Source organism: Actinoplanes sp. NPDC023714 (assembly GCF_040639855.1).
In the GTDB taxonomy this organism is placed as follows: Bacteria; Actinomycetota; Actinomycetes; order Mycobacteriales; family Micromonosporaceae; genus Actinoplanes.
In genome coordinates, this window is sequence record NZ_JBFAAR010000015.1 from 57,131 (window position 1) to 168,202 (window position 111,072).

Consider the following 111,072-nt stretch of genomic DNA (forward strand, 5'->3'; position numbering starts at 1 on the left):
TGACGAACACGCGGCGACCAGGGAGATCATGGCAAGAGCGGGGATGATGCGACGAGTCATCGACGACTCCTCCCGAGAGGAAGATATCGATGACCGTATTTGGAGAGCCGGTGAGATCGCCAGGGCCCGCGTACGGCATCTCGCGGCCTGGCTGATCGACGCCCTCGCGCATTCTTCCTGATTCGCGGCTTTTCCGGCGTTACGCTGCCGCCATGACTGCTGTCCGTGCCGTTCTCGCCTCGATCGCCGCGACCGCCCTGCTCCTCGCCGGTCTTCCCGCGCCCGCCTCGGCCGCCGTGGCGCTCACGCTGAGCAGGAGTTTCGGGGCAAGCGGCGCCGGCGGCACGATCGTCGGCTCGGTCCCGCAGAGCACCTCGGTCACGCCGTTCGCCGGCATCACCCCGGTCGTGCAGTTCCAGTTCGCGCCCACCACGACCAGCAGCACGGCCTGCAGCGAGAAGGCCAAGGCCCGGGCGCAGATCACCGCGAGCGGCACGACCACGACGGCGGGCGTGCTGACCGTCGACCCCGGCCAGGTCAAGCGGATCACCTCGTGGAAGATCGCCTTCCAGGTGCCGACCGCCGGGTACCCGGACAACACCGTGAACCCGAACGGCCTGGTGCTGGCCGGCACCCAGACGCAGTCCCGGTGGGTGGTCTGCGTCTACGACAGCGAGTCCACCACGTCGAGCACGCTGATCGCCTCGGCGTCGTACACGATCGCCGTCAAACCCGTCATCACCAAGATCAGCCCGGACAGCAGCCCGTCCGCCGGCGGCCAGACGATCAGCGTGACCGGCTCCGGCTTCACCCCGGTCACCAGCCAGATCACCGCGACGATCGGCGGCGCCCCGCTCAGCAACATCAAGGTCTCGGCGAACGGCACGAGCTTCACGGGCACGACCGGGACGCGGGCGCCGGGCGGCGGCCAGTACCTCACCGTGGTGGCGCCCGGCGGCACGGTGAGCAGCGAGGACCCGAACGGCGACGGCAGCACCGGCGACGCCATCCCGTTCACCTACAGCAACGCGATCACGGTCTCCCCGAACACCGCCGCCTCGAACACGGTCGCCACCCTCTCGGTCACCGGCGCCGGCTTCACCGGCATCACCTTCGACACGTCCGGCACCGACCCGACGAGCAACCTCGGACACGTCTTCCTGGTCGACGGCGCCTACGACGCGTCCGGCAACCGCGAGGTGGCCGAGTGCGACCTCGGCATGGTCATCAGCGACACCGAACTGGTCTGCGACCTCGACCTGCGCACCGGCCCGGTCCCCGACGGCGCCTACATCGTCACGGTCGTGGCCGACGGCTCCACCGGCGCCGGCCCGTCCGCCAACCCGTCCATCATCAGCAGCGGCGCCGGCTTCGTGGTCGCCCCCTACTGACCGATGCGGGCCGGCACCGAGAAGTCGGGCCGGTCGACCGGGCGGCCGAAGTGCCAGCCCTGCGCGAACTGGTAGCCCAGCTCGCGCAGGTAGGCGGCCTGCTCCTCGGTCTCGACCCCCTCGGCGACGGCGCGCAGGCCGAGGCCGTTGCTCACGTGGATGAGCGCGTCGACGATGACGGCCTGGCGGCCCGGCTCGGTGATCTCGTCGACGAACGACTTGTCGACCTTGAGGACGTCGACCGGGACGGTGCGGAGCAGGCCGAGCGACGAGTGGCCGGTGCCGAAGTCGTCGAGGGCGATCGGGATGCCGGCGGCGTGCAGGGTCTCGACCGCCTCGATGGCGACGCCGCCGCCGAAGATCGCCGTCTCGGTCACCTCGACGAGCAGCGCGCCCGGGTGGACGCCGGTGTCCATCAGGATGCCGGCCACCACGTCCGGGAAGCCGGGCTCGCTGAGCTGGCGGGCCGAGACGTTCACGCTGATGTACTGCGGGGCCGCCGCGCCGAACTCGCGCCGCCACTCGGCGAACCGGCCGCACGCGGTCCGCATGATCCACTCGCCGAGCTCGACGATGAGGCCGTTGTCCTCGGCCACCGGGATGAACGTCGCCGGGCTCACCGGGCCGCGCACCGGGTGGTCCCAGCGCACCAGGGCCTCGACCGCCGTGATCCGCCCGCTGTCCAGCGAGACGATCGGCTGGTAGACCACCCGGAAGTCGCCGTCGTCGAGGCTGTGCCGCAGGTCGGCGCCGAGTCTCTCGGCGGCCTCAGCGGTCCGGTCCAGCTCTTCCGTGTACGAGACCAGCGGCATCCCGCCGGACTTGGCCGCATACCGGGCGGTGTCGGCCCGGCGTACCAGCTCGGCGGCGGTCATCCCGGTCTCCCCCGCCGCGATGCCGAGCCGCGGGGTGAGCAGCAGCTCGTGCTCGCCGGCCTGGACGGGGTGGCGCAGCAGCTCGAGGATGCGGTTCGCGGCCGCCTCGCCGTCCCCGCGCACCAGCACCGCGAACTCGTCGGCACCCATCCGGGCAGCCGCGTCGCTGTTCGCGGTGCAGCATGAGCGCAGCAGGTCGCCGACCGCGACCAGGGCGGCGTCGCCGGCCGCGCGGCCGAGCCGGTCGTTGACGTGCCGGAAGCCGGCCAGGTCGATGACGATCACGTGGCAGCGCCCGGCCGCGAGCGCGCCGGTCACCCGCTGCTCCAGCTCGCGGCGGTTCGGCAGGCCGGTGAGGTCGTCGTGCATGGCCAGGTCGCGCAGCCGCCGCGCCTGGCTGTCGACCCGGCGGACGTACCCGGCCATCCGGGCCGTGATCAGGACGAACAGCACCATCGACCCGACCGCCACGACACCCCAGCGATGCCAGTCGCCCCGGATCAGCAGGACCGCCGGGACCAGCATCGTCGAGGCGGTGAGCACGCCGAGCCGGCTGCGGCCCAGGGCGTCGCCGGCGCCGGCGACCGGCAGGGCCATCGACGGGTGCGCCGCCGCGGCCGCGAAGAGGACGTACGCGACCAGGTAGGCGGTGTAGAGGATCCGGGTCGGGCCGGCCGGCACCAGCGTGTAGAGCACGTTGCCGACCAGCGTCAGCCCGCTCGCCGCCGTGAGCATCCAGAGGCTGGCGGTCCGGGGTCCGCGGCGCAGCAGGATCGGGATGATCACCGCGCAGAGCAGCACCCCGGCGGTCGGGTACCCGGCGATCACGGCCCGGGTGAGCGGCGGCGTGGACGGGTCGGTGACGATCGGCTCGATCAGGAACGTCCAGTACACGATGCCGACGCCGACCGCGATGATCGCCGAGTCGATCAGGGTGCCGGACCAGACCGGCCCGCGCTGTCGCGTGAGCCGGAACAGTGCCACCGTGAGCAGCGGGTACGCGCCCAGGTAGAAGACGTCCGCCCAGGACGGGAACGGCGGGTGGAACGCGTAGACGAGATCGCCGAGGACCCAGGAGCTCACGCCGGCCGCGAAGACGTACCAGGAGACCGCGGTGACCGGCCGGTGCCGCCGGGCGCTCGCCACCGTCACGACGATCGAGGCCATCGAAATGAGCAGGCCCAGGACGAGGGTGATCGGGCCCGGCGGCAGCAGGGCGTAGACCAGGCTCGCGCCCAGTCCGCAGACCACCCAGCCGCGCCAACCCGTCACGGTCTGTCATTTCGGCCGAAGATCTCGTTTCTTGAGCTCAAGTCGCCCGGACCGCTGCCGAAGCTCGATGCGTCATGACACGCATCTGTCTCGGCCTCTTCGCCGTGGCCGCGGCCTGGTTCGCGGTCAACCTGATCACCCCGGTGGGTCCGCCGGCGCTGCTCTGGGCCACCATGCCGCTCTACGGCCCGCTGGTCTCGGCGGTCTTCTGGCGGACCTCGCGCCAGCCCGCGCTGCCGGCCCCGACCCGGCGGTTCTGGCGGCATCTCACGCCGGTCCCGCTGCTGGTCAGCGCCGGCCAGACCGCGCAGGCCGCGGACGTGCTCACCAACCCGGCGGTCCGTACCTCGTACACCGGACCGGTCATGCTGCTGCTCGACGGCGGCGCGCTGCTCTGCCTCAGCTACGCGCTGATCCGGCTGCCGATGGGCCGGAGCCGGCCCGGCGCCGCCACCCGCACCGCCCTCGACGCCGGCGCCGTGGCGCTCGCGGCCGCCGTCTTCATCTGGCACTTCGGTACGCGGCAGGCCGTGCACGCCGGCGTGACCCCCGGCGTGGCCGCCTCCCTGGTCCTCGCGGTGCTCGCGATCCTGGCCGTCTTCGCCCTGGCCAAGGCGGTGCTCGCCGACTACGCCGCGATCGACGGGCGCGGCCTGCGGCTGCTCGCCTTCTGCGTGCTCTCCGGCGCGCTGCTCCCGATGCTCCAGCCGGTGATCGCCGGGGTCGACGGCCGGCTCTACGTGGCCCAGATCAGCCTGCCGATGATCTTCTGTGTCGGCGCGTACGCGGCGAGGTCGCAGTGGACGCCGGCCGCGGCGAAGGGCCGGGCGAAGCGGCGCCGGGCGTACAGCGTCCTGCCGTACGCCGCGGTCGCGGCCGTCGACGGGCTGCTGCTCTGGGAGGTCTGGCAGCACGGCGACGACCTGTTGGCCGTGGCGCTCTGCGCGGTGCAGCTCACCGCGCTCGTGGCGATCCGCCAGATCACCGCGCTGCGGGACAACGACCGGCTGCTCGCCCGGCTCGACCACGCGGCCAGCCACGACGGCCTGACCGGGCTCGGCAACCGGGCGCTGTTCCACCGGCGCCTCGACGCCGCCCTGGCCACCGGCGACGGCCACCCGGTGCAGGTGGCGCTCATCGACCTGGACGGGTTCAAGCAGGTCAACGACACACTCGGTCACGAGGCCGGCGACCTGCTGCTGGTCACCGTCGCCGCCGCGCTGCGATCCTGCGTACGGCCCGGCGACACCGCGGCCCGGCTGGGCGGCGACGAGTTCGTCCTGGTCCTCGACGGCGCCGACCGCGCCGAGGCGGACCGGATGGCCGCCCGCCTCACCGAGGCCCTGCACGAGCCGGTCGTCGCGGGCGGCCGCCGCCTCCAGGTCCGGGCCAGCATCGGCATAGCCGGCGGCCTCGCCGGCGACGACCCGGCCACCCTCCTGCGCCGGGCCGACGAGGCCATGTACGCCGCCAAGAAGCTGACCGGCACCGCCCACCTGCACGCCGCCTGACACCTATCGCGGGGTGGCGACCTTCAGGTCGGACTCGATGGCGGCCGCCGTCTCCAGCAGGGGTGGCAGCAGCCGCTCGCGGATGTCGTCGACGGTGGCCCGGGCCGCGTGGATGGAGACGTTGACGGCTCCGGCCGCCTGGCCGTTGCGGTCGCGGATGGGGGCGGCCAGGGCCCGCAGGCCCTCCTCCAGCTCCTGGTCGACGATGGAGTGGCCCTGGCTCCGGACCCGGGCGATCTCCTCGCGCAGCGCGCCCGGGGAGGTGATGGTGCGGTCGGTGAGGGGTTCCAGCTTGGCGCGGTTCAGGTACGCGTCGAGGTCGGCCTCGGGGAGCGCCGCCAGCAGCACCCGTCCCATCGAGGTGGCGTAGGCCGGGAAGCGGGTGCCGACGTTGATGGCGACCCGCATGATCCTGCTTGTTGGGACACGTGCGACATAGACCACATCGTCCCCGTCCAGCACGGACAACGACGACGACTCGTGGACCCGGGCGACGAGCCGCTCCAGGTGCGGTTCGGCCACCTCCGGCAGGGAGAGGCTGGAGAGGTACGCGTACCCCAGCTCGAGAACCCTCGGGGCCAGCGAGAACAGCCGGCCGTCGGTCCGCACATACCCCAGGTCGGTGAGGGTGAGCAAGAATCGCCGCGCCGCCGCTCGGGTGAGTCCGCATGCCCGGGCGACGTCGCTGAGGGTCAGTTCGCGATGTTGTGCGTCGAATGCACGGATCACCGCGAGCCCCCGCTCCAGCGACTGGACGTAGTACGGTTCCCGCGGCATCAGATGATCGACACCAATCGTTGACGTGACACGGGGCACATCATAGCGTTCTTGATGAGAACTCATGTTCGTGATGCGCACAGACTTCTAAGGAGTAAATATGCGGCGGCGACTCCTCGCGGGGATGGTGGCGGCAGCCCTTGCCGGTTCCCTCGCGGCGTGCGGCACCTCCAGCGACTCGGACTCGGACGGCGGCGGCAGCGGCGGCGTGGACAAGGTGAAGGTCGGCGTCATCCCGATCATCGACGTCGCGCCCATCTACCTCGGTCAGAAGCAGGGCTTCTTCTCGAAGCGCAACATCGAGCTGACCATGGAGGCCGCCGCGGGCGGCGCCGCCATCGTCCCCGGCGTGGTGAGCGGCCAGTTCCAGTTCGGCTTCAGCAACTGGACGTCGCTGATGATCGCCCAGACCAAGAACGTGCCGATCAAGGCCGTCGCCGCGGGTGTCGCCTCCACCGGCGAGCAGGGCAAGGACTTCGGCGCCGTGGTGGTCAAGGCGGACAGCCCGGTCAAGAACGCCGCCGACCTGGCCGGCAAGAAGATCTCGGTGAACACGCTCAAGAACATCGGTGACACCGTCACCCGCGAGTCGGTCCGCAAGGCCGGCGGCGACCCGTCGAAGATCGAGTTCGTCGAGATGCCGTTCCCGAACATGCCGGCCGCGCTCGACGGCGGCCAGGTCGACGCCGCGTGGGTGGTCGAGCCGACGCTCACCGCGATCAAGGCGGCCGGCGGCCGCGAGGTGGCCTCGACGTTCGTGGACGCCGCGCCGAACCTGTCGGTGGCCGCCTACTTCTCCTCGACCGAGCTGATCGGCAAGAACCCGGACCTGGTCAAGCGGTTCACCGAGGCGATCAACGAGTCGCTCGCGTACGCCGACGCGAACCCGGACGCGGTCCGCACCATCCTCGCCGACTACACCAAGATCGACGAGAAGAACCGCGCCGCGCTGGTCCTGCCGAAGTGGCCCGTCGAGATCAACACCGCGTCGGTCGAGACCCTCGCCAAGCTCGGCGAGCAGGACGGCATCTTCTCCGGCACGCCGGACCTGGAGAAGCTGCTCCCGTGACATCGGCTCGTCGCGGCAACCCGGCCTGGCTCGGCCACCCCGCCTTCCTGGGCGTGGCCGGCCTGGCCGGGTTGCTCCTCATCGTGCAACTGCTGCCGACGCTCGGTGTGGTGAACGAGCGGTACCTGCCACCGACCAGCGCGATCTTCTCGGCGCTCGCCGACGAGGCCGGCACCGAGCAGTTCTGGATCTCCCTGAAGGACACCCTGGTCGCGTGGGGCTGGGGACTGCTCATCGCGGTCGCCGCGGGCGTGCTGGCCGGCTTCCTGATCGGCTCGGTGCCGCTGCTGCGCGAGCTGACCGCGTCCACGGTGGAGTTCCTGCGGCCGATCCCGTCGGTCGCGCTCATCCCGCTGGCCGTGCTGCTCTACGGCACCGAGATCGGCTCGACCCTGCTGCTGGTCTGCTACGCGGCGTTCTGGCAGGTGCTCGTCCAGGTCCTGTACGGCGTCGCCGACGTCGACCCGGTCGCGTACGAGACGGCCCGCAGCTACCGGTTCTCGGCGGCCGCCCGGGTCCGGCACGTGCTGTGGCCGACCGCGCTGCCCTACGTCTTCACCGGCGTGCGGCTCGCCGCCTCGGTCGCGCTGATCCTGGCGATCACCGCGGAGCTCGTGATCGGCTCGCCCGGTCTCGGCAAGGACATCGCGGTGGCCCAGGCCTCCGAGGCGGTGCCGACGATGTACGCCCTGATCGTGGTGACCGGCCTGCTCGGCGTCCTGATCAACCTGCTGGCCCGCACAGGAGAGCGCCGCCTGCTCGCCTGGCACCAGTCGGTGCGCGCGGAGGTGCCGGCATGAAGCGTGTCGCGTACGCCCTCGCCTTGCCTCTTGTCCTTTTTGCCGCTTGGTGGGTTCTCAGCGCCGGCAGCGAGAGCTTCTATGCCCCTCCGCTCTCCGACATCCTCACCGCCTTCGCGAACACCTGGACCCTCGACACGCTGAAGGCCGACGTCCTGCCCAGCCTGCTGCGACTCTTCGCCGGCTACGCCCTGGCCGCCGTCCTCGGCATCGGGATCGGGCTCGCGATCGGCCTCAACCGCCGCCTGAGGTACGCCGTCGAGCCCGTCCTCGAATTCTTCCGGGCCATCCCGCCGCCGGTGCTGGTGCCGGTGATCATGCTGTTCGCCGGGATCGGCGACACCATGAAGGTCATCGTGATCGTCTTCGGCTGCGTCTGGCCGATCCTGCTGAACACCGTCGAGGGCGTCCGCGCGGTCGACAGCGTGGTGCTGGAGACGGCACGTTCGTACGGGGTGACCGGGCCGGCCCGGATCACCAAGGTGATCCTGCCGTCGGCGGGACCGCAGATCGCGGCGGGGCTGCGCCAGGCGCTCTCCATCGCGATCATCCTGATGGTGATCAGCGAGATGTTCGCGGCCAGCAACGGCCTCGGCTTCACCATCGTGCAGTTCCAGCGCAGCTTCGCGATCCCCGAGATGTGGAGCGGGATCATCCTGCTCGGCCTGCTCGGCTTCGCGCTGTCGCTGGTGTTCCGGCTCGCCGAGAAGCGGGCGCTGCGGTGGTACGAGGGGCTGCGCGCGGCGCAGCGCCGGGCCGGCTAGGAGGGCCGCGATGCTTGAGGTGAAGGGCCTGAAGAAGGTCTACCGGTCCGGGAACCGGGAGGTGGAGGCGCTCCGCGATCTCACGTTCACCGTGGAGAACGGCGATCTGGTCTGCCTGGTCGGACCGTCCGGCTGCGGGAAGACGACGCTGCTGCGCTGCATCTCCGGCCTGCTCGACCCGACCAGCGGGGACGTCAAGGTCAACGGGAAGGCGGTCGCCGGGCCGCCGCCGGGCATGGCGGTGGTCTTTCAGGAGTACGGGCGGAGCCTGTTCCCGTGGATGAGCGTGCGGGACAACGTCGAGCTGCCGCTGAAGCAGAAGAAGGTGGCCAAGGCGCGCCGCCGCGAGCTCGTCGAGGAGGCGCTCGACGCGGTTGGGCTCACCGGCACCGAGTCGGCGTACCCGTGGCAGCTCTCCGGCGGCATGCAGCAGCGGGTCGCCATCGCGCGGGCTGTCGCCTACGAGCCGGAGACGCTTCTCATGGACGAGCCGTTCGCGGCCGTCGACGCGCAGACCCGGGCCGACCTGGAGGACCTGGTCCGCGAGCTGTGGCAGCGGCTCGGGGTGACGGTGCTGTTCGTGACGCACGACATCGACGAGGCGGTCTATCTCGGTCGCCGGGTGGTGATGCTGTCGTCCTCGCCGACGGTCGTGCAGGACGAACTCAAAATCGATCTGCCGGCCGAGCGGGATCAGCTGCACACCCGGGCCGACCCGCGGTTCGTCGAGCTCCGCACCCATGTGTACGAGCAGATCCAGCTAGCCAAGAAGGCGGCCGCCAGATAGCCCGCCCCCTTCTCAGCCCGCCCCTCCTCCCGATCTTGTGAAGTCGCGCCGGACCGCCGGTGCAGAGCTTCACAAGATCGGGAGAAGATCCTCAGCGGACGCCGATCTCCGCGCGGACGTCGGCGGGAAGACCCGCTTCCGCCTTCTTGGAGAACGTCGACGCGCTACCGGCCGACGGAACCGGCTGCGGCACCGGGTCGCACTGGGCGTCGGAGCGGTTGCCGCGGACCCGGTCCGGCAGCTCACCGGTGGCCAGGTAGTCCGCGATGATGTCGTCGGTGCACGCGACCCCGTTCAGCGAACCGGAGTGCGTGGTGCCGCCGACACCCTCGACCAGGACCGACTTCGGGAACAACTGGCGGACCCGGAGAGCGCCCGAGTACGGCGTGGCCGCATCGTTCGTCTCGGCGATCAGCAGGATCTCCGGAGCCTTCTTGCCCTTGATCTCGACAGGCGTGCCCGGCTTGGCGCCCCAGGTGATGCACGGCGCGTTGTACCAGGCGTTGTTCCACGCCATGAACGGGTACTTGGCGTGGATCCTCCAGTTGTCCCGCTGCCACTTGGACCAGTTCGTCGGCCACTTGACGTCGGAGCACTGGACGGCCAGGTACATGGCGTACCCGTTGTCGGAGCCCGCGGCGCCCGGCTCGGGGTACTGCTCGAGCAGCAGCGACGGGTCCTTGTCGTTGACCCACGCGGCGAACGCCTCGGTCGTCTGTTCCCAGCCGAAGACGTAGTAGCCGGCCGAGACGAAGATGTCGTTCCACTCGTCCGGGCCGATCTTGCCGGCGGCCGGCTTCTTGATCAGCGAGTAGAGGGTCGAGTAGTACTTCTGCTTCACGACCTTCGCGGTCTTACCGAGGTGGTAGATCGAGTCGTACTTGGCGACCCAGGCGAAGTAGACGTCCATGTTCTTGTCGAACTGGATGTCCTGGTCGAGGTTCGCGTCGTACCAGACCCGGTCCGGGTTGACCACGCCGTCCCAGACGAACTTGCGCACCTTGTCCGGGTGCAGCGTGGCGTAGACCTGGCCGAGGTAGGTGCCGTAGGAGAAGCCGTAGTAGTTGATCTGCTTCTGGCCGAGGGCCTTCCGCAGGCTCTCCATGTCGGCGACGGTGTCGGTGGTCTTGACGTGGTCGAGCAGCTCGCCGCCCGCTTTGTCACACGCCTTCGAGTAGCCCTTGGCCTTGGCCAGCCAGGTCTTCTCGAGCTGCTTGGTGACCGGCACGTAGAACGGCCGGTTGTACCCCGCGTAGTTCACGTCGCAGGTCAGCGCCGGAACGCTGGAGCCCACGCCGCGCGGGTCGAAGCCGATCCAGTCGAAGTAGCTGCCGGCGTTGTCCGGCACGTACTCGCCGAGGACCGACAGGGTGAGCCCGGAGCCGCCGGGGCCGCCCGGGTTGGTGAGCATGACGCCCTGGTACTGCGCCGCGCTCGACGTGTGCTTGATCCGGGAGACCGCGAGCTTGATCTTCGTACCCTTGGGCTTGGCATAGTCCAGGGGAACGACGAGGAACCCGCACTCCGCGCCGCGGGCGTTGAGACCCGCGCTGGCGCACTTCCCCCAGTCGATCGGGGGTGGGGTGTAACCCGGCTCCCGGTGAGCGGAAGCCGAGGCCGGGATCACGCCGGCTCCGATCAGGAGCCCGACGGATGCGGCGAGGGTGGCCGCAAGGATTCTTCGCATCCCATGCCTTCCGAATTGCGAGCCACAGTGGTCGCCGTGGCTCCGGGGCGATCAAACGCACTCTATGCATAACGGCATGTTGTTTATAGGCCTCAATTTGGTTACCACGATATGCATCTATTGATATGAGGGGCCGAGCTGCTCCTCCTGCGATGCTTCTGCATGTTTTGATGGCTCAAGTCGCGGAGGATCCCGTGCGCTCGCTCCCCGTTCTCGGCGTCTCGCTGCTGCTCGCCGGCGGTCTGACCGCCGTCGCGTCACCGGCGATGGCCGCCGCCGCTCCGGACATCTCGGTCACCAACGTCAAGGCCCACCTCGCCCAGCTGCAGAGCATCGCGACCGCGAACGGCGGCAACCGGGCACACGGCCGCCCCGGGTACCTCGCCTCGGTCACCTACGTGAAGAACCTGCTGGACGCGGCCGGGTTCACGACGACCCAGCAGTCGTTCACCTACAACGGCGCGACCGGCTACAACCTGATCGCCGACTGGCCGGGCGGGAACACGTCCAACACGCTGATGATCGGCGGGCACCTGGACAGCGTCACGGCGGGACCGGGCATCAACGACAACGGTTCCGGCTCGGCGGGCATCCTCGAGGTGGCGCTCCAGGTGGCGCGCACCGGCTTCCAGCCCGACCGGCACCTGCGGTTCGCCTGGTGGGGCGCGGAGGAGCTGGGCCTGCGCGGGTCCACCGCCTACGTCAACTCGCTGTCGTCGGCGCAGAGGTCGGCGATCAAGGGATACCTGAACTTCGACATGATCGGTTCTCCCAATCCAGGCTATTTCTTGTACGACGGGGACAACTCGGACGGCACCGGCGCCGGGCCCGGTCCCGCCGGTTCGGCGCAGATCGAACAGACCCTGGCGGCCTACTTCACCTCGATCGGCGTCCCGACCCGCGGCACCGACTTCGACGGGCGCAGCGACTACGGGCCGTTCATCGCCAACGGCATCCCGGCGGGTGGCATCTTCACCGGCGCCGAAGGCACCAAGACGTCGGCGCAGGTCTCGCTCTGGGGCGGCACCGCGACCCGGTTCGACCCCTGCTACCACGCCTCCTGCGACACGACCTCCAACATCAACGACACGGCGCTGGACCGGAACTCGGACGCGATCGCGTACGCGGTCTGGACCCTCGCCGGCGCGACCGGCGGTGGTGGCGGCACCACCGTCTGGGCCGACGACCTGGAGACGGCCACCTCGTGGACCCGTGGCACGGCCGACACCGCCACGTCCGGGCTCTTCGAACGCGGCAACCCGGCGGCCACCAGCAGCTCCGGCGTGGCCACCCAGCTCGACGCCGCCGCCTCGGGCAGCAACGCCCTGATCACCGGCGCGTCCGCCGGTTCCAGCGCCGGCGCCAACGACGTGGACGGCGGCGTCACGTCGCTGCTCGGCCCGTCGGTCACGCTGCCGTCGTCCGGGACGCTGACGCTGTCCTGGTCGTGGTACCTCGCCCACCTGAACAACGCGACGAGCGCGGACTATCTGCGGGTCCGGCTCGTGTCCGGCTCGACCACCACGACGCTGGCGACCCTCACCGGCGCGGCGAGCAACCGGGCCGCGGCGTGGGCGTCGGCCTCCGCCAACCTGTCCTCGTACGCCGGGCAGACCGTCCGGATCCAGGTCGAGGCCGCCGACGCCGGCACCGCCTCGCTGGTCGAGGGCGCGGTGGACAACCTGAAGATCACGCAGTCCTGATCCTCCGCCGCACGAAGCTGCCGTCCCGCCGTCCGGGGCGGCAGCTTTTTTCTCAGGCCCGGGGCGCGGGGGCCGATCGGGGATTCGGCCCGGTTTTCGGTTCTCCGCTCTGCCGCTCTGCCGCTCGTCCGCTCTTCCGCTCGGGGAGGAACCCACTCATGACCGCTTCGGGAGCGCCCGCCGGCTGGTACGCGGACCCGCACGGTCTGCCCGCCCTGCGCTGGTGGGACGGCCGGGAGTGGACCTCACACATCCAGCCGGGCGCACCCGCCACGCCGCCGGCCGCACCCTTCCCGTCCGTGCCCTTCCCTGCCGGGCCCTTTCCCGCCGGGCCCTTTCCCGCAGCACCCTTCCCCGCGGCACCCTTCCCCGCCGCGCCCACCGGAACGCCGCTGCCCGGCTCGCACGTCGAGGCGCCCGGGGCGTTCGTGCCGACGCCGGCGGAGCCGGCCGCCGCTCCCTCGATCACGGCGCCGTCCGGCCGGGCGCAGCAGCAGGCGTTCGCCGGATACTCCATGCAGCCCGTCGACGCGGTGTCCGCCCAGCTCGGCTACACCACACCGGCCACGCCCCAGCCGCCGCGCCCCTCCCCCGCCACCGATCCGGCACCCCGCAACCGGGCCGTCGTCGTCGGCGCCGTCAGCCTCCTGATCAACCCGTTGCTGCTCTGCTCGATCTACGCGATCGCCCTCGGCCTACGAGCGCTCCCCGACGACCGCCGGAACAGCACCCTGGCGATCGCCCTGGGCGGATCCGGGGTGCTGACGCACGTGGCCCTCGTCCTCCTCCTGATGCATCTGCTCGGAAAGTGACCGATCACGGACAGGGGGTCGCGGTTCGGGCGCGGGGTCACTAACGTGGCGCCCACCGTCCCACCCGGGATGTGCCGTTTCTCGACGAAAGGCACCTCGTGTCCTCCAGTCATGCGGCACCGGCGCGCCGAGGACGCCGCGATCGGGCCATCGCCCTGGGCGTCGGGTTGCTCCTGGCGCTGATTCTGCTGTTCATCGTGCTCGCCACCTGCGACAACAACGGCGACGACACCGGTCAGCCGACCACGCCGGGGACGAGCGCTCCGAGCTATCCGCCGGGTGGCGGCAACGGCAGCGTCAGTCCCGGCCCCGGAGAGGTGAGCGGGAATCCGGGCGGAGGGGGCGTGACCGCCTACCCGAGTGAGAGCACGCCCGGCGACGGCGGCGACAACGGCGGTGGCAACAACGGCGGGAACAACGGCGGCGGCGACAACGGCGGCGACAACGGAGGCGAGGACGGCGGGAACAACGGGGGCGGCGACGACGGGGGCGATGGGGACAACGGCGGCGGCGGGAACGACGGGGACGACACGACGACCGCTCCCACTCCCAAGGGCGGCGTCGACGCGGGTGGTGGCAGTGGCGCGTCCGACCGGCGGGTCCCGTTCCTGGTGATGGGCGTGTTCCTGCTGATGGCGGCGTTCGGGACGGCCACCTACGCGGTGGGCCGCCGGCCGCGCGCCTGACGATGCCCCGGATCCGCGACCGCCGCGCCGCGGCCCTGGCCGCCCTGCTCGGGGTGCTCGGCGTCACCAGTACGGCGATGGGCCTGCGGTCCGAGGCGTCCACCCTGCCTCCGGTCGCCGCCCAGGAGCCCGGCCCCGATTCCGTGACGCCCAGCCCCGCGACGCCCAGCCCCGCGACGCCCAGCCCCGCGACGTCCAGTCCCGCGCAGGCCAGCCCCGCGCAGGCCGGCCTCGTGACGTCGAGCCCCGTGGCGTCGAAGAAGGCCGGCGCGACCGATGGAGCCGCACCAGCGGTGACCGATTCTGATCAGGAGAGCGACTCCGTGCCGGCTCCCCCGTCGACCGCGCCGAAGCCCCGCACCGCGAAGGGGATGAAACGCTCGGAACCGGTCCGGCTGGAGATCCCCGCCGTGGGGCTCAAGACGGCGGTGAACAGTCTCGGACTCCGGGAGGACGGGACTCTGGAGGTTCCGCCGCTCAGAGCGGACGCTCCGGCCGGGTGGTACCGCGGCTCACCCACGCCGGGTGAGGCCGGGGCGGCCGTCATGACCGGACACGTCGACTCGGCGCGTGAGGGGCCGGCGGTCTTCTACCGGCTTCGCGAGCTCGCTTTGGGAGACACCATTTCGGTACGACGGAAGGACGGATCGACGGCGAAGTTCGAGGTGTACCGGGTCGCCACCTATCCGAAGCACGCGTTCCCGAGCGGCGACGTCTACGGCGCGGTCGATCGGGCCGAGCTCCGGCTGATCACGTGCGGCGGCAGCTTCGACCGGAGCAAACGGAGCTATCGGGACAACGTGGTCGTGTTCGCGGCGCCCCCGTCCTGAGTGCCGTGCTCCCCTCGTACCCAAAGAAAAATGCCGTCCGGGAACGGTTGCGGAACCGGTTTCGGGGCTTCGAAGTTCCGGAACCTAGGGGTCTCGTCCGGATGTGCGGCGGTATGCCGGATCGAGGCGCTTGACATGGAGCTCCGCCGATTGCTTCTGTGACCGGGATCATTGCGATCTTGTTACGGAAGGGAACCCTCCGCATGACGCGAATCCGCCGGATAACCGCCGGTGCGCTCGCCCTCGGCCTGGCACTCGCGGCAGCCGGCGCCACCGGCAGCCCGGCCGCCGCCACCTCGTCGTCGGCAACGCCGAACCTCGGCGCCAACGTGACCGTTTTCGATCCCAGCATGCCGGTCAGTGAGATCCAGGCCAAGCTGGACGCCACGCATGCCCAGCAGGTCAACAACGAGATGGGCACGCAGCGGTACGCGTTCCTGTTCAAGCCCGGAACGTACGGCACCGCGGACAAGCCGCTGCAGTTCCAGGTCGGTTACTACACCGAGATCACCGGTCTCGGCGCCGACCCCGGCGATGTGGTGATCAACGGCAAGGTGGAGGTCTACAACCGCTGCCTCAGCGCCGACCCGGCCAACCCCAACTGCATCGCGCTGGTCAACTTCTGGCGCACCATCTCCAACCTGACCGTCAACATCAACGGAGCCGGGCAGGACGGCTGCCGGCAGACGGCCAACTTCTGGGCCGTCTCGCAGGCCGTCTCCATGCGCCGGGTCCAGTTCACCGGCGGCGGGCTATCGCTGATGGACTACTGCACCGCCGGCCCGCAGTACGCCAGCGGTGGCTTCATCGCCAACTCCAAGCTGCCGGCCACCACCAACGGCTCGCAGCAGCAGTGGCTCACCCGCAACAGCGAGGTGGCGAGCTGGTCGAACGCGGTCTGGAACCAGGTGTTCTCCGGTGTCGTCGGCGCGCCCGACGACTCCACGTTCCCGGACCCGCAGTACACCACCCTGGAGAAGACCCCGGTCAGCCGGGAGAAGCCGTTCCTCTTCGTCGACTCCAAGGGCAAGTGGCAGGTGAAGGTTCCGGCCGCTCAGCGCAACACGAGCGGCACCTCCTTCGACGGCCCCGGCCGTACGCTTCCGCTCTCCGACTTCTACATCGCGAAGCCGGGCGACTCGGTAGCGAAGATCAACCTGGCGCTCGCGCTCGGTAAGCACCTGCTCCTGACCCCGGGCGTGTACGACATCGCCCGCAGCATCGAGGTGTGGCGACCGAACACGGTCGTCCTCGGCATCGGCCACGCGACCCTCACCGCGGTCAACGGCTCGATCCCGCTCGACGTCGCGGACGTGCCCGGCGTCATCGTGGCCGGCGTGACCGTCGACGCCGGCACCAAGGAGTCGCCGGTCCTGCTCCGCGTCGGAAAGAAGCACGGCCTCGGCATCTCGTCGCCGAGCAACCCGACGACGCTGAGCGACGTGTACTTCCGGGTCGGCGGCCCGCACATCGGCAAGACGAACATCGCGCTCGAGGTGAACAGCGACGACGTGCTCATCGACCACACCTGGGTGTGGCGCGGGGACCACGGCGTCGAGGGCTTCACCGAGGGCGTGAACGGCGACACCGACCGGTGGAGGACCAACACCGGACGGTACGGCGCGGTCATCAACGGCGACGACGTCACCGCGACCGGCCTGTTCGTCGAGCACTTCCAGAAGTACAACACCGTCTGGAACGGCGAGCGGGGCACGACCGTGCTGTACCAGAACGAACTGCCGTACGACCCGCCGACGCAGGCCGACTGGATGAACGGGTCCACGAAGGGCTACGCCGGCTACAAGGTGGGCTCCAAGGTCAAGAAGCACAACCTGTACGGCGGCGGCGTCTACGTCTTCAACCAGAACAACCCGTCGATCGAGACCGAGAACGGGTTCGAGGTTCCGAAGACCCCGGGCGTCAAGCTGCACCACATCATGACCGTCAACCTCAGCGCCGGCGTCATCAACCACGTGGTGAACGGCGTCGGTGAGGCGGCGGACATGACGAAGGTGGGCCAGCCGGTCTACGTGGTCGACTACCCGTAGGTCAATCCCCGGTCGCCGGGTGCGTCACCACGAGCACCGGGCGGCCGGCCCTCTGGATCAGGCTCAGCGGCACGCTTCCAAGCAGCCGCTGAGCCACCAGGGGACGCACGCTCGAGCCGACCACGATCAGGTCGGCGGACTGCTCCTCCCCGAATCGGATGATCTGGTCGACCGGGCGGCCCGGCAGGACCGTACCCGTCGCCTCGATCCCCGCCTCGGCGAGCCGCCGCACGGCGGCCTCCTTCGCCCTCTCCGCGCGTTCGGTGTAGACGCTGCGCGGCAGCGGCGCCAGATGTTCGATCTCCAACTCGTCGACCGCCACCACCGCGACCGTGGCACCGGTCTGCCGGACCAGGTCGGCGGCCGCGTCGGTCACCCACGGCTGATCGGCCTCGGGGTTGGCGGCGAGCACGATACGCATGATGTCCTCCCAGGTTTCCCGTGACTCAAGGTACGGGTAACGTCACTGTTCCGCAGTGGACCCGTTCTACGGGAGGTGGCGGACATGACTGATACCGAACAGGAACAGCCCACGCTCAACCGGGTCATCGGGCCCGCGTTGCTGCTGCTGTTCGTGGTCGGCGACATCCTCGGCACCGGCGTCTACGCGCTGACCGGGAAGGTCGCGAACGAGGTGGGCGGCGCCGTCTGGCTGCCGTTCCTGCTGGCGTTCGTGGTCGCGTTGCTGACCGCGTTCAGCTATCTGGAGCTGGTCACCAAGTACCCGCGCGCGGCCGGTGCGGCGCTCTACACGCACAAGGCGTTCGGAATCCACTTCCTCACCTTCATGGTCACCTTCGCGGTGATGTGCTCCGGGCTGACCTCGGCGTCCAGCGCGTCCAAGGCGTTCGCCGGGAACTTCGCCGAGGCGTTCGACCTGTCCCTCGGCGACGGGTTCGCGCTGACCGCGGTCGCGCTCGGGTTCATCACCCTCGTCGCGCTGATCAACTTCCGGGGCGTCGGCGAGAGCGTCAAGGCGAACGTCGTGCTCACCTGCGTCGAGCTGACCGGTCTGCTGATCGTCATCTTCATCGGCGCGTGGGCGCTCGGCGGCGGCGACGGCGACCTGTCCCGGCTCACCGAGTTCAACACCCCGGAGGGCGAGAGCATCACGCTGTCGGTCACCGCCGGCACGGCGCTCGCGTTCTTCGCGATGGTCGGGTTCGAGGACTCGGTGAACATGGCCGAGGAGACGCGTGACCCCGTACGGATCTTCCCGAAGGTCATGCTCACCGGGCTCTGCATAACCGGGCTCATCTACGTGCTGGTCGCCATCTCGGCGGTCGCCCTGGTCTCGCCCGAGGACCTCGGGTCCGGCGACACCCCGCTGCTCAAGGTGGTCGAGGCCGGCGCGCCGGCGTTCCCGCTCGGGATCTTCGCCTTCATCACGATGTTCGCGGTCGCCAACTCGGCGCTGATCAACATGATGATGGCGAGCCGGCTGCTCTACGGCATGGCAAACGAGCGGGTCCTGCCCCGGGTCCTCGGCCGGGTGCACCGGACCCGGCGCACCCCGTGGGTGGGCATCGTCTTCACCACGGTCATCGCGTTCGGGCTAATCTGGTTCGCCGACCTGACCGCGCTCGGCGGCACCACCGCGCTGCTGCTGCTCTGCGTGTTCACCGTGGTGAACGTGGCGGTCCTGGTGCTGCGCCGCGACCCGGTCGATCACGACCACTTCAAGGCGCCCACGGTCATCCCGGTGCTGGGCGCGCTGGCCTGCGCGTTCCTCGCCAGCCCGCTCTCCGGCCGGGCCACGGCCGACTACCGGGTGGCCGGGGTGCTGCTGCTCATCGGTGTGGTGCTGTGGGCCGCCACCTATGCGGCGAACCGGTTCGTGCCGAGTTTGTCGAGGTGACACCCTCTTCCTGATGCCGTCGGGGCATGTGGAAAGCTGCCCGCTACCACATGCACCCCCATCTCCTGTCCGGAGGCCCGATATGGCATCATTCCTCTACTTTGTTGCCGGGCTCGTGATCGGCGTTGTAGCCGGCTGGCTGATCAAGGGACGCCTCGGCGCCGCCAAGCCGGCTCCGTCGCCTGCCGACCCCGTTCCTGCCGCAGCTCCTGCCGCCGCCGCAGCCCCCGCCGCGGCCGCTCCCGCCGCTGTCGCCGTCACCGAGCCGGCTGCGTCCTCCTCCGCTGAGGACGAGGTCGCACCCGTCACGCCTTCCGAGTCCAAGCAGTCCACGCCGGAGGATGAGGCCGTCGCGGCCGAGCCGGTTGCCGCAGCCGAGCCCGAGACGGCTGTCGTCACCGAGCCCGCCGCCCCCGCCACCCCGGTCGTCGACGAGCCGGTCGCTCCTGCCGCCGCCGAGCCCGAGCCGGTTGCCGAGCCCGAGCCGGTCGCCGCTCCTGCGCCCGTCGCCGCGCCGGAGCCGGTCGTCGCTGCCGAGCCCGTGGCTGCCCCCGAGCCCGTCGCCGCACCCGAGCCCGTCGCTGCCCCGGAGCCCGTCGCTGCCCCCGAGCCCGTCGCTGCCCCGGAGCCGGTCGCCGTACCCGAGCCCGTCGCCGCCGCCGAGCCTGTTGCCGCCGCCGAGCCCGTCGCCGCCGCCGAGCCGGTCGCCGCCGCCGAGCCGATCACCCTCGCCGCCGAGAGCGACGACGAGCCTGAGGCCGCACCTCTCACCCCGGCCGAGATCGCCGCTGCTGTTCCGGCCGACGTCCCGGAGCCCGACGACCTCACGAAGATCGCCGGCATCGGACCGAAAATGGCCATGGCGCTGGCTGCCGCGGGCATCACCACCTACGCGAAGCTCGCCGACTCCGACATCGCCACGCTGAAGCAGGCCGTCACCGACGCCGGCATGCGCCTCGCCCCGACCCTGTCGACCTGGCCCGAGAAGGCGCGCGAACTCGCCGCCGTCAAGAGCTGACGACCGGAACCGGCCGCGATCGGGTGCTCCCCTCGTACCCGATCGCGGTCTTCCGTTTGTTCAGCAACCGCACAGGTTGCACAGCTGTTGCATAGCTCACTCGGGAAAGTTGCAGGTCAGGAGCGGTACGGACGATGTTCGGGATCGTCCCCACCGGCACCACCCCCCTTCAGGAGTCCCGATGAACGTCAGCTCCGCGACCGCATCCACCTGGAGCAGCGCCGTGGCCTGGAGCCGCCTCCAGAGCAGCCGGACCAAGCTGGCCGAGTCGCTGACCGCCGGCGACGCCGACCCCGGCACCGTCACCGCCATCCGCGCGACGATCCAGAACGCCGCCTTCGAGGTCTCCCGCATCGAGGCCGCGCGGGCCGGCGACCTGGCCCGGATCCGCGCCGCGCACCAGACCATCGACCTGCTGGTCTGACCGTTCCTGATCACCCTAGGGCGATCAGTTCCGCCAGCCGGCGGCCTCCAGCGCCGACCGCAGCTGCCCGATCACCACGTCCGGCCGGGAGCGGATCAACCCGGCCGGGAATCGCAGCACCCGATCGCCGGAGATCCACAACTGGTTCTGCCGCAGCATGTCCTCGGCCCACTGTCGTGCCTCGAGGTGATGTGCGCCGTCGATCTCGACGTGCAGCCGCCAGCGCGGCCAGTAAGCATCCAGATACCGTAACCGCCCCGAGGCCTCCCTCCGCGGCCGCTGAAGATCGGGAGCGGGAAGTCTCGACCGCCGGCACAACGCCGCGAAGTCGATCTCCGACAACGCCTGCGCGCCGCCGGCGACGTCGAGGACCGTGCGCTTGATCAACGCGAGTCGCGGCAATCGTCTCCTCGCGGCGAGCACGCCGAGCACGTCGTCGGCAACCACGCGACGCTGCTGAAACGTCGCCGCGATGATCGTCCGGGCGGCGTCCTCGCTCGGCGCCCAGGCCGCGGCGTCGACCAGCGCCCGGCACGTGACCATCCGCGGCGGACTGCCTCGGCCGCGGTGCTCGTCCGGGAGGATTCGAGTACGCGTCAGGCGGATCGGCGGCATGTCCGGCGGCATCGTCGGCAGGCGGAGGCTCCTGCTCGTGGCGGCCGGCACCACCACCCGGAGCGACGTCTCGCGCAGACCCCGGACGCCCGCCTCGGTCAGGGCCGTCACGCCACCGAGCAACGCCTCCGGGCCGGCCGTCAGAACCGCCGCCCACATCTGGCGGCGGCGATCGAGGACGCCGTTCGTCGTGGTGAGGACGCCCCGGCAGATGCGACGCCAGCGCCCCGCGTTGAGGTGTCCGCGGACGACGCCCCTGGTCAGCAGGCGTACCGCCTGGTCGGTGGTCAGCACGCCGGACTGCTGGAAGCACAGCTCGGCGAAGTCGTCCGGTTCAAGCATCGTGCCAAGGTGACAGTTCCCGGCGATCTTCGGAGCGCGCCTGTGGACGACCGCCCTCCCGCGTGTTGAGCTGAGGCGCGATCCGGACCGCAACTCAACACACGAAACGGGAACGGCCACAGCGTGTTGAGTTGAGGCGCGATCCGCACCCGAAGTCAACACACGAAGCGGCGCCACCCACCGCGCGACCGCAACTCGACACACGAAACGGGAACGGCCACAGCGTGTTGAGCTGAGGCGCGATCCGCACCCGAAGTCGACACACCGGTCCGCGCCGCAACCGGGACGCGATCCTGGGACAAGCTGACAGATATCCGTCAGCGTGCCAGATCCACTGAATCCGGTGAATTCGCCGTAGCCTGCAAAACCCGCTCCAAGAGCAACATCACCGCAGGTAGATCGCCTTGAAAACCCCCTGATGCACCCCCGAGATCAACAACTCTCCGTCTCCGGGTGATGGCGTTTCGTAGTCATCGAGGGGTTTCGTCGGTAGCCTCCGGCATCGCACCATGGGTGAAGGGTGATGCGATGAGCGGCCGACGACTGGCAGTGGTGGTGACGGTCGAGCACCAGGACGATCCTGTTCTGCGCAGGTTCGCGGTGCCGACCGCCGACGTTCCCGTGCTCTGTGACGCGCTGCGCGACGGCGGGCTCGGCGGATTCGACGTGGCGTTCCTGCACGACGCCGGCGCCGCCGAGGCGCAGGCGCGGATCACGGCGCTGTTCGAGGGGCGCGACCCTGACGACCTGGTCCTGCTCTACTTCCGCGGGATCATGCTGACCGGGCCGGGCGGCGGGCTCTACCTCGCCGGCACCGACACCGCGATGGCCCGCCCGGCCGAGACCGCCGTCGACGTCGCGCAGATCGCGACGATGATGCAGCGCAGCCGCGCCGGCCAGGCCGTGGTGCTGCTCGACGGGCGCACCGGCGGGCCGGTCGACGCCGGCCACCACTTCCGCGCGGCGCGGACTGCCGAGTGGCAGAGCCGGGTCGTGATCGCGACGACCGCGCGCCCCGAGCCGCCCACCTTCGCCGGCATGATCGCCGACGGCATCCGCAACGGCGGCGCCGACCGTGATCGCGACGGCTTCGTCAGCGTCGGCGAACTCCACGACCACCTGCGCGAGCGCGATCCCGGCGTACGCCAATGGGTCTTCGGATCGGGCCGCCAGCCCTACGTCTCCCGCGTCCGCCGGCCCGGCTCCGACCAGATGACGATGATCGCGGCGCTCGCCACGGCCGCGGCGGGCGGCGATCTCACCCGCGCCGTCGAAGCCCGCGAGACCCTGCGGCGCATGACCACCGGTGAGGGCCGGGTGGCTGCCGCGGCTGCGGCCGCGTTGAGACGCACATCCGTACGGTTGACCGAACCCGCCCTCGATTTCGGGCGCGTTCCACCGGGTACGCGTCAACTGGCCGCCGGCGTACCGGTACAGGGCCCGCCGCTGACCGTCGCCTCGGCGGTGACGAGCTCGGTCGAAGGCCTGCACGCCCGACTCGAGGGCAGCGTGCTGAAGGTGTCCTGGTTCCCGACGGCCGGCCGCCTCGACGGGGTCGTCACCCTGGAGGGCCCGGCCGGCGCGGCGCGGCTCGTCGTGACCGGCGAGGTCTCCGACGAGTTGGAGGCCACCGGCGGGTTCACGCCCACGCCGGGGGTGAACGGGGCCCGGCCCGCCGCCGAGCTTCCGGTGGCCGCCGGCGCCGCCGGGTGGCAGCACGCCCTGCCGCCGACGGGCCCAGTCCCCGCGCCGGTCGACCCGGTCCCCGCGTGGACGGATCCGGTGCCCGCACGACGTGATCCGATTCCGCTGCAGGCGGGTCCGGCTTCAGTGGTCGCCGACCCCGTTCCGCCGCAGACGAGCCCCACTCCAAGCGTGCCTGAAACGACGAACGGCACCCCGGCGCCCCCGCCTCCTCTCACCCCGACCGCCGACACCGGTCCCGCAGAAGAAGCAGTTGCGAGCGACCCCCCGATGAATCCCCCCGCGAACGACCGCCCCGCCGGCTCCCCCGTCAGCGGCGCCCCCTCGGCCCCTGATCCCGTCGGCGGCGCCCCCTCGGCCCCTGCTCCCGCGAGCGGCCCGCCTGCCCCGGCTGGTGGGCCTCCCGCTCCCCGGCAGGCCCCTCCTCCGGACGGCGGCGGCTGGCCGAGCGCCAACGGTGGGGGTTTCGGCTGGAGTTCGCCGCCGCCACAATCCCGGGGTCCGGTTCCGGCCGAGCCCGAGGGTACGGCCACCACGGCGCAACCGGCTTCCGTAGCGTGGACGGCAGCGCCCGCAAACGGCACGTCCCCGTCTGCGGCGGCGCCCGGGACGGCGGAGTCACCGGGCGTACCGGCAGACGCGGGCAAGGAGGACACGGGGAACGGCGGGGTGCCAGAACAACGGCAGCACCAGACGTCGAACGGCTGGCCGGCACCACCCGGCCAACCGGGCACCACCGAGCCCTCGAACGAAACCGCACCGCAGGAAGAGACCGCGCAGGAGCACCAGCCCGCGCAGCAGCACCAGACGGAGCCTCCGGAACCGTCCGCCGACGCAGAAGAGCCCACCCCCGAGACCGCCGGCGACCCGAGCGCCGAGACGCCGAGCCCCGCAAACCCGAGTGCCGAGTCACCAGCGCCGGAGGAACAAGCACCTGCTGAACCCGGTTCGACCGGCTACCAGGGTTGGAGCGCGGCCGGTTCGTGGCCGTCGGGTTCCGTGGCAGGCGCCGCCTGGCTGCGAAGTCAACAACAACCGACCACCGCCGAGCCGGCGGAGAGCTCCGAGCCTCAACCCACGCCGGAGCCCGCCGCAGCTGCGAAATCTCCCGCCGCGCCGCCCATCGAGGAACCGACTCCTACCCAGCCGTGGCCCGGCCCGAGCCATCACGGTGTGGCCGGCGACCCCTGGCTGACCCCTCCCACCCGATCGGGCTCGCACCCCGCCGACGCCGACATCACGGATCCGCTGCCGGCCCGGCCGGTACCCACCGATCCCTCCAACCGGCCCTGGCCCGCCACCCCGGCGCCTACTTCGGGCTGGCCCGGCGGCGGCCCCGGTTCCGACGATCCGTGGGCAGGAGCGGGTCCCACCTCCAGCGCGGGCCCCACGTCCGGCGCGGGCTCGAACAGCCCCGCTCCGACCTCGGGAGCCGGCCCGCAATGGCCCGCCCAGCCGCCGGCCGCACCGACTTCGGGAGCGTCCGCGCAGCCCTGGCCGCCTTCCGCACCCACGTCGGGCCAGCCGAACGCCTGGCCGTCGGCACCCACTTCAGGCCGGCCCAACCCTTGGCCGTCGACGCCCACCTCGGGTCAGCCCAACCCCTGGCCCGCCACGACTCCCGACGACCCGTGGGCGACGACCAGCCCGCAACAAAGTCAGACGACCAGCCCGCTGGAAAACCAGACGACCAGCCCGCCACAAGACCAGACGACCAGCCCGCAACAAAACCAGTGGCCCGCCACCCCGGCAGCTCAGCAACCCCAGCAGCAATGGCCCGCCGAGCAACCGCAAGCGCCCTCGGAGAGCCAGGCGCCCGCCGACCCCTGGGGGCAGCCGACCGCGCGCGTCTCCACCTGGCCGGCTTCCCCGGCCGGCGCCGGGTGGCAGTCCACGAACGACTGGCCGGCCACCCCGGCGACCTATCCGCAGGACGCTATGCCCGGTTATCCGGCCACGCCGGCGGCCGGGTATCCGGCGACCGTCCGCGGCACGGCGCAACCCGGATCGCTGCCACCTGGATCGCTGCCGCCCGGAGCCCCGCCGCCCGGGTCGCCGCCGGGATCGGTGCCGGCGGAGCACGACCCGTACGGTGAAAAGCCGCGCCGCAAGACCGGCATGGCTCTCGCCATCCTGCTCGCGGTGGTCCTTCTCGCGGCGGGCAGCTATCTCGGCGTCCGTCTGCTGAGGAGCGACGACACCACGGCGACACCGCCCGCCGAACCCCAGCAGAGCCAGCAGGAGCAACCGGGACAGCAGACCACCCCGCCGCCTGCGAACGAGCCGCCGGAGAACGTGCCGGCCTCGCTGACCAAGCCCGTCGTCGTCGACAAATTCTCGCTCGGGCAGGAACCCGAGGGCGTCGTGGTCTCGCCGGACAACAAGACCGTCTACGTCGCCGACCAGAACTCGAAGGACGTGCACTTCATCGACGTCGGCAGCCGGGAGATCACCAAGGTGCCGGTGCCGAACACGCCGCGGTTCATCGCGGTCTCCCAGGACGGGAGCCGGGTGTACGCGAGCATGTTCGAGAACGACTTCACCGGCAACGGGCTCGCCGTGATCGACACGGGAAGCCGCAAACTGGTGAAGGCGATCCGCACCGGGCCGCGGCCGTTCGAGCCGGCGGTCGGGCCGGACGGCGACGTGTGGGTGCCGATCCACAACGGCGCGCGGGTGGAGATCTACGACGACCAGTCGCTGACCGAGTCGGGGCGGATCTCGGTGCCGCCGAACCCGCACTGGGTGACGTTCTCGCCGGACGGCACGGTCGCCTACACGGCCAACCACGAGTCGGCGCAGGTGTCGGTGATCGACACGGCGGACCGGCTGGTGCAGCGCAACGTCAAGGTGGCGAAGACGCCGCACGCGATAGCGCTGACGCCGGACGGCAAGAAGCTGATCGTCACGAACTACGACCTGGACAAGGTGCAGATCTTCGACACCGCGACGATGCGCCAGATCAAGCAGATCAGCGTCGGCAGGGAGCCGCAGGCCGTCATGACGTCGACCGACGGCAAGCACGCCTACGTGGTGAACGAGGGCTCGGACAACCTGTCGGTGATCGACCTGGACGAGGCGAAGGTGGTGTCGACGGTCAAGGTCGGGGACAGCCCGCGGGTCGTGGCGATCTCCCCGGACGGGCTGCGGCTCTACGTGACGGACGGGAGGGGACGTACGGTTACCGTGCTCCGGACCTCTGAAAAGTGACTATTCCCTGGTAGCGTCGCGCCATGTCGACGGATTCCGAACGCGTTCACCTGAAGAAGCTCGCTGCCCGGGAGCGCGCTGCTTTTGCCGAGCGGCACCCCGGTTCAGCTACGGCGTACAAAAAAGCTGATCATCTTTTCGGCAGTGTGCCCATGACCTGGATGAACAAGACGGCAGCCGGTTTCCCGATCCATCTGGCGACCGCGCGCGGGAACCGGATCACCGACGTCGACGGCAACGAGTTCATCGACTTCGCGCTCGGCGACACGGGCGCGATGGCCGGCCACTCCCCCGCGCCGGTGACGGAGGCGGTGACCCGGCGGATCAGCGAGCTCGGCGGCCTGTCCACGATGCTGCCGACCGAGGACGCCGCGGTCGCCGGCGCCGAGCTGGCCCGCCGGTTCGGGCTGCCGCTGTGGAGCTTCGCGCTGACCGCTACCGACGCGAACCGCTGGGCGATCCGGCTGCTGCGCGCGGTCACCGGCCGTTCCAAGATCCTGGTGAACAGCTACTGCTACCACGGCTCGGTCGACGAGTCGCTGATCGTGGTCGGCCCGGACGGCCGGGGCGTGAGCCGCGAGGGGAACGTCGGCGCGCCGGTGGACGTGACCGCGACGAGCCGGGTCGCCGAGTTCAACGACCTCGAGGGCCTGGAGCGCGAGCTGGCGCACGGTGACGTGGCGGCCGTGCTGATGGAGCCGGCGCTCACCAACATCGGCATCGTGCTGCCCGAGGACGGCTACCTGGCCGGGGTGCGGGAGCTGACCCGGAAGTACGGCACCTACCTGATCAACGACGAGACGCACACGTTCTCGGCCGGCCCGGGCGGCGCCACCGCGTTCTGGAACCTGGAGCCGGACGTCGTCACGATCGGCAAGGCGATCGGCGGCGGCGTGCCGGTCGGCGCCTACGGCCTCTCCCGCGATCTCGCGGACCGGCTCAGTGGCCGCGGCGATCTCGACCTGGTCGACATGGGCGGCGTCGGCGGCACCCTGGCCGGCAACCCGGTGTCCATGGCGGCGACCCGCGCGACGCTCCAGCAGGTGCTCACCGAGTCCGCTTTCGATCACATGATTGGGACGGCGGCGGCGTTCGCTGACGGCATTCAGAAGATCATTAATGCGTACGCTCTCCCGTGGTCCGTCTCCCGGCTCGGGGCGCGGGTGGAGTACCGGTTCGCGAATCCGGCCCCGCGCAACGGCACCGAGTCGGCCCGCAGCGCCGACGCCGAGCTGGAGGACTTCCTGCACGTCTACCTCGCGAACCGGGGCGTGCTGCTCACCCCGTTCCACAACATGGCGCTGATGTGCCCGGAGACGACGATGGCCGACGTCTCCCGGCACCACGAGATCTTCGACGGGGCCTTGAAGGAGCTCACCTCCTGACGAGAACGGGGGCTTCGAGCGAGCTCAGCTGACCCAGGTCAGGTCGGGCGGGCGGCATCGCACCCGCTCCAGGATCCGCATCGACTCCTCGGCGCCGATCCCGGAGTCGCTGGTCAGGTAGACCATGATGCCGTCTCGCTCGACCGCCTGGAACGGCGTGCCCGTCTCCGGCGGCGAGGTCGCGAGCAGCAGCCCGTCGTACGACAGCGACTGGTACCCGGCGGGTTGCCAGCCGTCCGGGTACGTCAGGACGCCGTCCTCGTACGTCAGGAAGCCGGCCGGGTACACCTCGAACACCGCGGTCCCGGAGGTGGGCGCGTCCCGGGTGACGGTCAGGGTGATCGGCACACGCTCGGCCGTCTGCGTCACCGACCGCGCCATCCGCAGCGCGTTGCCCTCGTCGTCGGCGGTGCCGTACGCGGACACCACGATCATCGGACCGGCCTCCGGCTGCCACTGCACGTACGCCGTGTCGCCGCTGTTCCACCGGATGCCCCGCGCCGTGCCGACCGTCACCGGCTCACTGGTCTCCGGTTCCATCCGCTCGCCGACGACGAGGCCGACGCTGCCGGCGGGGACCGTGCCGGAGTAGGGGGCGTCCTCCGGATACCAGCGCCGGGTCGCGCCGAACGCCTCCCCGGTCACGGTGTCGAACGAGACCGACCGGTAGCGTTCCGTCACCCCGTCCGGCAGCCATCCCGGCGTGTACAGGAGTGGCACCTCGGGCACCGGCCCGAGCGCGGGTGGCTCGGACTCACCGCGCCGGTCGTGCAGAGTCAGGGGCACGCCCACCGCGGCGGCGACCGTGGCCATCCCGGCGCCGGCCAGCAGCATCCGCCGCTGCCGGTGCACGCGGGCCCGGGCGCCGATGCGGGCGCGTATCCGCTCGGGCGAGACGGCCGTCGCGGCGATCGCCTCGTACGCATCTCTGATGCTCTGTTCGTTCATGGCTGCCCGCCTCCGATCAGGGAAGACATCACGGGAAGATTCATCGTCGGCCTCCGATCCGGGTCGTCGGTGCGGGGAAGTCGGCGCGCATGCTCGCCAGCGCGCGCGACGTGTGGCTGCGGACCGTCGCGGGCCGGCAGCCGAGCAGGTCGGCGATCTCCTGGTCGCTGAGTCCCTCGTAGAACCGCAAAGCGATCACGATCCGCTGCCGCACCGGGAGCCGGGCGATGCGCCGGATCATGGCGTCCCGCTCGCCGAGTTCGGACTGGGCGTCGCCGGACGGGTGCGCCACGGCGTCGAGGGCGTCGTGCGACAGCGGCACGACCCGGGCGGCCCGGCGCCGCCGCCAGGAGGCCAGCTCGTTGATGATCATGCGTTTCACGTACGCCTCGGGCACGTCCGTGGCGGCGATCCGATCCCAGCGGGACTGCGCGCGGGCGAGCACCTCCTGCACGATGTCCTCGCCCAGGTGCGGGTCGCAGGCCAGCACCGTGGCGTACCGCAGCAGCGGGACCAGCCGCGCGGCCAGAAACTCCTCGAACGTCACCGGCACTCCCTTCCACCCTCGAGACGCCATCGGCCGCCGGAAATGTGGAGCGCGCCACGGGAAATTTCCTATTGTGGTCGGGTGATCGAAACCGATGTATCGGCGAACGGACGGGTCCTGCACGCCTACTCGTGGGGCGAGGGCGACCGGGTCGTCATGTGGCACCACGGAACCCCCAACATCGGTACGCCGCCCGCCCCGCTCTTCCCGGCCGCCCGCCGCGCCGGGATCCGCTTCATCGCCTACGACCGGCCGGGCTACGGCGGTTCGGCGCCGAACCCGGATCGCACCGTCGCCTCGGCGGCCACCGACGCCGCGGCGGTGGCCGACGCCCTGGGCATCGAGCGCTTCGCCGTGCTGGGCCACTCCGGCGGCGGCCCGCACGCCCTCGCCTGCGCCGCCCTGCTCCCCACCCGCGTCACCGCAGCCGTCACGATCGCCGGCCTGGCCCCCCGCGACGCCGCCCTCCCCACCGCGCCCGGCGCCGCCGAGCCGGCGCGAGCCAGCGCCGCGGGACCGGCGCGAGCCGGCGCCGCGGGCACGGAGGACGGCTCGGACTGGTTCGCCGGGATGGGGCCGGGCAGTGCCGCCTCGCTCAGGGCCGCGGCGGCCGGCCGGGCCGCGAAGGAGGCCTACACCGCGAACCCGGCGGTCACCGAGGTCGACTTCACGGCCGAGGACTGGGTCGCCTTGAACGGCGTGTGGGGCTGGTTCGGCTCGGTCGTCGAGCCCGCGGCCGCTGCCGGTCCGGCCCCGCTGATCGACGACGACCTCGCCTACGTCCGGCCCTGGGGCTTCGACCCCGGCACGATCACGGCGCCGGTGCTGCTGGCGCACGGCGAGGCCGATCTCATGGTCCCGGCCGCGCACAGTGTCCGGCTGGCCGCGCTGATCAAGGACGCCGAGCTGCGCCTCACGCCGGGCGCCGGGCACATCTCGGTGCTGCCGGCGCAGGGTGAGGCCGCGATCGAGTGGATCGCCGCCCATGCGTAAGCCGCCGCCCGACCTGTCCGAGACCGACCTGCTGGCGACGCTGCGCGCGGGCTGGGGCGTCGAGGCCCGGGACGTCGTCTTCCTCCCGGTGGGCGCGGGCAGCCACCACTGGTCGGTCGCGGGACGCTGGTTCGTGAAGGTCGACGATCTCGGTTTCGACCCGGCCGGCCGGGAGGCCGAGCTCGACCGGATCCGGCGTTCGCTCGCCACCGCGCTCTCGCTGCACGAGGATTCCGGGCTCGACTTCGTCCTCGCCCCGCTGCCGGATGAGACCGGGGCGGTTCTGCGGCGGCTCCTTTCCCGGTACGTCGTGACGCTCTACCCGCTGCTCGACGGCGAATCCGGGCACTTCGCGCCGTGGCCCCCCCGCCGACCGTCCGCAGATCGCCGAGCTGCTCGCCCGCCTGCACGGCGCCACCGCCGCGATCGATCGGGCCGGCATGGACGATCCCGGTGTCGCGCCGCGGATCGACCTCGACGTGCCGGAGCGGGACCGGCTCGAGGCCGCGCTGAACGAGCTGGACCGGCCCTGGGACGCCGGCCCGTACGCGGAGGAGACCCGCCGGCTACTGGCCGCCCGGGAGTCCGACGTCCGCCGGTGGCTGGCCGACAACGATCGGCTCGCGGCGGAGCAGCCGGCCGACTGGGTCGTCACCCACGGGGAACCCCACCCAGGGAACTTCCTGCGTACCGGATCGGGTCTTTTCCTGATCGATTGGAACACCGTGGCGGTGGCCCCGGCCGAGCGCGACCTCTGGATGCTGACCCGGCGGTTCGCCGAGCTGGCCGGGACCGCGCCGGACGGGGACGACGACCTCGTGCTGCGGCGCTACGAGCAGCTGACCGGCCGATCGATTTCGGACACCGCGCTGGATCTCTATCCGATCCGCTGGACCCTGTACGACATCGCGGTCTACGTGGACGAGCTACGCCGCGGCGAGGATCTGCCGGAGTCGCTCACCTACCTGCGCGGCTATCTGCGGCCCTCCCGCTAGATCCACGCTTGACCTGGCCGCCCGCCTCCAGCACGCTTGCGGGCAGCCCCGCCGGGCAGCGAAAAGCTGAGCGGCGAAAGCCGGGCAGCGAACCGCCGGCATCCACGGGAGAGATCGAGTCTCATGAGCGTGATCACCACGTATGTCCGACTGCGGCCGGACGAGCTGGCCGAGCTCCGCGGCCTTCTCGTGGAGTCCCCGGCGGAGGCCCTCGAGTACGCCGACGACCTGCGAATGGACGACCGCGGCCTGGACGCCGGCAAGGCCTGGGACGGGCTGCGCCACCTGCTGTCGAAGCTGGCGCCGCCGGTCGACGTGATCTCCGGCGGTGAGCCGCTGGCCCCCGGCGCGCCGGGCCGGGACGCTCCGCGCCTGCTCACCGCGGAGCAGGTGACGGCCGCGGCCCGGTTCCTGTCCGGTACCCCGTTCACGTCGCTGGCCCGGCACTACGATCCGGCCGAGCTGACCCTCGCCACCGCCTATCCGGAGGCGATCGGCGACGAGGACCTGGCGCTGGACTACCTGGAGGACTCGTACGGCGACCTGGTCGCCCTCTTCCAGGCGGCCGCCGCCGAGAACGAGCCCATCATCCTCTGGAGGAGCTGACTAGCGCCGGTCCGCGAGCACGTAGGACGCCGCCGCCGTCGCGGCCGACACGGCGAGCACCGACGGCCACGCGCCGATCTTCCTGGCCAGCGGGTGCGACAGCCCGAACGCGCCGAGATACGTCGCCACCAGCGCGCCGGTCACGGCGGGGCTGGTGCGGCGGGCCCACTCCCGGCCGGCCAGGATGCCGCCGGCGGCCAGGACCGCGCCGCCCAGCGGACGGATTCCGGTGCTGCGGGCGACCTGCCAGCCGCCGATGAGGGAGCCCGCGGTGATCGCTGCGGTGGGGAGAGCCATGAGCCGACCCTACGACACGTCCACCCGGTCGACCGTCATGGACTCGATGAACTCCCGGTCGGGCTCCCATCCGAGCCCCGGCGTGGACGGCACGTCCACCCAGCCGTCCGCGCAGACGATCGGGCGGGTGGTGACGTCGCGCGCGTAGTACTTGTCCGAGCCGGACACGTCCGACGGTAGCGTGAAGCCGGGCAGCGAGCTGAGCGCGACGTTCGCGGCCCGGCCGATCCCGAACTCGTGCATGCCGCCGCACCACACCGGCACACCCTCGGCGCGAGCCACGTCGTGGGCGCGCAGGGCATGCGTGAGACCTCCCATCCGGGAGACCTTGATGTTGAGTACGCGACCCGCACCGAGGCGCAACGCGGTGACCAGGTCGTCCACGTCCTCGACCGTCTCGTCGAGGCAGATCGGCGTCCGCAGCCTCGACTGCAGCGCGGCGTGCGCCACGAGGGCCCGCGGCGCGAACGGCTGCTCGATCATGAGCAGTCCCAGCTCGTCCAACGACGAGAAGACCGCGATGTCCGACTCGGAATACGCCCCGTTGGCATCCACGTGCACCGGCACGTCCGGGAAGGCCGCGCGCACGGCGCGGACCGGCTCGACGTCCCAGCCCGGCGCGATCTTCAGCTTGACGCGCCGGTATCCCTCGGCCACCCGGGACGCCACCTGCTCCAGCAGCGCGTCGATGGTGGGCTCGATGCCCAGCGACACGCCCGCCTCGGCGCGGGCACGCGTCCCGCCGAGCGCCGCGGCCAGCGGCACGTCCGAGGCGGCCGCGAACAGCGACCAGGCGGCCATGTCGAATCCGGCCCGGGCGAAGTGGTTGCCGCGCACCTTCGCCATGGCGCCGGCCAACGCGGCCGGGTGGTCCCATTCCGTGGCGCGGACGATCGGGATGAGGAAGTCCCGGGCCACCGCCCAGCACGACGACACCGTCTCGGCCGAATAGAACGGCCCGCTCGGCGACGCGATCTCACCCCAGCCCACCGCGCCGCCGGTGCTCTCGTACCGCACCAGGATGTGCTCGAGGAACCGCTTCGCGTGCGAACTGGTCTGGAATTCGTGGACCAGCGGCAGGCGTACCCGCCGCAGGGAGACGTGCGCGATCCGAGTCATGATTCTTCCGTGTAGAGGCCGAGTTCCGCGGCGAGGGCGTCGCGTTCCCGGAGGCGGCGTCCGGCGCCCTTGGAACTGGCGATGGTCAGGGTCGCGAGAAGGTGCAGGGCGAGCACGACCGAGGTCGGCGAATTCGCATAGGAGGCGCTCTCCGAACCGATGACGATGCTCGTCGTCGCGATCGACGACAGCGGCGCGTCCTCGGCGTCGGTCACCAGGATCAGGTCGCCGCCGTGCCGCGCGTAGGCCGCCGCGATCTCGACCGTCTCCCGCCGGTAGCGCGCCATCGACACGGCCACCAGCAGGTCACCCTGCCGGATGTCGCTGAGCACGTCGATCGACCGCAGCGCCGCGCCGTCGACGAGATGCACCCCGGAGAGGCCGGCGCTCATGTCGGCGGCGAGCAGCGAGGCGTAGCTGTGCGACTTTCCGTAGCCGAGCAGGAAACGGCGCCGCGCCGACACGATGAGAGCGGCCGCGCGCTCGATGGCGTCCTGTTCGGCCGCCCAGGCGAGCGCCTTCTCGAATTCGGCCCGCTGCTGTTCCAGAACGCGCTGCTTGAGCACCTGCGCGGACCGCCGCTGAACGTTGCGGTCGAAGCGCTCGGAGGGAGAGGAGTTCACGAGGAGCCATTCTCGAACGTGTAGGCCACTCCGTCGCCGGTCCGGGCCACGCCGGCCAGCCGGCTTCCGGCCGCGAAACGGTCCATCAACTGCCGCCGCAACCGGCGGCGATCCTGCGGCTCGGGCGCCGCGAATCGGTCACTCGCGGGGGCCATCAGCCAATTCTTCGAGTCAGGAGAGTCCGAGGATTTTGTACGAGTGGCAGCCCCGCTCTCCAGGCCCCATTCCACGAGGATCCGGTCCGTCCCGGGTTCGCCGTAGAAGTCGGGCAGGAAACGGATCCCCGTGGCGCCCAGCACCGTGAAGTTGAAATGAGCGTTACGGAGGGCGTACGGATCGAAGGTCCACCTCATGGAGCGCGCCCCGGTGGCCCGCGCCGCACGCGCCTGCGCCTGCTTCAGCAGGCGCCCGACGCCGAGACCCTGCGCGGCCGGGGCGACCACCGCGGCCTGGCTGTAGTGGTAGATCTCGCCGGCCTCGACCCCGGTGAACCCGTAGCAGAACCCGATCAGCGTGCCGTCCGCGCCGAACGCGCCGATCACGGTGCCGGCGTTCTCCCGCAGCGCCGCGAGCAGCCGCGGGCTGAGGCCCCACTCGGGTCCGGTGTATCCGAACACCGACCGGTAGAGCGCCGAGGCCGCCGTCCACTCGACGAGACCGGCCAGGTCACGGATCGTCACCATGATCTCCTCCAGTCAAAGATAGCGAACGTATGTCGGTCATCTTGGCCGCAAATCCGCTCGTTGACAACGCTCATGGTGCAACTTAGGTTTCGCATATGTCAGCCACCGCTCTTGAAGCGCTGCACCGGTACACGTTGCTGGAGTCGCCCACCGGCGACTCGCGAGCGCTTGCCGCCCTGGCCGAGGTGCTCGAGGCGGACGCGGCCGGCGCCGGGTTCACGGTCGCCCGCGAGGCGCACCCGACCGGAGACCACCTGCTCTGGACCCTGCCCGCCTCGCCCGGCGGCGGCGCGAGTGCGACCGGCGGCCCCCTCCTGCTGCTCAGCCACTACGACACGGTGTGGCCGGTCGGCACGCTCGCGACCATGCCGTGGACCGCCGAGGGCGACGTGATCCGCGGCCCCGGCGTGTACGACACGAAGGCCGGCCTCGCCGCCCTCCTCGAAGCGGCCCGGCGGCTGGCCGGCCGGCCGCACCCGGAGATCCGGGTGATCGTGGTGGCGGACGAGGAGATCGGCTCACCGACCGCCGGTGACCTGGTGCGCTCCGAGGCCGCGCGGGCCGCCGCGGTGCTCGGCCTGGAACCGCCGCACCCGGGCGGCGACCTCAAGACCGGCCGGCGCGGCAGCACCCGCGCCCGCATCGCGGTGACCGGGGTGGAGGCGCACGCGGCGCTCGACCCGGACGCCGGCGCGAACGCCATCGACGAGCTCGTCGATCAGCTCCTGCGGGTCCGCGCCGGGGTCGCGGAGCGGCCGGTCCTGCTCAACGTCGGGACGATCGCCGGTGGCGGGCGGACCAACGTCGTGGCCGGGAAGGCCCACGCCGACCTGGGGCTGCGGTTCACCGACCCGGCGGACGAGGAGGCGGTGATCGGCCTGCTGCGGTCGCTGCGGCCGGTCCGGGAGAAGGCGCGGGTGACGGCGGACCTGCTGTCGCACCGGCCGACCTGGAAGCCGGCCCCGGACGCGCCGCTGCTGGCACGGATCCGGGCGATCGCGGCCGGAATCGGTCAGGAGATCGACGGCCGGCCCGCCGACGGCGCCGCCGACACGAACACGACGGGCGCCCTCGGCGTGCCGACCGTGGACGGCTTGGCGCCGCGCGGCGGCGGTGCTCACGCCCGTACCGAATGGGTCTCGTCGTCCGGCGTGGGTGAGCGCATCGCCCTGCTCGCCGCCCTCCTGGCCGGCGGAGGCCTGGTGTGACGACGCTCGAGGAAACCCGGAAGAGTCCGATGCTGCCGGCCGCCGTGGTCAGCACCCTCGCGGCGCTGCTCGTGCTGCTGCCCTCCCCCGGCGAGCTGGGCTCGCTCGCGGTCGCGTCGGCCGGCAACCAGGTCACGCTGATCGGTGTGATCATCGTGCTGGGCGCGGCGGTCGGCGAGGTGATGCGCCGGACCCGGGTGGCCGACGTGATCGTGCGGGCCTGCGTCGGGCTGGTCGACGGGCGCGGGCCGGTGGTGACCTCGTTCGGGCGCTCGCGCCGTTCGCCGGCTCCGACGTGGCGATCATGTCGGCAGCCGGCGCCGGATACCCGCAATACCTGATCTACGGCGCGCTGCCGCTCGTGGCGGTGTCGCTGCTGGTCGGCCTGCCGGTGGTCGGGTGGATGCAGCGGCGGTCCTCGAACGCGCCGCCGCTCAGGGGGTTCTCGGCTTCTCGACCGGGCTCATCTATCCGCCCGGGCTTTTCGCTTCGAACGCGGAAATAGTGGACTTGGTGCGAACGGCCGCCCGCCACGGCCTCCTCTACTCCACTCATATCCGCAACGAGACCGACCACGTCCTCGAAGCGATCACCGAGGCGATCGAGACGGCGCGCGCGGCCGGCGCCCGGCTCCAGATCTCGCATCTGAAGAGCATGGGGCCCGGCAACCACGGCAAGGCCCGGCAGGCCCTCGCGATGATCGGTGACGCCCGGGCCTCCGGATTGGACGTGGCCTGCGACGTCTACCCGTACACGGCATCGAGCACCTCCCTGGCCTCGCGCCTCCCGGCGTGGGCGCTCGAAGGCGGCGCCCCCGCCGTGGCGCGACGCCTCGCCGACCCCGGAGGAGCGCGCGCGGGTGGTCGAGGGCCTGCGCGAGCGCTTCGGCCGCGACATCGACCCGGCCGGGATCGTGCTGGCCGAACTGGGTCCGGGCCCGTTCCGGGAGCAGGCGGGCCGCTCGCTCACCGAGATCGGCGCGGCGACCGGCATGGAGCCGGCCCACGTGGTGATCGCGGTGCTGGCCGGGAACGGCGACGTCGCGATCGTCAACCACGCGATGGCCGAGGAGGACGTCCGGGCGGTGCTCGCGTCTCCGCTGTCGGCGGTCGCCAGCGACGGGTGGGTTCTCGATGCCTCCGGCATCGGCACCCCGCATCCCCGCAGCTTCGGGACTTTCGCTCGCGCTCTGGGCCATTTCGTACGAGGGGAGCACGTGCTCACCCTGGAGGAGGCGGTCCGCAAGTCGACGACGCTGCCGGCCGGCCGGCCGGACCCGGCTCGGCGACCGTGGCCGCATCGCGGTCGGCGCGGCGGCCGACCTGGTGGTCCTCGACCCGGACCGGATCATCGACCGGTCCACCTACGAGCGGCCCTGGCAGCTCGCCACCGGCGTGGACACCGTGCTGGTCAACGGCGTCGTCGCGGTCGACGGCGGCGAGATCACCGGCGCCCGGGGCGGAGAGGTCCTGCGCTTCACCCGTCCGTGAGGTTTGCGGCGGCCGAAATCGGGTAAGCACTCACCATTGAAGACTCCCGGGAGTCCATCGATGCTTTCCGATCGAGACCGCCGCATCCTCGCCGACCTGGAACGCCAGTTCGAGCCGCCCGCGCCGGACGTGCCCTTTCCCACCGTGGCAGTGCTCTGCATCCTGCTGTTCCTGGCCGTGCCGCTGGTCATGCTGCTCTTCAGCTGGCCCGGCCTGCTGATCACGGTGGACGCCTTCGCGGTGGCGGTCGCCTACGTCATGATCCGCCGGTACCGCGGCCGGCGGTCGTGAGTCAGGAACCGCGGAACTCGAACAGCTCGTCCAGCCCGGCCATGGCGATGACCCTCCGCTCCCACTCCCGCACGTCCTCCAGCACCAGCTGACGGGCCCGGTCCTGCGCCGTCGTATGGCACTCGACGAGCACCCGCAACCCCACCGAGCCGAGGAACGTCACCCCGGACATGTCGACGCACAGCACCTTCGGCACCGCCTCGAGCACCCCCAGCAGCACGTGCCGCAGATGCTCCCCGTTGTCCATGTCGATCTCCCCGCGCACCGCCACGGTGACCGCATCCGATGACCGCCCCACGACCGCGATCCCGAGCTCCGCGCGAGGACAGCAGCCGGGAAGATCCACGGAGTCCATGTTCCCCCTCCCCCACCGGCGATGTGTTGTACGACGCTACCAACCACCGCGAGAAACGCCGGGAACACGGCACGTTGACAATGGATCCGAGCCACTGCCAGGGTCGGTTCCGTGAACCGCATCGCGCCGATGACCTATGCCGAAGCATTGCGCATCGTCGCCCGCGACGACGCCCGCATCGCCCGGCTGGACCGGGCTCTCGGCGGCTTTCTGCTGGCAGCGGCGCCCTTCACCGCATTCGGATCCCTCGCCCTCATCGACCCGAAGACCGAGCTGATCTCACAGATCCGTCAGATCACCGACACCGTCGCCGGACGGATCAAGAGCAATGCCGGAAAGCCGCATCTGGAACTACTGGAGGCGGCCCACACGACGCTCGGCCTGTCCGCGTTCTTCGACGCGTTCGAGGCGGTGGCCGCCGACCTCTACCGTGAGCTGGACCTGAGCCCGGCCGAGCGCGAACTGATCACCGGCCGTGGCACGGACGGCCTCACCCGCGAGATCCGCAAAGGCTCGTTCCCGCTGCCGACCCCGGCGCGCGGTTTCGAAGCCACCCTGGATCTGATCCGGCACACCTTCGCGGCCCTCGCGGAGGGCTCGCGTCGGTCGGATCCGCCGGGGCCGTGAACGCCGTCGAAGGCAAGCTGGCCCGGAGGACGCACGGCGTCCTCGGCGATTCGATCTGGCCGACCGAGATCGCCGGCCTGGCCTTCACCACCGTGGAGGACGGTTTCGTCAGCCCTGACTTCCGGCTGGCCCCGTCACCGCTGCCGGCCGACGCCGGACTGGCGAGCGAGGATTGGTGGCGGGACGAGGCGCCGGTCCACCGCGACCTGGCCGGGTTCCTCACCCGGTATCTGACTCTGGCGAGAGATCGGGCGAGCAGGGAGCCGCTCGGTTCCATCCTCCTGGAGAAGTCCTCCCGCCTGCACGACGATCCCCGGCTGAAAGCACTGTCGGAGTTGACCTGGGAATCCGATGACGTCGGCAGTGCGAGGAGCGCGCCGGAGATGGTGCGGGAATTCGCGGGGAAGCACGTGAGTGACGACCTCGTCGCGGAACTTCTCGACACCTTGACGGACTACGAATATCTGGCCTGGGACAGCGTGGAGCCCTCCGACCTGATCCGGCTCATCGACGGCCGTCCCGACATGGATCAGGCGGTGCTCGCGAAAGCCGTCGCGAGCTATCTCGAACACCGGGGCACGCCGCCGACCGAACGTGCGGAACTGCTGCGCTACGTGGGGGAATGAGCGTCAGCCGGCGGTCACCGTGGTCGCGGTGACGATGCCGTCCGCGTCGGTGGCGCCCTGGACGGTCACCTGCTGGCCGGTGGTCAGCTGGTCCAGCGTCGTCGTCTGCGCGAGCTTCACCGCGGTGGTGTCGGTCGTTCGTACGGTGATGGTCTCGCCCTCCGCGGTCTGCACGTAGAGCGTCGTCCCGTCGACCAGTTTGACCGTTCCCGACGTGCCGGGGCTCTGGCGCATCCCGCCGCCGGGCGCGACGCTGCCGGCGGGGCGGGGGGAGGCGGGCGCGGAGGATTCCCCCCAGCGCTCCTGGGCCTGCACGCCGCCGAGGAAGCCGCCGATCGCCAGGACCAGGCCGAGCAGGGCCAGGGTGGTCCGGTTCCACCAGCGCTTCGGGGCGGCCGCCGCGATCGCGCTGCTCAGATCCTCGTCCGCGGAGGAGGTGCGCGGCAGCACCGCGGTGTCGTCATCGGGAGGAGAAGGGGGAGAAGGCACGGATCGGTCCTCACTCGTAGCGCAGGGCGTCGATCGGCCGGAGCCGGGCGGCGCGGGCGGCGGGCAGCCCACCGAAGAACAGTCCGATGAGCACGGAGACGCCCAGGGCGAGCGCGACCGAGCTGGGCACGATCACCGGCCGCACGCCGGCGATCTCGAAGCGGCTGCCGATCACGGCGGCCGCGACGCCCAGACCTCCACCGATAACACTCAGCAGCGTCGCTTCGACGAGGAACTGGCCGAGGATCACCCGGCGGGGCGCGCCCAGTGCTTTCCGGATGCCGATTTCACGGGTACGTTCGGTGACCGTCACCAGCATGATGTTCGTGATCCCGATGCCGCCCACGAGCAGGCTGATCGCGGCGACCGCGCCGAGCAGCGTCGTGAACGTGCCGGCGGTCTCGGTCTGCGTCTCGAGCAGCTGCGACGCGTTCTGGATCCGGTACGCGCCGGAGTCCATCCGCCGGTTCAGGATCGTGGCGATCTGGGACTGGGCGGCGGCGACCGTCTCGGGGCTCCGCGACTCCACCAGGATCGAGCTGAGCGGCCCGTACCCGGCGAGCACCTGCCGGACCGCGCTGATCGGCGCGACAGCGGTGTCGTTCGCGTCCTGGAATCCGGACGAGCTCTTCTCGGCCAGCACCCCGGCCACGGTGAACAGCGCGCCGCCGACGGTGACCTGCGCGCCGACCGGGTCGACGCCGCCGAACAGCTCCTCGGCCACGGTCCGGCCGATCACGACGACCCGGCGGGCCTGCGCCTCGTCGTCGGCGGTGAAGGCGGCGCCGGTCGCGACCGGGAAGTCGGAGGCGGTGAACCAGCCCGGCGTGGTGCCGACGAACGAGCCGATCGCGTGGTCGGCGCCCTCGTACGTGAGCGTCGCCGACGTGCTGACCACCGGTGACACGGATTCCACGTCGGGTGCGAGCACCGGATCGTCGAGCGCCTCCGCCACCTCGTCGTCGAAACCGGATCCTCGGCTCGTACCCATGATGGTCAGCGTGTTGGTGCCGAGCGCCTCGATCCGCTCGGTGACGGCCCGCGCCGAGCCGTTGCCGACGGCGACCAGCAGGATGACCGCGGAGACGCCGATCAGGATGCCGAGCATGGTGAGCGCCGAGCGCAGCTTGTCGGCGCCGATGCCACGGAGCGCGAACCGTACGATCTCGGGGAGATTCATGCCGCGTGCCTCACGCTCTCCCGGTGCGCGTCGGAGATGATCCGGCCGTCCAGGAGGCGCACCACCCGATCCGCGTGCGCCGCCACGTCGTCCTCGTGGGTGATCAGCACGATGGTGCGGCCGGCCGCGTTCAGGTCGTCGAACACGCTGAGCACCTCCTCGGTGGCGTGACTGTCCAGGTTGCCGGTCGGCTCGTCGGCGAGCAGCAGCGCCGGCTCGGTGACCAGGGCGCGGGCGACCGCGACGCGCTGCTGCTGACCGCCGGAGAGCTGATGCGGCTCGTGGTCGGCCCGGTCGGCGAGACCGACCAGATCGAGGCTGAACAGGGCGCGGCGGCGGCGTTCGGCGGCGCGCATCCCGGAGTAGGCGAGGGGCAGCTCGACGTTCGCGGCGGCGCTGGTCCGCGGGATCAGGTTGAACGCCTGGAAGACGAACCCGATGAGCCGGTTCCGCACCAGCGCGAGCTGCGCGTCGGCGAGCCGGCTCACGTCCACGCCGTCCAGCAGGTAGGTGCCGGTCGTCGGCACGTCGAGGCAACCCAGGACGTTCATGAGGGTGGACTTGCCGGATCCGGACGAACCCATGATCGCCACGTATTCACCGCGCTCGACCTCCAGCGACACGTGGTCGAGGGCGCGCACCGCGGTCTCGCCGCCGCCGTAGATCTTGGTGAGGTCGCGGACGTCCAGGACCGCCATGGTCAGCGCCCACCCGGTGGGGCGCCGCCTCCACCGCCGCCGATTCCGCCTTGTCGCGGGGTGGTCGAGGCCGAGGAGGTGGTCACGGTCGGGACGATCACTCGCTCACCTGCGGTGAGACCTGAGGTGATCTGGTACGCGTCATCGCCCTCGAGTCCGACCTGCACCGGCCGGGACTCCTGCTCGCCGTCCACACCGAGGACCGTGACCGTGTGCCGGTTCCCTGCGGTGCTCACGACCGCGGAGTTGACCAGGACGGCGTTCTCGACGTTGCCGGTGATCACCGAGACGGTCACGGTCTGGCCGGGCCTGGCGCCGCCGGGAGGGTTCGGCAGGGAGACGGTCACCCCGTACGTGACCACGCCGTTCTCGGTCGTCGCGGTGGGGTCGACGGCGATCACCCGGCCGGTGGTCTCGGCGCCCTGGAGGGCGTTCCAGGTGACCGTGGCGGACTGGCCCTCCTTCAGCTCGGTGGCGTCGGCCTCGGCGAACGCCGCGGTGATCTGAAGCTTGCCGAGGTCCGCGATGTCGACGAAGCCCGCGCTCGCGTCCTGCCCGGAGGTGCTGCTCGGGCCGCCGAGCGTGCCGTTGACAGCGGTCACGGTCCCGGCCATCGGCGCGGTCAGCCGGGTGCCGGCGACCGCCGCCTCCGCCTCGTCGACGGCCAGTTCCGCCTGGGTGACCTCGTTCGTGGCGCTGCTCGTGTCGGTGCCGGCGGCCTGCGCCCGGCCGAGCGCGTCCCGGGCGGCGGCCAGGTTCGCCTCGGCCAGGCCGAGGGAGCGCTCCGCGCCGGTGGCGTCCACCTGCGCCAGCAGTTGCCCGGACGTCACCCTGTCGCCGACCTTCACCTTGATCGCGGTGACCGTGCCCGCGGTGCCGAACGTGGCGGTCGCCGTCGACGCGCTCGCCACGCTGCCGTCCGCCTCGACCGTCCTCGTGACGGTGCCCTGCTCGACGGTGAGGGTGCGCACGCCCGACGCGTTCGCCCCGGTGTCCGAGCCGGTGTCCGTCAGCAGCGTCCAGCCCCAGAACGCGGCGCCGACGATCAGCAGTGCCAGCAGGGCGTTCACGGCCGTACTGGGACGGCGAATCGCTTTCACATCTGCATTCTGTCCGGTTCTCGCAGCCTTGTCCGCGAGATCACCAGGACCGCACGACCTGTTCGCCCTCGGCCAGTCCGTCGGTTATCTCGGTGTACTGGTCGCCGCGCAGCCCGACCGTGACGGTCCGGTCCGCGCCGCCCGCGATGCGCACGGTCCCCGATTCACCGGCGATGTCGTGTACGGAGGTGGACGGCACCCGCAGCACCTCCGCCACCTCCCCGGTGCGCACCCGGACCTGAGCGCTCTGCCCGACGAGCAGCCCCTCCGGCGCGGCCGTGAAGGCGAGCAGCACCCCGTACCGGACCAGCGTGCCGTCGGAGGTGCCGACCGGGTCGACCTGGACCACCTTGGCCTCGTACGACGCGTCGGAGTCGGCGAGCGTCACCGTGCCGGCCTGCCCCTTCGCCAGCGATCCGGCGTCGGCCTCGGGGAACTCGGCGGACACCTGCATGTCGTACGTGTCGGCCAGCCCGACGAACGTCGACCCGCCCTTGACCTGGTCCCCGACGCTTCCGCCGACGGTGAGGACGGTGCCGGCGATCGGCGCCTTGATCACGGTGCCGTCGAGGGCCTCCCGCGCCTTGACGAGCGAGAGTTCGGCGTTGTTGACGGCCTGCTCGGCGGTGAGGACCTGATCGTTGCCGCTGCCCGGATATCCCTGGGTGGCACAGACGGTGGCCGCGGTCGCGGCGGCCTGCAGTTCCTCAGCCTGGGCCATGGGCGCGCCGGCTTCAGCCACGTCCGCAATCGGTCCGATTCCGTCTCCGGCCTGCGCGATCCGTCCCCCATAGAGCGCCGCCGCGGCCGCGGCCCCCGCTACCGCCCGCGCCCCCTCCGCCGGCTGCGGGCTCTCCGCCACCGCTCCCCCGGCCGCCGCTCCCCCGGCCTGCGCTCTTCCGGCCTGCGCTCTTCCGGCCTGCGCTCCCCCGGCCTGCGCTCTCCCGGCCTGCGCTCTTCCGACCTGCGCTCCCCCGGCCTGCGCCGGCGCCACCGTCGTCGGGACGGCCGCTTTCGGCGCGGGCATCGGCTCGGCCGCCGCCCGGCCGGCCACCACGGGTCCCCCGGTCCGCGTCTCCACCGCGCAGACCGTGGCACTGGCCGTAGCCATCGCCGCGCTCTCCCGGGCCTCGGTCAGCCGCGCCTGGGCCTCGGCGAGCTTGGTCTGCGCGTCGCTCACGTCCTCGGCCGCGTCCACGTCGTCGAGGCGGGCGAGCTCATCCCCTTCGGCGACCCGGTTCCCGGCCCGGACCGCGATCGACTCGACGGTCCCCGCCACGGCGAACGACAGACTCCGGGTGGTGGCGGGCTCCACCGTCCCGGTGGTGGCGACGTCGAGCGTCACCGCACCCCGATCCGCCGCCACGGTCACGAGCCGGGCCGTGGTCGCCGCCTCGTCGTCCCGGGCGACCGCGAGCGTCACGCCCGCGGCGACCGCGCCCACCAGGACGATCCCGGCGCCGATCCACCGAATGCGGCCGTTGGCCCGGCTTCGCCCCGTTACCTTGCTCATGTTCGCATTGTGGCCGCTGGCCGATCCGCAGGAGCCCGCTTTGCCGACGACGCTTCACCGGCACCGGCTGACGACTATTCGATCACCGTGATCGAGACGTCGTAGGCTCCGTACGCCTCGGGAACACGGGTCATCACCACGCCGCCCATCACCTTGGCCTCGCGGATCACATGGCCGACCATCAGCGGCCCGATCAACGCGGTGTGCACCGGGTGATGGAGGAGCCTGGCCCGCGCGATGTCACCGGCATCGACCGCCGCCAGAGCGGACAGCGGCAGCTCGGAGACCTGGGGCCGACCGATCACGACTTCCCATGAGGTTGAGGTCAGCGCCATGACCGCCTGCGCCTCGGCGATCGCCACGGTCGGAACGGCGAAGACGTATTCACCCTCGATGTCGTCGAGGCGCCCCAGCAGGTCGGGATTGCCTTGGCACAGCTCGACCAACGCCGAGGCGTCCAGGACCCTCGGCCGCCGATCGGTCACGGCTCGCCGGCTCTCCGGCGGGCGTAGATCACCCTGGCCCGCTCGTCGGCCTCGCGATCCTTCCGGCGAATCTCTGCTTTCTGTTCCTCGGTCAACGGCGGCGGCAGCGGAATCCCGAGCGCCTCACAGAACTCGACGACCCGCCTGCCCCATCCCGTAGATATCTGATCATCCATAGGCCTGAGACTACTAGGCGTGGAGCATGATCAGAACATCCGTAAGTCTTTCGTGTCACCCCTGCGCCGGCGCCGTCAACGCCTCCACCCGCAGCAGCAGATCCTGCGCCGTGAACGGCTTCACCAGGTAGTCGTCGGCGCCCGCGTCGAACCCGGCCGCCACGTCGAGCCACTGCCCGCGCCCGGTCAGCAGCAGGATCGGCACGTCGGCCGTCGACTCGTCGTCGCGCAGCGCGCGGCACACCTCGAGTCCGGAGATGCCGGGCATGCCGACGTCGAGCACGGCACAGTCCGGCACCCGCTCATGAGCCGCCTCCAGCCCGTCCCGCCCCGAACCGCACGTGGCGACGTCGAGCCCGCCGGACCGCAGCACCGCCTCCACGATCTGCAGGATCGTCGGGTCGTCGTCCACCACCAGCACCGAGGTCACCACCTCACGGTAGGGCGCGGATCGGCGGGCCGAGTGATAACCCACCCGGATGCCCACCGCCGCGACCTAGAGTGGATCTCATGTCCCGGTGGACCGTGGGCCGGATGCTGGCGGCCGGCTTCGCCCTGGCCCTGGCGGCGCTCGCCGTCGTCGGGTTCAGCGCCTACGCCCGGATCGGCACGCTGGTGGCCGGCCAGGAGCCGATGCGCGACTCGCACGTGCTGCTCGCGGGGATCGGTGGGCTCGGCGACGCGATCGGGGCGCTCGACCGGGTGTCGCTCAGTCGCCCGGACCCGCCGACGGCGCAGTGGACCGAGGCGTTCCGGCAGACGAGGGCGACTGTCGATCAGCGTCTGGCCGACGTTCGCGCGGACACCGGCGGGGACATGACGCATCAGGTGCTGCTGGATCAGATCCAGGAGAAGGTGGACGCCTCGGAGGTGGACGCCGGGCAGATCTTCCCGCTGGTGAACGAGATGCACCAGCACGAGCGGACGCAGCTCGAGCGCAAGCTGGCGGAGAGCCGGGCGAGCGCCCAGAACACCCGCTGGCTGATCCTCTGGTCCGTGGTGGCCACGGCGGTCCTGGTGGCCCTCTGCGCCCGTTGGATCACCAGGCGGATCACCGAGCCGGCCGGGCAGGTCACGGCGGCGGCGCAGCGGGTGGTCGAGGGTGATCTGACGCGGCGCGCCGAGGTCACGTCGCCCCGTGAGCTGGCGCAGATGGCGCAGGCCGTGAACGCGTCGATGAGCGCGATCCTGGAGGCCCACGACGAGGCGGTGGCGGCCACCGCGGCGAAGTCGGCGTTCCTGGCGACCATGAGCCACGAGATCCGTACGCCGATGAACGCCGTGATCGGCATGACCGGCCTGCTCATGGAGACGGATCTCGACGAGCGCCAGCGGGAGCTGGTGGAGACCGTGCACGCGAGCGGCGCCTCGCTCCTCGTGATCATCAACGACGTGCTGGACTTCTCCAAGATCGAGGCGGGCGAGCTGGCGCTCGACGAGCAGCCGTTCGCGCTGCGGGCGTGCGTGCAGCAGGCGATGAACCTGGTGGCGCTCACGGCCGACGCGAAGGGCCTGCACCTGTCCAGCCACTTCGCCCCCGATTGTCCGGAAGTGGTCAGCGGCGACGAGGCCCGGATCCGGCAGATCCTGGTGAACCTTCTCGGTAACGCGGTCAAGTTCACCGAGCACGGCGCCGTCACGGTGGCGGTCTCGGCGGCGCCGGATCTCGCCGCGCGCGAGCACGGGAGGATCGCGATCCGGCTGGCCGTGCGCGACACCGGGATCGGCATTCCCGCAGATCGCATGGGCCGTCTCTTCCTTCCCTTCAGCCAGGTCGACGCCTCGACCGCGCGCAGCTACGAGGGCACCGGCCTCGGCCTCGTGATCAGCCAGCGCCTCGCCGAGAAGATGGACGGCGGCATCACGGCGGACAGCCAGCCGGGGCACGGGTCGACCTTCGCGGTGACGCTGCGGCTGGGTGAGGTTCAAGATCAAAGGCCGATTCTGTACGCCGGAGTCCCGAGCGCGCCGGGTCCCGCCGACCATGCCCGTTCCCTGCTGGTGCTGGTGGCCGAGGACAACCCGGTCAACCAGAGGGTGGCCCAGCTGCTGCTCGAACGCCGGGGTCACCGGGTGGACATGGTGGACGACGGCGAGGCGGCGGTCGAGGCCGTCATGCGGACCCGGTACGACCTGGTGCTCATGGACGTGCAGATGCCGGTCCTCGACGGTCTCGACGCGACCCGCCTGATCCGCGCCGACCCGCCCCCGCACGGCGCACCGCGGATCGTCGCGCTCACCGCGAACGCCCTGGTCGACGACCGGAAGGCGAGCCGGACCGCCGGCATGGACGGCTTCCTCGCGAAGCCCATCGACGAGACGGACCTCGATGTCGTGCTGGCGGCCGCCGCCGCGCACGCCGACGTACGATTGGCGGGTCTCGGTCCTCAGCCGGGGCCTGATCTGACCGAGCCCGCGAGCATCCGGGCCTGCGTCGATGCGATCGCCGGCACCGTCCCGGACGACCGCGAGCGGCTGGCCGGGATCCTCGGCAACTTCGCCGACCGGCTGCCCGGCGTGCTCGGCAGGATGGAGCATGCCGCCACCGCCGGCGACACCCGCACCCTGGCCCGCCTCGCGCACGGCCTGAAGGGCTCCTCGTCGACGCTGGGCGCCAACGAGTTCGCCGCGATCTGCGCCGACCTGGAGGACCGCGCCCACCGGCATCCCGAGGCCGCCCCCGACCTCCTCCGCGACCTGAAGACCCACTCCGGCGAGGTCACCGGCACGATGCGCACCCTGGCCGCCGAGCTGACGACGGGCCCGCCCCGGCCTGCATTGACCAGAGCCTGACACCGCGCCCGCCCGTGCCGCCCCGGCCCGGAGACGGCGCCGGCCGCACGAAGGGCACGAGGAACCGTCAGCAGGCCTCGACCGGCACCACCGGCGACGTCACCTCGTCCCCGCCGTCCGTGGCCGCGCCGAACACCACCTCGTCACCGGCGTAGGCGGGCTTGACCCGCCACCGGTACGTCCCCGCGTCCTCCGACACGAGCGGCCCGCCCCCGCCGACCTCTTTCCACGACCAGTCCGCCCCGGACGACTTGAACAGACCATCGTCCTCGATCATGTACTCCGCGCCGAACCCACCCGCGACCCCGTCCACCCGATACCCCGTGGACGGATCACCGTCGGTGTCGAGGAAGACGTGCCGATAGTCGTACCCATCGGCGAAAGTCGCTGTGAGGGCCACCCCGCCCTTCTCGGAGCAGGCCGAATACCCGCTGATGACCGCAGGCGAAGGAGACGGCGCCTCAGCGGCCGGCCGGGTGACCGCCGCGTCCGACCGGGACGGCGCCCCCACCGCACCCGGCGTTGCCGAGGGCCTCGCGGTCCCCGTGCCCGCAGGTCCCATGCCGGCCGCCCCCGCAGTCTCCTCCACCGGGATCGGCGACAACTCACTCGACGACGACGGCTGCGACCCCGAAGGCGGCGTCACGATCGGAAACCCCCGCCCCACCGGATCGGCCAGACCCGATCCGGTATCCGCGTCACCGCCCCCGCACCCGGCCACGGCGAGCAGCAGCACACCACCGGCGACCGCAAGTTTCCCCCGCATCACGAACTCCCCCTCGTCGATGCCCGGTCAAGCACCGTACACACCCCGGACATCAACGAAGTCCACTGGGAGGCCTTCAGGCGTCCTAGGAGGCTAGGCCGCAACAAACGGCCCAACAAACGGCCCAACAAACGGCCCAACAAACGGCCCAACAAACGGCCCAACAAACGGCCCAACAAACGGCCCAACAAACGGCCCGACCAACCGCCCAACCAAGTGCCAAAACCAGGCGTCCTAGGAGGCTAGGCTGAAGCGTGCGGACCGCGACGGGTGGCTCCACTCGCGGCCCGCGTGGGTCCTCCGGGAATCAGGGCCTCAGGATCAAGCGGATCGGATTGCCCTCCTTGCGCTGCAAACGCTCGACCGCGGCCGGCGCCTCGGCGAGCGGCACCACGTCGCTGATCGAGGCGGCCAGATCGAGGCGCTTCTGACCGGCCAGCCGGACCAGTTCCTCCACGTGCGAGGCGTCCGAGCCGTAGTGACCGTGGATGGACAGCTCCAGGTAGTTGAAGAAGCTGTCCGACCCGATGGTGATCGGCTTGTTGGCGATCCCGGCGAGGACGAGCTTTCCGCCTCGTCCGAGAACGGTCAGTGCCTGCTCGCGCACGGCCGGCACCCCGGCGAAGTCGAACGCCACCGCCAGGCCGCCGGTGAGCTCCCGCACCCGCTCGGCGAAGCCGTCCGCTGCCGGGTCGAGGGCGACGTCGGCGCCGAGGGCGAGCGCCCGCTCCCGGGCCGGGCCGAGCGGGTCGACGGCGATCACCGGGGCCGCCCCGATCAGCCGCAGCAGCTGGACGGCGTGCGCGCCGAGCCCGCCGACACCCCAGACGGCGACCGGATCACCGGCCCTGACCTGCGCGGTGGCGGTGATCGCCGCCCACGGCGTGGAGACCGCGTCCGGGATGATGCAGGCCTGCTCGAACGGCAGGTCGTCGGGGATCGCGACGAGCGTGTCGGCCCGCGCCACGGTGTACTCGGCCCACCCGCCGTCGTAGTCGACGCCCCGGGTGAACACGGTTCCGCGCCGATCCCGCTGCCCGGCCTGGAGCAGCACCCGATCCCCGAGCTTCCACCCCTCGACCCGCTCCCCCACGCGATCGACGGTCCCGGCGGTCTCGTGTCCGAGAGTGACCACGTCGCCGTCCAGCAGCCGAGGGGTGAGCCCGCCCTCGATCAGATGGACGTCGGACAGGCAGACCCCCGCGGCGGCCACCTTGACGAGAACGTCGTCCGCCCCCGGTTCCGGCACCTCCACCGTCTCCATCCGCAGCGAACGTTCCTTCAGGTGCAACCTGCCAGCCAGCATCCTCATGAAGATCAGCCTAAATCCCCCACCGCGGAGGAACGCGCCCAATCCAGCACCCGCATGGCCCGCAGGGTGTTCCACCGGCTGGGCCGGCCCGCCTCCTCGAAGTCGAAGAACACCCGGCCCGGGTGGATCCGATCCAGCAGCCACGTCCCGTCCGGCTGCCGCTTCGACCGCACCACCTCGACCGCCGCCGCCATCCGCGGGTCGAACCCGCCGGCCTGCCGGAAGTAGTCGAGGGCCCGGAGCACGTCGTAGTGCCAGTAGTACGGGAAGGCGAACGACAGGTAGCCCGGCGACACGACCTCGCCGGTCGAGAGCCGGCGGAACAGCTCGCGCGCGAGCAGGTATTCCTCGCCGCGGCGGCGGGCCTCCCGCACCTCCTCCGAGCCGCCGGTGGCCCGTTCGAAGGCCAGCAGCCCGTCGAGTACGCACAGGGTCGTGTCGAACGACGACCGGGGCGAGGGGTAGCAGTTCCATCCGCCGTCGGCGAGCTGCTCACCGAGGACCCGTTCGACGAGCGGCCCCACCGACACCCCGAAGTACGCCCCGGCCTCGATGGTCCGGCCGTTGATGCACGGCTCCACCTCGCCGTCGAAGTACCGCTGGCCGTCGTGCTCCCACCGGCCGTGCGCCGCGATCAGTCCGATGATCCGCTGGGCGGAATCGGACATCGGATCGAGGCCGAGGATCTGCAATGTCTGCAGGGTGTGCAACGTCGCCGTCCACGGCTGGCCCGGCTCGGAGAATGTGAAGGAGAAAGGGAAACATGCCCCGCCGTCCCAGAGCCCGTCCGGCCCGGCCAGCGCCAGCAACCGGGCCCCCCACCCGGTCCGCTCCACCAGGGCACGCGGTTCCGGCGTCACCCCGAGCAGATCCCGCTGCACCAGCCGCCGCATACTCGGATCCGCGTCGAGCAGCCAATCGACAACCGTCACGGGCTCACTCTAGGCCGGTTCCAGCACCACCACAGCGGTCTCCGAGGGCCGCAGCGCCGCGTACGCGTCAAGATGCCGGTCGATCCCCCGGAAGATGGACCACAGCCGTTCGCGCTCGCTGCCGGAGGCGGCGCGCGCCCGCACCCGCCGCACCTCGCCGCGCAGCTCGACCCGCGCCGCCGGATGCGCCTGCAGATTGAGCCACCACAGCGGCTCGCCGGCGTGCCACCCGTTCATGGCGAGGGTGACCAGATTCGGACCGTCCTCGAGGTACGCCAGGATGACCCCGCGCTCCCGGCCACTGCGCCGGCCGACCACGGTGAGCCGCATGGCGCCCCAGCGCCCCGGACGGGGACGCCAGAGCCCGAGATGTCCGCGTGAAATCCCATATATCGCGCGATGGGTACGCCAAGCGAGCCGCTCGACCCAGCGCGGTGGAACCCGCACACCAGCCATGAGTCCACAGTGACGCTAAGCCGCAAGCAACAGCACGTGCAGGTGGCGCGGCCCGTGCACCCCCTCGACCCGATTCAGCTCGATGTCGCTCGTCGCCGACGGCCCGCTGATCCAGGTGAGCGGCCGCCGCGGCTCGAGCCGGCCGACCGCGTCCGGCACCGCCGCCACCACCTGCTCCGGCCGCAGCACGCAGAAGTGCACGTCCGGGAGCAGCGTGATGATGCGCCGGCCCTGGTCGGGCGAGCCGTCCAGGACGATGGTCCCGGTCTCCGCGACGGCCACGGCCGCGGCGGTGAGCACGGCGTCGGCCCCGGCGATCCGATCCTGCGCGAGCCCGTCGTCCTGCAGGGCGCCGGCCGGGCGCCATTCGTGCGGAAGACCCGGGGGTACGAGGACCGTCCCGCTCACGATCCCGGAGACGGTGGCGGCGATCTCCTCCTCCCGGATCCGGTGGACGACCGCCTTGTAGTCGACGAGCCGGTCGATCAGCGTCTCCAGCGAGGCGGGCCGCCCGGCCGGCCGGTAGTCCCGCGGCACCGGCGGCGCGACCGGCGCGTCCCGCAGGGCGTTGCGCACCCGGCCGAGGACCAGGTCCCGAGCTGCGCTCATCGGCCGGCCCACCAGTCACGGAACGTCTGGGAGGGGAATTCCGGCAGGTCGCGCCCCGCCGTCCAGCCGGAGAGCGGTGGCGGCAGCCCCCGGCCCCGCCGCCCCGCGATCCTGGCCAGCTTGGCCGCCCGCTGCGCCGACGCGTACACCCGGGGTTTGTCCATCACCGACGCCGCCGCCGCCATCGCGGCGCGCTCGGACCGCGGGTGTGGCGCCTCGTTGCGGAGGTGCACCAGCAGCGACGGGATGTCGATCTTGACGGGGCAGGCGTCGAAGCAGGCGCCGCAGAGCGAGGACGCGTAGGGCAGGCTCGCGTTGTCCTCGATGCCGGTGAGCTGCGGGGACAGCACCGCGCCGATCGGTCCGGGATAGACCGAGCCGTAGGAGTGGCCGCCCGCGCGCTCGTAGACCGGGCAGACGTTGAGGCAGGCCGAGCAGCGGATGCAGTGCAGCGCCGAGCGGCCCACGGTGTCCGCGAGAACGGCACTACGACCGTTGTCCAGCAGGATCAGGTGGAAGTTCTGCGGGCCGTCGCCGGGCGTCACGCCGGTCCACATGGTCGTGTACGGGTTCATCCGCTCCCCGGTCGACGCCCGCGGCAGCAGCTGGAGGAACACTTCGAGGTCCTGCCAGGTGGGCAGCACCTTCTCGATGCCCATCACGGTGATCAGGGTGTCCGGCAGGGTGAGGCACATCCGGCCGTTGCCCTCGGACTCGACGACGGCGAGGGTGCCGGTCTCGGCGATCGCGAAGTTCGCGCCGCTCACCGCCACCTTGGTGGACAGGAACGTCTCGCGCAGGTAGCGCCGGGCGGCCGCGGCGAGCACCGGCGGGTCGTCGGTGAGAGCGGGGTCGACGCCCGGCATCTCGCGCAGGAAGATCTCCCGGATCTCCGCGCGGTTGCGGTGGATCGCCGGCACCAGGATGTGGCTGGGCTTGTCGTGGCCGAGCTGCACGATGAGTTCGGCCAGGTCGGTCTCGACCGGCGCGATGCCGGCCTCCTCGAGGGCCTCGTTGAGCCCGATCTCCTGGGTCGCCATCGACTTGACCTTGATGACGCGATCGGAACCGGTCTCGCGGACGAGGCGGGTGACGATCGCGTTGGCCTCGTTCGCGTCGGCGGCCCAGTGCACCACGCCACCGGCCTCGGTGACCCGCTCCTCCAGCTGCTCCAGCAGCTCGGGGAGCCGGGACATCACGTCCGTCTTGATCGCCGATCCGGCGTCGCGCAGGAGCTGCCAGTCCGGCAGCTCCCCGATCACCTTGCCGGACTTGCCGCGGATCGTCGTGGTGGCGTGCCGCAGGTTGCGGCGCATCTGCGCGTTCCCGAGGGCGTCGTGCGCGGCCTGCGGGAACGTCTGGTCGCCGCGCAGGTTGCCGACACCGCGCGGCGCGGTCGCGGGCATGCCCAGGAAGGTCGTCATGAGGACTCCGTCGACGCGAGGATCTCGGCGAGGTGCACGGTGCGCACGCCGGTGCGCAGCCGGGACAGCCCGCCGCCGATGTGCATGAGACACGAGGCGTCGCCGGCCGAGCAGACGTCCGCCCCGGTCGAGACGATGTTCGTCATCTTGTCGGCGAGCATCGCCGTGGACGTCTCGGCGTTCTTGAGCGCGAACGTCCCGCCGAACCCGCAGCACTGCTCGGCGGCCGGCAGCTCGACCAGTTCCAGGCCGCGTACCTGGCGGAGCAGGCGCAGCGGCTTGTCGCCGACCCGGGTCATCCGCAGGCTGTGGCAGGTCGGGTGGTAGGTGACCTTGTGCGGATAGAAGGCGCCGACGTCCTCGACCTTCAGGACGTCGATGAGCAGTTCGGACAATTCGTAGGTGCGTTCACCCACTGAGGAAGCGCGAGACGCAAGCCCGGCATCGCCGTACTTCGCCGCGACCATCGAGTGCTGATGCCGAATCGACCCGACACACGACCCCGAGGGCGCCACGATGACGTCATAAGGGTCAAATACCCGGACATACCGCTTCACCAGCGGCAACGCTTCCTTCTGATAACCCGTGTTGACGTGCATCTGCCCGCAACACGTCTGCTCGAACGGGAACACCACCTCGTGACCCAGCCGCTCGAGCAGCAGCACGGTCGCCTTGGCCGCCTCCGGGAAGAGGGTGTCGGCCAGGCAGGTGGCGAAGAGCGCGATCCGCACGGTCACCTCCCTGCCCGCGCGGCCGCTGCCCGCCAGGCAGCGTCGTCGCCGCGCGGCTCGTAACGCACGATGCGTTGAGTCTCGCGCACCAGCGCCCGCATCGCATCCAGTCCGCCCTCGACCACCCCGGCGGCCCGCGCCTGCACGAGCAGGTTGCCGATCGCGGTGGCCTCGACGGGTCCGGCGAGGACCGGCAGCCCGCAGGCGTCCGCGGTGAGCTGGCAGAGCAGCTCGTTGAGCGCGCCGCCGCCGACCAGGTGCACCTTGGTGATCTCGCGTCCGGCCAGCTCCCGGGCCTGGCGCACCGCGCGCCGTTGCGCGAGCGCCAGGCTGTCCAGAATGCACCGCGTGACGGTCGCCCGGCTCGCGTCGGCCGGCAGACCGGCGGCCTTCCGCAGCCGGCCCGCCATGTCGCCGGGCGGCAGGAACAGCGGATCGTCGAGATCCACGACGTGGGCCAGGCCGGGTTCGGCGGCGGCCTGTTCCAGCAGCTCGCCGATGGCGGGAGCGCCCCATTCGCGCAGGCACTCCTGCAGCGGCCACAGGCCCATCACGTTGCGCAGGTAGCGGATCGTCCCGTCGACACCGCCCTCGTTGGTGAAGTTCGCCCGCCGGGACGCCTCGCCGAGCACCGGCTCGTCCAGCTCCAGGCCGACCAGCGACCAGGTGCCGCAGGAGATGTAGGCGAAGTCGGTGCCCTCCGCCGGCACGCCGACGATCGCCGAGGCGGTGTCGTGCGAGCCGACCGCCACGACCGGCGTGCCCTCGAAGTGGCCGATGACCTCGCCGGGGTGCCGGATGTCCGGAAGGATTCCCGCCTCGAGGCCCAACCGCGAGATCAAGGACGAGGACCATTCTTTCGTACGCACGTCGAGCAGTCCCGTGGTCGACGCGTTCGTGTACTCCGCGCCGATCCGGCCGGTCAACCAGTAGGCCAGCAGGTCCGGGACGAGCAGCAGATGCCGCGCCGCCCGGTACTGCGGCGTGTCGCGGGCCGCCACCAGCTGGTAGACCGTGTTGAACGGCAGGGTCTGCAGGCCGTTGACCTCGTAGAGGTCGCCCAGCCGATCGGCGATCCCGTCGGTGCGGGCGTCCCGGTAGTGCACCGGGTTGCCCAGCAGCGCGCCGGACTCGTCGATCAGCCCGTAGTCGACGGCCCACGAGTCGATGCCGATGCTGTCGACCGGGCCGGCCTTGCGCAGGCCCTCCACCATGCCGCGGTGCAGCGACAGGATGTCCCAGTGCAGGGTGCCGCCGACCCGGACCGGCTCGTTCGGGAACCGGTGCACGACCTCGAAGGTGAAACCGCCGTCGTCGCCGAACCGGCCGACCACGACGCGCCCCGAGGACGCGCCGAGGTCGACGGCCGCAAAAGCCTTGCTCATCGCAGGAACGCTGCCGCGACGCCGGCGTCCACGGGAACGTGCAGGCCGGTCGTGTGCGACAGCTCGCCCGCGGTCAGCACGAAGACGGCGTTCGCGACGTGCTCCGGGAGCACCTCGCGCTTGAGCAGGGTGCGCTGCGCGTAGTACGCGCCCAGCTCCTCCTCCGGCACGCCGTAGACGGCGGCCCGCTGCGCGCCCCAGCCGCCGGCGAAGATGCCGGAGCCGCGGACCACGCCGTCCGGGTTGATGCCGTTGACCTTGATGCCGTACGCGCCGAGCTCGGCCGCGAGCAGCCGCACCTGGTGGGCCTGGTCGGCCTTCGCGGCGCCGTATGCCACGTTGTTCGGACCGGCGAACAGCGAGTTCTTGCTGGAGATGTAGACGATGTCGCCACCGAGGCCCTGCTCGATGAGGACCTTCGCGGCGGCCTTGGCGACCAGGAACGAGCCCTTCGCCATGACGTCGTGCTGCAGATCCCAGTCCTGCTCGGTGGTCTCCAGCAGCGGCTTCGAGATGGAGAGGCCGGCGTTGTTGACGACCAGGTCGACGCCGCCGAACGCGAGCACGCCCTCGCGCAGCGCCGCTTCGACGGCGGCCGCGTCGGTCACGTCGGCGACGACGCTCACCGCGGCGTCGGTCCCGCCGATCTCACGGGCCACGGTCTCGGCGGCCGCGCCGTCCCGGTCGGCGACGACGACCACGGCGCCCTCGGCGGCGAGCCGCAGCGCGATGGCCCGGCCGATGCCGGAGCCGCCGCCGGTCACGAAAGCGATCCGGGTGGCGAGGGGCTTCGGCTTCGGCAACCGCTGCAGCTTCGCCTCCTCGAGCGACCAGTACTCGATCCGGAACTTCTCCGACTCGTCGATCGGCTGGTAGCGGGAGACCGACTCGGCGCCGCGCATCACGTTGATGGCGTTCACGTAGAACTCGCCGGCCACCCGGGCGGTCTGCTTGTTCGCGCCGAACGAGAACATGCCGACGCCCGGTACCAGCACGATCGCCGGGTCGGCGCCGCGGATGGCCGGGCTCTCCGGGGTGGCGTGCCGGTCGTAGTAGGCGCGGTAGTCCTCGCGGTACGCGGCGTGCAGCTCCTTGAGCCGGGTGACGACCTCGTCGAGCGGCGCGTCCGGGGCGGTGTCCAGGACGAGCGGCTTCACCTTGGTCCGGAGGAAGTGGTCGGGGCAGGAGGTGCCGAGCGCGGCCAGTTCGCCGAGCCGCTCACTGCCCACGAAATCCAGCACGACGTCGCTGTCCGTGTAGTGGCCGACCTGCACCCGGTCGGTCGACGCGAGCCCGCGGATCACCGGGAACAGCGCTGCAGCGCGCTCCCTTCGTACGCTCGCCTCGAGGGCCTCATGCACCGTCGCGCCGAAAGGCGCGCTGCGGCCGTGCGCCTCCAGATAGGCCGCGGCCTTCGCGATGATCTCCTGCGAGTTCGCCTCGCACTCGTCGCTGGTGGCACCCCACGCCGTGATGCCGTGACCGCCCAGGATCACGCCGATCGCCTGCGGGTTGGCCTTCTGCACGGCGGCGATGTCGAGGCCGAGCTGGAACCCGGGGCGGCGCCAGTCCACCCACAGCACCCGGTCGCCGAAGATCTCCTTGGTCAGCGCGGGACCGTCGGCGGCCGTCGCGATCGCGATGCCGGCGTCCGGGTGCAGGTGGTCGACGTGCGCGACGTCGACGAGCCCGTGCATGGCGGTGTCGATGCTCGGCGCGGCGCCACCCCTGCCGTGCAGGCAGTAGTCGAACGCGGCGACCATCTCGTCCTCGCGCTCGATCCCGGGGTAGACGTCCGGCAGGCTCTTGAGCCGGTCGAGGCGCAGCACCGCGAGTCCGCTTTCGGTCAGCGTGCCGAGGTCGCCGCCGGAGCCCTTCACCCAGAGCAGGTCGACGTTCTGTCCGGTGACGGGGTCGGTGTCGGCGCCCTTCGCCGACGTGTTGCCGCCGGCGTAGTTGGTCGTGCGGGGATCCGCGCCGAGGCGGTTCGAGCGGGCGATGAGCTCGGCGACTACGGGGTTCGTCATGACGGTCCTTCGGGCCGGGGCGGGCTTCCTGCACGCTTCGCGTGTGAAACGTTTCAGAGTTACCGACACATTACGACTCCCTCACCACCGGGTCAAGGGTTTCGCGGCGCTTCACGGCCGGAAGGGGCCACGCCGCGGGACCAGACAGCGTACATTTGTACACATGGACGTCAGTGCGAAGAGCATGCACGCCCGGATGCTCGCCGGTGAGCTGTACATCGCCGACGACCCGGACATCGCCCGCGAGTCGGCCCGGGCGCAGCGGCTGGCTCACGAGATCAACATGAGCGATCCGGCGGACCACGCGCGGCGGCGCGAACTGCTGACCGAGCTGCTCGGCGCGTTCGGCGAGGGCAGCGAGATCCGGCCGCCGTTCCACTGCGACTACGGCTACCGGACGACGGTCGGCGCCCGCACCTTCGCGAACTTCGGGCTGGTCGTCCTCGACGTCGCGACGGTGACCATCGGCGACGACGTCCAGATGGGCCCGAACGTGCAGCTGCTGACGGCCACGCATCCGCTGGAACCGGGGCCGCGCCGGGACAAGTGGGAGTCCGCCGAGCCGATCGTGATCGGGGACAACGTCTGGCTCGGCGGCGGGGTGATCGTCTGCCCGGGCGTGACCATCGGGGAGAACACGGTGGTCGGCGCGGGCTCGGTGGTGACCAAGGACCTGCCGCCGAACGTGATCGCGGTCGGGTCGCCGGCGCGGGTGATCCGCCCGGTGCCGGGCGACGCCGGCGAGCCGCACGGCGCCGGCGAGAGCGCGCCGCAACCCGCGGGCGGCGGCGCGCGGGAGGGCGGGCAGCCGTGAACGGGACGCGCGCCGACGGTGTCGTGCGTCAGCCCTCCCCCGAGCGGCGGGCCCGCCGGCACGACCCGGAGCGGAAGGACCGGATCGTCGACGCGGCCATCCGGGTGATCGGCAAGCACGGCGTGGCCGGCACGACGCACCGGCTCATCGCGGCCGAGGCGGACGTGCCGCTCGGCTCGCTGACCTACCACTTCACCGGCCTCGACGATCTGCGGGCGCAGGCGTTCACGAAGCACGCCGAGCGGATGTCGGCGATCTACGCGGCCCACTTCGACGGGGTGGGCACCGGCGACGAGCTCGTCGAGGCCCTCACCCGCCTGATCCACGGCGACGCGGGCGCCGGCGCCGACGACTGGGCGGTCGCCTACGAGCTCTACCTGGCGGCCCTGCGCGACCCGGCGCTCCGCGGCGTCACCGAGAGCTGGATGCGGACCAGCCGCACGGTGCTGGAGCAGTTCGTCGATCCGGTGACGGCCCGCGGGGTGGACGCGCTCATCGAGGGCCTCGTCATGCACAAGACCCTGGCGACCACCCCGGTGCCGATCGACGAGATCCGGGCGATAGTCAGGCGTGCGCTGGGGCGCTGACCGACCTCTCGGCCACCGGAGTGTGCTTGCAGAAGATCAGGACCACGACGCTGCCGAGGAGCGCCATCCCGGCCGCGATCCGCAGCGCCGTGTCCAGGCCGTCGGTGTAGACGCCGCCGAAGACCGTACCCAGCACCGCCACCCCGAAGGCGAAGCCCAGCTGGCGGAACGCGTTCAGCGCGCCGCCCGCCATCCCGCTGCGCTCCCGCGGCACCTCGCCGAGCACCGCCGAGGCCATGGTCGGCAGCACCACGCCGACGCCGAGCCCCACCACGACGAGGCCGGGGATCAGGACGTCTCCGCCGGACGACGGTGACACCCGGGTCTGCAGCAGATCACCGGCCGCGATCAGCAGCAGCCCCATCCCGACCGTCCAGCGCGCCGGCACCCGCTGCAGGGCCCGCCCCGCAAGAACGCCCACGAGCAGCGAGGCGACGCTCATCGGCAGCGCGCCGAGCAGACCGGCGTCGACCGGGCCGTGCCCGAGGATCTGCTGCAGCCAGACGGTCGTGTAGGGCATCACCGCGAAGGCGGCGGCCTGGGTCAGGAACGCCGCCACGATCAGCGAACTGAAGGGCGCGCGCCGGAACAGCCCGAGGTCCAGCATCGGGTGATCCGACCGGCGTTCCACGGCGATGAACACGACGAAGCCGGCGAGCCCGGCGACGAACGCCCCGAGCGTCGACCCGGCCGTCCACCCGTCGACCGACGCCGAGATCAGACCGTAGACCACCGCACCGGCCGCGACCGTGAAGGCGACGGTCCCCGGCACGTCGAACCGGCCGCCCCAGGGCGCCTTCGACTCGGCGACGCCGCGCACCGTGAACCAGACGGCGAGCGCGCAGACCGGCAGGTTCACCAGGAAGATCCAGTGCCACCCGAGGTGCTCGGTGAGCAGCCCGCCCGCGATCGGGCCGGCGGCAGCGGCGGCCCCGTTCACCGCGCCCCAGACGCCGAACGCGACACCCCGGTCCCGCCCCTGGTAGGTGACGTTGAGCAGGGCGGCCGTGGTCGCGAACATCGCCGCGCCGCCGACGCCCTGCACGACCCGCGCGGCGATCAGCAGGCCCACGCTCGGCGCGAAGGCGCACGCCAAGGAGGCGAGAGCGAAGATCAAGACACCGATCAGGTACGTCAGTCTGCGGCCGTACCGATCGGCAAGCGACCCGGCACCCAGCAGAAGCGCCGCCAACGCCAGGGCGTAACCGTCCAGAACCCATTGCAGGTCGTCGTTGCCGGCGCCGAGGCTCGTGGCGATGTCCGGCAAGGCGACCACGACGACGGTGACGTCGACGAGCAGAAGAAACGTGCCGAGACAGACGGCGACGAGCGGTGACCATTTGCGCATGCGAAGCACTATCCTGGGATCGCGCCGGACAGAGCGAACCAGGCTGCGAGACTTGGCGGATCTCGACACAGCCGAGGAGCGACGACGTGGAAATCGACATGCTCGACCGGCAGGTCATCCATGCCCTCCGGGTCAACGGCCGCGCCGGCTACCGGGAGATCGGCGCGGTCCTCGGCGTCTCCGACCAGACCGTCGCCCGCCGGTACCGCAGACTGCGCGAACAGGTCCGGCTGCGGGTCGTGGCGCTGCCCAACCCGTACGCGCTCGGCCAGGAGATGTGGATGATCCGGCTGCGGTCGGCGCCGGACGCGGCGATGTCCATCGCCGGGGCGCTGGCGCGCCGCCGCGACACCGTCTGGGTGAGTCTCACCAGCGGCGGGACGGAGATCTCCTGTTCGGTACGGGTGCCGGCCACCGCCGACTGGGAATCCCTGCTCCTGGAGAAGCTGCCGCGCACCCCGCGGCTCGTCTCGGTGACCGCGCACTGCCTCATCCACCAGTTCATGGGCGGCGCGACCGGCCCGGACAACCTGGACCGGGCGCTCACCGCCGAGCAGATCACCGCGCTGACCCCGCAGCGCCTGCCCGGACCGGCCCGCCTGACCGAAGCCGATCAGCCGCTGGTGGACGCCCTGGCCTGGGACGGCCGGGCCGGCTACACCGAGTTGGCCGCCAAGACCCAGGAGCCCGAGTCATCCGTACGGCGACGACTGCGTGACCTGCTCGGCACCGGCGCCCTCTTCACCGACGTGGAGATCGACCCGGACGCGCTCGGTTTCCGCGGGCGGGTCATGCTCTTCCTCTCGGTGGCGCCGTCCCGCCTCGCCGAAGCGGGCGCCGCGCTCGCCGGCCACAAGGAGGTCGTCTTCGCGGCCGCGACGACCGGGCCGACGAACCTGACGGCGACGGTCATCTGCGAGGACATGGCCGGGTTCTACCGCTATCTGACCGAGCGGATCGGGTCGCTCGACGGGGTGGAGCGGGTCGAGTCGGCGCCGCTGGTCCGGCATTTGAAGCAGGTCGGGGCGGTCCGCTGAGAAAGTCCGGGCGGCGGTGCAACGTCCGGGGGCCCGGCCGCGTCTTGATCTATAGAGGGCACTCCCCTGCCCCCGGGGCCGTGCCCTGCACGGAGGCGGCGACGGACCGATGCGGACCGTCGCCGCCGAACCCCGCCGCGCTTCCGGCGCCGTGTTTCCGGCGCCGTGTTTCCGGCGCCGTGTTTCCGGCGCCGCGTTTCCGGTGCCGCGTTTCCCGGCGAGCGCCGCTTTTTCCGCTTTTTTCAGCTTTTCTCAGCGCAGATCATCACGGGGTGGCCGTCCGGGTCGGCGACGTAGGCCATCCGCTCGCCCCACGGCTGGTCGGCCGGCTCGACCAGGACCGGCACCCCCGCGGCCCGGAACCCGTCGATCGCCGCGTCGACGTCGTCGGTATAGACGCAGAGTTCGAACTGGCGGCCGGCCCGCAAATCCCGCGGGAGATCCATCGGCAGGCCGTGCGAGCCGATCTGCCCGTCGCTCGCCTGCGCCACCGAGATCGCGGAACCGCCGAGGGAGAGCGCGACGAACTCGCCGAACCGGTACGTCTCGACGAATCCCAGCAGGTCACGGTAGAAGCCGAGGGCGGCCTCCAGGTCGGCGACGTAGAGGATCGGGTGGGCGTCCCGGAATGTGGTCATGCACCATTCTGACCCCTGTTCCGTCAACCCCGCCGCAACCGCGCGCCGAGGCGCAGGGCCGGTCCCACGGCGCCGGTCAGCGCCGCCATCCGCCGCGGAAAGGAGACGAGCGCGGTCCGTTTCCGCACACAGCGCAGCAGGACGTCGGCGGCCTCCTCCGCGGAGATCTTGAACGGTGTCACCGGCGACTTCGCCATCTTGGTGTCGACGAATCCGAATCGGACAGCGCTGACGGCGACTCCCCGCGGCCGCAGCGCCGCGTCGAGGCTCAGCAGGTAGGACGTCAGCCCCGCCTTCGACGCCGCGTACCCGGGGGCGTCCGCACTGATCAACCCGTCCGCCATGCTGGACAGCCCGATCACGTGTCCGCGGCCGGCCGCCAGCATCGGCGGCACGACGGCCTCGATCATGCGGGCCGCGCCGAGCAGGTTCACCTCGATCGCGCGGGTCTGCACGCCCAGGTCGGAGGTGAGCGTGTCGCCGACCCCGGCCGCGTAGACGGCCAGGTCGAAGCCGGGCAGCGACGCCAGGACCCGGGCGAACTCCGGCGACGTCACATCGACGACGTGATGCTCCGCGGCGTCTCCCGCGGCGGCCGGTGCGGGGCTGCGGGACACGCCGGTCACCTGCCAGCCCTCGCCGAGGAGGCGCCGGGTGAGCGCCAGTCCGATGCCGTCGCTGTTGCCCACGATCAATGCCCGCATGACCGCGAATGATAAGCCGATTCCCGCGGCCGCAGAGGCGCCGTCGTCACCCCCCGGCCGGGGAGTCCTCAGGCCCGGAACGCGGCGACTCTGCGCACGACCTCCTGCGTCCCGGCGTTCCACGGCGTGCCGTGCCCCGGCAGCACCCAGGTGACGCCCAGGTCGGCGAGTCGTGCGAGGGACGCCGCCGCCAGCTCCGGATCGTCGGTGAACGGCGCCGGCTGCGGCCCGTCCGCGCCGGTCAGCACGTGCCGGGTGGTCAGCGCGTCGCCGACGAACACGGCGTCCACCGCGGCCGAGTGGATCGCGACGCTGCCCGGCGAGTGCCCCGGCAGTCCGATGATCCGCGGCGCGCCGGGCAGGTCGAGCACGTCACCGTCCCGGATCGTGGAGACCTCGGTCAGATACGTGGTTCGCAGTCCGCCCTTGCGGCCCGCGTACCAGAGAAAGCGCGCCAGCGCTCCGATCTTGATCTTTCCCCAGCTCGGCGAACTCTTCATCTCGCCGCGAGCGCGCGCCGCGTCGGCCTCGTGGACGAAGACGGGCACGCCGTGATCGCGCCGCAGCCGCTCCGCGAACCCGAGATGATCGCTGTCGCCGTGCGTGAGGACGACGCCCCGGACATCGGCGAGCGTCTTGCCGGCGGCCTCCAGCTCACTGATCAGTTCCGGCCACTGACCTGACAATCCGGCGTCGATGACCGTGACGCCCCCATCGGTGACGATCCGATAGGCGGCCACGATGTCGTTCCCGATCCGGCGCAGGCCGGGCCCCAGCTCCATGGTGGACACGGTACCCAGGCCGCGCATCAATGACAGAGTGCGAGCACCTTGAGCTCCAGACAGCACGACACCGTGAGCACGGTCATCACGGCGAGGAGCCCGCGCGCGACGATGAGCGCCCCGCTCCGCCCGTTCCAGGTGGGCGGCAGGACCTGCTCCACGATGACCGCCACCAGCCAGACGAACAGCAGCAGCAGGTAGACCAGGTCCCAGATGCCGTCGTCGAAGGCCGTCCCGTTCCCGTTGCCCCCGTAGTTGGAGCATCCGCGTACGTCGGTGGCCGGCCGCAGCATCAGCGTCAGCACGGTGAGCACCACCGCGCCGGCCACCAGCGCCCGGAACCCGGCCAGCGGCGACCGCGGCTTGCGCAGCCCGGCGCGCTCACCCTCGAAGAAGAAGATCCCCGGCTCCCCGTTCAGATCCACCCGAAACGATGATCACCGTAGCCGACCCCCGCGAGCGGCCGTCTTGTAGGTGATCACCGGAACCGTGGTGAGCACCGGCGTGGCCAGGCCGAACGCCTCGAGGTCACCGATCACCTGCTCGATGCGCTTGTAGGCGGTCGGCGCCTCCTCGAAGAGCAGCTGCCGGTCGCCGCAGACGACGAGCGAGCCGACCGGGGTGCGCCGCAACTCCTCGACGGTGTGCTTGGCCTTCCCGCGTTTCAGGGCGTCGGCGCGCGACATCTTGCGGCCGGCGCCGTGCGCGACCGACCAGCCGGCGTCGGCCCCGGCGTGCGCGGCGACCAGGTAGGAGCGGGTGCCCCGGGTGCCGGCGATCAGCACGTCGCGGCCGTCGCCCGGCGCGGCGCCCTTGCGGTGCAGGTAGAGGCCGTCGCGGATCTCCACCGAGTTGTGGCAGACGTCGACGAGCGGTTCGCCGAGCTCGGCGCCCAGGGCGCCGGCCACCCGATCCGCGAGGGCACGGCGGTTGAGGCTCCCCCAGCGGACCGCGGCGTCGTGCTGGTCCAGGTAGGCGGCGGGGTCGGGGGCCGGGCCGGCGCCGTGGACCTCGGTGTGCGCGCGGAGGATCCGTTCCCCGAGACCGCGCGAGCCGCTGTGCACGATCAACACAAGGTCTCCACGCAACAAACCCGACTTTTCCGGATTTATCAGCTCGGAAACCTTCGCCAGTTCGACGAAGTGATTGCCGCGGCCCACGGTTCCGAACCCGTCGGCGTACCCGAGAGGCAGCTCCGTCGAGGGCTCCACCGGCTCGTCGAGATCCGGGAAGCGCGCCGCCAGCCGCTCCGGCACGACCTTCTTGAGCCTGATCGGGAAGACCGCGATGCCGCAGCCGATGTCCGAGCCGACGAGGAACGGGTAGAGCACCCGCGACGTCATGGCGGCGCCGATCGGGGCGCCTTTGCCGGGATGGAGATCGGGCATGCCGGCGACGTGGAGCATGCCGTCGAGCGCCGCGACCTGATGGCACTGGGCGATCGCGCCGGACTCGATCCAGCTGCGTTCACCCGCGAAGACGGTGACAGACAAAAGAGACGATCTTTCTGCGTACGAGGGAATGAGCCTTTTTCAACGTGGCGGGGAGTGATCGTCAGTTCGTCATGCCGACCAGTGTCGGCCCAGTTCACACCGTCGGCAACATCATTTCCGTCCTGTTACATATCGCCGCGACATGATCCCAGTGGGATTACCGGCGAGTAACGCACACATTCACATTCATGTGTGTGCACGTTCCCACACCCCAGGGAGATCACGCATGAGAGCACTGTTCGCATCCCTAGCCGCGGCCGCCGCCTTCCTGGTCGCGCCCGCACAGCCCGCCCTCGCCGCCAACCCGTACGAACGCGGTCCCGCCCCCACGAACGCCAGCATCGAGGCCAGCCGCGGCTCGTTCGCCATCGCGCAGACCACGGTGGCCCGGCAGAGCGGCTTCGGCGGCGGCACCATCTACTACCCGACCTCGACGACGGCCGGCACCTTCGGCGCGATCGCCGTCTCCCCCGGCTTCACCGCGACCCAGTCGAGCATCGCCTGGCTCGGCCCGCGCCTCGCCTCACAGGGCTTCGTGGTGATCACCATCAACACGCTGAGCACCCTCGACCAGCCGGACAGCCGCGGCACGCAGCTGCTGGCCGCGCTGGACTACCTCACCGGAACGAGCTCGGTGCGCACCCGCATCGACGCGACCCGGCTCGGCGTGATGGGCCACTCGATGGGTGGCGGCGGCAGCCTCTCGGCCGCGCGCACCCGCCCGGCACTGCAGGCCGCCGTGCCGATGACCCCGTGGCACGGCACCAAGTCGTGGTCGACCGTCCGCGTCCCCACGATGATCATCGGCGCCGAGAACGACACCGTGGCGCCGGTCTCCTCGCACTCCGAGCCGTTCTACACGAGCATGTCCAGCGCGCCGGACAAGGCGTACCTGGAGGTCAACAACGCGACCCACTCGGCACCGACCGAGGGCGGCAACGTCACGGTCGCCAAGTACGCGCTGTCCTGGCTGAAGCGCTTCATCGACAACGACACGAGGTACGACCAGTTCCTCTGCCCGGCGCCCTCCGGCTCCACGATCCAGGAGTACCGCGCCACCTGCCCGCACGCTTAGTCCCGTACCCCTCGAAATCAATCGCCCGGCGGGGCTCGCCTCGCCGGGCTTTCGTTCCGCGGAGCTCGCGGTCTTTGTTTCCGTCTTTTGTTTCCGCCAAGCGCGCGCCGCGCCGCGTCAGTCCAGCAGCCAGCGGCGCAGATCCGTGCCGAAGGGAGTGAGCGCCGCCGCCGTCAGCAGCACCCACGCGGCGGTGCTCCACAGCAGGCCGCGGAATGTCGCGCGATCGCCGATCTGCCAGGTGTGCATCAGCATGCCGAGGCCGAAGAAAACGGTCACGAATCCGAACGCGTAGATGAAGAACGCGACGAACATCCCCGGCACGAAAAGCCACGCGAGCCCCGATCCGGGCAGCGAGTCCTTCGGGTCGCCGAGCCGTTCCAGGCCGGGCGCGAGCACCGCGCCGAAGTCGCCGGCCCGCGCCGCGGCGAGCAGCAGCACGCCGAAACTGCTGATCAGGCACGCGACCAGAAGCGTCCACTGTAGCCAGACGAGGAGCCGCCCGCCGGCCGACCGTTGATTCACGGCGCGCAATCTATCGGACGCGTCCCGGCGCTCAGAACAGGGTCGGGGGCTCGTCCGGCGCGGGCAGCGGAAGCGGCTCCGGCAGGGGATCGATACCGGGCACGAGCGCGCGCACCTCGTCGTGGAATCGCCGGCACAACTCCGGCGCGTCGGCATTGTCCGGAGTGTGGACGAAAACCGTCGGCGTCCGCCCTTCCCGCAGCCATCGCGCGACGGTCCGGACCCATTTCTGCCAACCCGCAATCGTACGATCGGAAGCGTCCCGCCCCAGATACCGCACGATCGGCCGGTCCGTGAGCGCGTGCTCCCGCAGCGGCATCCGCGGTTTCTTCGTCCAGGCGTCGCGTTCGGCGTCGCTGGTCGGCGGATCGGCGAAGAACGTCGTGGTGTCGAACGGAATCCATTCCGCGTCGAAATACGTCAGCATCTCCTCGAGCCGTTGCGGCGCCGCGAAGAATTCGGGATGGCGCACTTCGACGGCCCAGCGCTGCCCCGCCGGCATCCGCTGCAGGAATCGGCCGAGCACCGGCATGTCCTGCGGCCCGAACGACCCGGGCATCTGAATCCAGAGGGTGCGGTTCACCAGCGGCTCGACGGCGTCGAAGAAGGCACGCAACGGCTCGTCGGCGTCGGCGAGGCGCCGTTCGTGGGTGACCACCTTCGGAATCTTCAGGACGAACTGGAATCCCTCCGGCACGTCCTGCGCCCACCCGGCCGCCGTCTCCCGCGTCGGGATCGCATAGAAGGTGGTGTTCCCCTCGACCGCATTGCACCAGCTCGCGTAGGCGCGCAGCCGCTCGCCGGGCGTCGAGGGATGCGGCAGGAACCGCCCCTGCCACGACTTGAGGCTCCACATGGCGCAGCCGACGTACAGTTTCTTCGGTTCGGCGCTCACGAAAGCAGCGCCTCCGCGAGTTCGGCCGGCCGGCTGAGGCTCATCAGATGACCGCCGGGCAGCTGCTCCACGCCGAGCCCGAGCCGCTCCTTCGCGATCCGCTCCTGAAACGCGGCCGGAAAGAACCGATCGTCCATTCCCGCCAGCACCCGGGTGGGAACGTCCGGCCACGCCGCCAGCGGCCACGGCAGCTCGAACGGCGTCCCCGACTGCGGCGAGTCGTGCGCCAGGGCATAGGCGGCCAATTCCTCCGGAACATCGTGAAAGAAGTACACCCGAAAGTCGAACTCCCCGTCCGGATCCCGCCCTTCGGCCAGGTCACAGGCCCGCCGAGCCTCCTCCTGCCCGGTGTTACCCCACCATTCCCCGCCACTTTCCCCAGGCGCCGGAATCATAGCGTTGACCAGAAAGATGCGGTTCACCGAAAGGCGGTCGCAGACAAGCGGAGCACTGAGCCCACCCATCGAATGAGCAACAAGCACCAGTTCCCCAGCGCCATCCCTTTCGCCGGAGCCCTTCCCCTGGCCCGCACCATTCCCGTGGCTCGCGCCATTCTCCTGACCCGCGCCACGTCCCTGGCCCGCGCCATTCTTCTGGCCCGCGTCACTTCCCTGGCCGGCGCCGTTCTCCTGGTCCGCGTCACTTCCCTGACCCGCGCCATTCCCATGGCCGGCGCCGTTCCTCTCGCCGGTGTCGTTCTTGTGGACGGCGCCCTCCGCGTACCCGGCCTCCCGCACCGCTTCCACGATCACATCGGCGTATTCCCGCAGCCCAGCCCGCTCATCCCCGGCAGGCAGATCAACCGCGACGACCGCATGCCCAGCACCCCGCAGCCGCTCAGCGACGAGATGCCAGATCCAGCCATTGCCACCGGCGCCAGGAACCAGCACATAGGTACGACGAGACATCCGCCAATCCTATGCAAATCTCACGCCCGCCCTCGACCAAGGCCGCCGCCCGCTCAAGGTCGCCGTCTCGCTCAGGACGCCGCCTCGCTCACGCCGTCTCGCTCAGGACGCCGCCTTGCTCAGCAGGACGCCCCAATCAGGACGCCGCCCCAACCAGGGCCGCCGGATCAATCAGGGCCGCCGGATCAATCCCGTGGACGCCCGCGCCACCAACGCCGGCACAAAGGACGCCTGCTCATGCACGTGATCCGGATTCGTGGCCTCGTCGAGGACCAGCCGGGCCGCCGTCCGCCCCAACTCCTGACGCGGCTGCCGTACCGATGTCAGCGGCACAGCCGCCGCCGCCGCGAAGTCGATGTCGTCGAACCCGACGATCGCCAGGTCGTCCGGTACTCGCAGGCCGGCCGTCACCGCATGCTGCAACAGCCCGAGCGCCAGCAGATCGTTCGCGCAGAACGCCGCGGTCGGCCGCCGCCGGCTCGGCAGCCCGGCCAGCCGTTCCCCCGCCGAACGCCCCTCACTCACCGACAGCGCCTCGGTCGGCAGGTTGATCAGGTCCTCTTCCGGCAGCCCGAACTCCGCCCATACCTCACGGGCGCCCTGCAACCGCTCCCGCACCTGCCCGATACTCGACGGCCCACCCACAAACGCGACCCGCTGATGACCGCGATCGATCAGATGCTCCACCGCAATCCGGCCGCCGAGCACGTCGTCGACCGAGACCGAGCAGTGGTCCGCCGCCCGGCTCAACCGGTCGACCATGACGAACGGGATCCCCCGCTGACCGATCTCGGTCAGGTGCTGCGCGTCCGGGTCGACCGGCGTGATCAGGATGCCCTGCACCCGCTGCTGGACGAGCCGATCGAGATGTTTCGCCTCGCGGTCGCCCCGGCCGCTGCTGTTGCAGACGAACAGCGACAGATCGGCGTCCTCCGCGGCGGTCTCGATGCCCTCCGCCACGTCATGGAAGAACGGGTTCCCGCCGTCGAGCATGACGTACGCCAATGCCCGGCTGGTACCGGCCCGAAGCTGCCGAGCAGACTCGTTGCGGACGAAGCCCAGCTCAGCCATGGCGCGCTCGACCCGCTCACGGGTGGAAGCGCTCACCACGGCGGGACGGTTGAGCACGTTCGACACCGTGCCGAGCGAGACACCCGCGGCTGCGGCGACATCCTTGACCGAGGGGGCGCGGCCGTTGCGCGTCAACGGTGGACCTTTCGCCGAAACGGATGTTGCACCTCGAGTGAACCACCGGAACTGAAACATTTCAACGTCCCACTCCCCGCGTTTCGCGGTTCCGGAACCACGGCCCCTCAACCCCGCTCGACCCCGCCGCGGGCCCACAAGTTGCCAGCCCGAAACCCGGCCGCGGACGCCCGGCTCCCACCCGACAAACCACGCAGGAAGTCGCCACCTCACGAGGTCATCACCTCGGAAGCGCCACCAGCCCGCAAGCGTCACCGCCTCAGAAGCCGCCACCACTCCCGCAGTGCCACCGCCCCGACGCGCCACGCCTCCTGGCGCACCGGACCCGGGAACCCGCCGCCGCCAGCCTCCGAAGATCAGGTATACCGGCCTGTATACCACAAGTCCTCATGGCCATTCCGCCCACCCCGAACCGCGGCGCCGACCGCGCGGACGTGGCCCACGAACGGCTCCGCGAAGCCATCCTCGCCGCCGAACTGCGCCCGAACCATCGGCTCGTGGAGAAGGAGATCGCCGACTGGCTCGTGCTCAGCCGCACCTCGGTCCGCGAGGCGCTGTTCCGCCTCGTGCAGGAGGCGTGGTCGTCCAGCGCAAGGGCGGGGTGGTCCGCGACCACACCCCGGCCCGAATCGCCAGCGAACACGTGGACGACACCGCCCGCATCATCAAGGCCCTCGGCATCCGACGAGCCCCGGCGTTCGATGAACCCGACGCACCGCATGACGCTCAGGCTGAGCGCCCGCACGCCCTCCTGACGGGTCGTTCCAGGCGCCTTCCTCACGCTCCTTTCTTCCGTACGCCGGGAGCACCCGGCCCGGACGGCACCGCCGCTCATCACCCTGACGGCCACGGCAAGGCGCCATCCCGTACGAAATGAGGGCGAAAGCAGTCGTCCATGATGGACCGGTGGCGCCCGGTCACGGCTACGTGATCTTGGGGATACAGCCACGACACACACGGCTCCAAGAGTGGCGATCATGGCTGTCACACCTCCCACGGACGCCGAGCTCAACACCATGATCCGGGCTCGTCTCGCGTCCCTCGGCATCGACCTGGACCAGCTACCGGCGGGCACGACCGCCGACCCGGTGACCGGCTCCCCCGGCCGCGACTCGGTACTCGCCTCGCTGCGCTCGTTCGTGCGAAGCAGTGTCACCAACCTCGCCTCCTTCCAGATGCCCGCTCCCGCCGGTAGCGACCCGGCACACGCGGCCGCCCTGTCGCAGCAGCCCGCGCCGATGCTCTACCCCTCGATCAGTACGGAGTGGCGCCGATGACCCACCTGCCCATGACCTCCTCCCCGACGGCGCTCGATGCCGGCGAGGCCGACCAGTCGGTCAAGGCCGTCAACCGCCGTGCCTTCCTGATGCAGACCGCCGCGATCACCGCAGCGGCCGCCGCGGGCGCTGCCGCGTTCCCGGCCGCCGCCAGCGCCTCCAGTTGGTCCGGCAAGGCGCCGAAGTTCGGCTCCGACGCCTACGTCAAGCCACGCCCGGAGGCGATCGCCGACCCGACCGAGCTGACCGTCGCCGAAGCCGCCTGGATGATCAAAAACGGCAAGCTGAAGCCGGTCGACCTGGTCGAGGCCTATCTCGCGCGGATCACCGCATACGACTCGGTCTACCAGGCGTTCAACACGGTGCTCGGCGCGGAGGCGCTCGCCGCCGCCAAGGCCGTCGCCCGGAAGAAGCCGACCAGCCCGCTGCACGGAATTCCCCTCGCGATCAAGGACAACTACTGGACCAAGGGAGTGCGCACCACCGCGAACTCCTATCTCTTCCAGGACTTCGTCCCGCCCTACGACGCGACCGCGGTCGCCAGGCTGAAGTCGGCCGGCGCCATCGTGATCGGCAAGACCCAGATGGGCCCGCTCGCAACGACCCGCGCCACCACCCCGGACGGGCGGATCACCACGGTCAACGCCTGGACCCCGAACAACGCCTCCACCGACCCGGGGGGCTCCTCCACCGGCACGGCTACCTCGGTCGCGAGCAGGATGGCCGCATCCGGCACCGGCACCCAGACCGGCGGCTCGATCACCGCGCCGTCGAACGCCCAGAACCTCACCGGCCTCAAGCCCACGATGGGCCGGGTGTCGCTCGCCGGGATCATTCCGCTCAGCTATACGCGTGACCACCCCGGCCCCCTCGCTCGTGACGCCAAGGACGCGGCGATCATGCTGACCGCCATGGCCGGCGAGGACTCGGCCGACCCGCGTACGCAAGGCCTTCCCCCACTGCCGGACCTGGTCGCGGCCGCAACCCCCTCCTTCTCGAAGGGCCGGTGCCGCACCCGCAAGAAGATCCGCGTCGGCGTGCTGCCCGGGTACGCGAGCAACACCACCCGGCAGGCCTTCCTGTCGACCTTGGACGGCATCGACAACATCTCGCTGGTCGACGTGCCGCTCCCCGACCAGTGGGACCTGCTCACCGGCAACGACTTCAACAACGTGCGGCTGCCCGAGCGCAGCGAGCCGTTCATGCCGTACCTCCGCAGCGACCTCCGTGGATTCGGCGTCTCGGTGACCGGCTGGCTGCAGGGCGCCCTGCTCGGCGCGAACGAGTTCATCACCGGCCAGCGCGCCAAGCTTCTGCTGCTCGAACGCGTCCTCGACCAGGTGTTCGCGAAGTGCGACGTGGTCGTGCAGACCAGCCCGGTGCCGTTCGACATCCTCGGCCTCCCCGAGATCGGATTCCCCATCGGTTTCTCCGCCGCGGGCGTACCCATCGGCACGATCCTCGGCGGCGCGCCCTACGAAGAGGACACCCTGCTGTCAGTGGTCGGCGCCTACCAGGCCGTCACCGACTGGCACTGGAAGCGCCCGGCCGACCCCGCGGTCCCCGCCGCCACCGCCCGTGCCCTCAAGACCACGGACGACCGTGGCCGCCTCTCCGCCGACGACGTCCTCGACCAGATGCAGTAGCGCTCCGAGCAACGCCGGCCCGAACCCGGTGACCGCTCAGCGCAGATGGTCGCCCGGTTCGGACCGGTCGCTCGATCCGAGCCGGCCGCTCATTGCGGCAACCGTTCGTCCCCGAGGTCCGGTCCGGCTTCACGCCGGGCCGGCCTTTCTTTCTGTGGCGACCCCGGACCCTCCGTGACCGGTCGTCGGACTACGCATTCGCTGAGGCAACCGGCGACCGTCGGCTTGTGACCGGGCGATCGAGTCCTGGGATCGACTCAACCCTTGTGCGCGGCGAGCTGGCGGGTGTCGGTCAATCGGTGAAGGACAGACCGTGCTCGGCCAAGGCCTCGGCGAGGATGCGGATCGCCTTGGGGCCGACGCCGTGCATGGCCAGCAGCTCACGGCGGCTGTGCGTCGCCACCTGGGCGAGCGTCGTGATGCCGGCGGCCATCAGCGCGCTGGTGGCCGGCCTCCCGATCGGAGGCAGGTCGCCGATCTGCGCGGGAACGTCGCGAGTGCTCACCCGCCCCACGATAGGGCCACGCCCGGTCGGCCTCGGCCGCGAGACGACGGCCCCACCAGCGGCGGAACGCGAAGCCGAGCAGGATCGCCGCGACCACGCCCGGCCCGCAGTGCACGAGAAGCACGCCGGCGAGGCTCGGCCCGCCCCAGTCGGCCTGGTAGGTCGACGGGTCGGACATGTCGATGAGGAACGGCTCGGCGACCGCGCGGACGACGAAGTAGAGAGCGATGATCGTGCCGAGGATGCGTTTCATGCGGCGAAGGTACGACCGCCGGCACGGGCGCCGCATCGGACCAGGGTCTGAACTGATTTTTCCGACCTGAGTCCGATGAATTCGAGAGTGCCGCTGTGACACGATGCCCGCCATGACGGGGACTTCGCGATTTCGGACGGCCACGGGCACCTTCGTCTGGGCCGCGGTGATCCTGGTGATCGCCTTCTGGTTCTTCTACATGGGCGCGGCCAGCGAGACGGCCTGGATGGAGAACATCACCGACGACGGGACGGGCCCGGCCGTGGCGACCGCTCTCATCACCGTGCCGTTCCTGCTCGTCCTGCTGGCGGTCCGGCTCTACCTCTTCCGCCGCGAGCGAGCCGGCGTGGTGCTCGGCTGGGCGGCCGCCCTGCCCGTGTCGGCCGGTCTTTATATGGTCGCCGTGAGCATGCTCGGGTGAAGCGCGGTCGGCGCGCTTTGAGCGACACGGATGATCGAGGCACCTCGGCGGTGCGATACTGCCAGGGGAACCCGACACGCTGACCGAGCCGCCGTTTGGACGAACCTCACCCGTTCCGATGCCGGGCACACGCACCCTCCGGGCATGCCGATACTGGAGAGTCGTCATTTGATGCGGAGGACTGATGGACGAGTACAACCCGGGGGCAGCTCCGTCGGTGGCCCGGCTGCTGCTGGAGCTCCGCGGGCGGACCACCGTCGACGTGAAGCCGGTCGGTAAGGCTCTGCAGGTGCGCCCGCAGGGTGCTACCGGTGTCGCGGTGTACATCCACGCGGGCGGCGTCGACGTCGCGGTGGAGCAGGACCGGGCCAACGACCTGGCGCTGTCGATGCCGGGGGCCTACGTCCGCGACCCGGACGACCCGAACACCGTCGTGACGCTCGAGGCGGACTACATCGACGAGAACTACGACGCCCTGCTGGAGGCCGCGGTTCAGGCCGTCGACCTGCGCAAGACGACGGTTCGCCCGGCGCGGGCCGCCCGCGCGGCCGGCAGCACGACCACGTCCACCCCGAAAGCGCCGAAGGCACCCAAGCCGGTGAAGGCCACCGCGGCGAAGCGGATGGAGATCGAGCGTCCCCGCTGCCCGAAGTGCAAGCAGTACGAGCTGCTGGCCAGCGGTGAGTGCCCCTCCGGCTACTGCTGACGGCCACCGCCGGAAACGCCCGGCACGAACGGTCCCGACCGCAGCGCCGGCCCCGAGGTGGGTCGAGGCCAGCGCTGCGATCGGGCCCGGCAGGCGCTGCCGTTGGGCTGGGCAGACGCCACGGTCGGGCCGGGCAGACGCCACGGTCGGGCCCGGCAGGCGCTGCGGTCGGGCCCGGCAGGCGCTGCGGTTGGGCCGGGCAGGCTCGTGACGGCCGAGTACATGAGCGCTTGGGCGCCTGGGTGGGTCATCAGCGTGGTGATGGGCAGGCTTCGGGGCACCCGGGCCGGGTCGGAGGCGCCCGGGTCGGAGATCTCGGCTTCGGGCTGCCGCCGTAACCCCCTGAAGCCAGCGGCGGCGCCCGGGCCGAGAAGTGTCCGCCGCCGGCGTGGGAATCGAGGGGTTCGGCGCAGATCGTCGACGGTTGCGGCACGGCATGGCGCGGCAGGGCGGGCGGCCGCGCCGCCACACCGCCACACCGCCACACCGCCACACCGCCACACCGCCACACCGCCACACCGCCACACCGCCACGGAATCTTCGAACACCATGCGCAACCCTTCAACCTGTTCGACGCGCGGTCTGGCACAACGCATCCGCCGGCGGCGGTAGGGCGTCGTGTAGACATGGGAGGCGTGGGAGATCTCGAAGCGGAACTGCTTGCGGCCGAACAACGGCTGAAGGACGCGCAGCGCGAGGGCGACGTCGCGGCACTGGACCGGCTGCTCGACGATCGGCTCGTCGCGATCGGGCCGGACGGCGGTCGATACACGAAACGGGACGATCTGGACGCCTATCGCTCGGGGAGCTCGGTCATCGACAGCCTGACCGAAGAGTCCCTCGAGCACCTGATCGCCGGCAGCACCGGGGTCACCTTCTTCGTCGGCACCGTTGCCGGGACGTTCGGGGGCGCGGCGGTGACCGCGCGGATGCGGTATACGCGCACGTGGGCCCGGGTCGGGGACGAGTGGCGGGTCGTGGCGGCGCACATCGCGACGGCCTGACAGCGGGATTTCACCCGGCGGGGAGCCCCCAGCCACGGTGCTTCCGGCGTACGAAATAGGGGTCTTTCTCATGGAATTGTCGGACGAAGCGCGGGCCCGGGCGGAGCGGGCGCGGGCCAAGGCCGTGAAGGCGGGCATCGACGTGCGCGGGGCGCTGGGGGTCGGGCACATGCTCGACGGGGGCGCCAGCGTCTACCTGCTGGTGTTCGCGGATCGGCTGGAACTGATCAGTACCGGTCAGATGGGGCTGCGGACGGGCGCCGGACGGTCGGTGATCCCGCTGGCGTCGATCACCGGGGTGGCGACGAGGAAGCGGTTGCTGCGCGGTGCACTGCTGATCGAAATCGGCGGGACGACGGTCGAGTTCACGACGGATCGGGCCGTCGTGCCGCTGCTGCGGGAGCTGATCGAGGCGCGGCTGACGGCGGGGCCGGTGGCGAATCCGCTGCTCAAGAGCCTGGACGAGTTGCATGCGGCGGGGCTGCTGACCGATGAGGAGTACGCGGCGAAGCGGGACGGCCTGATCTGATACTGCGGTCTACCGTGGACGGATGACGGTGGAGTACATCCGGTACCGCATCGACGGGGACACCGCGGGTTTCGAGCAGGCCTACGCCCGCGCCGCGGACTATCTGGCCCGGGCGCCCCAATGCGTCGACTACGAGCTGAGCCGCTGCGCCGAGGAACCGTCCGCGTACATCCTGCGGATCACCTGGACGTCGGCCGAGGATCACCTGAAGGGGTTCCGCGGCGGCGACCTGTTCCCCGGCTTCCTCGCCGCGATCCGCGACTACGTTCCGGCCATCGAGGAGATGCGCCATTACGAGCCGACGAGCGTACGAGGTACCGCCGGCCCGACGCTCTACGAGTGGGCCGGCGGCGCCGCGGCGTTCGAACGGCTGACCGAGCGGTTCTACGAGAAGGTCGTCGCCGACGACGTCGTGGGGCCGCTCTTCGCGCACATGGACCCCGGCCACCCGCGGCACGTCGCGATGTGGCTGTCCGAGGTGTTCGGCGGGCCCGCGCGTTACACGTCGGAACGCGGCGGCTACGCCCACATGCTCGGGCACCACCTCGGCAAGGCGATCACCGAGCCGCAGCGCCGGCGGTGGGTGACCCTGCTGGCCGACGCGGCCGACGAGGTCGGGCTGCCGGACGACCCCGAGTTCCGGGCCGCGTTCATGGGATACATCGAGTGGGGGACGCGGCTGGCGCTGGCGAACTCGCAGCCCGGGGCCACCCCGCCGGCGGAGGCGCCGGTGCCGCGGTGGGGATGGGGCGTGGCGCCGCCGTACACCGGATAGCGGTCTCTTCCGGGCCATTCGGTCTCAGTTCCCTTTCGGGCCGGTCGATAGGGAGGACGTGGCCCAACGTCCTGGTCTGGTCGGCAACCTCAGCGTCCGTACCAATCTGTTCCTGCTCGTCGCCCTGACCGGTATCGTCGCGGTCGTCGTCGGCACCATCAGCCTCGTCCGGATGTCGCAGGTCGCCGACAGCGGACGGGAGATCTACACCGACGCGTACCAGCCGTCCCAGGACGTCGCGGCGATCCGGGAGACGGTCTGGAAGTACCGGTTCGAGGTCCTCACGTCGGCCACCGCCACGACCGACGCCCTCCGGACCGCGGCCCAGGACCGGGCCACCGCCGCCACGGAAGCGCTCGAGGCGGCGATCACGGCGTACAGCGCGCGGGAACTCGACGGGGAGCAGCGGGCCGCCATCGACGGGTTCACCACGGCCTGGACCCAGTACGGCGAGCTGCGCGAGAAGGCCGGCGAGCTGCAGGCCGCCGGCGACCTGACCGGTTTCGACGAGATCCGCACCAACGAGATCCCCGCGAAGATCACCGAGGCGCTGGCCAGTCTCGAAGCGCTCGACACCGCCGGCGACACGGCGGCCGGGGAGGCGCTCGCCGCGGCCGACGACGAGTACAGCAGCGCCCGCACGATGGTCATCGCCGTCCTGGTGATCGGCCTGCTCGTCGCGGCGGCGCTGGCACTGATCATCGCGAACAGCGTAGTCAAGCCGCTGCGGCAGTTCCGCGACGTGCTGCACGCCGTCGCCGAGGGCGATCTGACCCGGCGGGCGTTGATCGAGAACCGCAACGAGTTCGGTGACATGGGGTCCGCCCTCAATCAAGCCACCGAGCAGATGCGTACGGCGGTGGGCACGCTCGCGGCCAGCGGCAACGCCCTCGCCGGACGGGCCGGCGAACTACAGGACGCGTCCCGGACCCTCGCCGGGGGCGCCGACCGCACGTCCGGGGAGGTCACCTCGATCGGCGGCGCCGTCACCGAGGTGAACTCGCGGGTCGGCGCGGTCGCCACCGGCGCCGAGGAGATGGGCGCCGCCATCCGGGAGATCGCGGTCTCGGCGGCCGAGGCGGCGAGCGTCGCCCAGGAGGCCGTCATCGCGTCCAGCACCGCCGAGGACCTGATGGCGCGGCTCGGGCGCTCGTCCGCGGAGATCGGCGACGTGGTCAAGGTGATCACCTCGATCGCCGAGCAGACGAACCTGCTCGCCCTGAACGCCACGATCGAGGCGGCCCGCGCCGGGGAGAGCGGCAAGGGGTTCGCCGTCGTCGCCGGGGAGGTCAAGGACCTCGCCCAGGAGACGACGAAGGCCACCGAGGACATCAGCAAACGCGTCGCGGCCATCCAGGCGGACACCGGCACGGCCGTCGCGTCGATCTCCCAGATCGGCGAGATCATCGGGCGGATCAACGAGTTCCAGACGACCATCGCCTCGGCCGTCGAGGAGCAGAGCGCGGTGACCAGCGGGATGGCCGCCGACCTGACCGCCGCCGCGGACGGCGCCAATCAGATCGGCGACGGGATCACGCAGGTCGTCGGGGTTGCCGAGGAGAATCGGCAGGGCGCCTACGCGACGCACGAGGCGGCGGCGGAGTTGAGCCGCTTGTCGGATGATCTGCAGGGTGTGGTTCGGACTTTCCGGTTTTAACCGATTTAAAGAGCTTTTGGGTACGTTGTTCGACCGCGTGCCCCCGTGGCTTTTCGACCGCGTGCCACCGTGGCTTTTCGACCGCGTGCCCCCGTGGCCGCGGGCGAACTCGGTCAGTTGACGGTCAGTTGCGGCTTGAGGCGTGCCCGGACGGCCTCGCGGCTGACCTCCTCCGTCTGTCTGCGGTGGTAGGTGTGGTGCTTTTGATCGCCGTCGTCGGTGTGGCGGGCCAGCGGGGCCAGCGCCGCCAGGATGATCAGTGACGAGAACGGCAGCATGTCCAGGTCGACGGTGATCCCGACGATGCCGGCGCCGAACAGCAGCGGGCTCCACACCGGCAGTCGCCGGGCCGCCACGAGCAGACCGAGAAGGATCAGCATCCCGAGCGGGAACAGCGCCGAACCGCCCGCCTCCAGCACATCCGGCAACGGCGCGGCCTCCCGGAACCGGTCGGACAGGTCACCGGCGATCACCCAGAGGAAGCAGCCGATACCGAACAGGGCGGCCGCCACCGCGACGGCGCCGGTACGGCGGGCCCAGTTCGGGGTCAGCGGCCGGGCCGCCACGGCGAGGACGCTGAACAGCACCATGGCCACGAAGAACGCCACATGTCCGGCATCCCAGGCGAGACCGTTGCCCCGGTCACCGTCCAGGCCGTCGATGAACCGCAGCACCCCGTAGCCGAACATCAGAACCGGCCCGGCGATCGCGGTCCGGCGGACGATGACGTGTTTCGATGACATGAGCTGACCGTAGGGCCGGTCGTCGCCCGCGCAGCACCGGTGCAATCCCTGCCCGTTCCCGGATTCCGCTCTCAGGGTCCCCGGGTACAGCCCGTAAGGCATCCTAGGTTGCAGTCTCCTGCCACGGCGTCACGCTATGCGTCCTAGGAACCTAGCCCGAAGCGCGCCGGCCTCCGGCCGCCATGCCCGGCCGAAGTGCGCGGCTCGCATGACAGCCTCCGGCCGCCATGCCCCGACGGAAGCGTGTGGCTTGCATGACAGCCTCCGGCCGCCATGCTCGGATACGGTGCGTCGTGCTCGGCTACGGTCACGACGCAGGACCGGACGGAAACAAGGGAACGGCATGACACTCCCCGCGGACAGCCACGTGCACAGCGAGTTCTCCTGGGACGCCCCGCTCGGCGACATGGAACGGACCTGCGAGCGCGCCGTGGAGGTCGGCCTGCCGGTGATCGCGTTCACCGAGCACCTCGATCACACCGCGTGGCCGGCGCCGACCGAGGGCCCGTACGTCAGTGCCGCCCTGACCGAGGCCGCCGACGCGGACGGGCTGGTCACGCCGCCGCCGTTCGACGTGGAGGGGTACCTCGCCGCGATCGAGCGCTGCCGGGACCGCTTCCCCAGCCTGAAGATCATGAGTGGCCTCGAGGTCGGCGAGCCGCACTGGCACGCCGAGGCGGTCGCCGGAGTGCTGCGCCGGGGGACCTTCGAGCGGGTGATCGGCTCGCTGCACTGCCTGCCGCACAACGGCGGATTCGCCGAGCCGTTCGGGATCTATCCGGACCGGCCCGCCGGCGAGGTGATCCGGGACTACCTGCTGGAGATCCCGAACCTGGTCAAGGGCAGCGACGTCTTCGAGATCCTGACCCATATCGATTACCCGATCCGGCACTGGCCCGGGCCCGCGCGGTTCGACGCGCGCGACTTCGAGGAGGAGTTCCGCCACGCGCTGCGGGCCACCGCGTCGTCCGGCAGGGCACTGGAGATCAACACGCGGCTCGGGTTCGACCGGCTGATCCTCACGTGGTGGCACGAGGAGGGCGGCGAGGCGGTCAGTTTCGGGAGCGACGCACACTATCCGGAAGCGGTCGCGAAGGGCCTTCGGGAGGCGGCGGCCATGGCTGAGGCGTGCGGTTTTCGTCCGGGACTTCGAGCGTATGAATTATGGGGTCGCATCGACTGACATGCCGAAATATCCGGCGGGCGTGGCGACGACGGCGTAGCCCGCTGATTCGGCGCCGACGGCTCGCCACGCGGCGACCGGCGGGACTCCGCCGCCACAGATGGTCGCCAACCCCGCGCTGGTGAAGCACCAGTACGGGCCGGCCGCCGGTGATCGTGCCCCGGTCGTCAGCGCGATCGCCACCCCACGGACGACGATCGCGCCGGCACCGGCGCCGATCGGGCCTCGCAGCGGCGCGGACCAGTGGGCTTTCCCGGTCAGGGGGTCGTAGCTCTCGACCCGCCCGGCCCGGCACCGGATCACCGCGGCGCGCAGCGGGACGCCGCAGTCGGTCAGCGTGCCGGGCACCGTCCACAGCAGCCTGCCGTCGGTGGCCGCAAGCCCGACGCTGCCGGTCCGCGTCCGGCCCACCCAGACGCCGCCGATCTCGGTCCACCGCAGCACCCCCGGGTCGGGCCGCCGCCACAGCACCGCGCCGTCGCGAATGAGAACCACCTCGGTTCCGATTCTGATCAGTCCTTCGCCGGGGATGCCGGCACCGGACGGGATGAACGCGCCACTGATCAGATCCAGTCGGTAGCCGTGCCCCTCCTCCCCCGGCTCGGGTGCGGCCGTCACGCAGACGGCACGGTCATGGAAGCAGCGCCGCGGCGTACCCGAAAAGATCATGCTTGGACTGCGCTGGATCTGCCGCCCGGTCAGTGGATCGGCGACGACGAGGCTCGCGTAGCCGGGGCCGAGCGCCTCCTCCGGCTCGCGATAGACGATCCACTCGCCGGCGCGCACCGGCTCATCCTTGATCGCCTCGGCCTCCCAGAGCGGCGAGCCGTTCGCCGGGTTCCGTGCGGTGAGATAAAAGCGCTGGTCACGCCTGGTATAGCCGATGATCGCCGCGCCGGCCGCGAGAGGTTGCCCGATCGGTTCGAGGCCGGCGACCGTCCATCGCTTCGTGGAGGTGGGCGCTGCGCTCGCCGGCGCCGCACTGGCCTGCGTCACGTTCGCCGGAATTGTCCGCGTCGGGCTAGTCGACGCAGGATTCGCCGGCACCGCGCTTGGCCGAGCCGGGCTTGTCAGAGCCGGGCCAGTCGGGGCAGAGACTGTCGGCGCCGGGGTTGTTTGTGCTGCTCCTGGGCCTGCCGCTTCGGCCGCATCGACGACGGGGAGATCCGCGAGGCAGGCGATGGTCAAGGCCGCGAGAGCGGCCGCGGCCGGGTGCGGCGCCATCTTTCCTCCGATGTACGGGTTCTCCGAGTCGCGAAACAGTATGCAAGCCACAAACCACGCACTCCGGCATTTGCACACCTTGTCCACCTTCCGTTCTCGCAGGTAGGCGTATATTCCTATCAGTTTGATAGGAGTGCTATGCTCGCGTCTTCCGACACCCGGGGAGTGAGGCACCGTGACCGCCCTGACCGAACAGGCCGCCGCCGAACTCATCGCGGCCGGCGCCTTCTCGCCCGGACTGCCCGGTTTCGTCGGTATCGCCGTCGACCTTCTCCTCGACCCGGCGAGCGCACCGACCGGCCGCCGCCCGCTGCGACACGGCTTCCTCGACGCGCGGTCACCGAGGGTGATGGTCGTCAGCGGTCCGCCGTCGCCCGGCCTCGAGGTAGCGCTCCGCCGCATGGCCGACGACCTGGCCGCCTCCACTCGACTCGTCGAGCAGCACCGCTTGACCGTTCTGGACCAGGCGACCGACACCGCCCACCCGGACGGGCCGGAGCACGCGCTCGGCACCGCCACGGCCGGGGTGCGGATCGGCCTGGAGGCGGGAATCGAGTTCGAGCCCGGGGACGGCGGCGGCGCGGGCAGCTTGTCCGGCACAGCGGGCTCGCAGCGCATGAGCGGCTCAGGTGGCGTGGCCGGCCCGCGAGCCACGGGCGACGGCGGTGCGGGCGGGCCTGGCGCGGGCGGGCCCGGCGCGCGTGGGTCCGGCGCGGGCGGGCCCGGCGCTGGTGCGTTCGATCTAGGTTCGATGGGGCTGGAACGTCGCTGGGCGCTCGCTCACACGCTTGCGCCGGTGCTGGCGGCCGCCTTCGCGAATGCTCCGCTGCGGCATGGGCGGCCCACCGGGTGGCGGAGTGTGCGGCAGGCGCTGCGGCGAGGGCTTCCGGTCGGGCCGCGGGCGGGGTCGGCGCGGGAGGGCTGGGTCGCGTACGTCATGGAAGCTCGCACCGTGACCGGCCGCAGCCTGCGGGAGGCGTTCGCGGCCGGCGTTCGGGTGACCGAGAACGATCTGAGGCGGCACCTCGCGTCGCTGCGTCCTCCGGTGGCGGCCCGCGGGCACCTAGAGCTGGATGTGGCGGACCGGCAGGCCGGGAACGGGTGGCGGCTGCCGGCTACGGTCGCGGCGGTTCTGCTCGATGATCCGCGGGCTTCGGACGAGGCGTGGGCGGCCACGTCGCACCTGGTCGGCGAGCCTGAGCTGTGGGAGCGGGCGGGCCGGCTCGCGCTCACCGATCCGGTGCTGGCGGGTGCGGCGCGGGAGTGTTTCGTGGCGGCCTACGCGGCTCTGGCCCGGCGCGGTGCGGGGCGCGAACTGCGGGATGCGGTCGCGGAGTTCACCGAGCGTTATGTGCACCGGGGCCGCTGCCCCGCCGACGACGTCCTGGACCAGGTGACCGCCCGCCCCTAGGCAGCCCAGCTGTACCGCAGGGTCTGGTCGGCGCCCGATTTGTCGCCCTGTGGTACAGCCAACCGGGACTGGCTGCACCACAGGGTCGGGTCGGCGCCCGATTTGTCGCCCTGTGGTGCAGCCAACGGGACTGGCTGCACCACACGGTCGGGTCGGCGCCCGAATCGTCGCCCTGTGGTACAGCCAACCGGGACCGGCTGCACCGCACGGTCGAGTCGGCGCCCGAATTGTCGCCCTCCGGTACAGCCGGACGCGCGCACGGCCGGGGACTACCGGCTGCGGTGCGGCGGAGGGTCAATCGCGGACGAGGCTTCGAAGGGTGTCCATGGCCTTGAACTTGGCGGCCCCCGAACCGAGCAGCCCGTCCGGGATGATGAGCTCGTCGACGCCGGCCGCCTCGTAGGCCGCCAGATCCGCCTGCAACTGCCTACGTGAACCGCCCATGACCGGCATGGACGGGTGGGGCGGAAGGTCGCCGTCGACGACGGTGAGGGCCTGGGCGGTTCGGATGATCTCGGTGGGATTGCGGCCTGCGGAAGCGCAATGACGGTCCAGGACGCCCGACTTGTGGGCGATCAGATCCGGTCGGCCCCAGGTGTTCCACATGTCGGCGTGCTCGGCCACGACGCGCAGCATCCGCTGCTCCCCCTTCGCGCCGATCATGATGGGTAGCGGGTCCTGGAGCGGCTTGGGCTCGCAGACCGCGTCGGTCACCCGGTAGTGCTCGCCGTCGACAGTGGTCCGGCCGGAGCGCAGCAGGCCCTTGATCACGAGGAGTGCCTCGACGAAGCGGTCGATGCGCTTGCCGATCGGGGGCAGGTCGATGCCGTACTGCTCGTGCTCGTTGATCTGCCAGCCGGCGCCGACACCGAGTGTGAAACGGCCGCGCGTGATGTGGTCGACGGTCGCGGCCATGTTCGCGACGACCGCGGGGTGACGGTACGTGTTCCCGTACACGAGGGTGCCGACCCGCACCCGCGGCACCGCCGCACCGATCGCCGCGACCAGCGAGCCGGCCTCCAGGACCGGGTGCAGCGGGTCGGTGCCGGTGCCGTCGTTCGGCATGAAGTGATCGGCGATCCAGACGCCGTGCCAGCCGGTCTCGGACGCGTGCCGGGCGGCTTCGAGCACGTCGGCGTAGGGCTGGCCGGCGCCGGGCCAGATCGAGATGCGCATGACGATCACCCTGCCACGGTCCGATTGTGATACCACAGAGGGGTGGGTGCGCGATCCGCCGTCGACACCGCGCACGCGCTGGTCGAGGCCGCGCGTCAGACGTGTGCCACGGCGACCGCGATCTCGTCCCGGTCGCGCGAGATCGTGCGGGAGTCCCGCCGGCAGCGGGCCCGCCGATGGCGTCGCCATGTCCGGGACGATCTCCAGACGCGCTGGTCGGAGGTGCTCGAGCGGGCCGCGCGGCTGGAAGCCCTGCTGGCCGATCCGGCGGCCGCGATCGCGTCGGCGCTGCTCGACGCGGCGCTCACGCTGAGTCACGCCACGAAGGGCAACGTGCAGCTCGTCGATCCGGAGTCGGGCGGGCTGCGGATCGTCGCGCAGTGCGGCTTCGAGCGGGAGTTCCTCGATCATTTCGCGCTGGTCCGCGCCGAGGACTCCGCGTGCGGCGTCGCTTTCGCGACGGTTCGCACCGTTCATGTGCGCGATGTCGCGTGCAGCGCCATCTTCGAGGGGCGGCTCGCGCGCGAGGTCGTTCTGCGAGCGGGGGTACGGGCGGTGCGCTCGATCCCTCTTTCGACGCCGGACGGCCGGCTGATCGGGATGCTGTCGGTGCACTACCCCGAGCCGTTCGAGCCGGGCCCCGTCGAGCAGCGGCTGCTGGAGGCGCTCGCCGCCGCCGGGGCCCGCCGCCTCCAGAGATGATCACCCGAGCCCGGACGGTCAGAGGTCCCCGGCATTCCGGGCGGCTTTCACGGTACGGCGGCAGTCCGTCCAGGCGATCCACGCCGTCCGCCAGCGCGGGGAGGTCGTGTCCGTTCCCGATCGGCGGGCGCGGAGCTGTTCCTTGAGCCGGCCGGGCGCCGCCGACTCCTCGATGGCCCGGCTCTTGGTCAGCAGGTCGCCGGTCGCGAGCGCGTGCCGGCCGCGGGCCATCGAGGTGAGGCCGAGATCCGCGAGCTCCGGGTCGAGCCAGATCCACGGCCGGCGGGCCGCCCAGGCCCAGTAGCCGGTCAATTCGGCGCGGGCGGCGACGCGTACCGAATGGGGTGTGGAAGCCGGAAGCAGGTCGCCTGGATCGCGCCCCCGCACGGCGAAGCCGTGACGGGCCAGCTCGGCGCGGGTGATGCCGGAGAGAATGCGCTGGACCATTCGGCCGTGCGTCCAGGTGGGGTGCTCGGCGTCCGCGTCGGCGAGCCGATTCTCGTCGACGTAGACGCAGCCCAGTTTCAGGCCTTTCGCGGCGCCGTCGTCGAGCTTTCGGTGCAATGCGGCGAGCGTTTCCCGGCGCTCCGCCGGCACCGGGCCCTCGGTGATCGCGACGAGGTCGAGGTCGCTCACGAAAGGGCGATAGTCGCCGGTCGCCAGCGAGCCCGCCACCAGCAGATCGGAAACCCATCCGAGTTCGGCGAGCTCACCGGCGAGAACGTCGACGGCTTCCGGCACGGCGGTCATGACCGGAGTCTATGCACCGGCTCCTTTTCCTTCAGGCCGAGACGGCCCCGGGTGGCCGCGATCAGAATGACGGCGATGATTCCGGAACCGACGATGAGGGCGTGCAGGGAGGCGCGGAAGACGTCGAGGGACGGGAAGATCTCCGGCCACATCAGCGAGAAGACGGTGTTCACGTTGGCGTGCACCAGCATCGCCATCGGGAGGCTGCCGCCGGTGGCGTTGACGACCCAGGTGAGCACGATGCCGAGCAGCACACAGCTCACGATGAATTCGGCGGGCATCAGCCAATCCACGTCCGGCCAGCCGGCCCAATCGGTGAGGAACAGCGGCAGATGCCAGGCGCCCCAGAGAGGGCCGAGAATCAGCGAGGCGGTCATCGGGCCGAAACGGTTCTGGAGGCGCGGCTGGGCGAAATCCCGCCAGCCCGGCTCCTCGGACAATCCGCTCGTCAGCACCTGGACGACGAGCATCGGGAGATAGGCGAGAAAGACCGCCGCCGGCGGAAAACGCACATCGTCGGCGGCGCCCGGCAGCGCGAAGGTCGCGGCGACGGCCACGACCGGCACGGCGAACAGCGCCGCGAGATACCAGCGGGCGCCCACCCGCCAGCGGATCAGCCGCCGGGACCAGCGGCGCAGGCCCTCCCGGCCCTCGGTCCGGGCGGTGATCAGGAACGCCGCGGTGATCGGACCGAGATAGGCGCCGGGCAGCACGCCCAGGGTCTGGCTGCTGCCGAGCAGCTCGGGGTAGTGCCACGGGAGGACGCCGAGGCCGTTGCCGGACAGGACGTAGGGCAGCCAGGCCAGCCAGGTGAGGCCGAACGCGAGACCGAAGAAAGCAATCATGGGTGCCAAGGGACCACTTCCGCCCGGGTCCGCGCACTACGGCCAGGCATACCTCGAGGCTAGGCCCAGCCACCTGGGAACGGATGACGGGCGTCGATACGGTGATTTCCGTGCCTCTCTGGACCCGTCGTTTTCTGATCACCTGGTGGCCGTGGCGTGCCCTCGGATACGTCCTCAGCGCCGTTCCCCTCGCCGTGGCCGCCGGCGCGCCGCTCGGACTCCTGGCCGCGCCCTGGATCGTGCTGGTCAGGCGGCTGGCGACCGGCGAGGCCGAGCCGGTCGGATCGCTCCTGCTCCTGGTCGGCGGCGCGGTGCTGCTCGGTGGCGCCGGCCCGTTCGCGGCGTGGCCGGTCGCCGTGGCCGAACGGTGGCGGCTGCGGCTCGCGGACGACCGGCCGGTGGCTCTCACCCGCTCCCGATGGCGGCGCTTCGCGTACGCGCTGGTGCTGGTCACGGCGGTTCCGGTGGGGTACGCCGCGCTGGTCGTGACGGTCCTGCTGATCGTCGTGTGCGCGTTCAGCCCGCTGCTCGTCGGCTCCGGCCCGATCTCGTTCGGCGTGGTCACCATCGTCTCGGCGGGACAGGCGGTGCCGTACGCGATCGGGGGTCTGATCTCCCTGGCCGCGGTGCCCTATCTCGTCGGGGTGACCGCCGCGGCCCATGCGGCGGCGGCCCGGGCGATCCTGCACGACGCCGGCCTGAAGGCGGAGCTGGTGGAGGTGGCGCAGTCCCGGGCGCGGCTCGCGGACGCCTTCGAGGCGGAACGGCGGCGGATCGAGCGGGATCTGCACGACGGCGCGCAGCAGAAACTCGTCGGGTTGACCCTGCAACTGGGGATCGCCAGGCTCGATCTGCCGGACCACTCCCCCGCCGCGTCGGCCGTCGGCACCGCGCACCAGCAGGCCAAGGAGCTCATGGCCGAACTGCGCGAGCTCATCCACGGGATCCGGCCGCAACTGCTCACCGAATTGGGACTGCCGGCCGCCCTGCGCGATCTGGCCGGGCAGTCGGCGATCCCGGTGCGGGTCCGTGCCGGCGTGGGGCGATTGCCGTCGCCGGTGGAGACCACCGCCTATTTCGTGGTGGCCGAAGCGCTCGCGAACATGGCCAAGCACAGCGGCGCCTCTTCCGGGACGGTGACCGCTTCCGCCCAGGACGGGGAATTGCTGGTGGAAATAGCCGACGACGGGCGCGGCGGCGCCGATCCGGCCCGTGGCACCGGCCTCACCGGGCTGGCCGATCGGGCCGCGGCGGCCGGCGGCAGACTGCTGTTGTCGAGCCCCTCCGGCGGCCCCACCGTCGTCCGGCTGGAACTGCCGTGCTGACCGTCGTGCTCGCCGAGGACGGCGTCCTTCTCCGCGAGGGCCTCGCCGGATTGCTGGAGCGTTTCGGATTCCGGGTGGTGGCCGCGGTCGGCGACGCGGCCGCGCTGATCCACGCCGTTTCGGCGTTCTCCCCCGACCTCGTGGTCACCGACATCCGGATGCCGCCGGGATTCAGCGACGAGGGGCTCCGGGCCGCCGTGGAACTGCGCCGCACGCATCCGGGGCTCGCCGTCGTGGCGCTCAGTCAATACGTGCAGCACGGGTACGCGTCGGAACTGCTCGGATCGGGCGACGGCCGCCGGGTCGGCTATCTGCTCAAGGACCGGATCGTCGACGTCGGCGATTTCGTCGCGGCGCTGCGGAGGGTGGTCGCCGGAGAGGCGGTCATCGATCCGGAAGTGGTCCGGCGGCTGCTCGGTCAGCGTCCGGTCGCGCGGCTTTCCGGGCGGGAGCGGGAAGTGCTCGGGCTCGTCGCCGAGGGGCATTCCAACGTCGCCATCGCGCGGATTCTGCACCTGTCCGAGGCCGCCGTCGGCAAGCACGTCGGCAACATTCTGGCGAAGCTCGACCTGCCGCCGGACGACAGCACCAATCGGCGCGTCCTCGCGGTCCTCACCTATCTGAAGGATCAGGATTAGAAAACCCGGCGCCCGAACGGGCGCCGGGAGGGCGGATCAGCCGACGAGCAATTGGGCCCGCAGGGCGCGCAGGTCCTTCGAGGACAGGCCGAGGCCCTTGCGGAGGTAGCCGTCGAAGGTGCCGTACTTCGCGGTCACCTCGTCGAACCCGGCGCGGAGGTAGGACTCCCGGACGTCCAGGACGGCCTTATAGCCGGGGCGGATCGCCTCCGGGACGGCGGCCAGGGTCGCGGCGTTGGAGGCGGCCAGGTACGTGTTGCTGAGCAGGTAGTCCCGGAAGACCGTCTCCTCCGGGACGCCGAGCGCGGTCAGCAGGGCGGCGCTGGCCCAGCCGGTACGGTCCTTGCCGGCGGTGCAGTGGTAGACCACGTTCGCGGCCCGCGGGTCGGCGACCGTCGCGAAGAAGGTGCGGTAGGCGGCCCGGCCCGGCTCGGCGGAGACGAAGGCCCGCTCGCCGGCCTCCATCATCGCCACGCCGCCGGCCTCGGTGGTGAGGTCGATGCCGCCGGTGCCGACGTCCGAGGCGCCGATGACGTTGGCGTGGACGTAGGTGACGCCGGCCGGGATCCGGTCCGGCGACGCGGCGATCTCGGCGTCGGTGCGGAAGTCGATGTCGGTGCGGATGCCGAGACGCTTCAGCTTGGCCTGGTCGGCGTCGGTCAGCCTGCCGAGGTCGTTGGCGCGATAGACGACGCCCATCCGCACCCACTGCCCGCCGGCGGTGCGGTATCCGCCGGCGTCCCGGAAGTTCGGGGCCGAGGCCAGGTGCAGCGAGCGGTCGGCGAGGGTGAGCGACTCGCCGCGGTCCGGCACGAGCTCGAACCACCAGCGGTCGGCGGCGCCGAGGCCGGAGACCGTGACGGTGGCCCGGGCCGAGCCCTTCGCGACGGCGCGCCTGTGGGAGATCCGGTTCTGGTCGGTGCCGGCGTAGACGCTCACCGCGCGGGCGCCGGTGGCAGCCCACGAGATGGTGAACGTGCCGTCGGCGTTCCGGGTCACCGTGGCCGCCGTGAACGGGATCTGATGGCGGGCGGCCGGCTGGTGGGCACCGTGGCCGACGTGGTTGCCGTGGGAGCCGCCGGCGAGGGCGGGGGTGCCGCCGGCGAGGGCGGGGGTGCCGGCCGCGAGACCGCCGCCGAGGGCGATGGCGCAGGCGGCACAGGTGGCGGCGAGGCGCTTGTTGATCAACTTCACGGGTACTTCGTACGGGCCCCGATCGAACGGCAGGCGAGCGGGACGTTACCGGCGGGCGGAAAGTAAACGCCGTTTACTTGAGGGGGACGACGATGTTCGTTCTGGTCGGCGGGTGGCCGGCGTCGGGCAAGAGCACCCTGGCCCGGGCGCTCGCCGCCGAGCTGGGGATCGCCTGCCTCGCCAAGGACGAGATCAAGGAGGCGCTCATGGACGGGCTCGGCGCGCCGGCGACCGTCGAGCGGTCGCGGGAGCTCGGGGTGGCGGCCGTGCACGCGGACACCAGCGGGCCGGTCGACGTGCCGGCCCTGGCTCGTCAGGTGCTGGCGGCAGCCGGCTGAGAGGAAGCGGCCCGGGCCGCCCGAGGGAAGGGAAAGGCCGCCGCAGGGGTGCGGCGGCCCAGGGCGAGGACAAGCGTTTACCCGGCGCTCTCCGGGGTGGCGATCATCGCCATCAGGGAGTCGAACATGTCGTCGACGGGCGGCTCGCAGAGCCCGGTCACGGCGAGCGCCTGGCGGACCGGCCCGTGGGCGCCGGTCACCTCGTACCCCATGCCGCCGCGCAGCGCGCGGGTGTAGCCGACCAGCAGCACCTCGATGCACTCGCTGCCGATCGATTCCGTCTCGGCCATGTCGATCACCACGGTTCCCCGGCCGGCCCGCTCGAACGCACGGCGCAGGGAGCGGCGGAGCTCCGGGTGGGCCGCGCGGCCGAAGTCGCCGGCCATCGCCAGGCGGATCGCCGACCGGCCGTCGCGGGTGATCACACAACGCGCTTCTTCCATGAGGTGGGTCTAACCGCGGCATGTGTACGGATGCCGAACACCAGGTGAGACCCACACGCCGAATCCTCCTGAGCTGGGCTTTCAACTTTTTGGTTGACAGGTGACCCGGACCACGTCTACGTTCTCTTTAAACCTGTTAGTTGAAAGAGGACTTCGATGCCGGCGGACACGTTGACCCGCGTCTTCTCCGCACTCGCCGACCCCACCCGCCGCGACATGGTGGCCCGGCTCGCCGAGGGCGACGCGACGGTGAACCAGTTGGCGGAGCCGTACCGGATGTCGTTGCAGGCCGTCTACAAGCACCTCAGGGTGCTCGAGGACGCCGGCGTCGTCAGCCGCCCGCCGGGACCGCAGCCACGGGCCGTGCGCCTGGAGACGGAGGTCTTCGACGAGATGGGTGCCTGGATCGAGTTGTACCGCGAGCGGGCCGAGCGGCGCTACCGCCGCCTGGACGCCGTGCTGGAGAGCATGAGGACCGAGGAGAGGGAGAGGGACGACCATGAACAGGAAGGCTGAGGCGGTCATCGAGGCCGACCCGAAAGTACCGATCATCCACATCACGCGCGACTTCGACGCGACGCCGGAGCAGCTGTTCCGCGCGCACACCGACCCGGACCTGTTCGTGCTCTGGAACGGCCCGGACTCGGTCGAGAACAAGATCGACTACTGGGACGCGCGGACCGGCGGCAGCTGGCGCTACGTCTCCACCCGGATCGGCGACAGCAGCCAGGAGTTCGCGTTCCACGGCTGCTTCCACGACGTCCGGCCCGGCCTGATCGTGCAGACGTTCACCTGGGAGGGCATGCCCGACGCGGTGTCGCTGGAGACGCTGCGGTTCTCCGACCTCGGCGACGGCCGGACCCGGCTGCACGCGCAGTCGCTCTGCGACAGCTTCGAGGGGCGCGACGCGTGGCTGCAGAGCGGCATGGAGGTCGGCGTGAACGACGGGTACGCGCGCCTGGAGCAGCTGGCCCGGGACGGCAGGATCTGAGATTCGTACGAGGGGAACGGCCGTTCCCCTCGTACGCATCAGGCGGGTTTGGTGTTGAAGAGATCGTCGAAGACGGCGGCCCGGTCGAACTGCAGCGCGTGGGCCCGGGCCCGCTGCTCGAGATCACGCTTCTCGGCCGGGGACATCTCCAGGACGACCCGGTCGAGCGCGTCCGCGAGGGCGCCGATGTCCCCGGCCTCCACGATGATCGCGGTGTCGCCGACGGCCTCGCCGGTGCCCCCGGTCAGCGTCGTGACGATCGGGCCGCCGCCGGCCAGGGCCTTCTCGGCGAGCGCGATGCCGAAGGTCTCGACGAAGTCCGGCTCCGGCTTGGTGGGCAGCGCGTAGGCCGCACAACCCGCCATGAGCAGCGGTTTCTCGTCGTCGTCGACGTCGGTGAGGAAGACGATCCGGTCGTCCTCCTTCGCCATGGCCTGCACGTGCTCGAGGGCCGGGCCGGTGCCCGCGACCACCAGCGTGACGTCCTCGCGGGCGCGCATCTGGCCGAAAGCGATCACGAGGTCGTAGATGCCCTTGGCGCGGGCGACGCGGGACAGGAACAGGATGTACTTCCCGCGCTCGAGGCCGCGCCGGGCGAGGGCGGCATCGACGTCGCCGTGTTCCGATCCCACGAAGGCGGACGAGTCGATCGGCGGGTAGCTCACCGTGACCCGCTCCCGGCACTGCGCCGCGAACGTCGTGCCGCAGTGCGCGTCCACCTCCTCCGCCGAGGCGACGATCTCGTCGCGGGTGTACTCGGAGACCGCTACCACCTCGTCGCTGGCGAGGAACTGGGTGAGCAGCACGGTGGCCGCGCCGAACCGGCCCTCCCGCAGGCAGTTGCGGATCACGTTGGTGACGTCGGATCCGACCGCCTTCGCGATGGTGTGCACGTCCGGGTCGAACCCGGCGGCCCGGGCCGCGGCGACCGCGTCGTTGATCACCTGGGTGTGCGGGACCAGGTACATGGAGAGGCAGACGGTCGGCACCGGCTCGCTGAGCAGCTCGACCAGGCGCCCGGTCAGCCCGGCGATGTGCCGGCCGTCCGGGACCCGGTAGTCGCCGACCGATTCCGGTCGCTCCACGGTGATGCCGGGGCTGTACGGGAGGAGCCGGTCGAGCGGCTTGAGCGGCAGCCCGGCCGCCTGAAGCGTCGGGATCGGCCAGGTGAGCAACCGGACGTCGTCGAAACCACGGGTCAGAGCCACCTCGGCGAGGTTGCGGGCCTCGCCGGAGTGTCCGCAGATGACCGGGTCGGCGCGGACCGCGATGACCAGGCGGCGGGTCGGTCGACTCATGGTGCTTCCTTCGGATGAGGGTGGGGGTGCGAGAGGGAAGGCGGCCGCGACCCCTGACCCCAGGTGGAGGGTTCGGGACCGAGCCGCAGATGCAGCCGCCCGCCGTGATGGACGGCGGCCGCGGTCAGATGCGTGGTGTGCAGCGGCCGGCCGTTGAGGGTGGCGGACTGCACGTACTGCGGGGGCGGGTCACGGTCGATGCCGTCGACGCCGATCGGCGTCTCGTGGTGCCCGCTGGTCTCGATGACGAACTCGCCGCCCTCGACCTGGAGCTTCGCGTGGCCGAACGCCGGGGCGTTGACCAGGAACAGGTCCTGGCCGGCGACCGGGAACAGGCCGAGCGACGCCCAGACGTACCAGGAGCTCAGGCCGCCGGAGTCGTCGTTGCCCGGCAGGCCGCCGGGCCCGGTCCCGAACTGCCAGGTCAGCGCCGCGTGCACGACCTCGGCGGTGCGGTCCGGGCGGCCGGCGTAGTGGTACGCCCAGGGCGCCTCCATATCCGGCTCGTTGTTGAGGCCCTCGAACCGGTTCAGCGCGTAGCCGGCCGCCATCTCGACCGGTGACGGGCAGCGCCCCGGCTGGGTGACCGGGTCGGCGCCGTAGCCGAAGAACCGGTCCAGCTTGTCGATGAAGCCCCGGTCCCCGCCGGCCAGCTCGATCCGCGCGGCCATGTCGTGCAGCAGCCGGAACGAGTAGTTCCACTTGCCGCCCTCGTAGAACTCCGAGTCGCGCAGCAGCCCGGTGGCCGGGTCGAAGGCGTTGATCCAGTCCCGGCTGCGCCGCTCCAGGTCGTCGGCGAGGCGGTGGTCGCCGAGCGCCCGGGCCACCTTGGCGGTGCAGTGGTGGGCGTACGCCAGGTCGAGCGTGTGGGTGATCGGGTGCACGACGCCGTGCTCCCAGAAGTCCTCGCCGTAGAGCCGGCGCAGGTCGTCGACCATGTGCACGAGCGCCCAGGACCAGTCGATGCCGGGCCGCCGCAGCGCGTGCACGTCCGCGAGCGCGGTGTGCGCGAGGGCGCTCGCCTGCCGGAAGAACCGGTCGGCGCCGCGGGCCATCCGGTACCCGATCGGGAAGTTGCCCTCCTCCTCGCAGACCCGGATGAGCGACTCCAGCAGGTCGCCGGCCCGGTCCGGGGCGATCGCCGAGAGCAGCGGCAGCTGGGTCTTGTAGATGTCCCACATGGTGCAGATGTCGAACGCGTACGGGCCGCTGTTGGGCCACATCGGGCTCTCGTCGTCGGCGATGCACGGCTTGATCAGCGAGTGGTAGAGCGCCGTCGCCATGACGGTCCTGCGGGCCGGGGTGCCGCCGTCGACCTGCACCCGGCCCAGGTGGTCACGCCACCGGGCCCGGGTCCGGGCCCGGACCGCCTCGAAACCGCCGGCGCACTCGCGTTCCAGGTTGGCCCGGGCCTGCTCGGTGCCGCGCAGCGAGAAGCCGAGGCGCACCTCGATGGTCTGCCCGGCCCGGGCCGGTCCCATGAAGAGCATGCCGAACGGGCGCAGCGTGGTGTGCCGGATGCTGTCGAAGTCGAGCCGGGTGCCGCCGGGGATGAGCCGCCGGTCGTACCAGAGCATCTGCCGCCAGCCGGGGCTGTCCACCTCGACGTGCACGGAGAGCGGGACGCCCTCCATCACGACGGTGCCCTGGGCCCGGCCGTGCCCCATGCTCTCGGCCTGGGCGCGCAGCGGCACGGTCCGGCCGAGGTCGATGGCGAGGCCGCCGCAGGACAGATCGACGACGACGCGGGCGCTGTCGTTGTCGGGGAAGGTGTAGCGGTGCACCGCGACCTTCTCCCCCACGGTGATCTCGCACCGCACACCGGTGCCGAGGTTCGCGGCGTAGTACCCGGCCTCGGCCCGCTCGTCCTCGAGCGGCCAGGACTGGCCGAGGTCGTCGAGCGGCTGCACCATCGGGGTGACCCGGACGTAGTTGTAGTACTTTCTGATCGCCCCGGTGCCGGACTGCTGGAAGTGGGTGAACCCGCTCGCCTGCAGCCGGTCGAACATCTCCTCCGGCACGCCCTCGGTGTTCTTGGCGTACCGGCCGTATCCGGTCGGGTACGCCCCCGAGTACGCGCAGGCCGAGACCATGCCGAAGGGCGAGGTGGCGCCCGGGTGGGTGTTACCCACCTGCGGTTTGGGCCACCACCACGTGGCGGCGAGACCGTGTGCGCGAGGCAGATCGGTGGCCGCGGTGCCGATGAATGGATCAACGTTGTCGAGGATGGCCGGACTCTAACCGGCCAGGGCCCGCCCGGTGGTTTCGTTCAGGTGAACTCCACCGAAGGTGAACCCCGACATGATCATCTTGTCGAACTCCGGGGCCGGCAGCGGCTTGCTGATCAGGTAACCCTGCACGGCCGGGCAGCCGGCGGCGCGCAGCGCCTCCCAGTCGGAGAGCTCCTCGACGCCCTCGGCGATCGTGGACATACCCAGCGACTGGGCCAGCCACAGCACGGCCGAGATGATCGACGCCTTGCGGGCGTCGTCGGCGAGGCCGGCCACGAACGAGCGGTCCAGCTTCACCACGTCGGCGGGCAGCGACTCGAGCCAGGTCAGCGAGCTGTACCCGGTGCCGAAGTCGTCCAGCGCGACGCGCACGCCGAGCTGCTTGAGCAGGGCGAGGCGCTCGCTCACGTCGACGGTCGAGGAGATCAGGGCGGTCTCGGTGACCTCCAGGACGAGGCGGGACGGGTCGAGGCACGGGTGCTCGGCGAGCAGCGCGGCCACCATCGGGACGAAGTCGGCCTCGGCGAGCTGGCGCGGGCTGACGTTCACCGACACGTAGCCGAGACGGTTCGACCAGTGCTGGAGATGCTCGATCGCCGAGCGCAGCACGTGCGCGCCGAGCGGCACGATCAGGCCGGTCTCCTCGGCGGCGCCGATGAAGTGGCCGGGCGCCAGGATGTCGCCCTGCTCGGTGCGCATCCGGACGAGCGCCTCGGCCCCGATGATCTCCCCGGTCACGGTGGAGACGACCGGCTGGAACCAGAGCGGGAACGAGTACCGCGGGTCGGCGGTGAGCGCCCGGCGCAGGCGGGTCTCGGCGGCGATCCGCTCCTGGACCGGGACGGCCAGGTCGTCGGTGAAGACCTGGAGCCGGTTGCCGCCACCGCGCTTCGCGGCGTACATGGCGGTGTCGGCGGCCAGGACGACCTCGTCGGCGCCGGCCGCGCCGAACGCCGTGGTGACGCCGATGCTGAGCGCCACCGGGAAACCGGCGAGCGGCTCGGCGAGGGACGCCAGGATCGTGTTGCCGACGCGCAGGCCGGTGCCGGCCGGACCGGCCAGCGCGACCACGAACTCGTCGCCGCCGAGCCGGGCGATCAGCGCGCCCGCCGGGACGACCTGCTGAAGCCGTGCCGCGAGGGCGCGCAGCACGTCGTCGCCGGTGGTGTGCCCGGAGCCGTCGTTGATCGACTTGAAGCGGTCGACGTCGAGGTAGATGACGCTGACCGGCTCGGCGCTGCCGGCCAGCAGGACGGCGAGGTCGTGCTCGAAGGCCTGCCGGGAGAGCAGCCCGGTGAGCGAGTCGTGCCGCACCTGGTGGCGCAGCTCGGCCTCGTGGTCGCGGGTCGCGGTCACGTCGAAGCAGTGCACATAGATCAGCCGCAGCCGGTCGTTGCGGTCGTAGAGGCCGGTGCCGTGCACCTCCACCCAGATCAGCCGGCCGTCGTCGAGGCGGCGGTACCGGCGGGTGACGGTGAGCGACTCCCGGCTCGCCGCCATCAGCTCGAGCATCGGCGGCTCGCCCGCGTCGACCGGCGCCAGCGGCACGTCGCGCAGGTGGAATCCGGCGGGCAGCTCGTCCGGCAGGCCGAGCCACTTCCGGTAGGCGGCGTTGGTGCGCATGATCAGGCCGTCCGGGGAGAAGATCGCCATGGGTACGGGTGTCTGGTCGAACGCGACGCTGAGCTGCGCCTGGCTCTCGTCCAGGTTCTCCCGCGCCCGGTCCTCCTCGACCTCGGTGAGCCGCCAGGAGACGATCTGGAAGCCGGCCGCGAACAGCACCGCGACGCCGTGCAGCAGCGCCCAGACGAGCGGGTGCGCGACGGCCGAGTCGTGGTCGTACGTGTGGTCGCTGAACAGCGTCCCGAACGCGCCGTGGTGCAGCGTCGTGGCGACCAGGAACACGCCGAACGGCGCCCAGTCCCGGTAGAGCGCGAGCGCCGCCACCGCGATGAAGAACGTGAAGTGCGCCTCGGTGAGACCGTGCGCCAGCGAGACGAAACCGGCGCACGCCACCGTGTAGCCGAGCGCCACGAAGACCGACCGCAGCCGGCGCGAGCGCGGCAGCGTGCCCGCGATCAGGCACGGCAGCACGAGACCGACGGTGAGCAGCAGCGCGGGGATGTGCTCCTCGCCCTGCAGCACCCCGAAGACGATCATCGCCACCATGACGACGGCGAGCAGCACCGTCAGCAGCCGGTGCCGGCCCGCCCAGTCCTCGTCGCGCAGCCCGCCACCGGTCGGAAGCCGGTCGCGCAGCCACTTCATCCAGGTCGCCACACCAGAATGATCGGCGCGCGGCCTGGACGGGACAGTGCCCGATCGGTAGCGGATCAGTAGCTTCGGAGCGCCGCCAGCACCCGGTCGATGTCGTCGTCGGTGCTGCCGAGCCCGAAACTGATCCGGAGCAGGCCCGGCGTCGTGGCGCAGGATCCGGTCGCGTCGCCGGTGAGCCGGCGGACCAGCGGGTGCGCGCAGAACTGACCGGCCCGCACGCCGATGCCGTGGTCCCGGGCGAGCCGCTGGGCGGTGCCGGCCGGGTCGTCCACGGCGATCGAGACGATGCCGACGCGGGGGTGGTCCGGGCCGAACAGGCTCACCTCGCGGACCGTGTCCGGCAGACCGTCGCGCAGCCGCTTCAGCAGCCGCTGCTCCTCGGCGTGCAGGGCGTCCCGGTCCGCCGTGATCAGGGCCGCGCAGACGGCGGCGATCGCCACGGCGCCGAGCAGGTTGGGGGTGCCGCCCTCGTGCCGGGCCGGGCCGGTCGCCCACTCCAGGTCACCGGGGTGGTCGCCCACGGCGGCGCTGGCGCCACCGCCGCGGAGGTACGGCTCGGCCGCGTCGAGCCAGTCCGACCGGCCGGCCAGCACCCCGGCGCCGAACGGGGCGTAGAGCTTGTGACCGGAGAAGGCGAGGTAGTCGGCGTCGGCCAGGCCGACCGGCCGGTGCGGGGCCAGCTGGGCCGCGTCGACGGCCAGCCTCGCCCCGTAGCGGTGGGCCAGGGCGGCGATCTCGGTGATCGGCCAGAGCTCGCCGGTGACGTTGGAGGCGCCCGTGACGGTGACGAGCGCCGGATTCCCCGTACGTTCGAGGGCTTCCTCCAGAGACTCCAGGGCCTCGGCCGGGGAGCCCGGGGCGGGCAGGCGCAGCTGGTTCGGCCAGGGCAGCAGATTCGCGTGGTGCTCGCCGTCGAAGACGATCGTGACGGTGCCCTCGGGCAGCGCCCGGGCCAGCAGGTTGAGCGCGTCGGTGGTGTTCCTCGTGAAGATCACCTCGTGCTCGGGACCGGCCCCGACGAACTCGGCGACCACGTCCCGGGCCAGCTCGTAGGCGATCGTCGAGGCGGAGGAGCGTACGCCGGTGCCCCGATGCACGCTGCCGTAGCGCGGCAGAAGCTCGCCCACCGCCTGGGCCGCGGCGGCCACGCACGGCGCGGAGGCGGCGTAGTCGAGATGGGCGAAACGGACGGATTCCCCGGTGGGCAGTTCGACCTTCAGGTCGTCGCCGACGATGTCAAGGGACATGGATGCGCCTCTCTGGCTCGCGCTTGCCGCGCCGGGATCGGCGACGGCCCGGTCCTCACCCGGGGCACCCCATCGCGAACGCAAGGGTTGCCGGCCAGCAAGCCGGGGCTCAGTGCTGGCACTCATGACCTGACGATCACGGTAGCAGAGTGGAATCTAGGGTTGAGGCATGACGATCTTGTTTCAGCAGCAGTGGGACGAGTGGCACGCCGCGCACGAGAAGCGGCGGGCCGATCCGCACGGGTTCCTCGCCATCACCGGGCTGCACTGGCTCGATTCGTCCCCGTCCCGTTTCGATCACGCGCCCGGGGCGTGGAGCACCGGGACCGAGGGCGTGACCGTCGACCTGGGTGCCGAGTCGCTCGTGGTCGGCGACGTCACCGTCACCGGCGTTCACCGGTTCGACCCCATTCCGGAGCGCTCGGACATCACCGCCCACTGGGGTGACATCGCCGTCGAGATCGCCCGGCGCGGCGGTCACGACGTGGTGCGGCCCCGGAACCCCGCCAGCCCGGTGCTCGCGGCCTACCGGGGGACGCCGGCGTACCCCGCCGACGAGAAATGGGTCATCCCCGGAGATTTCGTTCCCTATCCCGAGCCCACCCCCATTCCGGTCGGGTCGGTTTCCGAGGGGATCGAGCATGTGTACGAATCTCCCGGCACGGTCTCCTTCGAGATCAGCGGGGTCCCGCTCTCGCTGATCGTCTTCAACGGCACGGCGCCGGGGTCGCTCTTCGCGCTCTTCACCGACGAGACGTCCGGACTGACCACCTACGCCGCGAACCGCAGCCTCTTCATCGCCGCCCCGGACGACGGCGGCGCGGTGACGCTCGACTTCAACCGGGCCACGAACCTGCCGTGCGCCTACACCGAGTTCGCCACCTGCCCGCTGCCGCCGGCCGGGAACAGGCTGCCGGTCGCCATCGAGGCCGGTGAGCGGAAGCCGCGTTAGTTTCGTCCGATGGACTCGTTGCTGGACGCGGTGGTGCGGCTCATCGGGATCCGGTCGACCGCGGACCGGCCCGACGAGCTGCGGCGCGCTCTCGATTTCGTGCTGTCGCTGGTCGGGCCGGGTTTCGCGGTCCGGCGGTTCGAGTCGCGGGGCAGGCCGAGCGCGTTCCTGACCTCCCGGCCGGGGACCCCGCGGGTGATCCTCAACGCCCATCTCGACGTGGTGCCGGGCGCCGACGCGCAGTTCACGGCCCGGATCGACGGCGATCGGCTGCACGGGCGGGGCGCGCACGACATGAAGGCCGCGGCCGTCGTGCTCGCCACGGTGTTCCGCGAGGTGAGCGGGTCGCTGCCCTTCCCCATCGGGTTGCAGCTCGTGACCGACGAGGAGCTGGGCGGGTTCGACGGGACCGGCCATCAGGTCGCTTCCGGCGTGCGCGGGGATTTCGTCGTCATCGGCGAGCAGAGCGGCCTCGAGATCGTCACCGAGTCGAAGGGGATTCTGCGGGTCCGGCTCGACGCTGCCGGGCGGCCGTCGCACGCAGCCTATCCATGGCTGGGGACAAACGCCCTGCTAACGATGCTTGAAGCGACAAATCGACTTATTTCACGATATCCGGTGCCGATGGCGGAATCGTGGACCACCACCGTCAACGTCGCCCGGATCTCGACGTCCAACACGGCCGCCAACATCGTGCCGGCCGACGCCTCGGCGCTGCTCGACATCCGCTTCCCGCCGTCCGACCCCGACCTGGCCGGGCGCTCGCCCGAGGAGATCGCCGCCCACCTCGCGTCGGTGACCGGTCCCCGGGTCGCGGTGACGATCGAGGCGCTGGGCGCGCCCCACTCCGCCGACGCCGCGAGCGAGCCGGTGCGCCTGCTGCGGGCGGCGGCGAAGGCCGCCGGGTACGACGGGGACCTGCTGCGCAAGCACGGCGCCGCCGACGGCCGGTTCTACTCGGCCGAGGGGATCGACGCCGTCATCTTCGGCCCGGGCGGCGACGGCCAGCACGGCCCGGAGGAATACCTCGACGTGCGGACGCTGCTCCCCTACCGGGAGGCGCTGACGACCTTCCTGCGCTCGCTGTAGGTCGCGGCCAGCAGCGCCTCCACCCGCGCGGCGACCGCCCGCAGGTGGGGGCGGCGGCCCGGGTCGGCGAGGGCGTTGAACGAGCACGGGCCGTGGCGCAGGAGCATCTCCGCATAGCGCGCCTCGGGATCGACCCGGTCGCCGCGCGGCCCGACGGTCTGGTCGGCGTAGGTCAGCACGTCGGCGACGATCGAGCGCTCGTCCGGGAACTCGGACAGCTCCGCCGCGAGACCGCGGACCTCGGCCACGAACCGCGCCCCCGAGTGGTGGGCCACGAGACCGGCCACCCGGGCGGGCCAGCCCTCGCGGGTCAGGTGCCGGGCGCCGTCGATCGGGTGGAACCCCGTCTCGATCAGCGGGGCGGCGTAGCCGACGTCGTGCAGCCAGGCGGCCGCCACCAGCAGATCCTCGTCGAGGCCGAGACGCACGGCCAGGGCGCCGGCCCGCTCGGCCACGCCGGCGCTGTGGCGCCACCGGTCGGTGCCGTCGCCCAGCAGGGATGCGGCGAGAACCCGCGCCGCTTCGGCGCGAGTGGTGATGATCGGCGCGGCCATGGCTGAATGTTAGGTCGCGCCGGGTGAACAGCAGGCGAACGCGGAATGCCGGATCACTGAACCCGGACCCGCTGGGTCGGCACGCCGGCGGCGGTGAGCTGGCGGGCGAGCGAACCGTTGGGGTTGTCCAGGAAGACGGCGACCTGGTGATCGTCGCCGAGATCGCACGCGGCAGCGACCGAACCGAGGTTGATCGGGTCGAGTTCCAGGACGTCGGCGAGGTCGACGATGAGACGGAGCGGGCGGACCCGCCGGACCGTGTGGACGAGGAGTTGCTGCAGCTCGACGGCCCGGTCCGGACCGACCGAGCCGCGTGGCTGGATGACCACGCTCCCGTCGGGGCTGGTGCTCACTTCGAGAACCGAGCTACGCATCGGATCACCTCTCGTTACCGTGCGTTCAGCTGCCTGACCACCATACGGTCGGCCTCGAAGATCGTCGAGATACCACCGGACCAACGGGACATGTCCATCCGGTGAACGCGCGGTCAGAGCGGTGGGCCCAGCCTCAGGATGCGGCGGGCGCGGCGGCGGTCCAGCCAGCTCGGCTGCGGCGGGTCGATCGGGTCGCTGTGTGAGGCGAGCTCGGCGACGATCTGGATCCAGAAGCCGGCGGCGCTCATCAGGTTGCGGAACCGGCCCGGCTCGGGCGCACCGACCGGCAGCACGGCCTCGGCCCACCGCCACGCCACCCAGGCGACCTCGGTGTCCGGATGGCGGCGGCCGGACTTGGCGAGCGACCGCACCTCTTTGCGGGTCTCGTCCGGCAGCCGCCACCAGCTCCGGAGGGTCTCCAGACGGGTGGATCCATCGTCAGTCATGGCGGACATTGTGGCCGATCCGGTCCAGCCGATCATCAGCGCCGGCCCGGTTCCGGGGACCTGGTTCAGCGGCACTGCCAGACGACGGCCTGGATCGTGCCGGACTCGTCGTCGGACTGGCCGGCCACGATGCCGCCGTCGTCGCTGATCGTGGTCGCGATCGTGGCGTTGCCGCCCGGGTCGTGCCGGCCGAGGCCGGGCAGCCGGATCGTGTCCTCGCCGGTCACGACCACCGCGTATCCGTCGGCGTCGGTGCCGGTCTGCCAGCCGTAGGCGTTCACGGCGTCGGCCGGGTGCGTCAGCTCGCCGGTGATCTCGGCGGTCCCGGTGCGCAGGTTCCACCGTGCCGCGTAGACCCGCTCCCGCGCCCCGCTCGCCTCCTTCTTCTCCTTGTCCTTCAGCGTGCTCGAGGAGGCCATCCCCACGGCCCAGCCGTTGCTGATCCGGAACACCTGCGCCACCGCGGCCGGCGTGCCGCCGATCTCCGGCATCGGCAGCGCGCCGTGGGTGCCGTCGGGCCGCCAGACGTACGGGGTGTCCAGGTCGAGGCTGCCGGCCACGGTGCCGTCGAGGTCGACGTCGCGGGCCTGCGAGGTGGTGGTGCCGGCCGGCACCGGCAGGGTGACCGGTGCGGCGCCGGCCGACTCCCAGACGACCGCGCGGCCCCTGCCGTCGTCGCCGGCGATCCGGCCGTTCTCGTTGATCGCCAGCGCCTCGCCGGCCTCGGCCAGCCTGGTCACCTCGCCGTCGTGGTAGGCGTAGGGCACCGGGCCGTACGCGGCGTAGCTCCAGCCGACCGCGGTGCCCCGGCCGTTGACGTCGCGCAGCGACTCCTCGAGGTCGCCGGGCAGCGCCACCTTCGCCACCTCGCCGTCGTGCCAGATGACGGCCTGGTAGCCGCCGGCCTCCGGGTAGGTGCGCCCGACGATCCAGGCGCCGGTCGGGTCGGCGCCGGACACCAGCGCCATCGGCTCGCCGTCCGGCACCGGGAGGCGGCTCAGCTCGCAGGCGGTGATCGCCGGGGGCGCCGGCGCGGGGCCGGACGGGCCGGCGGTCGCCGGGATCACCGGGGGCGTGGGCGCCGCCACCGGCCGGGCCAGGGCGAACCCGGCCGCCGACGCGGCCACGGTGACCACGGCGGCGCTCGTCCCGGCGACGCCCCGGCGCAGGCGGCGCTTCTTCCGGGCCGCCGCGATCGCGGCGCTGATGTCCACGCGGCAGGGCGTGTCCGGCTCGTCGTCGAGCGTACGCAGCAGGTCCGTCAACTCGGCACCTCGATTCGTGGTGGGAGCAGGCGGCGCAGCGCGGCCAGCCCGCGGGAGGTGTGGCTCTTGACGGTTCCGGCGGAGCAGCCCAGGATCCCGGCGACCTCCTCGACCGGCAGGTCGTAGAAGAACCGCAGCACGAGCACGGCCCGCTGCTGGCGGGGCACCCGCTTCAACGCCTTCCGCAGCACCTCGCGGTCCTCGGCGCCGCTGTCCTCGAACGGCGCCGGCTCCGGCATCTGCCGGAACAACCGGACCTTCGACCAGGCCAGGCGTTTCTCGTCGACGTACCCGCGCACCAGCATGGTGCGCACGTACGCGTCGAGGTTGTCGGCGGCGCGGGCCTTCGGCCACTTCAGGTACAGCGTGGTGATCGTCTGCTGCACGAGATCGTCGGCGCGATGCCCGTCACCGGTCAGGACGTACGCCAGCCGTCGCAGCGCGGGCACCCGCGCCGCGACGTACTCGACGTACTCCTCCTCCGCGCTCGCGCGCATCGGCCACGTCCTTCCGTCGGTTTCGTCACCCCTCAGACGGGACCGGCGTGGCGGACGGTTGTCACGAATTTCCTACAGCGGCTTGATCCGGGCCCGCAGCAGGCAGAACTCGTTGCCCTCGGGATCCTGCAGGACGTGCCACTGCTCCTCGCCGGTCTGGCCGATGTCGGCCGGGCGGGCGCCGAGGGCCAGCAGGCGCTCGAGCTCGGCGTCCTGGTCGCGGTCGGTCGGGTTCAGGTCGATGTGCAGCCGCGACTTGCCGGGCTCCGGCTCGTCCCGCTTGGCGAAGAAGATCGTCGGGTGCGGGCCGCCGAACCCCTCGGGCGTGCCGATCTCGACGCAGCCGTCCTCGCGGCCGACGACCACGAAGTCGAGGACGTCGCACCAGAACCGCGCCAGCAGCTCGGGGTCGCGGCAACTGAGGACGAGCTCACCGATACGAGAAGCCATGCGGGGAACCTATCTCACCCGAGCGGTTTCGGACCTTCTGTCCAGCATGAAACTGATCATCGCCAATCCCAGGCCGGCGGTCGCCAGCGCCACACCGGTCCAGGCCGGCGCGAGATATCCGTACCCCCGGGCGATCACCAGACCGCCCAGCGCGGCACCCAGGCTGTTCGCCAGATTCATCGCGGACTGATTGACCGCGGCGCCCATGAGCTGCGCCTCGGGAGCGACCGTGATGAGCCGCGCCTGCAGCGCCGGCCCCAGGAAGATGCAGGTGGCGCCGGTCAGGAAGGCCCCGAGGAAGAGGCCGGCCGGCGTAGCCGCGGTGAGCGCGAAGAAGACCGTCGACACGATCACGCCGCCGAAACCGGCCGTCGTGGCGAGCCGCAGGTTGCGGTCGGCGAACGCGCCGCCGAGGAAGTTGCCGGCCGTCATGCCGAGGCCGAAGACGGCGAGGACCCAGGGCACCGCCCTCTCGGAGAGGCCGGTCACCTCGGTGGTCACCGGCGCGATGTAGGTGTTCACCGCGAAGAACCCGGCGAACCCGATCGCCGCCGTCGCCGCCACGAGCCACACCTGCGGCCTCCGGAGCGCGCGCAGCTCGGCCGCCGGCGAGCCGTCCACCTTCGCCGGCGCGTCCGGGACGGTGGCGCCCACCGCGAACAGGGTCGCCACGAAGACCAGGGCGATCACGGCGTAGGCGATCCGCCAGCCGGCCGACTGCCCGAGATGCGTGATCAGCGGGACGCCCACGACGTTGGAGATGGTCAGGCCGCCCAGCACCATCGAGTACCCGCGCGCCTCGTTGCCCGGCCCCATGAGGCTCGCCGCGAGCAGGCCGGCCGCGCCGAAGTAGGCGCCGTGCGGCAGCGCCGCCACGAAGCGGGCCACCAGGACCAGCTCGAAGGTGGGGGCGATGGCGCTGGCGAACGTGCCGGCCGCGAACAGCACGAGAAGACCGAGGACCAGCCGCTTGCGCGGCATCCGCGCGGAGAGCGCGGCGATCAGGGGCGCGCCGCAGACGACCCCGAGAGCGTACGCCGTGATGACCCAGCCGGCCTGCGCGACGGCGTCCTCGGCCGACCGGCTCCACGCCCCGGGAAGCAGCGCGCGTGCCATGTCGGGCAGCAGTCCCATCGCCACGAACTCGGTCAGGCCGATCGCCACGCCACCCAGGGAGAGCGCGATCAGCGCAGCCCAGCGTTGCCGCCACGTCAAATGATCCACTCGCCGAACGCTAGCTCTTGACCTTTCGGTCCGCCGGGCAGGGACCGAACGGCCGTGGCGCCTCATCTGTACGTCTGGTTACCTCTATGGGCTCATCTGTCCCGGTGAAGAGGTTCGCATGCTCCTGAAGTACCGGAAGCGCCTTCTCGGCGCCCTGGTCGTCGCGCTCTGCGTCGCCCCGCTCGCGCTGGTGAACGGCAACGCCGCGGCGGCCGCGGCCCTGCCGCCGCAGCCGGGCACCTTCAAGGGGTACGGCTTCGACGCCTGCACCGCGCCGTCCTCGGACGCGATGAAGGCGTGGCTGAAGTCGCCGTACCGGGCCGTCGGCGTCTACTTCGGCGGCAACAACCGGGGCTGCGCCCAGCCGAACCTCACCGCGTCGTGGGTGCGCGAGCAGATCGGCCGGGGCTGGCGGCTCATCCCGCTCTACGTGGGCCCGCAGGCCACCTGCACGACCACCACGAAGAAGAACCGGATCGACAACCGGAACGCGGAGAAGCAGGGCCGCGCGACCGCCGACGACGCGGTGGCGCAGGCCAAGGCGATCGGCCTGGCGCGCGAATCCGTGCTGATCTACGACATGGAGGCGTACCGCACGAACGACGCGGCCTGCCGCGCCGGCGTGCTCGCGTTCATGAAGGGGTGGTCGGCGCGCCTGCACGACCACGGCTACTTCTCCGGCTTCTACAGCAGCGTGAGCTCCGGCGTGGCGGATCAGGTCGCGGTCTACACCAAGGCCGGGTACGTGAAACCCGACTACATGGACTTCGCCCGGTGGGACCAGGTCGTCACCACCGCCGACAAGGTGATCCCGTCCTCCTACTGGACGCCGGGCCGCCGGATGAAGCAGTACCGCGGCGACCACAGGGAGACGTGGGGCGGCGTCACCATCAACATCGACAACGACTACCTCGACTTCGCCCCGCTCCCGTCGGCGAAGTTCGGTGACTGGACCCGCAACGGCTGGCCCGACGTCCTGGCCCGCACGAAGGGCGATCTCTTCGCCTACCCGGGCAACGGCTCCTACATCTCCGAGGCCAACCGCACGAAGATCTCCGGCGGTTTCGCGGGCATGAACGCGATCGTGCGGATGGACCTGAACCGGGACGGTTTCGAGGACGTCGTCGCGCGAACCAAGGCCGGCGCCGTCTGGTTCTATCCGGGCAAGTCGGGCGGCAAGCTGGGCGCCCGCAAGAAGATCTGGACGAAGTTCACGCACATGCGCGAGCTGACCGCGATCGGCGACTTCAACCGGGACGGATACCCCGACCTGCTGGCCACCCAGAAGAGCAACGGCGACGTCTACCTCTACCCGGGGAAGAAGGGCGCCAAGTTCGGCAAGCGCACGGCCATCGCGTACGGGAACTGGGCCGATCGCACCGAGTTCACCGGCGCCGGCGACTACAACCGGGACGGATACCCCGATCTGCTGGTGAAGGAGAGGAAGACCGGCACGCTCTACCTCTACCCGGGCAAGGGCAACGGCTTCAAGAACCGCGTGAAGATCGGCAAGGCGAACGGTTTCCGCGACATCACCGGCATCGGCGACTTCGACCGGGACGGTTTCCCGGACATCGTGGCCGTGCAGTCCTCGACGGGCTACCTGATGTGGTTCCGCGGAACCGGCAAGACCCTGCGGGCCGGGGTGCGGCTGGCGACCGGGTACCAGGGCCGCACTCCCCTGTTCTAGCGTTGACGGGGTGCGCCTCGTCCTGATGTCCGACACCCACCTGCCGAAGCGTGCGCGCGACCTGCCGGCCGAACTGTGGTCGGCGGTCGACGCCGCCGACGTGGTCGTGCACGCGGGCGACTGGGTCGACGTGCCGCTGCTGGACGCCTTCGAGGCCCGCGCCGCCCGCCTGATCGCCTGCTACGGCAACAACGACGGCCCGGCCCTGCGCGCCCGCCTGCCCGAGGTGGCCCGCGCCGACCTCGGCGGCGTGCGGCTCGCCGTCGTCCACGAGACCGGCCCGGCGACCGGTCGCGAGAACCGCTGCGCCGCCCGCTTCCCGGACGCCGACGTCCTCGTCTTCGGCCATTCCCACATCCCCTGGGACACGACGGCCGCTTCCGGTCTGCGTCTTCTCAATCCGGGTTCCCCCACCGACCGACGGCGCCAGCCGCACCACACCTACATGACGGCGACCATCGAAGCCGGAGCCCTGACCGACGTCACCGTCCACCCCCTCCCCCACAGATCTTGACCGATCCCGCCCGCCGGCGAACCACAAAGAAGGAGATCAGCGCGCCGGTCTCAGCAGCGGCGGGTGCAGCAGCGTCGCCGGCCCCCGCCGGAACAGCTGCGCCGGCCGGCCCCGCTCGCGGCTGACGGTGTTCCCGGTCGCCTCCACGAAGCCCTCCGCCGACGTGACCTTCCGGTGGAAGTTGCGCGGGTCGAGGGTCGTCTGCCAGACGGTCTCGTAGACCGCCCGCAGGTCGGCCACGGTGAACTCGGGCGCGCAGAACGCCGACGCGAGCGGCGTGTACTCCAGTTTGGACCGGGCCCGCTCCACCCCGTCGGCGAGGATCCGGTCGTGGTCGAAGGCGAGCCCGGCCTGGTCGGCGGGCCGCCACGAGGCCGCCGACGCGTCGCTGCCGGCGACCGGTGACGGCAGGTCGGGCAGCAGCGCCAGGTAGGCCACCGTCACCACCCGGCCGCGCGGATCACGGCCGGGCGTGCCGTAGGTGGCCAGCTGCTCGAGATGACCGGCCTGCGGGTCGAGCCCGGTCTCCTCCCGCAGCTCCCGGCGGGCCGCCTCGTCCAGATCCTCGTCGGGCAGCACGAACCCGCCCGGCAGCGCCCACCGGCCCTCGTACGGCGGGATGCCGCGCCGCACGAGCAGTACCTGCAGCGACCCCTGCCGGATGGTCAGCAGCACGAGATCGACGGTGACGGCCGCCCTATCAATCGTCATGTTGACGATAATAGCCGCCACGTATTATCGTCATGGTGACGAAAACAAGGGAAAGGCACGACCATGGCTGACGTGACACGGCGATTCAACCTGCGGCACCTGCGTACGGCGCCGACGACCTGGGTCAGTCACACGGTGAAGGGCACGACGAAGCGGGCCGGCACCGGGCTGTCGTTCTGGTACCGGCCGCTCACCGCCGCGATCTCCGAGGTGCCGGTCGACGACCGCGAGCTGCCGCTGCTGTTCCACGCGCGGACCGAGGACTTCGCGGACGTGACGGTGCAGGCCACGGTGACGTACCGGGTGGCGGACCCGGCCGCCGCCTCGGCCCGGCTGGACTTCTCGATCGACCCGTACCGGGGCACCTGGCGCGGCCAGCCGCTCGACCAGGTCGCCGGGCTGCTCGCCGAGCTGGCCCAGCAGCCGGCCCTCGACCTGCTCGCCCGGCTTCCGCTCACCGAGGCGCTGACCACCGGCATCGCGCCGGTCCGGGAGTCGGTGGCGAACGCCCTCGCCGCCGATCCCCGGCTCACCGAGACGGGCGTGTCGGTGGTGAGCGCGCGGGTCGTGGCGATCCGCCCGGAGCCGGACTTGGAGCGCGCGCTGCAGACGGCGACGCGCGAGCAGGTGCAGCAGGACGCGGACAGGGCGACGTACGCGCGCCGGGCGCACGCCGTGCAGCAGGAACAGTCGATCGCCGAGAACGAGCTGCAGAGCAAGATCGAGCTGGCCCGCCGCGAGCAGGAGCTGGTCGAGCAGCACGGATCCAACACGCGCCGGGAGGCCGAGCTCGACGCCGAGACCCGGCTGGTGGCGGCGCGGGCCGAGGCGGCCCGCGAGGACGTCGCGAGCGAGGCGGCGGCCGAGCGGGTGCGGCGACTCGCGGTCTCCGAGGCCGAGGCGGCGAGGGTACGGGACGAGGCCCGCGCCGCCGGCGCCAGGATCGTCGGCCTGGCCGAGGCGGAGGCCGAGGCCGCGCGCCTGGCCGCGTACCGTGACCTGCCGCCGGCCGTCCTCCAGGCGCTCGCCCTCAAGGAGCTGGCCGGCAACATCCCGGCGATCGGCGAGCTGACGGTCACCCCCGACCTGCTCAGCAAGCTGGCCGGACGGCTCGGATGAGCCTCCCTCCCCGGATCGTGGTGGTGTCGCGGCGCAGCGAGCTCGACGAGCTGCTCGCCCGGCACGGCACCCGCGGCGCCGCGGCGTTCTTCCTCCGGCAGCGCGGCCGTGACCTGGACGAGGTGACGGCCCGGCACGAGGCGGCGCAGGCCGCGCTGACCGCCGTCGGCGCGGCCATCCCGGCGGACTGGCGGCGCGGCCACGTCGAGCGCGCCGACCTGCCGCGGTTCCTCTTCGCGCCGGAGGACGTGGTGGTCGCGGTGGGCCAGGACGGCCTGGTCGCGAACGTGGCGAAGTACCTCTCCGGCCAGCCGGTGATCGGCGTCGACCCGGAGCCGGGGCGCAACGCCGGCGTGCTGGTCCGGCACCGGGCGGCCGCGGTCGGCGCCCTGCTCCGCGACCTGCCACCGGCCGGCCCGCGGACCATGGTGGTGGCCCGGCTCGACGACGGCCAGGAGCTGTACGGCCTCAACGAGATCTACATCGGGCACGCCGGCCACCAGTCGGCGCGCTACGTCCTCGCCGACGGCGCGGGCCGCCGGGAACGCCAGTCGTCGTCCGGCCTGATCGCCGGCACCGGCACCGGGGCGACCGGCTGGTGCGCCTCGATCGCCCGGGAGCGGGCCGCCGCTCCCCCGCCGCCCGCGCCGGCCGAGGAGGCCCTGTGCTGGTACGTCCGCGAGGCCTGGCCGTCCCCGGCGACCGGGGTGTCGCTGTCGGCCGGCACCCTGACCGGCCGCGAGGAGCTGGAGCTGACGAGTGAGTCGGAGCGCCTGGTCGCCTTCGCCGACGGCCTGGAGCAGGACGCCCTGGAGCTCTCCTGGGGCCAGCGCATCAGGCTGGCGGTCGCGGACCGGCGCCTGAACCTGATCTGATCGGGTCAGTCCGGCAGCGTGAAGATCACCCGGGTGCCGCCGCCCGGGTTCTCCTCGACCCGGATGGCGCCGCCGTGCCGGTCCACGATGCGCAGGCAGCTCGACAGCCCGATGCCGTGCCCACCGGCCGGGGCGCCGTCGAGGCGGGTGAACATGTCGAAGACCCGGCGGCGCTGCTCCGGCGGGATGCCGACGCCGTTGTCGGCCACCGCGATCTCCCAGGACGCCGGGAGCCGCCGCGCCTCGACCGCCACCCGGCAGGGGCGGGCCGGGTGCCGGTACCTGATCGAGTTGGCGATCAGGTTCTGGAGCAGCTGGCGGGCCAGGACCGGGTCGCACATGACGGTCGGCATCCGGTCCGGCACCGACACCTCGGCCGCGGCGGCCTCCATGGGCGCCCGCAGGTCGGCGAGGACCTGGCCGGTGATGTCGCCGAGGTCGGCCGGGACGCGGTGGATCGGGGCACTGCCGGCCTGGGCGTACTGGAGCAGCGAGCTGATCAGGTCGTGCATCCGGGTCACCGCCCGGCAGCAGGCGGCCACCCAGCGGGCCTGGTCCCCGGACACCTCGTCCTCGAGCAGTTCGAGGTAGCCGCGGACGGTCGCGAGCGGCGTCACCAGGTCGTGGCTGACCGCGCCGGCGAAGTTGGTGAGGTCGGCGTTCGAGCGGCGCAGCTCCTCGTTCGCGACGGCCAGCTCCCGGCGGGCGGCCTCGATGGCGCGCTGCTGGCGGCGGTCGGTGGTCACGTCGGTCATCGCGACGACGGCGCCCATCGGGGTGCCGTCCGCGGCGACCAGCGCCCGGCCGCTCGCCGTGACGTGCACCGGGTCGGCGCCGGCCCGCTTGATGATCATCTCGGCGTTCTCGACGCTGCCCTCGCGCAGCGCCCGCAGCAGCGGGATCTGACCGGGCCGCAGCAGCGTGACGCCGTCGGTGGCGTAGAGCCGGTAGCGGCCGGAGAAGCCGGCCGGGTCGAGGGTGGGGTCGGCGTCGAGGCCGTGCCACTCGCGGGCGGCGCGGTTGAACACGGTGAGCCGGCCCGACTGGTCGGCCGCGACCACCGCCACGTCGATCGTCTCCAGCAGCGTGTCGGTCCAGCGCTGCCGGGCCTCCGCGACCAGGGCCAGCTCGCGGTTCACCCGGGCCTGCCGGCGGCGCTCGAAGAGGGCAAGCACGACGCCGGCCAGGTCCTTGAGCCGGGCGATCTGGAAGTCGTCGAGCGTGCCCGGCCGGTCGTCGAAGACGCAGAGCGAGCCGAGCGCGTACCCGTCCGGGGTGACCAGCGGCGCCGAGCCGTAGAGCCGCACCCCGGCGTAGACGCCGGTCACCCACGGGTTGTCCCGGTAGATCGGATCCCGGCTCGCGTCGGGCGTGTACATGAACTCGCCCTTCTCGAACCGGATCGCGCACATCGAGTCGGTCCGCGCCGAGTCCCCGCCGTCGAAGCCGACCGTGGTGA

The 111,072-nt window shown here is 71.5% G+C and carries 114 protein-coding genes, 1 pseudogene and 1 riboswitch (2 of these 116 only partly in view); of the genes and pseudogenes, 54 read left to right on the top strand and 61 right to left on the bottom strand.

What is annotated here, in order from left to right; genetic code table 11:
* Positions 1-60, bottom strand: partial view of a tripartite tricarboxylate transporter substrate-binding protein gene (locus AB0G10_RS40275; protein ID WP_360934777.1) — the 5' portion only. It extends 933 nt beyond the left edge of the window; 60 of the gene's 993 nt are visible here — the first part of the coding sequence; the start codon lies at positions 58-60; its stop codon lies beyond the left edge, outside the window.
* Between the two features lie 152 nt (positions 61-212).
* Here AB0G10_RS40275 and AB0G10_RS40280 point away from each other — a divergent pair, with 152 nt between their 5' ends.
* Entirely contained in the window at positions 213-1,391 is a 1,179-nt protein-coding gene (locus AB0G10_RS40280) for an IPT/TIG domain-containing protein (RefSeq protein ID WP_360934779.1), read from the top strand.
* On the opposite strand, the gene AB0G10_RS40285 is transcribed toward AB0G10_RS40280, so the two are convergent.
* The gene (locus AB0G10_RS40285) at positions 1,385-3,538 is read right to left on the bottom strand and encodes a bifunctional diguanylate cyclase/phosphodiesterase (RefSeq protein WP_360934782.1); all 2,154 of its coding nucleotides are present in this window, start codon (positions 3,536-3,538) and stop codon (positions 1,385-1,387) included. The two genes, AB0G10_RS40280 and AB0G10_RS40285, sit on opposite strands and share 7 nt — an antisense overlap.
* A gap of 74 nt (positions 3,539-3,612) precedes the next feature.
* Between AB0G10_RS40285 and AB0G10_RS40290 the strand changes: the two genes are divergently transcribed.
* Positions 3,613-5,049 (top strand): GGDEF domain-containing protein, encoded by a 1,437-nt coding sequence (locus AB0G10_RS40290; protein WP_360934785.1) that lies wholly within the window; start codon positions 3,613-3,615, stop codon positions 5,047-5,049.
* Between the two features lie 3 nt (positions 5,050-5,052).
* Here AB0G10_RS40290 and AB0G10_RS40295 read toward each other — a convergent pair whose 3' ends face one another.
* Positions 5,053-5,826 carry an IclR family transcriptional regulator gene (locus AB0G10_RS40295; RefSeq protein ID WP_360934788.1) on the bottom strand — a complete coding sequence of 258 codons (774 nt, stop codon included), beginning with the start codon at positions 5,824-5,826 and terminating at the stop codon, positions 5,053-5,055.
* A 100-nt stretch (positions 5,827-5,926) separates the two neighbouring features.
* On the opposite strand from AB0G10_RS40295, the gene AB0G10_RS40300 reads away from it, so the two are divergent.
* Genes AB0G10_RS40300 through AB0G10_RS40315 form a run of 4 tightly spaced genes read left to right on the top strand, consistent with a single transcriptional unit; the run spans position 5,927 to position 9,246 of the window.
* Positions 5,927-6,895 (top strand): ABC transporter substrate-binding protein, encoded by a 969-nt coding sequence (locus AB0G10_RS40300; protein ID WP_360934791.1) that lies wholly within the window; start codon positions 5,927-5,929, stop codon positions 6,893-6,895.
* Positions 6,892-7,695 (top strand): ABC transporter permease, encoded by an 804-nt coding sequence (locus AB0G10_RS40305; protein ID WP_360934794.1) that lies wholly within the window; start codon positions 6,892-6,894, stop codon positions 7,693-7,695. Before AB0G10_RS40300 ends, AB0G10_RS40305 begins: the two co-directional genes overlap by 4 nt.
* Positions 7,692-8,459, top strand: coding sequence for an ABC transporter permease (locus tag AB0G10_RS40310; RefSeq protein ID WP_360934797.1), 768 nt, complete (start codon positions 7,692-7,694; stop codon positions 8,457-8,459). The genes AB0G10_RS40305 and AB0G10_RS40310 overlap by 4 nt, the downstream gene beginning before the upstream one ends.
* A gap of 10 nt (positions 8,460-8,469) precedes the next feature.
* Complete coding sequence (locus AB0G10_RS40315) at positions 8,470-9,246, top strand: ABC transporter ATP-binding protein (RefSeq protein WP_360934800.1); 777 nt, start codon at positions 8,470-8,472, stop codon at positions 9,244-9,246.
* A gap of 91 nt (positions 9,247-9,337) precedes the next feature.
* Here the strand turns inward: AB0G10_RS40315 and AB0G10_RS40320 are convergent, their stop codons facing one another.
* Positions 9,338-10,933: an alpha/beta hydrolase gene (locus tag AB0G10_RS40320; protein ID WP_360934803.1), complete on the bottom strand. Its 1,596-nt coding sequence runs from the start codon at positions 10,931-10,933 to the stop codon at positions 9,338-9,340.
* A 125-nt stretch (positions 10,934-11,058) separates the two neighbouring features.
* On the opposite strand from AB0G10_RS40320, the gene AB0G10_RS40325 reads away from it, so the two are divergent.
* The 5 genes from AB0G10_RS40325 (at position 11,059) to AB0G10_RS40345 (ending at position 17,012) form a co-directional block, all read left to right on the top strand.
* Positions 11,059-12,636 carry a M28 family metallopeptidase gene (locus AB0G10_RS40325; RefSeq protein ID WP_360934806.1) on the top strand — a complete coding sequence of 526 codons (1,578 nt, stop codon included), beginning with the start codon at positions 11,059-11,061 and terminating at the stop codon, positions 12,634-12,636.
* Between the two features lie 158 nt (positions 12,637-12,794).
* Positions 12,795-13,448, top strand: a complete 654-nt coding sequence (locus AB0G10_RS40330) for a DUF2510 domain-containing protein (protein WP_360934809.1) — start codon at positions 12,795-12,797, stop codon at positions 13,446-13,448.
* A gap of 98 nt (positions 13,449-13,546) precedes the next feature.
* Positions 13,547-14,134, top strand: coding sequence for a hypothetical protein (locus AB0G10_RS40335; RefSeq protein WP_360934812.1), 588 nt, complete (start codon positions 13,547-13,549; stop codon positions 14,132-14,134).
* A gap of 2 nt (positions 14,135-14,136) precedes the next feature.
* Positions 14,137-14,964, top strand: coding sequence for a class F sortase (locus AB0G10_RS40340; protein WP_360934815.1), 828 nt, complete (start codon positions 14,137-14,139; stop codon positions 14,962-14,964).
* 203 nt (positions 14,965-15,167) lie between these two features.
* On the top strand, positions 15,168-17,012 hold the full coding sequence (locus AB0G10_RS40345; protein WP_360934818.1) for a glycosyl hydrolase family 28-related protein: 1,845 nt from the start codon (positions 15,168-15,170) through the stop codon (positions 17,010-17,012).
* A gap of 1 nt (position 17,013) precedes the next feature.
* Here the strand turns inward: AB0G10_RS40345 and AB0G10_RS40350 are convergent, their stop codons facing one another.
* A complete protein-coding gene (locus AB0G10_RS40350; protein WP_360934821.1) occupies positions 17,014-17,433 on the bottom strand; it encodes a universal stress protein in 420 nt (139 codons plus the stop codon).
* Positions 17,434-17,517: 84 nt separating this feature from the next.
* Here AB0G10_RS40350 and AB0G10_RS40355 point away from each other — a divergent pair, with 84 nt between their 5' ends.
* The 3 genes from AB0G10_RS40355 (at position 17,518) to AB0G10_RS40365 (ending at position 20,312) form a co-directional block, all read left to right on the top strand.
* On the top strand, positions 17,518-18,870 hold the full coding sequence (locus tag AB0G10_RS40355; RefSeq protein ID WP_360934824.1) for an APC family permease: 1,353 nt from the start codon (positions 17,518-17,520) through the stop codon (positions 18,868-18,870).
* Positions 18,871-18,952: 82 nt separating this feature from the next.
* Positions 18,953-19,888, top strand: coding sequence for a helix-hairpin-helix domain-containing protein (locus AB0G10_RS40360; protein ID WP_360934827.1), 936 nt, complete (start codon positions 18,953-18,955; stop codon positions 19,886-19,888).
* Between the two features lie 181 nt (positions 19,889-20,069).
* On the top strand, positions 20,070-20,312 hold the full coding sequence (locus AB0G10_RS40365; protein WP_360934830.1) for a hypothetical protein: 243 nt from the start codon (positions 20,070-20,072) through the stop codon (positions 20,310-20,312).
* 24 nt (positions 20,313-20,336) lie between these two features.
* Here the strand turns inward: AB0G10_RS40365 and AB0G10_RS40370 are convergent, their stop codons facing one another.
* Positions 20,337-21,269, bottom strand: coding sequence for a DUF559 domain-containing protein (locus AB0G10_RS40370; RefSeq protein WP_360934833.1), 933 nt, complete (start codon positions 21,267-21,269; stop codon positions 20,337-20,339).
* Between the two features lie 528 nt (positions 21,270-21,797).
* Between AB0G10_RS40370 and AB0G10_RS40375 the strand changes: the two genes are divergently transcribed.
* Together AB0G10_RS40375 and AB0G10_RS40380 are read left to right on the top strand one after the other, a co-directional pair.
* A complete protein-coding gene (locus AB0G10_RS40375; protein WP_360934836.1) occupies positions 21,798-26,183 on the top strand; it encodes a beta-propeller fold lactonase family protein in 4,386 nt (1,461 codons plus the stop codon).
* A 23-nt stretch (positions 26,184-26,206) separates the two neighbouring features.
* Positions 26,207-27,568: a transaminase gene (locus tag AB0G10_RS40380; RefSeq protein ID WP_360934839.1), complete on the top strand. Its 1,362-nt coding sequence runs from the start codon at positions 26,207-26,209 to the stop codon at positions 27,566-27,568.
* A gap of 24 nt (positions 27,569-27,592) precedes the next feature.
* On the opposite strand, the gene AB0G10_RS40385 is transcribed toward AB0G10_RS40380, so the two are convergent.
* Complete coding sequence (locus tag AB0G10_RS40385; protein WP_360934842.1) at positions 27,593-28,516, bottom strand: hypothetical protein; 924 nt, start codon at positions 28,514-28,516, stop codon at positions 27,593-27,595.
* Between the two features lie 40 nt (positions 28,517-28,556).
* On the bottom strand, positions 28,557-29,063 hold the full coding sequence (locus AB0G10_RS40390) for a SigE family RNA polymerase sigma factor (protein ID WP_360934845.1): 507 nt from the start codon (positions 29,061-29,063) through the stop codon (positions 28,557-28,559).
* Positions 29,064-29,144: 81 nt separating this feature from the next.
* Between AB0G10_RS40390 and AB0G10_RS40395 the strand changes: the two genes are divergently transcribed.
* From AB0G10_RS40395 to AB0G10_RS40405, 3 genes are all read left to right on the top strand, one after another.
* A complete protein-coding gene (locus AB0G10_RS40395; protein WP_360934848.1) occupies positions 29,145-30,056 on the top strand; it encodes an alpha/beta hydrolase in 912 nt (303 codons plus the stop codon).
* Positions 30,057-30,448: 392 nt separating this feature from the next.
* The gene (locus AB0G10_RS40400; protein ID WP_360935203.1) at positions 30,449-31,051 is read left to right on the top strand and encodes a phosphotransferase; all 603 of its coding nucleotides are present in this window, start codon (positions 30,449-30,451) and stop codon (positions 31,049-31,051) included.
* A 123-nt stretch (positions 31,052-31,174) separates the two neighbouring features.
* Positions 31,175-31,657, top strand: coding sequence for a DUF1877 family protein (locus AB0G10_RS40405; protein ID WP_360934851.1), 483 nt, complete (start codon positions 31,175-31,177; stop codon positions 31,655-31,657).
* Here AB0G10_RS40405 and AB0G10_RS40410 read toward each other — a convergent pair whose 3' ends face one another.
* Genes AB0G10_RS40410 through AB0G10_RS40425 form a run of 4 tightly spaced genes read right to left on the bottom strand, consistent with a single transcriptional unit; the run spans position 31,658 to position 34,379 of the window.
* A complete protein-coding gene (locus AB0G10_RS40410; protein WP_360934854.1) occupies positions 31,658-31,954 on the bottom strand; it encodes a hypothetical protein in 297 nt (98 codons plus the stop codon).
* A 9-nt stretch (positions 31,955-31,963) separates the two neighbouring features.
* Entirely contained in the window at positions 31,964-33,073 is a 1,110-nt protein-coding gene (gene menC / locus AB0G10_RS40415; RefSeq protein ID WP_360934857.1) for an o-succinylbenzoate synthase, read from the bottom strand.
* Positions 33,070-33,696: an SIS domain-containing protein gene (locus AB0G10_RS40420; RefSeq protein ID WP_360934860.1), complete on the bottom strand. Its 627-nt coding sequence runs from the start codon at positions 33,694-33,696 to the stop codon at positions 33,070-33,072. The genes menC and AB0G10_RS40420 overlap by 4 nt, the downstream gene beginning before the upstream one ends.
* The gene (locus AB0G10_RS40425) at positions 33,693-34,379 is read right to left on the bottom strand and encodes a GNAT family N-acetyltransferase (protein WP_360934863.1); all 687 of its coding nucleotides are present in this window, start codon (positions 34,377-34,379) and stop codon (positions 33,693-33,695) included. The genes AB0G10_RS40420 and AB0G10_RS40425 overlap by 4 nt, the downstream gene beginning before the upstream one ends.
* A 95-nt stretch (positions 34,380-34,474) precedes the next feature.
* Here AB0G10_RS40425 and AB0G10_RS40430 point away from each other — a divergent pair, with 95 nt between their 5' ends.
* The gene (locus AB0G10_RS40430; protein ID WP_360934866.1) at positions 34,475-35,587 is read left to right on the top strand and encodes a M20/M25/M40 family metallo-hydrolase; all 1,113 of its coding nucleotides are present in this window, start codon (positions 34,475-34,477) and stop codon (positions 35,585-35,587) included.
* Positions 35,584-35,928: a hypothetical protein gene (locus AB0G10_RS40435; protein WP_360934869.1), complete on the top strand. Its 345-nt coding sequence runs from the start codon at positions 35,584-35,586 to the stop codon at positions 35,926-35,928. Before AB0G10_RS40430 ends, AB0G10_RS40435 begins: the two co-directional genes overlap by 4 nt.
* Before the next feature lies 1 nt (position 35,929).
* Here the strand turns inward: AB0G10_RS40435 and AB0G10_RS40440 are convergent, their stop codons facing one another.
* Positions 35,930-36,232 (bottom strand): hypothetical protein, encoded by a 303-nt coding sequence (locus tag AB0G10_RS40440; RefSeq protein ID WP_360934872.1) that lies wholly within the window; start codon positions 36,230-36,232, stop codon positions 35,930-35,932.
* Positions 36,233-36,720: 488 nt separating this feature from the next.
* Between AB0G10_RS40440 and AB0G10_RS40445 the strand changes: the two genes are divergently transcribed.
* Together AB0G10_RS40445 and AB0G10_RS40450 are read left to right on the top strand one after the other, a co-directional pair.
* The gene (locus AB0G10_RS40445; RefSeq protein WP_360934875.1) at positions 36,721-37,077 is read left to right on the top strand and encodes a hypothetical protein; all 357 of its coding nucleotides are present in this window, start codon (positions 36,721-36,723) and stop codon (positions 37,075-37,077) included.
* Between the two features lie 60 nt (positions 37,078-37,137).
* The gene (locus AB0G10_RS40450; protein WP_360934878.1) at positions 37,138-37,368 is read left to right on the top strand and encodes a DUF3040 domain-containing protein; all 231 of its coding nucleotides are present in this window, start codon (positions 37,138-37,140) and stop codon (positions 37,366-37,368) included.
* 1 nt (position 37,369) lies between these two features.
* On the opposite strand, the gene AB0G10_RS40455 is transcribed toward AB0G10_RS40450, so the two are convergent.
* Positions 37,370-37,723 carry an STAS domain-containing protein gene (locus AB0G10_RS40455; protein WP_360934881.1) on the bottom strand — a complete coding sequence of 118 codons (354 nt, stop codon included), beginning with the start codon at positions 37,721-37,723 and terminating at the stop codon, positions 37,370-37,372.
* 111 nt (positions 37,724-37,834) lie between these two features.
* On the opposite strand from AB0G10_RS40455, the gene AB0G10_RS40460 reads away from it, so the two are divergent.
* Positions 37,835-38,350, top strand: coding sequence for a hypothetical protein (locus tag AB0G10_RS40460; RefSeq protein ID WP_360934884.1), 516 nt, complete (start codon positions 37,835-37,837; stop codon positions 38,348-38,350).
* Positions 38,347-38,976: a hypothetical protein gene (locus AB0G10_RS40465; RefSeq protein WP_360934887.1), complete on the top strand. Its 630-nt coding sequence runs from the start codon at positions 38,347-38,349 to the stop codon at positions 38,974-38,976. Before AB0G10_RS40460 ends, AB0G10_RS40465 begins: the two co-directional genes overlap by 4 nt.
* A 3-nt stretch (positions 38,977-38,979) precedes the next feature.
* On the opposite strand, the gene AB0G10_RS40470 is transcribed toward AB0G10_RS40465, so the two are convergent.
* The 7 genes from AB0G10_RS40470 to AB0G10_RS40500 form a co-directional block, all read right to left on the bottom strand.
* Positions 38,980-39,465, bottom strand: a complete 486-nt coding sequence (locus tag AB0G10_RS40470; RefSeq protein ID WP_360934890.1) for a hypothetical protein — start codon at positions 39,463-39,465, stop codon at positions 38,980-38,982.
* A gap of 10 nt (positions 39,466-39,475) precedes the next feature.
* Entirely contained in the window at positions 39,476-40,645 is a 1,170-nt protein-coding gene (locus AB0G10_RS40475; RefSeq protein WP_360934891.1) for an ABC transporter permease, read from the bottom strand.
* Positions 40,642-41,343 carry an ABC transporter ATP-binding protein gene (locus AB0G10_RS40480; protein ID WP_360934894.1) on the bottom strand — a complete coding sequence of 234 codons (702 nt, stop codon included), beginning with the start codon at positions 41,341-41,343 and terminating at the stop codon, positions 40,642-40,644. The genes AB0G10_RS40475 and AB0G10_RS40480 overlap by 4 nt, the downstream gene beginning before the upstream one ends.
* 2 nt (positions 41,344-41,345) lie before the next feature.
* Positions 41,346-42,443 (bottom strand): efflux RND transporter periplasmic adaptor subunit, encoded by a 1,098-nt coding sequence (locus AB0G10_RS40485; protein ID WP_360934897.1) that lies wholly within the window; start codon positions 42,441-42,443, stop codon positions 41,346-41,348.
* A gap of 40 nt (positions 42,444-42,483) precedes the next feature.
* Complete coding sequence (locus AB0G10_RS40490) at positions 42,484-43,956, bottom strand: HlyD family efflux transporter periplasmic adaptor subunit (RefSeq protein ID WP_360934900.1); 1,473 nt, start codon at positions 43,954-43,956, stop codon at positions 42,484-42,486.
* Positions 43,957-44,030: 74 nt separating this feature from the next.
* On the bottom strand, positions 44,031-44,441 hold the full coding sequence (locus AB0G10_RS40495) for a hypothetical protein (protein WP_360934903.1): 411 nt from the start codon (positions 44,439-44,441) through the stop codon (positions 44,031-44,033).
* A gap of 231 nt (positions 44,442-44,672) precedes the next feature.
* Entirely contained in the window at positions 44,673-45,047 is a 375-nt protein-coding gene (locus tag AB0G10_RS40500; protein ID WP_360934906.1) for a response regulator, read from the bottom strand.
* Positions 45,048-45,127: 80 nt separating this feature from the next.
* On the opposite strand from AB0G10_RS40500, the gene AB0G10_RS40505 reads away from it, so the two are divergent.
* The gene (locus AB0G10_RS40505; protein ID WP_360934909.1) at positions 45,128-47,410 is read left to right on the top strand and encodes an ATP-binding protein; all 2,283 of its coding nucleotides are present in this window, start codon (positions 45,128-45,130) and stop codon (positions 47,408-47,410) included.
* A gap of 67 nt (positions 47,411-47,477) precedes the next feature.
* On the opposite strand, the gene AB0G10_RS40510 is transcribed toward AB0G10_RS40505, so the two are convergent.
* A complete protein-coding gene (locus tag AB0G10_RS40510; protein ID WP_360934912.1) occupies positions 47,478-48,176 on the bottom strand; it encodes a hypothetical protein in 699 nt (232 codons plus the stop codon).
* A 124-nt stretch (positions 48,177-48,300) separates the two neighbouring features.
* On the opposite strand from AB0G10_RS40510, the pseudogene AB0G10_RS40515 reads away from it, so the two are divergent.
* Positions 48,301-48,414, top strand: a pseudogene (locus tag AB0G10_RS40515) (PT domain-containing protein); the annotation flags it as partial.
* Positions 48,415-48,483: 69 nt separating this feature from the next.
* On the opposite strand, the gene AB0G10_RS40520 reads toward AB0G10_RS40515, so the two are convergent.
* The 8 genes from AB0G10_RS40520 to AB0G10_RS40555 all read right to left on the bottom strand — a co-directional run bounded on the left by AB0G10_RS40520 (position 48,484) and on the right by AB0G10_RS40555 (position 57,052).
* A complete protein-coding gene (locus tag AB0G10_RS40520; RefSeq protein ID WP_360934915.1) occupies positions 48,484-49,488 on the bottom strand; it encodes a zinc-binding dehydrogenase in 1,005 nt (334 codons plus the stop codon).
* 5 nt (positions 49,489-49,493) lie between these two features.
* The gene (locus AB0G10_RS40525) at positions 49,494-50,420 is read right to left on the bottom strand and encodes a hypothetical protein (RefSeq protein WP_360934918.1); all 927 of its coding nucleotides are present in this window, start codon (positions 50,418-50,420) and stop codon (positions 49,494-49,496) included.
* 9 nt (positions 50,421-50,429) lie between these two features.
* Positions 50,430-50,750, bottom strand: a complete 321-nt coding sequence (locus AB0G10_RS40530; RefSeq protein ID WP_360934921.1) for a nitroreductase/quinone reductase family protein — start codon at positions 50,748-50,750, stop codon at positions 50,430-50,432.
* A 141-nt stretch (positions 50,751-50,891) separates the two neighbouring features.
* On the bottom strand, positions 50,892-51,485 hold the full coding sequence (locus tag AB0G10_RS40535) for an LUD domain-containing protein (protein ID WP_360934923.1): 594 nt from the start codon (positions 51,483-51,485) through the stop codon (positions 50,892-50,894).
* Complete coding sequence (locus tag AB0G10_RS40540; protein ID WP_360934926.1) at positions 51,482-52,909, bottom strand: LutB/LldF family L-lactate oxidation iron-sulfur protein; 1,428 nt, start codon at positions 52,907-52,909, stop codon at positions 51,482-51,484. Before AB0G10_RS40540 ends, AB0G10_RS40535 begins: the two co-directional genes overlap by 4 nt.
* Positions 52,906-53,640 carry a (Fe-S)-binding protein gene (locus AB0G10_RS40545; RefSeq protein ID WP_360934929.1) on the bottom strand — a complete coding sequence of 245 codons (735 nt, stop codon included), beginning with the start codon at positions 53,638-53,640 and terminating at the stop codon, positions 52,906-52,908. The genes AB0G10_RS40540 and AB0G10_RS40545 overlap by 4 nt, the downstream gene beginning before the upstream one ends.
* Before the next feature lie 2 nt (positions 53,641-53,642).
* Complete coding sequence (locus tag AB0G10_RS40550) at positions 53,643-55,025, bottom strand: rhamnulokinase family protein (RefSeq protein ID WP_360934931.1); 1,383 nt, start codon at positions 55,023-55,025, stop codon at positions 53,643-53,645.
* Positions 55,022-57,052: a bifunctional aldolase/short-chain dehydrogenase gene (locus AB0G10_RS40555; protein ID WP_360934934.1), complete on the bottom strand. Its 2,031-nt coding sequence runs from the start codon at positions 57,050-57,052 to the stop codon at positions 55,022-55,024. Before AB0G10_RS40555 ends, AB0G10_RS40550 begins: the two co-directional genes overlap by 4 nt.
* A gap of 163 nt (positions 57,053-57,215) precedes the next feature.
* On the opposite strand from AB0G10_RS40555, the gene AB0G10_RS40560 reads away from it, so the two are divergent.
* Together AB0G10_RS40560 and AB0G10_RS40565 are read left to right on the top strand one after the other, a co-directional pair.
* Complete coding sequence (locus AB0G10_RS40560) at positions 57,216-57,866, top strand: sugar O-acetyltransferase (protein WP_360934937.1); 651 nt, start codon at positions 57,216-57,218, stop codon at positions 57,864-57,866.
* The gene (locus tag AB0G10_RS40565; protein ID WP_360934940.1) at positions 57,863-58,453 is read left to right on the top strand and encodes a TetR family transcriptional regulator; all 591 of its coding nucleotides are present in this window, start codon (positions 57,863-57,865) and stop codon (positions 58,451-58,453) included. Before AB0G10_RS40560 ends, AB0G10_RS40565 begins: the two co-directional genes overlap by 4 nt.
* Here the strand turns inward: AB0G10_RS40565 and AB0G10_RS40570 are convergent.
* Positions 58,431-59,801: an MFS transporter gene (locus AB0G10_RS40570; RefSeq protein WP_360934943.1), complete on the bottom strand. Its 1,371-nt coding sequence runs from the start codon at positions 59,799-59,801 to the stop codon at positions 58,431-58,433. The two genes, AB0G10_RS40565 and AB0G10_RS40570, sit on opposite strands and share 23 nt — an antisense overlap.
* Before the next feature lie 86 nt (positions 59,802-59,887).
* Between AB0G10_RS40570 and AB0G10_RS40575 the strand changes: the two genes are divergently transcribed.
* The gene (locus AB0G10_RS40575) at positions 59,888-60,838 is read left to right on the top strand and encodes an Lrp/AsnC family transcriptional regulator (protein ID WP_360934946.1); all 951 of its coding nucleotides are present in this window, start codon (positions 59,888-59,890) and stop codon (positions 60,836-60,838) included.
* 242 nt (positions 60,839-61,080) lie between these two features.
* On the opposite strand, the gene AB0G10_RS40580 is transcribed toward AB0G10_RS40575, so the two are convergent.
* The 5 genes from AB0G10_RS40580 to AB0G10_RS40600 form a co-directional block, all read right to left on the bottom strand.
* A complete protein-coding gene (locus AB0G10_RS40580; protein ID WP_360934949.1) occupies positions 61,081-61,476 on the bottom strand; it encodes a VOC family protein in 396 nt (131 codons plus the stop codon).
* Between the two features lie 23 nt (positions 61,477-61,499).
* Complete coding sequence (locus tag AB0G10_RS40585; RefSeq protein ID WP_360934952.1) at positions 61,500-62,180, bottom strand: SDR family NAD(P)-dependent oxidoreductase; 681 nt, start codon at positions 62,178-62,180, stop codon at positions 61,500-61,502.
* Positions 62,181-62,248: 68 nt separating this feature from the next.
* Positions 62,249-62,962, bottom strand: a complete 714-nt coding sequence (locus AB0G10_RS40590) for an MBL fold metallo-hydrolase (protein ID WP_360934955.1) — start codon at positions 62,960-62,962, stop codon at positions 62,249-62,251.
* 26 nt (positions 62,963-62,988) lie between these two features.
* Positions 62,989-63,387, bottom strand: a complete 399-nt coding sequence (locus tag AB0G10_RS40595; RefSeq protein WP_360934958.1) for a hypothetical protein — start codon at positions 63,385-63,387, stop codon at positions 62,989-62,991.
* Between the two features lie 12 nt (positions 63,388-63,399).
* Positions 63,400-64,455 carry an RNA ligase RtcB family protein gene (locus tag AB0G10_RS40600; protein ID WP_360934961.1) on the bottom strand — a complete coding sequence of 352 codons (1,056 nt, stop codon included), beginning with the start codon at positions 64,453-64,455 and terminating at the stop codon, positions 63,400-63,402.
* A gap of 226 nt (positions 64,456-64,681) precedes the next feature.
* Here AB0G10_RS40600 and AB0G10_RS40605 point away from each other — a divergent pair, with 226 nt between their 5' ends.
* Complete coding sequence (locus tag AB0G10_RS40605; RefSeq protein ID WP_360934964.1) at positions 64,682-65,530, top strand: dienelactone hydrolase family protein; 849 nt, start codon at positions 64,682-64,684, stop codon at positions 65,528-65,530.
* Positions 65,531-65,647: 117 nt separating this feature from the next.
* Here the strand turns inward: AB0G10_RS40605 and AB0G10_RS40610 are convergent, their stop codons facing one another.
* From AB0G10_RS40610 to AB0G10_RS40625, 4 genes are all read right to left on the bottom strand, one after another.
* Positions 65,648-66,055: a hypothetical protein gene (locus AB0G10_RS40610; RefSeq protein WP_360934967.1), complete on the bottom strand. Its 408-nt coding sequence runs from the start codon at positions 66,053-66,055 to the stop codon at positions 65,648-65,650.
* A 31-nt stretch (positions 66,056-66,086) separates the two neighbouring features.
* On the bottom strand, positions 66,087-66,911 hold the full coding sequence (locus AB0G10_RS40615) for a DUF72 domain-containing protein (RefSeq protein ID WP_360935206.1): 825 nt from the start codon (positions 66,909-66,911) through the stop codon (positions 66,087-66,089).
* A gap of 35 nt (positions 66,912-66,946) precedes the next feature.
* The gene (locus AB0G10_RS40620) at positions 66,947-67,858 is read right to left on the bottom strand and encodes an alpha/beta fold hydrolase (RefSeq protein ID WP_360934970.1); all 912 of its coding nucleotides are present in this window, start codon (positions 67,856-67,858) and stop codon (positions 66,947-66,949) included.
* 171 nt (positions 67,859-68,029) lie between these two features.
* A complete protein-coding gene (locus AB0G10_RS40625) occupies positions 68,030-69,064 on the bottom strand; it encodes a LacI family DNA-binding transcriptional regulator (protein ID WP_360934972.1) in 1,035 nt (344 codons plus the stop codon).
* A 389-nt stretch (positions 69,065-69,453) separates the two neighbouring features.
* Here AB0G10_RS40625 and AB0G10_RS40630 point away from each other — a divergent pair, with 389 nt between their 5' ends.
* The 3 genes from AB0G10_RS40630 to AB0G10_RS40640 all read left to right on the top strand — a co-directional run bounded on the left by AB0G10_RS40630 (position 69,454) and on the right by AB0G10_RS40640 (position 71,987).
* Complete coding sequence (locus AB0G10_RS40630) at positions 69,454-69,819, top strand: GntR family transcriptional regulator (RefSeq protein WP_360934975.1); 366 nt, start codon at positions 69,454-69,456, stop codon at positions 69,817-69,819.
* A 222-nt stretch (positions 69,820-70,041) separates the two neighbouring features.
* Entirely contained in the window at positions 70,042-70,341 is a 300-nt protein-coding gene (locus tag AB0G10_RS40635; protein ID WP_360934978.1) for a hypothetical protein, read from the top strand.
* Positions 70,338-71,987, top strand: a complete 1,650-nt coding sequence (locus AB0G10_RS40640) for an amidase (RefSeq protein ID WP_360934981.1) — start codon at positions 70,338-70,340, stop codon at positions 71,985-71,987. The genes AB0G10_RS40635 and AB0G10_RS40640 overlap by 4 nt, the downstream gene beginning before the upstream one ends.
* Positions 71,988-72,367: 380 nt before the next feature.
* Here the strand turns inward: AB0G10_RS40640 and AB0G10_RS40645 are convergent, their stop codons facing one another.
* Positions 72,368-72,745 carry a hypothetical protein gene (locus AB0G10_RS40645; RefSeq protein WP_360934984.1) on the bottom strand — a complete coding sequence of 126 codons (378 nt, stop codon included), beginning with the start codon at positions 72,743-72,745 and terminating at the stop codon, positions 72,368-72,370.
* 112 nt (positions 72,746-72,857) lie between these two features.
* Here AB0G10_RS40645 and AB0G10_RS40650 point away from each other — a divergent pair, with 112 nt between their 5' ends.
* The 6 genes from AB0G10_RS40650 to AB0G10_RS40675 all read left to right on the top strand — a co-directional run bounded on the left by AB0G10_RS40650 (position 72,858) and on the right by AB0G10_RS40675 (position 77,837).
* Positions 72,858-73,166 (top strand): hypothetical protein, encoded by a 309-nt coding sequence (locus AB0G10_RS40650; RefSeq protein ID WP_360934987.1) that lies wholly within the window; start codon positions 72,858-72,860, stop codon positions 73,164-73,166.
* A gap of 184 nt (positions 73,167-73,350) precedes the next feature.
* Positions 73,351-73,872: a hypothetical protein gene (locus AB0G10_RS40655; RefSeq protein ID WP_360934990.1), complete on the top strand. Its 522-nt coding sequence runs from the start codon at positions 73,351-73,353 to the stop codon at positions 73,870-73,872.
* A 626-nt stretch (positions 73,873-74,498) separates the two neighbouring features.
* Complete coding sequence (locus AB0G10_RS40660; RefSeq protein ID WP_360934993.1) at positions 74,499-74,876, top strand: nuclear transport factor 2 family protein; 378 nt, start codon at positions 74,499-74,501, stop codon at positions 74,874-74,876.
* Between the two features lie 70 nt (positions 74,877-74,946).
* Positions 74,947-75,405 (top strand): SHOCT domain-containing protein, encoded by a 459-nt coding sequence (locus AB0G10_RS40665; protein ID WP_360934996.1) that lies wholly within the window; start codon positions 74,947-74,949, stop codon positions 75,403-75,405.
* A 22-nt stretch (positions 75,406-75,427) separates the two neighbouring features.
* Complete coding sequence (locus tag AB0G10_RS40670; RefSeq protein WP_360934999.1) at positions 75,428-76,180, top strand: antibiotic biosynthesis monooxygenase; 753 nt, start codon at positions 75,428-75,430, stop codon at positions 76,178-76,180.
* Positions 76,181-76,238: 58 nt separating this feature from the next.
* On the top strand, positions 76,239-77,837 hold the full coding sequence (locus tag AB0G10_RS40675) for a methyl-accepting chemotaxis protein (RefSeq protein WP_360935002.1): 1,599 nt from the start codon (positions 76,239-76,241) through the stop codon (positions 77,835-77,837).
* A gap of 113 nt (positions 77,838-77,950) precedes the next feature.
* Here AB0G10_RS40675 and AB0G10_RS40680 read toward each other — a convergent pair whose 3' ends face one another.
* On the bottom strand, positions 77,951-78,580 hold the full coding sequence (locus AB0G10_RS40680) for a hypothetical protein (protein WP_360935005.1): 630 nt from the start codon (positions 78,578-78,580) through the stop codon (positions 77,951-77,953).
* Positions 78,581-78,923: 343 nt separating this feature from the next.
* On the opposite strand from AB0G10_RS40680, the gene AB0G10_RS40685 reads away from it, so the two are divergent.
* Positions 78,924-79,763 (top strand): PHP domain-containing protein, encoded by an 840-nt coding sequence (locus tag AB0G10_RS40685; RefSeq protein WP_360935008.1) that lies wholly within the window; start codon positions 78,924-78,926, stop codon positions 79,761-79,763.
* Here AB0G10_RS40685 and AB0G10_RS40690 read toward each other — a convergent pair.
* Positions 79,743-80,759: a hypothetical protein gene (locus AB0G10_RS40690; RefSeq protein ID WP_360935011.1), complete on the bottom strand. Its 1,017-nt coding sequence runs from the start codon at positions 80,757-80,759 to the stop codon at positions 79,743-79,745. The genes AB0G10_RS40685 and AB0G10_RS40690 overlap by 21 nt on opposite strands.
* Positions 80,760-81,162: 403 nt before the next feature.
* On the opposite strand from AB0G10_RS40690, the gene AB0G10_RS40695 reads away from it, so the two are divergent.
* Positions 81,163-82,398: a glutamate-cysteine ligase family protein gene (locus AB0G10_RS40695; protein ID WP_360935014.1), complete on the top strand. Its 1,236-nt coding sequence runs from the start codon at positions 81,163-81,165 to the stop codon at positions 82,396-82,398.
* A 294-nt stretch (positions 82,399-82,692) separates the two neighbouring features.
* Here the strand turns inward: AB0G10_RS40695 and AB0G10_RS40700 are convergent, their stop codons facing one another.
* Positions 82,693-83,574 carry an LLM class flavin-dependent oxidoreductase gene (locus tag AB0G10_RS40700; protein ID WP_360935018.1) on the bottom strand — a complete coding sequence of 294 codons (882 nt, stop codon included), beginning with the start codon at positions 83,572-83,574 and terminating at the stop codon, positions 82,693-82,695.
* A gap of 42 nt (positions 83,575-83,616) precedes the next feature.
* Between AB0G10_RS40700 and AB0G10_RS40705 the strand changes: the two genes are divergently transcribed.
* Entirely contained in the window at positions 83,617-84,276 is a 660-nt protein-coding gene (locus AB0G10_RS40705; RefSeq protein ID WP_360935021.1) for a GAF domain-containing protein, read from the top strand.
* Positions 84,277-84,294: 18 nt separating this feature from the next.
* Here the strand turns inward: AB0G10_RS40705 and AB0G10_RS40710 are convergent, their stop codons facing one another.
* Positions 84,295-85,026: a nucleotidyltransferase domain-containing protein gene (locus tag AB0G10_RS40710; RefSeq protein ID WP_360935024.1), complete on the bottom strand. Its 732-nt coding sequence runs from the start codon at positions 85,024-85,026 to the stop codon at positions 84,295-84,297.
* Positions 85,023-85,871 carry a CPBP family intramembrane glutamic endopeptidase gene (locus AB0G10_RS40715; RefSeq protein WP_360935027.1) on the bottom strand — a complete coding sequence of 283 codons (849 nt, stop codon included), beginning with the start codon at positions 85,869-85,871 and terminating at the stop codon, positions 85,023-85,025. Before AB0G10_RS40715 ends, AB0G10_RS40710 begins: the two co-directional genes overlap by 4 nt.
* A 110-nt stretch (positions 85,872-85,981) precedes the next feature.
* Between AB0G10_RS40715 and AB0G10_RS40720 the strand changes: the two genes are divergently transcribed.
* Both AB0G10_RS40720 and AB0G10_RS40725 read left to right on the top strand, forming a co-directional pair.
* Positions 85,982-87,196, top strand: a complete 1,215-nt coding sequence (locus tag AB0G10_RS40720) for a histidine kinase (protein WP_360935030.1) — start codon at positions 85,982-85,984, stop codon at positions 87,194-87,196.
* Complete coding sequence (locus AB0G10_RS40725; protein ID WP_360935033.1) at positions 87,190-87,834, top strand: response regulator transcription factor; 645 nt, start codon at positions 87,190-87,192, stop codon at positions 87,832-87,834. Before AB0G10_RS40720 ends, AB0G10_RS40725 begins: the two co-directional genes overlap by 7 nt.
* Positions 87,835-87,870: 36 nt before the next feature.
* Here the strand turns inward: AB0G10_RS40725 and AB0G10_RS40730 are convergent, their stop codons facing one another.
* The gene (locus AB0G10_RS40730; protein WP_360935036.1) at positions 87,871-89,028 is read right to left on the bottom strand and encodes a tyrosine-protein phosphatase; all 1,158 of its coding nucleotides are present in this window, start codon (positions 89,026-89,028) and stop codon (positions 87,871-87,873) included.
* Between the two features lie 92 nt (positions 89,029-89,120).
* Between AB0G10_RS40730 and AB0G10_RS40735 the strand changes: the two genes are divergently transcribed.
* Complete coding sequence (locus AB0G10_RS40735) at positions 89,121-89,366, top strand: AAA family ATPase (protein WP_360935039.1); 246 nt, start codon at positions 89,121-89,123, stop codon at positions 89,364-89,366.
* Between the two features lie 77 nt (positions 89,367-89,443).
* Here the strand turns inward: AB0G10_RS40735 and AB0G10_RS40740 are convergent, their stop codons facing one another.
* Positions 89,444-89,809: an STAS domain-containing protein gene (locus AB0G10_RS40740; protein ID WP_360935042.1), complete on the bottom strand. Its 366-nt coding sequence runs from the start codon at positions 89,807-89,809 to the stop codon at positions 89,444-89,446.
* A gap of 156 nt (positions 89,810-89,965) precedes the next feature.
* Between AB0G10_RS40740 and AB0G10_RS40745 the strand changes: the two genes are divergently transcribed.
* Both AB0G10_RS40745 and AB0G10_RS40750 read left to right on the top strand, forming a co-directional pair.
* A complete protein-coding gene (locus AB0G10_RS40745; RefSeq protein WP_360935045.1) occupies positions 89,966-90,325 on the top strand; it encodes a metalloregulator ArsR/SmtB family transcription factor in 360 nt (119 codons plus the stop codon).
* Complete coding sequence (locus tag AB0G10_RS40750) at positions 90,309-90,800, top strand: SRPBCC family protein (protein ID WP_360935048.1); 492 nt, start codon at positions 90,309-90,311, stop codon at positions 90,798-90,800. The genes AB0G10_RS40745 and AB0G10_RS40750 overlap by 17 nt, the downstream gene beginning before the upstream one ends.
* Before the next feature lie 38 nt (positions 90,801-90,838).
* Here the strand turns inward: AB0G10_RS40750 and AB0G10_RS40755 are convergent, their stop codons facing one another.
* From AB0G10_RS40755 to AB0G10_RS40770, 4 genes are read right to left on the bottom strand one after another with little or no spacing between them, the layout of a single operon-like run.
* Positions 90,839-92,098: a glycosyltransferase gene (locus tag AB0G10_RS40755; protein WP_360935051.1), complete on the bottom strand. Its 1,260-nt coding sequence runs from the start codon at positions 92,096-92,098 to the stop codon at positions 90,839-90,841.
* Positions 92,095-94,326: a glycoside hydrolase domain-containing protein gene (locus AB0G10_RS40760; RefSeq protein ID WP_360935209.1), complete on the bottom strand. Its 2,232-nt coding sequence runs from the start codon at positions 94,324-94,326 to the stop codon at positions 92,095-92,097. The genes AB0G10_RS40755 and AB0G10_RS40760 overlap by 4 nt, the downstream gene beginning before the upstream one ends.
* A 9-nt stretch (positions 94,327-94,335) precedes the next feature.
* Positions 94,336-96,609, bottom strand: coding sequence for an EAL domain-containing protein (locus AB0G10_RS40765; RefSeq protein ID WP_360935054.1), 2,274 nt, complete (start codon positions 96,607-96,609; stop codon positions 94,336-94,338).
* Positions 96,610-96,662: 53 nt separating this feature from the next.
* Positions 96,663-97,853: an aminotransferase class V-fold PLP-dependent enzyme gene (locus AB0G10_RS40770; RefSeq protein ID WP_360935057.1), complete on the bottom strand. Its 1,191-nt coding sequence runs from the start codon at positions 97,851-97,853 to the stop codon at positions 96,663-96,665.
* 14 nt (positions 97,854-97,867) lie between these two features.
* Positions 97,868-97,983: riboswitch (SAM riboswitch) on the bottom strand.
* Between the two features lie 39 nt (positions 97,984-98,022).
* On the opposite strand from AB0G10_RS40770, the gene AB0G10_RS40775 reads away from it, so the two are divergent.
* Together AB0G10_RS40775 and AB0G10_RS40780 are read left to right on the top strand one after the other, a co-directional pair.
* Positions 98,023-98,805 (top strand): DUF1684 domain-containing protein, encoded by a 783-nt coding sequence (locus AB0G10_RS40775; RefSeq protein ID WP_360935060.1) that lies wholly within the window; start codon positions 98,023-98,025, stop codon positions 98,803-98,805.
* Between the two features lie 9 nt (positions 98,806-98,814).
* Positions 98,815-99,894 (top strand): M20/M25/M40 family metallo-hydrolase, encoded by a 1,080-nt coding sequence (locus AB0G10_RS40780; RefSeq protein ID WP_360935063.1) that lies wholly within the window; start codon positions 98,815-98,817, stop codon positions 99,892-99,894.
* Here the strand turns inward: AB0G10_RS40780 and AB0G10_RS40785 are convergent.
* The 7 genes from AB0G10_RS40785 to AB0G10_RS40815 form a co-directional block, all read right to left on the bottom strand.
* Positions 99,855-100,448 (bottom strand): HD domain-containing protein, encoded by a 594-nt coding sequence (locus tag AB0G10_RS40785; RefSeq protein WP_360935066.1) that lies wholly within the window; start codon positions 100,446-100,448, stop codon positions 99,855-99,857. The two genes, AB0G10_RS40780 and AB0G10_RS40785, sit on opposite strands and share 40 nt — an antisense overlap.
* Positions 100,449-100,501: 53 nt before the next feature.
* The gene (locus AB0G10_RS40790) at positions 100,502-100,822 is read right to left on the bottom strand and encodes a hypothetical protein (RefSeq protein WP_360935069.1); all 321 of its coding nucleotides are present in this window, start codon (positions 100,820-100,822) and stop codon (positions 100,502-100,504) included.
* 113 nt (positions 100,823-100,935) lie between these two features.
* A complete protein-coding gene (locus AB0G10_RS40795; RefSeq protein WP_360935072.1) occupies positions 100,936-101,268 on the bottom strand; it encodes a hypothetical protein in 333 nt (110 codons plus the stop codon).
* 65 nt (positions 101,269-101,333) lie between these two features.
* Complete coding sequence (locus AB0G10_RS40800; RefSeq protein WP_360935074.1) at positions 101,334-102,533, bottom strand: hypothetical protein; 1,200 nt, start codon at positions 102,531-102,533, stop codon at positions 101,334-101,336.
* Positions 102,530-103,030, bottom strand: coding sequence for a SigE family RNA polymerase sigma factor (locus tag AB0G10_RS40805; RefSeq protein ID WP_360935077.1), 501 nt, complete (start codon positions 103,028-103,030; stop codon positions 102,530-102,532). Before AB0G10_RS40805 ends, AB0G10_RS40800 begins: the two co-directional genes overlap by 4 nt.
* 72 nt (positions 103,031-103,102) lie before the next feature.
* A complete protein-coding gene (locus AB0G10_RS40810; RefSeq protein ID WP_360935080.1) occupies positions 103,103-103,480 on the bottom strand; it encodes a VOC family protein in 378 nt (125 codons plus the stop codon).
* A gap of 9 nt (positions 103,481-103,489) precedes the next feature.
* Entirely contained in the window at positions 103,490-104,704 is a 1,215-nt protein-coding gene (locus AB0G10_RS40815) for an MFS transporter (RefSeq protein ID WP_360935083.1), read from the bottom strand.
* A 118-nt stretch (positions 104,705-104,822) separates the two neighbouring features.
* On the opposite strand from AB0G10_RS40815, the gene AB0G10_RS40820 reads away from it, so the two are divergent.
* Both AB0G10_RS40820 and AB0G10_RS40825 read left to right on the top strand, forming a co-directional pair.
* The gene (locus AB0G10_RS40820; RefSeq protein ID WP_360935086.1) at positions 104,823-106,394 is read left to right on the top strand and encodes a glycoside hydrolase domain-containing protein; all 1,572 of its coding nucleotides are present in this window, start codon (positions 104,823-104,825) and stop codon (positions 106,392-106,394) included.
* Positions 106,395-106,404: 10 nt separating this feature from the next.
* A complete protein-coding gene (locus AB0G10_RS40825) occupies positions 106,405-106,908 on the top strand; it encodes a metallophosphoesterase (protein WP_360935089.1) in 504 nt (167 codons plus the stop codon).
* A gap of 36 nt (positions 106,909-106,944) precedes the next feature.
* Here the strand turns inward: AB0G10_RS40825 and AB0G10_RS40830 are convergent, their stop codons facing one another.
* Positions 106,945-107,619: an NUDIX domain-containing protein gene (locus AB0G10_RS40830; RefSeq protein WP_360935092.1), complete on the bottom strand. Its 675-nt coding sequence runs from the start codon at positions 107,617-107,619 to the stop codon at positions 106,945-106,947.
* Positions 107,620-107,682: 63 nt separating this feature from the next.
* On the opposite strand from AB0G10_RS40830, the gene AB0G10_RS40835 reads away from it, so the two are divergent.
* The gene (locus tag AB0G10_RS40835; RefSeq protein WP_360935095.1) at positions 107,683-108,738 is read left to right on the top strand and encodes an SPFH domain-containing protein; all 1,056 of its coding nucleotides are present in this window, start codon (positions 107,683-107,685) and stop codon (positions 108,736-108,738) included.
* Positions 108,735-109,613, top strand: coding sequence for a hypothetical protein (locus tag AB0G10_RS40840; RefSeq protein ID WP_360935098.1), 879 nt, complete (start codon positions 108,735-108,737; stop codon positions 109,611-109,613). Before AB0G10_RS40835 ends, AB0G10_RS40840 begins: the two co-directional genes overlap by 4 nt.
* Positions 109,614-109,618: 5 nt before the next feature.
* Here AB0G10_RS40840 and AB0G10_RS40845 read toward each other — a convergent pair whose 3' ends face one another.
* Positions 109,619-111,072, bottom strand: partial view of an ATP-binding protein gene (locus tag AB0G10_RS40845; protein WP_360935101.1) — the 3' portion only. The gene runs 181 nt beyond the window's last position; the window shows 1,454 of its 1,635 coding nt (coding positions 182-1,635); its start codon lies beyond the right edge, outside the window; its stop codon occupies positions 109,619-109,621.

Coding starts and splice junctions, on each gene's coding strand:
- AB0G10_RS40280 (WP_360934779.1), top strand. CDS start 213: ATGACTGCTGTCCGTGCCGTTCTCGCCTCGATCGCCGCGACCGCCCTG.
- AB0G10_RS40290 (WP_360934785.1), top strand. CDS start 3,613: ATGACACGCATCTGTCTCGGCCTCTTCGCCGTGGCCGCGGCCTGGTTC.
- AB0G10_RS40295 (WP_360934788.1), bottom strand. CDS start 5,826: ATGCCGCGGGAACCGTACTACGTCCAGTCGCTGGAGCGGGGGCTCGCG.
- AB0G10_RS40300 (WP_360934791.1), top strand. CDS start 5,927: ATGCGGCGGCGACTCCTCGCGGGGATGGTGGCGGCAGCCCTTGCCGGT.
- AB0G10_RS40310 (WP_360934797.1), top strand. CDS start 7,692: ATGAAGCGTGTCGCGTACGCCCTCGCCTTGCCTCTTGTCCTTTTTGCC.
- AB0G10_RS40315 (WP_360934800.1), top strand. CDS start 8,470: ATGCTTGAGGTGAAGGGCCTGAAGAAGGTCTACCGGTCCGGGAACCGG.
- AB0G10_RS40320 (WP_360934803.1), bottom strand. CDS start 10,933: ATGCGAAGAATCCTTGCGGCCACCCTCGCCGCATCCGTCGGGCTCCTG.
- AB0G10_RS40325 (WP_360934806.1), top strand. CDS start 11,059: ATGAGGGGCCGAGCTGCTCCTCCTGCGATGCTTCTGCATGTTTTGATG.
- AB0G10_RS40330 (WP_360934809.1), top strand. CDS start 12,795: ATGACCGCTTCGGGAGCGCCCGCCGGCTGGTACGCGGACCCGCACGGT.
- AB0G10_RS40340 (WP_360934815.1), top strand. CDS start 14,137: ATGCCCCGGATCCGCGACCGCCGCGCCGCGGCCCTGGCCGCCCTGCTC.
- AB0G10_RS40345 (WP_360934818.1), top strand. CDS start 15,168: ATGACGCGAATCCGCCGGATAACCGCCGGTGCGCTCGCCCTCGGCCTG.
- AB0G10_RS40350 (WP_360934821.1), bottom strand. CDS start 17,433: ATGCGTATCGTGCTCGCCGCCAACCCCGAGGCCGATCAGCCGTGGGTG.
- AB0G10_RS40355 (WP_360934824.1), top strand. CDS start 17,518: ATGACTGATACCGAACAGGAACAGCCCACGCTCAACCGGGTCATCGGG.
- AB0G10_RS40360 (WP_360934827.1), top strand. CDS start 18,953: ATGGCATCATTCCTCTACTTTGTTGCCGGGCTCGTGATCGGCGTTGTA.
- AB0G10_RS40365 (WP_360934830.1), top strand. CDS start 20,070: ATGAACGTCAGCTCCGCGACCGCATCCACCTGGAGCAGCGCCGTGGCC.
- AB0G10_RS40370 (WP_360934833.1), bottom strand. CDS start 21,269: ATGCTTGAACCGGACGACTTCGCCGAGCTGTGCTTCCAGCAGTCCGGC.
- AB0G10_RS40375 (WP_360934836.1), top strand. CDS start 21,798: ATGAGCGGCCGACGACTGGCAGTGGTGGTGACGGTCGAGCACCAGGAC.
- AB0G10_RS40380 (WP_360934839.1), top strand. CDS start 26,207: ATGTCGACGGATTCCGAACGCGTTCACCTGAAGAAGCTCGCTGCCCGG.
- AB0G10_RS40385 (WP_360934842.1), bottom strand. CDS start 28,516: ATGAACGAACAGAGCATCAGAGATGCGTACGAGGCGATCGCCGCGACG.
- AB0G10_RS40405 (WP_360934851.1), top strand. CDS start 31,175: ATGAGCGTGATCACCACGTATGTCCGACTGCGGCCGGACGAGCTGGCC.
- AB0G10_RS40410 (WP_360934854.1), bottom strand. CDS start 31,954: ATGGCTCTCCCCACCGCAGCGATCACCGCGGGCTCCCTCATCGGCGGC.
- menC (WP_360934857.1), bottom strand. CDS start 33,073: ATGACTCGGATCGCGCACGTCTCCCTGCGGCGGGTACGCCTGCCGCTG.
- AB0G10_RS40425 (WP_360934863.1), bottom strand. CDS start 34,379: ATGGTGACGATCCGTGACCTGGCCGGTCTCGTCGAGTGGACGGCGGCC.
- AB0G10_RS40430 (WP_360934866.1), top strand. CDS start 34,475: ATGTCAGCCACCGCTCTTGAAGCGCTGCACCGGTACACGTTGCTGGAG.
- AB0G10_RS40440 (WP_360934872.1), bottom strand. CDS start 36,232: ATGCGAGATCTGGAGCCGGGCGCCGGCCGCGCGCGCCGTCTCGATCGC.
- AB0G10_RS40445 (WP_360934875.1), top strand. CDS start 36,721: ATGCCTCCGGCATCGGCACCCCGCATCCCCGCAGCTTCGGGACTTTCG.
- AB0G10_RS40450 (WP_360934878.1), top strand. CDS start 37,138: ATGCTTTCCGATCGAGACCGCCGCATCCTCGCCGACCTGGAACGCCAG.
- AB0G10_RS40455 (WP_360934881.1), bottom strand. CDS start 37,723: ATGGACTCCGTGGATCTTCCCGGCTGCTGTCCTCGCGCGGAGCTCGGG.
- AB0G10_RS40475 (WP_360934891.1), bottom strand. CDS start 40,645: ATGAATCTCCCCGAGATCGTACGGTTCGCGCTCCGTGGCATCGGCGCC.
- AB0G10_RS40480 (WP_360934894.1), bottom strand. CDS start 41,343: ATGGCGGTCCTGGACGTCCGCGACCTCACCAAGATCTACGGCGGCGGC.
- AB0G10_RS40490 (WP_360934900.1), bottom strand. CDS start 43,956: ATGAGCAAGGTAACGGGGCGAAGCCGGGCCAACGGCCGCATTCGGTGG.
- AB0G10_RS40505 (WP_360934909.1), top strand. CDS start 45,128: ATGTCCCGGTGGACCGTGGGCCGGATGCTGGCGGCCGGCTTCGCCCTG.
- AB0G10_RS40510 (WP_360934912.1), bottom strand. CDS start 48,176: ATGCGGGGGAAACTTGCGGTCGCCGGTGGTGTGCTGCTGCTCGCCGTG.
- AB0G10_RS40520 (WP_360934915.1), bottom strand. CDS start 49,488: ATGAGGATGCTGGCTGGCAGGTTGCACCTGAAGGAACGTTCGCTGCGG.
- AB0G10_RS40530 (WP_360934921.1), bottom strand. CDS start 50,750: ATGCGGCTCACCGTGGTCGGCCGGCGCAGTGGCCGGGAGCGCGGGGTC.
- AB0G10_RS40535 (WP_360934923.1), bottom strand. CDS start 51,485: ATGAGCGCAGCTCGGGACCTGGTCCTCGGCCGGGTGCGCAACGCCCTG.
- AB0G10_RS40540 (WP_360934926.1), bottom strand. CDS start 52,909: ATGACGACCTTCCTGGGCATGCCCGCGACCGCGCCGCGCGGTGTCGGC.
- AB0G10_RS40550 (WP_360934931.1), bottom strand. CDS start 55,025: ATGAGCAAGGCTTTTGCGGCCGTCGACCTCGGCGCGTCCTCGGGGCGC.
- AB0G10_RS40555 (WP_360934934.1), bottom strand. CDS start 57,052: ATGACGAACCCCGTAGTCGCCGAGCTCATCGCCCGCTCGAACCGCCTC.
- AB0G10_RS40560 (WP_360934937.1), top strand. CDS start 57,216: ATGGACGTCAGTGCGAAGAGCATGCACGCCCGGATGCTCGCCGGTGAG.
- AB0G10_RS40570 (WP_360934943.1), bottom strand. CDS start 59,801: ATGCGCAAATGGTCACCGCTCGTCGCCGTCTGTCTCGGCACGTTTCTT.
- AB0G10_RS40580 (WP_360934949.1), bottom strand. CDS start 61,476: ATGACCACATTCCGGGACGCCCACCCGATCCTCTACGTCGCCGACCTG.
- AB0G10_RS40585 (WP_360934952.1), bottom strand. CDS start 62,180: ATGCGGGCATTGATCGTGGGCAACAGCGACGGCATCGGACTGGCGCTC.
- AB0G10_RS40590 (WP_360934955.1), bottom strand. CDS start 62,962: ATGGAGCTGGGGCCCGGCCTGCGCCGGATCGGGAACGACATCGTGGCC.
- AB0G10_RS40605 (WP_360934964.1), top strand. CDS start 64,682: ATGAGAGCACTGTTCGCATCCCTAGCCGCGGCCGCCGCCTTCCTGGTC.
- AB0G10_RS40615 (WP_360935206.1), bottom strand. CDS start 66,911: ATGTGGAGCCTCAAGTCGTGGCAGGGGCGGTTCCTGCCGCATCCCTCG.
- AB0G10_RS40620 (WP_360934970.1), bottom strand. CDS start 67,858: ATGTCTCGTCGTACCTATGTGCTGGTTCCTGGCGCCGGTGGCAATGGC.
- AB0G10_RS40630 (WP_360934975.1), top strand. CDS start 69,454: ATGGCCATTCCGCCCACCCCGAACCGCGGCGCCGACCGCGCGGACGTG.
- AB0G10_RS40635 (WP_360934978.1), top strand. CDS start 70,042: ATGGCTGTCACACCTCCCACGGACGCCGAGCTCAACACCATGATCCGG.
- AB0G10_RS40640 (WP_360934981.1), top strand. CDS start 70,338: ATGACCCACCTGCCCATGACCTCCTCCCCGACGGCGCTCGATGCCGGC.
- AB0G10_RS40645 (WP_360934984.1), bottom strand. CDS start 72,745: ATGAAACGCATCCTCGGCACGATCATCGCTCTCTACTTCGTCGTCCGC.
- AB0G10_RS40650 (WP_360934987.1), top strand. CDS start 72,858: ATGACGGGGACTTCGCGATTTCGGACGGCCACGGGCACCTTCGTCTGG.
- AB0G10_RS40655 (WP_360934990.1), top strand. CDS start 73,351: ATGGACGAGTACAACCCGGGGGCAGCTCCGTCGGTGGCCCGGCTGCTG.
- AB0G10_RS40660 (WP_360934993.1), top strand. CDS start 74,499: ATGGGAGGCGTGGGAGATCTCGAAGCGGAACTGCTTGCGGCCGAACAA.
- AB0G10_RS40665 (WP_360934996.1), top strand. CDS start 74,947: ATGGAATTGTCGGACGAAGCGCGGGCCCGGGCGGAGCGGGCGCGGGCC.
- AB0G10_RS40670 (WP_360934999.1), top strand. CDS start 75,428: ATGACGGTGGAGTACATCCGGTACCGCATCGACGGGGACACCGCGGGT.
- AB0G10_RS40680 (WP_360935005.1), bottom strand. CDS start 78,580: ATGTCATCGAAACACGTCATCGTCCGCCGGACCGCGATCGCCGGGCCG.
- AB0G10_RS40685 (WP_360935008.1), top strand. CDS start 78,924: ATGACACTCCCCGCGGACAGCCACGTGCACAGCGAGTTCTCCTGGGAC.
- AB0G10_RS40700 (WP_360935018.1), bottom strand. CDS start 83,574: ATGCGCATCTCGATCTGGCCCGGCGCCGGCCAGCCCTACGCCGACGTG.
- AB0G10_RS40710 (WP_360935024.1), bottom strand. CDS start 85,026: ATGACCGCCGTGCCGGAAGCCGTCGACGTTCTCGCCGGTGAGCTCGCC.
- AB0G10_RS40715 (WP_360935027.1), bottom strand. CDS start 85,871: ATGATTGCTTTCTTCGGTCTCGCGTTCGGCCTCACCTGGCTGGCCTGG.
- AB0G10_RS40735 (WP_360935039.1), top strand. CDS start 89,121: ATGTTCGTTCTGGTCGGCGGGTGGCCGGCGTCGGGCAAGAGCACCCTG.
- AB0G10_RS40740 (WP_360935042.1), bottom strand. CDS start 89,809: ATGGAAGAAGCGCGTTGTGTGATCACCCGCGACGGCCGGTCGGCGATC.
- AB0G10_RS40745 (WP_360935045.1), top strand. CDS start 89,966: ATGCCGGCGGACACGTTGACCCGCGTCTTCTCCGCACTCGCCGACCCC.
- AB0G10_RS40750 (WP_360935048.1), top strand. CDS start 90,309: ATGAACAGGAAGGCTGAGGCGGTCATCGAGGCCGACCCGAAAGTACCG.
- AB0G10_RS40755 (WP_360935051.1), bottom strand. CDS start 92,098: ATGAGTCGACCGACCCGCCGCCTGGTCATCGCGGTCCGCGCCGACCCG.
- AB0G10_RS40770 (WP_360935057.1), bottom strand. CDS start 97,853: ATGTCCCTTGACATCGTCGGCGACGACCTGAAGGTCGAACTGCCCACC.
- AB0G10_RS40775 (WP_360935060.1), top strand. CDS start 98,023: ATGACGATCTTGTTTCAGCAGCAGTGGGACGAGTGGCACGCCGCGCAC.
- AB0G10_RS40780 (WP_360935063.1), top strand. CDS start 98,815: ATGGACTCGTTGCTGGACGCGGTGGTGCGGCTCATCGGGATCCGGTCG.
- AB0G10_RS40785 (WP_360935066.1), bottom strand. CDS start 100,448: ATGGCCGCGCCGATCATCACCACTCGCGCCGAAGCGGCGCGGGTTCTC.
- AB0G10_RS40790 (WP_360935069.1), bottom strand. CDS start 100,822: ATGCGTAGCTCGGTTCTCGAAGTGAGCACCAGCCCCGACGGGAGCGTG.
- AB0G10_RS40795 (WP_360935072.1), bottom strand. CDS start 101,268: ATGACTGACGATGGATCCACCCGTCTGGAGACCCTCCGGAGCTGGTGG.
- AB0G10_RS40805 (WP_360935077.1), bottom strand. CDS start 103,030: ATGCGCGCGAGCGCGGAGGAGGAGTACGTCGAGTACGTCGCGGCGCGG.
- AB0G10_RS40810 (WP_360935080.1), bottom strand. CDS start 103,480: ATGGCTTCTCGTATCGGTGAGCTCGTCCTCAGTTGCCGCGACCCCGAG.
- AB0G10_RS40820 (WP_360935086.1), top strand. CDS start 104,823: ATGCTCCTGAAGTACCGGAAGCGCCTTCTCGGCGCCCTGGTCGTCGCG.
- AB0G10_RS40830 (WP_360935092.1), bottom strand. CDS start 107,619: ATGACGATTGATAGGGCGGCCGTCACCGTCGATCTCGTGCTGCTGACC.
- AB0G10_RS40835 (WP_360935095.1), top strand. CDS start 107,683: ATGGCTGACGTGACACGGCGATTCAACCTGCGGCACCTGCGTACGGCG.
- AB0G10_RS40840 (WP_360935098.1), top strand. CDS start 108,735: ATGAGCCTCCCTCCCCGGATCGTGGTGGTGTCGCGGCGCAGCGAGCTC.